This window comes from Brucella cytisi (genome assembly GCF_038433355.1).
Lineage (GTDB): Bacteria > Pseudomonadota > Alphaproteobacteria > Rhizobiales > Rhizobiaceae > Brucella > Brucella cytisi.
Genome location: NZ_JBCAUP010000004.1, coordinates 1 through 115343 on the forward strand (window position 1 = coordinate 1; position 115343 = coordinate 115343).

The following is a 115343-nucleotide window of genomic DNA, read 5'->3' on the forward strand; positions in this document are numbered from 1 at the left end:
CCTAGGTTGGCGGACACCTCTGGTCTGAGAGCAGTTCGCTTCAGAAGGTACGCAGAAATCCGCGCTCACGACCAGTTACGGCCAATTCGACATTTGTTGGATTGAAGTAACGAACATGAGAGGCTGCATTCAAGACCGTAACGCTAGTCTTATCCGACTAACAACATTTCGCGAGATGCCGGCCACCTTGCGCAAAACCAAATAAAGTCGGGGTGCTTGTCTTAATCGCGCAGCAAGCGCATTCGTTAGTCTAAACAGTTTTCGGCTCTCTAAAGTAGTCAATCGCCCCTGCAACTCACTAAGTCCGTCAGCGCTGGAAGTCATGCGACATAAGCGCTGCAATTGAAGGGACTCGAATCTAGATAGACCATTCGTCGTTTGATAGAGGCGCACTTGACCCGGCCACTCCGAATACGTTCTTGCCATCGAATTTTTTCTAACACGATAAAGGCAAGTTGCTTTCGGGATAATGGCAATACGAAAACCATTGGCTATGACGTTGAGATAGAATGCCCAGTCCTCATATTTCGCTTTCGTTGTAGCGTTCCATCCGCCCAGACCTTTAGCATGAGAAACCCTGTAGCCGGAGTTTGCATGACCTAGGTCGTTTTGCACCTGAGAAGTAACGAACCCATCTCCAAGGGGACGGTATATATATTGTCCCTTCGTTAGGTATTGGTTGAAGTCAGTGCCAGCATCGAAGGCCGCCAGATATGGAACTGCCGCAGCAGCTAGTGGATCACGGCTTAACGCAGTAACTATTGTCTTAACCCAGTCATTTAGTGGGATATCATCAGAGTCAGCGTTCAATATGAGGTCCGTTCTACAAGCGGCCAAAGCCGTATTTCTTGCGCCTGCCAGCCCGCGATTGTAGGGGTGTTCAATGATCCTAAACGGTATATCTAGGTGTTTTTGAGCGGCTTCCACCATCTCTGTGCGACTTTTATATTCAGACGCATCATTTACGATGATAATTTCGGTTGGATGAAGAGACTGCTGATTTAGCGACTTCAGCAAATCAATAAACTCAGCAATATTAGTATTATAGAATGGAATCATCACCGTTGAACTGAGAAACTCGCCTTCGGTTTTATCGGCTTTCGCATACTTAATGGTGCTGACCACATCATTATTTCGGTGCAGATCGTCAATAAGTTCAGCGGCGATACGGCTCTTTTTGCCGCTGTCCCAATCGACCAATTCACGAATTTTGTAACGTAGCGATTCTATCGAGAGATCAGCTAGACACTCCCGCCAAACCTCAGCTTGGAACATCTCCGGAATGCCCCCTCCATGCCCGGCCAGAAGCAAACCACCATTGCCGACAACATCATAAACCGCGAGGGGGAAATTATCACCGCGATATGGCTCAACAAACAAGCTATCGGATCTATGTTCCCTTATGTACGAAACAAGTTCTGCAAGATCAAACTCCGTATGCACCGTCAATTTAAAATGACGTTTAACAACCGCCCGGTTGACATAGCCTCCAACAGCTCCACGTCCGATAAGTGTGACCTCCTCGATACCTTTGGCTTTGAGGTCGTTACAAAGACTATTATCAAAAGCTTCACAAAAAAGATCGAATCCTTTCATCGGCATGAACTTCCCTATGAAAACTATGCGTCTTATATTGGAAAACTTTAAGTTATCGGCATTGATGTTAGTGTAACGATAAGGGCACATCAGCACCTTATTTTCATCGATGATAATTCCTGTTTGACTATAAAGCTCGCGTAAAAAAACCGAAGGGAAGACGACTTGATCGCTCAGCTCAATACAAACCTTTTCCTTTACAGCGTATGCTTGAGCATCTACCCCTGACCAAGCTTGGTTTGCATTTTCCAGATAGTGCTGGTTGCCATGACAATGGGTGACGATTGTGAATGTATCAGGAAGAATCCCTGCCTTTTTGGCTTGCGCGATACGCACCCCAATACCCAAGTACTCTTGGAAGTGTATTTCCTTGAGATCAGGACACATAAAAAGCAACTGTGTGACGGCCTGCAGCATTACATCCGCAGTTCCTATGTCATCGATTCTCGATACATCAACCACATCTGACGGACCGAAAACGACGTCGCTCTCTAATTTTCTCTTCCTGTCAAACTCGAAAGTGGTGAGTACGACCGAACTATCATTTGAACGATGCCAGTCTGCCACAAAAGTCCCGATACCACCGCTCGCGACTAATCCAGGATATTCAGTCGTGATCATAACAGATGATACATTTTTAGACACGATACCACTTCGTGCTAACGCTTCTCGATATGACGACTCCTCAAACGAACATTCCACTAGGATTATACTGGCTTGATCGTCATGTACATTTGCGCGGATATTATCCATCTGCGCTACGTAAAACCCTGAAGCCGTTAATAGGTGCCTAAGTTCTTCGCTGGTCCATTCTCGAATGTGTGCTGGATTAGCTGGCTTGCTTGTCGGGGTATGATACCCCAACTTTAAACGATCTGGTGTAGATAAGAAGCATCGATTACTGGCGAATCCAGCCAACAACAACCGAATGAATGCCAATAATGGGCGTGGGTCGGATAGTTTTTCAATTACCTCACCACATAAAATTACAGTTGGGACGCCATCGCGATATTTTTCGGCCACTGCCAATAATTCGCTCCACGATGTCAGGTCGCACTCAACGTGGGTTGCTGTGGAATAGTTCTTCTTAGCAGCTATCAACGACCTGGCAAAATCAACAGCAATAACCTCAAATTCGCTATCTGCAAAAAGACTCTTCAGATTTAGAGCATTGCCACAACCAATGTCTATTATCCGCTTTGCACCAGAAGCGCAGGCATACTTCATGGCAGAATGATATGTATCCGGTTGCCATACAACATCTGCATTCAAACTCTCATCGAATATATCGTTCAACGCACGGGCTTGCGCGTTTACCCCAAAATTCCATTGTGGAGTTGATATATAGGGCGGCAATATACTGAAATCTTGGCAAGACCTTTGATCGACTTTTTCTGGTGCTGGCATAAAATAACCATCCAAACTCACATAGTATACTACAGACTACTTACCGTACGATTTATGCCATCTCTCAGATCAACATTGGGATGCCAGTCTAATTCATTTCTTACCAACGATATATCAAGAATACTTTTTCTGACATCAAAAATTCTACCTGGAAGCGGGTTTTTTTTCGCTTTCATGCCCATCGCATGTTCGACAAAAGAAATAATTTCATTAACACTCTTCCCCTCCCCACTACCTATGTTGAAAATTTTATGGTTGCCTTCATAAGCTATCGCGTACTCCATCGCGCGAACCACATCTCCGATGTAAATGTAATCTCGCTGCGTTTCACCATCTCCATAAACATCGACGGCACGACCATTTTTTATGGCATCAATCACAGCGGCTATTAGCCCAACGCCTTTTGTCACTGATTGTAATGGCCCATAGGGATTTGATAACCGCAGAATCAAATAATCTTGCTGCCTGGCATATGAGAACACTCTAAGATAGTTCTCAATTAGCAACTTATGCGCACCATAAGCATTCATTGGTATTGTAGGATCATTCTCGCGGGAAGCCACCATACCATTATCACCATATACAGTACCACCAGAACTTACGAAGATAACTTTTTTCACATTAGCTTCTGCGCACTGATCTAATAACGAAATAGTAGGATGAATAGTTCTAATAAGATCTCCCGTTATATCGGAATTTACTTCCGGGGGATTAGTTCCGTGAATTAAATGATAAACATATTCCTGACCGACGAGTGCTCGTTTGATTTGCTCTACGTCAGAAAAATCGCCGCGCAGGAATTCGATATCAGCATGCAATGAAGTTGCAGCTGTTCTTCCGAACGAGCGCACCTTGTAACCAGCCCTTAATAGTTGATTGCATAGATGCGCACCTACAAAGCCACCGCCACCCAGCACCAATACTCTTTGCTTAGACAAGCGTCGATCTCCTCGAATCTATGGTTGGAGTAATTGAAAGGCCTTTGTCTGTCAAACGTGACCAATCCTTAAGACCGATTTGCTGCGAGCCGCTCTCAAGACGTCTGAAATACAACATTGGGCATTCCGCATGAAACTGAAAATCGCTTTCAGCCAAAGAGCACCTTAATTCTATAAATAATTCAATTCGTTAATTAGTCTACACCTACGGATTAGCAAGCCGCCACTCTTGAACCAGAGATTCAATCTTCCGCTGTGCTTCTGCGATCATCGGGGCGTAACGCTCGTTTTCAAACCCCCATAATGTCGACGTTGCATCTTCCTTGTGACCAGCTATAAATGGTACAGTTACAACCACTCGGAGATTTTCCTGCCGCTCGAGGTATCTGTCGACCGTATTTGTGATAGCATCGGTATTAAGTGGATCCCATTGCGACAATACTTTTAAAGCACTTTCATTGTATATATTGAATACAGTGCTAGTCATCTTGTCGATAGTTACATAAGTGCGACCATCAAATTGCTCAACAGAGATGATCTTCGCATTTGGATGAATGTCAGCCATCAAGCCTGAGAATATATCCCAACCTGATCGACGCGCATCAAGATACTTATTAATCTCGCGTAGGAGGCTGTTGAAATTTGGCGGTAGCTCTACGTCATCTTCAATGACGACCAATCTGTCTACTGCATTCGCAACTGCATAGCGTGATAAAGCATTAAAACTACCTCCACAGCCGATCCAACCCGAGCTGTGGCGAATCCCGTCAAACAGTTCACAACCATCTGGCAGAGACTGAGCAATGCTCTTGCGCCGTTCTATTGTTTCCGGCAACGAAAGAGCGAAAAAATCACTTTTTTGGGCTACATATATCGGACGTTCTAGAATAATATTGGCTGGAACAACTCCAATCGCCACCAGAAAGCGGTCCATCATAAAATTGAAACGTGCGGTACTGATTGAAACAGCCGTTTCAAGTGTTTTATTTATGCTATCAAGATTGTTAATCATCCTCGAAGCACACACCATCATGCTATCGATTGACCCTTCATCGAAGAATTGCACGGCACCCTCTAGTTCAGGATATTCATCCTGATCGGCTGCTCCTTCGGAGAGGACGGGAACGCCCAGAGAAATGCACTCGCATACTCTAGGCATTTCCAACAATGCGCCTTCATAGTAATGTATATTTATAACAACTTTGGATTCTTGTATAATGGTATAGAGTTCACTTCCAAACAAATCGCTGCATATTTTTACGTTATATTTTTCCTGGAGTTTCTCTAGGAACCTACGTCGTCTTTCGCTGCTTGAACTATCGCCATAAAAAACAAAATCATATTTCTTAGGCTTTGCATTGTCTTTAATAAACCCATCTGGCGAAGCGCCGATAGGCAGATAATGTACTTTTGGATAATTGATTCCATTCTTGGCCAGAAAATCGATATTCGTTAATGAATATTCAAGAACCCCTAAAGACTCTGTGAGAACCTTCATATATTTCGGCGTGAACCATCTTGAACTCACCGATTGCTCGAGCTGAAATACGATACGTTTATTTGCCGGCGGAAGCCGCCCGAACATCTGTGCGCATAGGACGATATAAAAGTCATGATCGAAGCTCTTCATCGGGCCTGTTACTATTTCACTCTCAATCCCGTGATTTGCTAAGCGATTGGATATTGCCCGCGCGATAAAAAGGGTGTGCGGTGTGCAAAGAATTCCCCAGACAATGCCATTTCCGCGCGCGAGCCGTCTACGCAGTTTCACATAATTATGTTCACGCCCGTACCATTTCAGGCGGTTTAACAGCCCTGAAACATCCCCTTTGGCCAAATAGCGTAGCGCGTTGGTCAACTGCCTAAAGCGGCTGGCGAATTTTAGCATGATTGTTCAATAACCTTACAATAGTAACGATAAAGTCGCGTACTGGAGAGGATCCAATATGACTGTTGGCTTCTCAAGCCGTGCATTCCCCACGACTTTCCTAGAGACTACAGGTTAACTTGCTTCATCCGCCAAAATAAGTCGCCAGCACCTCATCGGGCGGACCGTCCATTTTGACTCGCCCATGTTCAAGCCAGATTATTCTGTTGCAGTTCTTCTTCATCAGATCTTTTGAATGGCTCGCGAGAACGAGGATTTTTGTAGAGTCGACGAGCTCACGCATACGCTCATTTGCACGTTCTTTAAAATTCTCATCACCGGTCGAAAGCCATTCGTCCATAATCAGGATTTCAGGCCGAACAGCCGTTGACGTCGCAAATGCCAATCTTAACTGCATACCGGACGAGTAAGTACGGAACGGAACATCCAAGAACTCTCCAAGTCCCGAAAATTCAGCAATCTGATCAAATTTTTCAGCAATCTCCTCAGGCAGCATACCCATCATTGCAGAGCGCAGGCGAATATTTTCTCGTCCCGTCGCATCTGGATCTATCCCGAGATTAATATTGATCAGCGACACACAATGTCCGTTGATGACTGAACTCCCGTGTGTCGGCGTATAAATGCCCGACAAAACACGGAGCAAGGTGGTTTTTCCCGATCCATTATGGCCAATCAATCCGACCCGATCTCCATCCCTAAAAGTCAGGGAAACATCGTCGAGACCACGGACAATTACCAGACGGTCACTGCGCCTTTCAATTTTTCCACCAGTCGCAATGCTAAGAACTCTGTTTTTAAGCGAGCGGCTTGTCGAATTGTAAATCGGGAATTCGACACTAACATTCTGAAGTTGAATTAAACTCATTTCTACAACCAATACGCTACGCGCCAACGATACCGCCCGAAGAATAGAACAGCAACGACCCAACCAATTATCGCGCAAGCGAAACCGAAGGTCCAATCAAGCAGGGATGGCGGAGAGCCAAATAACGGAGCCCTTACTAGTTCAACAAAGTGATAAAATGGGTTCAGCTCAATAAACGCTCGAGAAACGTGTTCCGGCAATGTTTTGACCATCCACATAATCGGCGTCGCATAGAACAACACTTGCAGAATATTTGTTACCACTTGCGTCATATCGCGAAATCTCGCGCAGAGAACCGCCAGAATGAGCATCATCCATGATAAATTCAGGCATAACAGAAAAAATCCTGGAATTACCCAAAGTATATTTAGACTGATTGTCTTTCCTAGAATAAGAATAAGAATAGGGAAAATAACAATATTATGGGCAAAGATTATCACGTTTCTCCAAACTGTACGCATAACGTGGGTGAACAAGGGCATTCTTACTTGCAGAATTATTCCCTCAGAAGAAGTGAACGCTGTACACCCATCATTCAGACATGTTGAAATAAAACCCCAGGTAATTACACCTGCACAAAGATACGGCAGAAATACGCGCATCTCGCTTTGAAAGAGCGTTCCAAAAATTAAGCCAAGAGCACTAATGAACACAGCCATGTTCAACGTGAGCCAAAAAGCACCTACACGGGAGCGACGATAGCGTTGCGCAACATCCTGCCATCCGAATATCAAAGCTAATCGATACTTTGATAGAGCTTCCGAGATATCACGAAGAGCGACCTTAGCTCCCTTTGTTGGCTCGGCGATCACAACCTCGTGGGCCCCATTTGCTGTCGAAATGTCGATACTCATGATTTTAACCGGGCCAACCTTCTATTTGTCACGCTGCCACCTTCTCGAATTATTTTTTGTCAATGCGTTATAGCGTAATTGAAGAAATAGCTCTCCTAAGTCAACTCTTTGGTTACGGTTGAATAAGGCTCTTTTGGGGCCTAATTCCGGGGAACTATCCGTTATCACCGCTGCCGTTCGACGAAAACGACGAACCACCGTTCGATAGCTTGGATTAAAATCTGTTTTCATACCGGCCAAGACGATACGGTTCAAGAAACGTAGTGTTTCAAGTTTTATCCATAGAGATTGTAGACCGTTGGCTTTGACGTGCTGACGGATACAAAGAGCAAGTGCGAATACGGAATGCACAATGTCATCGACAGTTGTTGCGCCGCGGCAAAACGGATAGTTCCTTCTTAAATTCGACTTGCCCAGTGGAAGCATGTGAGGACTGACATCACTTTATACCCGCCCAAACTTCCATGACTTTCAGGAGAATGTAAGAAGCATTTGAGGTGCAATCCATCAAGTTTTCTTCGTTGTAAGCCTAGCTATTCTCGCATGTAAATAGTGTGGAGATTGTTAGCATCTTCCACCAGTTTAACAATTGCAGCGACAGGCGACATGAGCGGAAAAACTCAACCGGAAACCCGCTAGTTGAGTGAAGGAAACTGACAGTAGATTGGCGCAAACCATAGCGTGCCCCAGACGTATCGGAGGATTTGGCACTCAAGAAAACATCCCGGTCGCCATTGATCACGAACTGATGTCCGACGGCTATAAGAAGCTTGCCGTTTGGAATTCACGGGACAGACCACACAACGTGGATCGTACATTTGTCATAACTCTGCGTGACAGTTAAGCGCACATCCGGTGAGTTCGAGGAAAAGCAAGCCTCCACTTAAGAAGGTCAAGACAAGTCAATAAGCTTTTGTCTCAACATTTGAGCATGGCTGGGGCGCCTGGATTCGAACCAGGGAATGGCGGTACCAAAAACCGCTGCCTTACCGCTTGGCTACGCCCCAACAAATCAAACCGAAGCAACCGGTTGCGCGGCCTTATAGCTGCTTCGAATCCCGAACGCAATCGCCTAATCGCGAAATCCCGTTTAGGATTACCGGCCTTGGGAAGAACGTTTTCAACCGCATATTGTCGCCGATTGTTTCCTAAAACCAAACCGCCGATTTGCGTCCGGCTTCAAAGCTGCTACTTCCTACGACTGGTTTATTTTCGGTATTCACTATGCGGTTTTTGTTGATTTCGTTTCTCGTCAGCGCTGCCTTGTGCGGCATCGGGCTTTATCTGTTAGACCGGCTCTTGCCCGAGCACTTTCTCGCGGCTCGTATGAGTTCGCGCTCCAATCACACGACAGTCGCACGACAGATCGGCGGGCTGGCACTCGTTCCCGCCATCATCGTGACGGTGCTGATCTTTGCGCCAGACCTAGAAATCAGTGCCGATCTGGCGCTTTGCCTTTCCGGGGCGTCGCTACTACTCTGGATCGTCGGCGGACTGGATGACCGTTATGAGCTTTCGGAGATCATCAGACTGGGATCGCAGTTCGTTGCTGCCGGACTGGTTGTCTACGGCCTGGGCCCGGATTTCCGGTTACTGCCGAACCTCCTGCCCTTCTGGCTGGAGGTAATGCTGATTGTCTTCTCACTGGTGATCGCGATCAATGTGACCAACTTCATGGACGGACTCGATCTCATGACCGCCGCAGGGATAGGGATTCCGTTAGCTGGAATCGGCATTCTGGCCGCCCTTGGCCTTGCCGGACTGGAAAGCGGCGGTATCGGCATCATCGCAGCAGGTGGAGTGTTGGGCTTTGCCCTATTCAACCGTCCACCGGCAACCATCTTTCTCGGCGATTCAGGAAGTCTCCCGCTTGGCCTGATCACCGGCACAGCGCTGATCCTGCTCGCACGAGAAACACATATTGCCGTGGCGCTGATCCTGCCGCTCTATTATATTCTCGATGCAGGCACGACCATCGTGATGCGGTTAAGTCAGGGTGAGAATATTCTGAAAGCACATTCCAAACATGCCTATCAGGCAGCGAAACGCTCCGGCTGGAGCGTGCTCAAGGTGATTGGCCATGTAGCGCTTTTGAATGTGATTCTTGTTGCCTGCGCCGTTGCGCTGCTTGCTCTGGACAACACAGTCACCCAGATCGCTTTCCTCCTCGTGGCAATTGTCGCAACACTGGTTCTGCTGCTGGATTTTCGCTCGCGCTTCAGGAAGTTATAACGTCGAACAGAACCTTGCGAACCGCATCGAGATCGCCACTTTCCATCGCAATACGAAGTGCAGTGAGGCTGGCCGGAACATCAACCTCAGCCTTCTTGCCCCGAGGAGCGCGCATTATCTTGGGATGGCGCGTCGGCTTTGCCTGCGCAGGATCGTAGAAGAGTTCTTCATACATCTTCTCGCCTTCGCGAATCCCCGTCGTCTCAATGGCAATATCGCCGTGCGGGTTTTCGTCGTTTCGAACGGTCAGCCCTGCCAGTAGGATCATGTTCTCTGCCAGGTCGCGGATCTTCACCGGCTCGCCCATCTCTAGAAGAACCGTATCGCCCGACGCGGCGATGCCACCAGACTGTACAATAAGCTCGGCTGCTTCCTTGATCGACATGAAGTAGCGAGTCATGTCCTCATGCGTCAGCGTAATCGGACCGCCAGTGGCGATCTGTTCGCGGAAGAGCGGAACGACCGAACCGTTCGATCCCAGCACATTGCCGAAACGGACAGAATAGAATGCCTTCTTCTTTCCGGATTGTTCAGCCAACATACCGCAATAATAGACGACCAACTCGGCCCAGCGCTTGGTTGCACCCATCACATTCGTTGGTCGCACCGCCTTATCGGACGAGATGAGCACCATGCGCTCGACATCGGTGTTGAGAGCGGCCTGAGCCACTTCCAGCGTGCCAAACACATTGTTGAATATACCGACCAACGGGTTTTTCTCGACCAGCGGCACATGTTTGTAAGCCGCACAATGATAGACCGTATCGACATTGTGGTCGCGAATGGCATTCTCGACGCAGTCTCGGCTACTGACTGTCCCCAAGATCGGCACGATCTCGAAACTGGCTATCTGCTTCAACTGTCGGTCTATATTGTAAAGCGCGAATTCACTCGACTCGAACAGGACAATACAGGCCGGGTTCCATTGCGCAATGGTGCGGCAGAGCTGGCTGCCGATGGAGCCGCCAGCTCCCGTCACCATGATACGTCGGCCCTCGACTACTTCTCGCAACAAAGCTGCATCCGGCGGCACGGGCGAACGCCCGAGCAGATCGTCGATCTCCACATTGCGCAGTGAACTGACCAGATATTTCCCGGCCGTCAAATCAGCGATCGGCGGAAGAATACGTGTACTGACAGGAAGGCGTCCGAGAAGCCGCGCAAAATCCTGACGCTGTTTTTGTTCCAGCGCAGGCTCGGATACAACTACCTGCTTGATACCGTAGTTTTCGATCAAGGCAGGAATGTCTTCCACGCCATAGACTCGCAGCCCGATAATATCCATGCCGTTAAGCTGGCCATAAGGATCTACGAAGCCGACGACCAGTGTTTCGCTATGACTGCGAAGCGCCGTTGCGAGTTGGCGAGCGGGTTCGCCTACACCGATAATCAAGGCAGAACTCGTATATCGTTTGTCCGTCTCGGAGCTACGCAAAAGCCATTTCGCACCAAATCGGCTGGCGGAGATGAATACCGTACTCAGAAGCCAGTAAAGCAGCGGAACCGAACGCGGCAGACCGGTACTACCGTAAAGTTCCATCAGGAAAACGAGCGCAACCCAGAAAAGCGCGGCAATGGCGGTAGCCTGGAAAATCGGCCAGATGGCGCGTTCAGCCAGATAACGGATGATAGCGCGGTAAAGTCCAAACCGAACAAAAACCGGAATTGCAAGAATGGGCGCGATGAAAATCAGGAATATCTGCCCTTCGTTCGGTACAAAAACGAAGCCAAGGCGGATGACAAACGCCAGATAGGCGCTCAGCAACAGCAGAACACAGTCGCTCAGCATCAGAATGATCTGTTTGCTGGCGCGGGGCAAAAGCGCCAGTCTCTGCCATGGATATTTCAAACTCATACGCGTGTTATCCCGCTCTCCCACGGAGAGAAATACCGGAACGATTCCAGCGCCATAAGGCTATTCTTACTACTAATGGGGACTAAAGCTTAGTCAATCCCTTGGCCGCTTGCTGCACGCCGTAGCTGCGAAGCATTCTAGTTTCTCGGCACCGTTAACATGAGTCCTCCGGCAGGACTATATCAATTGCCGTTTCAGAGGCTTAACAAACATCTTTTGGTTAAATTACGGCCCGTAGACTGTATCCTGGTAACAGTGTGGGCCAATCAGCCGCACTCTATCTGTCTGTTTTACGCATACCTTTATCGCGAAACTAGCGCCCGCTTTCGGGAAACATGCTTAAGCAATGACAGTACCGCTGTGAATGCTGCGCCAATTGGTGCCATCAGAATAGGCCACCTGAGCACCGGACGGAATGTCGGTCACGAAGACCATTGCGCCCGCACCGTGACTTCCTGCAGAGGGTAATTCAGCTACGGCATAAAATGCCGGGGAGGATGGGGCCATCGACATAAAGCCGGGCCTGTGGCCAGATGGGCCTACTGCAACATTGCCGGTCGCCTCACGCCATTGACCGATATAGCTGCTCACCTTCACGCCCAAATCATTGCTGCCGTTCAGCCCCATGTCAGCAAAAGCAGTCCAGGGGTCTGATACAGCAGGCTTGCCGTATCTGTTGCTGTCTGCTTCTTCACCTTCATCGAAAGGTTTGCGCCGGCATTGATGAACAGGCGACATCCGGCGAAATAGCAAACCGGTTGATCGCGTCGGCAGTGGCACGAACACCGAGTCTCAACAGGGACAGGTTTTCCGGAACCGATGAAACACCCTTCCAGAGAGCGCCATCAAAAACGATCAGGTGCGCTTCGTCCTCGACATAGGCCTGCCAGCCGATAGCAGACGTCACGAATAACCATCCGCCATCAATGAAAGATGCTATTGCGCCGCCTTTTCCTGCCCATGCCCCGACAGCAGCCGCAGCCACAAGATAGCGATCTCCACTGACAGGTGTTCCAGCGCTTCGGCTCGATTCCGCGACTTGACGCTCAGATGCACGACGGCAACGAGCAGCCGCAATGCCTCATTATGAGTGACATGTTTCTGCACCTGACTGGGCAGAATATAGGGCATTTTCAGATTTGGGGTTTGGTCCATGAACAGCTCCTCGCAATAGATAATGCGAGGAGCCTAGTTCGTCTGCCCGAAAAGAGGATAAGTCCGGATCAGCTTCCACGATACGTTGAATAGGACCATGGGCTGACAAGCAACGGCACGTGGTAGTTTCCATCGACATCGGCGATTGCGAAGCGGATCGGAATAAGATCGAGAAACGGCGGATTGGCTTGTTCCGCACCGCGCCCCTCAAAATATTCGGCAACATGGAACTGTAACTCGTAAGTGCCAGTGCGTAAATCATCGCCGGAAAGCAAAGGAGCATCCGTACGTCCGTCGAGATTGGTCACCGTGCGCTTGATCAGTTCGGGAGCGCCGTTTACGCCAATACGATAAAGTTCGACGCGCATCGCCGCCGCAGGGCTGCCATGGGCAGTGTCGAGCACATGCGTGGAAAGTTTACCCATAATATCCCTCGATAAAGCTCAGGCAGGTTTTGTTGTTTCAATGCGGTATGTGGTGTCAGAGAAGAAAAATTCCTCCAGATTGTCCTCGTTGCCTGCCCGGTCGACAATCAGAAAATCGGATTTCTGTTCAAGCGCCAAGAGCGGGTGGTGCCACACATTGCGCAGATAATTGACGCCTTGATTACCGTGCGCAAGGAAAACACGCAGACGTGCAGGCTTGCCGCCATCGTCTTCCGCGACCACCACAAGAAACGGCCGGCCATTCAACGGAATGAATGCCTGTGAACCGAATGGATGACGTTCCATCATGACGATGTCGATTGGCGCCTCGAACGACTGCCCCCGGAAAATATTGACGAGAACCCTTGCTTCGGTGCCAGCGGCTTCGACGCGCGCTAGATCGTGGTATCGCTCGGTCGTGCCATTGTTGATCAGGCGAAGCTCGGCCCCTTCAGTCTCGATGACATCGCCAAACGGCGCAAAAGCTTCTTTTGTCAGCGGTTCAATCACCAGAGTTTCGACGTGCAAATCATCCTCCCCGTAAAAGCAGATTTCTTATAGTGACAAAGCTTGGTGATGTGGCTTCTGTCAATTGCGAAGCAGTTTCAACCGAAACAAGAAAAAGCCGGGCCAAAGACCCGGCTTTCAACATGCAGAACCGATAAAATTTCAGCGCGTCAGAAGCGACATCATCGCAGGCACGCCACATGCGGCAAGTGCGAGCTTCACGAGATCGCCGACGATAAAGGCGCCGAAGCCGAAGGCAATGGCCTTTTCCAGACCGAAGAGATAAGCCATCCAGCCTGCGCCCATCAGCAGAATGACAGCTTCTGCGAGCAACATTGCACCGCCGAGAGCGAGTGGGTTGCGTGCCAGTCCCTTGTCGGCAGCGCGCCCGACGATCCAGGCCACAGCAAGATAGGAGAGCAGATATCCGCCCGTCGGGCCAACCATATAGACAAGGCGGATACCCTTCTCCGGCGTTCCGGTGAAGACCGGCATGCCAAGCGCGCCTTCAAGCAGATAAAGAGCGACAGTCGCCACGGCGAGCCGCGAACCGTAAAGAGCTGAAATTGCAAAGAGAGCGACGGTCTGCATCGTCGCATTGACGTAGACCAGATCGACTTTGATCTTGGCAGAAATGGTGAGAACAGCCGTTCCGACCAGCGCAAGCCCGACAAACCAGAAAGCACGGGCCAGTTGTCTGGTCGGCAGATATTCTGTTGCGAGAGAGGCAGTGGCGAAGCGAGACTTTGCTCTATGAGGCATATCCAACTCCACTTTTGACGCGGCGATCGACACCGGGATGAAAAATTCTCCGGATTCTGCCCGCTGACGCGATTGTCAGCGCGCATGACTGTTCACGTTTGCAACCCGACTATATAAGGCCTATGCCGTTTCATCAATCAAACCAAAGAAGAATGGAAGCCGCTTCAATGGCGCTTGTTTTCGACAGCAGTTTCACGCCCCAATATGGGAAGCCGGTTGAACTGAGTAAAGGCATTTTACGCCTCACCGTCAATAATCCGAGCGCATTCACCTTTCACGGCACCAACAGCTACCTTATCGGCACGGATACGCTGTCGATCATCGATCCCGGTCCGGAAGATGAGGCGCATTACAACGCCTTGATCGCAGCCATTGCCGGTCGTCCGGTCAGCCATATCTTCGTCAGTCACACCCATCGCGATCATTCACCTTTGGCCCAGCGTCTGAGGGAAAACCTTGGCGCTCGCACGGTTGCCGAGGGACCGCATCGCCCTGCCCGCCCCTATTATGTGGGCGAAACGAACATGCTTGAGGCAAGCGCCGATACGGAGTTCATTCCGGATATTGCACTGACCGACGGAAGCATGATCGAAGGTGATGGCTGGGCTTTGGAAGGAATTCATACTCCCGGACATGCCGCCAATCACATGGCGTTCGGCCTGAAGGGAACCGGCATTCTTTTTTCCGCCGACCACGTCATGGCCTGGGCGACGTCCATCGTCGCACCTCCTGACGGCTCGATGAATGACTATATGGTCTCGCTCGAAAAACTGCTGGCACGCGACGACAAGGTCTATCTGCCGGGGCATGGCGGTGCTGTGACCAAGCCTGCCGCCTTCGTTCGCGGCCTGCGTGCCCATCGCAAGATGCGCGAACGTGCCATTTTAGAGCGTATTCTACAGGGGGACCGGACAATCAGCGACATGGTGAAAGTGATCTATCGCGAGACTGATCCGAGATTGCACGGTGCGGCTGCACTGTCCGTGCTCGCACATCTGGAAGATCTGGTCGGACGGGGGGAAGTCACGACAGATGGCCATCCGTCGCTGGGCAGCATCTATCTTCCCGGCTGATTATTCCACGTCCGCTGGAGCTTTGTTGACCTCGCCTTCCAGCGCCCCCAGAAAATCGGTAATGAAACCGGCATTCTGCCCCATATCGCGCTTGCCATAGCGTGACAGCGAACGCACATCGACATAGGTGGTTTCACCTTCATCGAGCAGGCGGATAACGATATCGCTTTTCAGGCCCAGGATGAAACTATGGGCGGTCACGGCAAATCGCGTCGCGTTCTGTTCCGGCGAAGACGCATTGCGCGCGATCTCCTGCCACCCAAAAGTATTGAGAACCGTTTCGACCCCCTGCGCAACGCGGTCCGGTGCTGCTTCATAGCGGCGTCCGACCACATCGGGATAGGCGGTCAACTGGGTCAGCGCATCGCCACTCACGGCCACTGTCAGCGGGTTCATCCATTGAAGGCGTGGCGGCATGTTGGACGGGAATTGCGGCGGCGTCTCGAAATCAGTGGAGATGTCGTAAAGCGGCGGAGAGAGATACCAAAGTGACGTTACCAGCCCGACTGGAAGCAACACCGCAAAAGCGAATATGCCGCCCCAGAAGGAGCGCCCGCCGCCCTTGTCGCCATTGACCCAGAGATTGCGAAAACCTTTAGCCGAGCAGAGAAGGGCCAGAGCGGCAAGACCGGTACTCAATCCGGCAAGCAGCACCAGGTCAGGTGTCTCCAGTGTCCAGAAGCGATGCAGAAGAAATGCCATCGCAAGCAGAACGAGCGCAAAAACACCAAGCCGAAGCGCCCACACTGCAGAGCGCGACTGACGCCGCTGGTAGCGAAGTTTTCTCATGCAGTCTCCGAGAGCATTTCCAGCTTATACTGAATCATTGGAGTCGCTCTGTCTCTCTGTTTTCACGCAGTATGAATAGCAGAGAGATTTTCGCTCGGCAAAACTTCGACGTAGCAATTCAAATGCCCCACCTGGCTTGAACATGGCGGGGCACTTTTCTTGGCAATATCATTTAGAGCGGTTTCGGTCAAAACGGGGTTGCTGGAACCGCTCCAAATATTTGTTTCGTCGCATTGTCCTACGCAAAACCGCTTCGCACTTTTGCTGGAAATGCTCTAATAACGCGCGTCTTTCGGCTTTTTCATGTTCGGCCAGTCCTTCACCTTGCCTGCGAAATCGGGGCGCGGCATATGGGTGAAATATTCCGACACATCGATGGCTTCCTGATCGGTCAGAACACCGCCCTGCCCGATGGGCAGATTGTAGTTCTGAGCGGGCGGCATCGCATATTTGACGAATTGTGCCGCCTTGTAGGTCCGTGCCATCCCGGCGCCGATATTGAAGCTTTCATCGCCCCAGAGCGGCGGGAAGATATAGTCACCGGCCTGATCCTTCATGCCCTCACCGCCCGCACCATGACAGGTCGAACATTGTGCGGCGTAGATTCTGGCGCCATTTTCCGGATCGGGAGCAAGGCTTTCGTCGATGGGACCGGCATTGCGGATAGCCACTTTCGTACCCTTCTTCACGTCCTGTCCTAGCCAGTCCATATAGGCGATCATCGCCCTCATGTCGGCTCCATCAGGCGGCAGTGGCTTACCGTTCATCGAACGCTGGAAGCAGCCATTGATGCGCATCACCAGATCGACTTCCTTGCCTGCGCGGGGCATGACGGCAGGATAGAAATTGCTGGTATTGATATAGGAGGCAACGTTATCCATCTTGCCCTGCCCCATGTGGCAGGAGTTGCAGTTCAGGCCGTTGCCGACATTGTCGGGCAAAAGCCGCGCCGTTTCGTTGAGCAGCCGCTTGCCGTGCATGATCTCGGGTGCGTTCGACTGCTTGAGAATGTCCCGGTCCGGCGGGATGACATAGGTTCCGACCTGATTTTTGTCCTTGTCCAGAACCGCATAGGCCATCGGAGCCGGCGCATCCAGCGAGGGCCGCAGGTGATTGAAGAGGAACGCGCCGCCCGTTACTGCCACGGCAAAACCGGCACCAAGAACGACAATCGTACTGGTTTTCATTGCTTGTTCTCCGGAACGTAATGGACGGGCTTGTGAGCGATTTCACGGCGCATACGCGCGATATCCTGCTCCGTTATGTCAGCGCCGTGGTTGCCCCAACTATTGCGAATGAAGTTGAGGATTTCGGCGACCTGCCAGTTCGGAAGATTGGCGAAACCCGGCATGGTAAAAGCCATCCTGTCCGCAGGCGTGTCAGGCGTCCTGCCCCCGGTCAGAGTGACCTGAATGAGCGAGCTTGGATCATCGGCAAAGACAATCGTATTTTCGGCGAGCGCCGGATAGATGCGCGGTGCACCCTTGCCGTCCATACGGTGGCAGACCGAACATTGCTCGACATAGGACAGTGCACCCGGTGCGCTGAAATCTCCCGCCTTGAGGGCCGCCGTCGTCACGTCTTCCTTCGGTTGCCATTCACGTTCGCGTCCTTCGCTTGGTGGCAGCGACTTCAAATAACGGGCAATCGCACGCAAATCATCTTCCGCAAGGTATTGGGTCGAATGCTGCACGACATCGGCCATCGAGCCGAACGCCGCCGTGCGATCGGTGCGCCCGGTCTTGAGGAAGGTGACGATCTCGCCTTCGGCCCAGCTCGAAAGGCCTGTATCCTGATCGCGCAGGTTTTTCGCATACCAGCCTTCCAGAACCGAGCCGGACAGGAACTTGCCCTTCGGATCGTTCTTCACCGCTTTTTCTTCATAGGCGAGACCACGTGGCGTATGGCACGCGCCGCAATGACCGAGCCCCTCGACCAGATAAGCGCCGCGTGCGATCACCGGATCAGTGTCCGCTGCAATTTCGAACGGACGCGAATTTCCAAAGAAAAGCTGCCAGTAGGCGAGTGGCCAGCGCATGTTGGTTGGCCACGGCAAGGTGCTGGGCTGGTTATCCTGTTGTACCGGCTCCACCTTCGACATGAAGAACGCATAAAGCGCCTTCATGTCCTCGTCATTCACGACCGTATAGGAAACAAAGGGCATTGCCGGATAAAGATGGACATTATCCTGACGCACCCCCTGCCGTACGGCGCGCTCGAAGTCGGCATAGCTGTAGCCGCCGATACCGGTTTTGCTGTCTGGCGTGATGTTCGTGGAATAAATCGTGCCAAGCGGCGTCTGCATGCCGAGTCCACCCGCAAACGCCCTGCCTCCCGGCGCCGTATGGCACGCGGCGCAGTCGCCCGCATGGGCGACATACTCGCCTTTTTCGATCAAAGCCGTGTCGGTGACATCGATGGCGGCTTCGTGTTTCACCGTCAGCCAATGGGGTGTTGAAAGCGCAAAGAGCCAAGCTGCGGCTAGCGCACCCGCGCCGCCGACCACCGCTTTCCAGATCAGTTTCATGTGCCCTCCGACACCATTTCCCTTGTGATGAGGAGAACGTCGAAGATTCGGTATGAAAGAGCATTGACCGCGATCAAAACCTGTCGGGAGGAATGTTTAGCGATCTACAAAAGCAATGGCTAATGCACGTTTGGCGTGCTTGATAGATCAGGCAAATCGCATTAGGGGCAGCACCCTCCAGGGGCGCAATTCAATCTGATTACTGCAGATTGGCGCTCCAATTGTTTGTTCAGCACGCATCTGATCCGAAAACCATTTTGCACTTTTCGGGATGCGTTCTTAGCCTGCAAAGATCACCAGCTTTAAGAATAAGTGAGAAAAAGCTAGGTAAATCAAATAAAAAGGCATTGCAGCAACCGCTAACAGAAGGCATGATTGCGTATGTGGGGGCTTATATTGCAATCGTCGGAGAGGACGGAATGGATCGCGCCCTTCAAAATGGCAACCAGTCATCGGACAGCACAACCGCAGATGATACGATGACGCTTGAAGCCGTCGAACTGGAGTTCGCGCTTGGAGCCATCGACGTCCTTATCGAAGGTTTTGATTCCGCGCTCGCCAAGGCCGCAGAACGTGTGGGCGGCGAAGTTCTGTTCAATATGCCTGCCCTCGACACCAGCGAAGCACAACGTATCGGCGCAATTTCTATTGCCGGACAACCGGACGATCAGGTTATCTTCGTCACATTGCGCAACGACGGCACGACGCTGTCCGTTGAACCGCCAACAGGCGAAAATGCCGTTTTTGAAAGCCTTGGCCGTAACTACGCCGCCGTCATGAAAAGTCTCTCCCCGAAGGAAAAAGTCAACGGCGCCTGAACGGGATTATTTCGGCGCCGCAGGCTTGGGAACGCCCGCATGAAGATTGTGCGGAACAACCGGGTTGAGCGTCATTGTCGTCTCAACATCCTTGAGACGCACGAATTTCATCCCCTTTGCTTTCAAGGCCAGAACGCCTTTGGCCACCCCCTCGCCCGCTGAGCGCGTTGGCTGGTTGATATGCGAGATGATGACATCGCCATCACGCGCGGCGGCGATGCGGCGCTCAACCGTCGGCGCCAGCAACGAGGCCCCCTGATCACCATTCAGCGAATAACCGCCGATCTTGTAGCCCATGCTTGTCGCAAGCTTGATCGCATCGGTCGAATAACGGGCCGTCGCATCACGATACCAAACGGGCTTCGACACTCCGGCATCAGTGATCGCCGTCGCGCCGCCATCGATTTCCAGATGGACCGCCTCAAGTGACCCTGCCGTCTTGATACCATACATTTTCGGCTCGTTGGTAATGGCCGGAATATGCAATGCGCCATGGTTCTCGATATCGAACAGATCGGCATTGGCCTTCAAAACCGCCATGGCGACCGGGTTCTGCTTTATCCATCGCCCCGTCACGAAGATCGTCGCTGGAATACGGTTCTGCACTAGTATATCGAGTATCCGGTGATCGGTCTTGCCCATGCAGGCATCGAGCGTCAGCGCCACTTGTGGCGATGCCGCGCCACCACGTTCAATATACAATTGTGGCTCAACGATCTTGATCGTATCGTGGCTGGCCTTGTTCTCCGCGCGCTCCTGCGGCGAGATATCGTATGCGCTGGCAATGCCAGTCGTGGCGAGAATGACGGCTCCTGCCGCAGCAATACAACGAAACATGACAATATCTTCTGAAAATGGCTTAACTACCGGGGACTACTCCGGCAGCAAAGCCAAATTGTGGCGTTCTGTCAAACCTTGCGTATGGCCGACTGCGCAGCGGCAAGACGGGCAATCGGCACGCGGAAGGGCGAACAGGAAACATAATCGAGACCTGTCTTTTCGCAGAAGGTGATCGACGCCGGATCACCACCATGCTCGCCGCAGATGCCGAGCTTCAGTTTTTCGCGGGTCTTTCGTCCGCGTTCGGCGGCGATTTCCACCAGTTCACCAACACCATCGAGATCGAGTGACACGAACGGGTCCTGTTCGATCACGCCACGCTGCTGATAGTAGGTCAGGAACGACGACGCATCGTCGCGTGAAATGCCGAATGTCGTTTGTGTCAGGTCGTTGGTGCCAAACGAGAAGAACTCAGCCGTTTCTGCGATTTCGGCAGCGCGCAAGGCGGCACGTGGCAGTTCGATCATTGTGCCGACCATATAGTCGATCTTGACGCCCGCCTCTGCCATGACTTCCTTGGCAACGGCGTCGATGCGCGCTTTGACGAAATCGAGTTCGGCTTTCAGACCGACCAGCGGCACCATCACTTCCGGCACCACATGCTCACCGGTTTTCTTGCCTGCCTCAACAGCAGCTTCGAAAATCGCCCGCGCCTGCATTTCCGCAATTTCCGGATAGGATACAGCCAGACGGCAGCCGCGATGGCCCAGCATCGGGTTGAATTCATGCAAGGCATCCGCACGTTCGCGCAGCTTTGCAGCATCGACACCCGTCGACCGGGCAACCTCCGCGACTTCCTCGTCCGTATGCGGCAGGAACTCGTGCAATGGCGGATCAAGCAGACGGATCGTGACTGGGAGCCCCTTCATGATCTCGAAAAGTTCGACGAAATCCGAACGTTGCATCGGCAGAAGCTTTGCCAGAGCCGTACGGCGACCTTCTTCATTGTCGGAAAGGATCATCTCGCGCATGGCGACAATGCGGCTTCCGTCGAAGAACATGTGTTCAGTACGGCAGAGCCCTATGCCTTCCGCACCGAACGAACGTGCCGTGCGGGCATCTGCCGGAGTTTCGGCATTGGCGCGAACCTTCATCCGGCGGGTCCGGTCGGCCCATTCCATCAACCTGCCGAAGTCGCCGGAAAGCTCGGGCTGCAGCATGGCCACAGCGCCTTTCAGGACCTGCCCGGTGCCGCCATCGACGGTGACGACATCGCCCTTCTTGAAGGTCTGGCCTGCTGCGAGCATGACGCCATTGCGATAATCGACACGAAGCGACCCCGCACCGGAAACGCATGGCTTGCCCATGCCGCGTGCGACAACGGCTGCGTGGCTAGTCATGCCGCCGCGTGTCGTTAGAATGCCTTCCGCCGCATGCATACCGTGAATATCTTCCGGGCTGGTCTCGATGCGAACGAGAATGACCTTGCGGCCTTCCGACTTTGCCTGTTCGGCTTCTTCGGAAGAGAAGACGATTTCGCCCGTTGCAGCGCCCGGCGATGCTGGGAGGCCCTGACCGATAACCTGACGCTCCGCACGCGGGTCGATCGTCGGGTGCAGAAGCTGGTCAAGCGCTGCCGGATCGACGCGCAGAACCGCTTCTTCCTCGGAAATGAGGCCTTCGCCTGCCATTTCGACGGCCATCTTCAACGCGGCCTTTGCGGTGCGCTTGCCAGATCGGGTCTGGAGCATCCACAATTTACCGCGTTCGATGGTGAACTCGAGGTCCTGCATGTCGCGATAATGTTGCTCCAGCCGGTCAGCGACGTTGAGGAATTCAGCGAAGGCTTCCGGCATTACCTTTTCAAGCGATGGCTTGTCGGAACCGGCCGCAATGCGAGCTTCTTCGGTAATGTTCTGCGGTGTGCGGATACCGGCAACGACATCCTCCCCCTGCGCATTGACGAGAAACTCGCCGTAAAGCTTCTTCTCTCCTGTTGAAGGATTGCGTGTGAAGGCAACGCCAGTCGCAGAGGTTTCACCCATATTGCCGAACACCATGGCCTGCACATTAACCGCCGTGCCCCAGGCCGCCGGGATATTATGCAGCCGCCGATAGGTGATGGCGCGCGCATTCATCCAGCTTGAGAAGACGGCGCCGATAGCGCCCCATAGCTGTTCGCGCGGGTCTTGCGGGAAAGGCTGGCCTAGCTCTTCCTCGACCTTGGCCTTGTAGGACCCGATGACATCCTTCCAGTCCTCGGCCGTCAGCGCCGTATCGACCTCGACGCCGAGATCGGCCTTCTTGTCTTCGAGAATTTCTTCGAAGAAGCCATGATCGACGCCCAGCACGACATCCGAATACATCTGGATGAAGCGACGGTAGCTGTCATAGGCAAAACGCTCGTCACCCGCCTCAAGGGCGATGGCCTGCACGGTCTCGTCGTTGAGACCAAGATTGAGCACCGTATCCATCATGCCCGGCATGGAAGCACGGGCACCGGAGCGCACCGACACCAGAAGTGGCTTTTCGGCATCGCCGAAATTGCGTCTCGTCACTTTCGCGATATAGGCCAGAGCCGCCTGAACCTGATCGTTCAGTTCACTTGGATAGGTACGCTCATGATCATAATAATAGGTGCAGACTTCGGTCGTAATGGTAAAGCCTGGAGGCACCGGAAGACCAAGACTGCTCATTTCAGCCAGGTTCGCTCCCTTGCCTCCGAGAAGATTACGGTCGCTTGCCGCACCTTCTGCCTTGCCGTCGCCGAATGTGTACACCCACTTCGCCATCATGGCCTCCTTGATAGGGCCGGCTCATAAAAGGCTTGCAACAATTGCAAGCACTCCCAGAACCTGCTCCTCGTTGCTTATGCGATCCGCAAGGCTGCTGCCAACCAAAAAAGACAAGCCGCGACAATAGAATCGATTAGAGACAGGATTAACCGCGCAAAGGCTCCAAACCAGATTGACTCCGCAGGCTAAATACAGCAAGAATAAGAACAAATACAGAACATATTGGAGTTCGACCATGCGTATCACGGGCAAGCTCGATTATCTGGAAATGCCAGCAGGAAATGGATCACTCGATGCGACGAAGAGTTTCTATGCGCGCGCCTTCGGCTGGTCTTTCATCGATTACGGCCCAACTTATTCAGCCTTTTCGGAGGGATTAGACGGCGGTTTTGACGCGGATGGGCAGGCAATGGCGAAGCCCCTGCCGGTACTCTATGCAGCGCGGCTGGAAGAAGCTCTGGAAGCCGTTACCGATGCAGGCGGCACCATTGTGAAGCCCATCTTCTCTTTCCCCGGCGGTCGGCGTTTTCATTTCACCGACCCGGCAGGAAACGAACTGGCAGTCTGGAGTGATTATTAGAGACTTGGAGCATGTGCCGAAAGCAGAAGCGGGTTTAAGTAAAGCGCCCGCTACCGATCGCGCGGAAGAACTATTATGTAGCGTAGCTTGCTCGATTAAAAGCTGGTGTCTTTTTGGATTCGGAGTAAATCAAACAGAATAGACCTTAACAGCGGCCATGGTTCGTCATCTTCAACACCAAGAGGATCTCGCATTTCAAGGGCGCAGTGAAGCTTCGCAACAATCCCTTCAATTGTCTTGGCCGGAGTATTGAAGAGAGTCTCAGAAAGCTCAAACTCCGTATCTAAGATCTGTAGATGATCCCTGTAGGCATTTTGGTAATCCAATTCATCGCTTACCTCGCGCCAATCGTTTTGCGGTTCTTGTTGCTCTGCTTTTGCGTTTTCTCGTACGTCAACCGGCTCGGAGCCCGCATGATGACGTCTGATTTGGTCGATGGAATGAAAAATACGAGACGATATACGTTCTTGCTGGGCCTTTGGCAAAGATCGAATGTTCTTCAGAAGTTTCGTCTCTAGCCCTTGCTGAAGACAACACAGTTCATTGCTTCTGGCGTGTATTATTCTCCACTGCCGCCAATAAGAGACGACCGGATCACTCCGACTTCCGTCGTTGAGGTCGGCGTTTAATGCCATCAACATACTGGAGGTATCACGTAAAACGGCATCCCTAAGCGGTTCGACAGATTGAAGGAGGTTTCCGAGGGTAAACTGAAGCACAGTTGTGCTATTCTCAGAATCAGCCATGATCCGAGTCCTGTACACTTGGGTTATGGTCAGGCTGAGTGGCGTGCGCCAACACGCTATTCAGCCGATGGTGCCCACATAATAAACGACCTCTTTTTTGAAGTCAATAAAAGACGTCGTTTATTTTTGAAGCCTAAATTTAAAGTCATTACTAGAAAGCGAGTATTTCAATTTCATGGGACGTCCGCCACTGAATATGCAAGCGACAAAAATCAGGCTGTCGCAGGAGACCAAGAAACGGATCACAGATTTGGTCGGCAGATATAGGATCGCTTCCTTTATCCGGGAGGCAATCGAGAATGAGCTTGCGAAAAGAGAAGCAGAGATGAAAAAAGAAAAATAATATAAGCAAAATCTTGCTCGAAAGAATGGCGTCGCTGATTTCCATACTCTTATTCCCTTCATGAGAACCGACTATGTCATTCAGATCGATAACGAATTTGATTGTTTAATACTGTACATTTCGGCAATATTAACCCGCAGTTTATCGGATTCAATTTTTTGCGCAGCCCGTAATAAATCCCATGCCTTTATTACGTGTTGACGTTGCTCCCCCTTACAATACGCCATGACCTTGGTGAGCACTTGTTCTATTGAACCCTTGTCGCGAGCCCCCAAAAATGCTCCGTGCCCAAATCGCTGATCAATCGCCGTTGCAAAGGAAGCAAGCTCCGCTTTAACCCTTTGATCCAAAGCTAGGTAAGCTTCATGTCGTTGGGCATGCTGTCCGTCATCGAATTTTCCAGTTTTCTCAAGAAAATTTCGGGCGGCCTGAGACGGGTGTGGAATAGACACCCTCATTCGCTGCCGTCTTTCGATTTCATCTCGCTCCAACGACATTTTCAACTCCTTACGATAACCTAGATGCAGACTTATCTGAGTTGAAAGATATCCTGCGGCGGCGAGCACCGCTTCTCTTTCCTGTCTCGCTCGCCTGCCGGCAAAAACGCCGACTCGACCTCGAAGGTCTCCTAAAATCCCGGGCTTCTCTCGCAGCAGATCAAGCTTGGCACCATATCTACCTTCGTCTGTTAACAACGATGAAACTTCCAATTTCTGAAAGACGCGTTCTGGATCATTAAAAATCTTCCGTAAGCTGGAGTTTATCATTTCGATATCACGCAAAAGAGCACGGTGACCTGCTAATTGCGCCGCAACAACTTGGGAAACCGATTTCGTAAACTCTGAAACACCGGGCACCAGAGCCTCATGAGTGATGGCTTCTTCTTTTTGAACCTTTGTTAGGAAGGGCGCAATTATTTGAAGGCGTAAATCCAATTCCTGCAATCTTTTTGCCTGATCGGTGATCCAGATGATACGGTCATGATAAAGCGTTCGCGCGACCCTGAGCAGATTCAGCCCCCGGTTTTGAGCAAACCTCAACGCTTGCATGTAGATACGACTGTTCTCATAATCGAGGGTCGTTTCCTTTACACTGTTACGTGAGAGCACAGCATCCAGCTCATCTCTGCTTTTAAAACTCTCTTTGCTATAGTAGATATTCAGGTTTTCTCTGTGGCGTGTCATCGCCACATAAGTCAAATGTCGATTCAGCGTTGAAGAAACGAGGAGATTAACGCTCTGGACAGTTACCCCCTGCGATTTGTGTATTGTTGTGGCATAACCATAATCTATTTCACTATAATTTTTACTATTTACATGGATGCACTTATAATTATCGCCTTCTCCAATTCGAACGACGATATCGTTTTTAGCAGCAGTTAATACCTGCCCGACTGTTCCGTTTTTAACACCCAACAAATTGTCATTTCGCAGGAAAATGAGCCGATCGCCTCTCCCCATTTTTTTGGAGCCATTGCTAGTCTCGAATGGAAATTCCCGTCCGATTACATTTCTATCGATGAGTTTCTGCCGCGCGAGCACGTTGAGTTTTTGTACATCGCGTCGCAGATGAGCAAGAATAAGGGAATTAACTCCTTTTGATGAAGCTGCGTCCCAGTTTGCAATCAGCTGTCTGATTGCCTCGTCTTTGTCTCGGCAGGAATGTATTCTCCCATGAGCCTCGTATTCTTTCAAAGCCAACTTCGTTTTATTGGTCGCCAGATAAGCTGACGCTTCACGCATCCAGTCATCTCGCTGACGGAGAATTGTCTCGAGCTCTACATAGCCAACCTTATCCGCAATTGCTCTGAATGCGGCCCCCGCCTCGATCGGCTGCAACTGCTCTGCATCACCAACCAGCACGATTTTTGCGCCTGCGTTCTTAACGGCTTGCAGAAAAGCAGCCATCTGTTTGGACGCCACCAGTCCTGCTTCATCAAGAACAAATATGGTTTTGGAATCAAACTGGTCTTTTCCGACGTCCCAACGATATTGCCACGACGCCAGCGTGCGGCTTTGTATATGGGCACCGTTTTGCAACCCTTCAGCCGCTTTACCGGCAAGAGCACCGCCAAGCACAGTATAGCCTGCGTCCTTCCATATTTCCGCGACTACTTTGAGCATGGACGTTTTTCCTGTCCCTGCCCTTCCCACGACGACAGCTATGCTCTGCCCGTCGACCAGATATCGGATTGCCGTTCGTTGCTCCTTGTTGAGCCAATTGTGACGATCACATATTTTATCCAGTCGGGTTGCTCGAACCGGATGGCTTTTAAGTTTCAAAAGACGGATCGAATTCATAGCCATTCGGGCTTCCATCCTGATCAGTCTTTTCGTGGTAAATTTTTCCACAACCAGATTTTTTTGGTCGAGTTCAAACTGCGCCCTATCGATTCTCAGCACGTCCGGACTTTTAAGAATCTCAGCGGACAGATGCGAGCAAAGGGTCCTATCGTTCGAGTATCTGCGAATAATGTTCTCGAGATCTTTTCTCTCGAAAACACTCCTTTCCGAACTCACGATATCAAGGACGATACGTGGTCGTCCGATGATACGCGTCAAATTTTCATCTTTGCGATGTTGATTTAACTCAGCACGGCGGACAGAAACGGATATGCCTGCTTCTCTGGTTCTTCGTTCAATGCCTGACGCCTCAGGGCCGACGTGTACCATGCCAGCGATATCAAGGTTTTGTTTGGAGTAAGAGCGTCCGTCGATATGAAGATCGAAGCCCGCCAGAGCAAGATGTCGATTCTGGCATTCAAACCAGCCGTTCCGGAACTGTAAGAAATCAGCTTTATTTCCGCTCCATTGAGTCCGGATGAGCTGACCGTTCGCGCGTCGCTTTGGTGCCCCATTTTCATCATTGACTATTATGGTTTTGGCACCAAACCCATCGGCAACCAATGGTCGAAGGCTCATCATAAGATGTATATGCGGATTACCAGGCTCGTCATGATAGACCCAGTCAGCTACCATACCTCTGGACACAACATGTGTTTCGATAAATTCACGCGCAAGTAAGATATTCTGACTGGGAAGTAATTGGCTAGGTAAAGCGATTATGGCCTCGCGCGCCAACTGGGCATTCGCCAGCTTTTCTGAAACCTCAACAAAATTCCAGAAGGTCTCCGATGCTTGCCCAACCGACCCCAGGGCAATTGCGCATGCCCACTGGGGAGAATCTGCCGGCAACATGAACTCCTCATGGATGAGACCTCCCTTCTCTGAAAAATTGACCGTCGTTCCTTCGCGTTCGAAATACATCACCGTCCGATGGCGATAGGCTGCAGCAATGAGCGCACTTTTACCTTTGCCACGGCTGATAAAACTGACTCGCAAATAGGCAATCGCCAATTCCACAGCCTCGCGCTTTCCACCAGAATAAGTCACTGGCAAACAAGCACTTTCATAACACGACCATCGAACAGTTGATTATGTGCAAATTTGCACTATTCTTCCAACTCTAATAATTCTTTTCATATAAAGTAACGAAAGAAAATTTTATAAAATTAATATTCCGCAATTATTATTTATATTACGATACAATCCATAATTTATTCCATTTATTCTCGTATTTTAATTATTAAAATATGAATAACCTTCGTATATTTTAGAGAAAGCGCACTTTCGAGTGCCATAGGGAAGCCGGATCTAATGAATCCATTCAGAGACTCCGCGATCAACCGTTTCGATTTGCAAGGTGGTATGATGGAGATCGTATTTTTCCTGCAGGGCCTGTTCAACCGCGCGACGCACGGTCTCGCCTTCTGCCCCGTCGGCTAGCACGATATGCGCAGTCAGGGATTTCTGGTTTTTAGTCAATGACCAGACGTGCAGGTCGTGGAGCGTTGTCACGCCGGGCACAGCCAGAACCGCTTTCTTCAGATCATCGAGGTCCAGGCCGGCCGGAACCCCTTCCAGCAGAATATTAATGCATTCCTTGAGCAGAACCCATGTGCGCGGAAAGACCATGAAGCCGATACCGATCGCGATCAGTGAATCCATCCATTCCCATCCGGTCAGATAAATGATCACAGCGCCGACAATCACGCCGACAGAACCCAGCATATCCGCCCAGACTTCAAGATAAGCGCCCTTGACGTTGAGACTTTCGTCCTTGTGTCCCATCAAGACCCGCATGGATATCAGGTTGACCATCAGGCCAAGTACAGCAACGACCATCATGCCGACGGACTGCACATCGGCAGGACGTGAAAGACGTTCATACGCTTCATAGAGGATATAGAATGCTACACCCAGCAACAGAAGTGCATTGACCGTCGCCGCTAGAATTTCAAAGCGGGCATAGCCATAGGTGCGAAGGATATCAGCTGGCCGTCGGCCCAGATAGATGGCGATCAGGGCAAGGAGAAGCGCAAAACTGTCTGTCGCCATGTGCATGGCATCGGATAAAAGTGCAAGACTGCCGGTGATGAAACTGCCGATGATCTCGGCGATCATGAAAAGGCTGGTCAGTGCAAAGGCGATCCATAATCTTGGAAGCGGCGTATCGCTGACGTCTCCATGGTCGTGATCGCCGCTCATGCCGTCCTCCGTAGAGATTATGTTTTAGCTTGCTTCGCGAAGTTGTTCCGCAGTCTGCAAATCCACGGAAACGAGTTGGCTCACGCCCTGCTCGCCCATCGTCACACCGAAGAGACGGTTCATGCGAGCCATCGTGATCGGGTTATGCGTGATAACCACGAAGCGCGTTTCGGTTGAAGCCGCCATTTCATCCATCAGATTGCAGTACCGCTCGACATTATGGTCATCAAGCGGTGCGTCCACTTCGTCGAGCACGCAGATTGGTGCCGGATTGGTGAGAAACACCGCGAAAATGAGCGCCATGGCTGTCAGCGCCTGCTCGCCGCCGGAAAGCAGCGTCATAGTCTGCGGTTTCTTGCCGGGTGGGCGGGCAAGAATTTCCAGACCAGCTTCCAGCGGATCTTCGCTTTCGATGAGCTGCAGTTCAGCCGTACCGCCACCAAAGAGATGCGTGAACAGACGCTGGAACTGCACATTCACCACGTCGAACGCAGCCAGCAGGCGTTCGCGTCCCTCGCGATTGAGGCTCTGGATTGCCTGGCGCAGCTTCTTGATTGCCTCGATGACGTCTTCTCGCTCGGACACGATAGTATCGAGACGTCCGGACAGTTCTTCCTGTTCCTCATCCGCCCGAAGATTGACTGCACCGAGCCGCTCCCGCTCAATCTTCAACCGCTCCAGTTGGCGTTCAAGCTGATCGGGATCGGGCAAAGCTTCGTCGGACCTTAAACCTGTCTGGCGAATAGCCTCATGCGGCGGGCAGTTCAAAGCTTCGGCAATACGGGCTTCGGCATCCTTGCGACGCTCTTCTGCCGCCGCAAGACGTTCTTCAGCACGTGCACGTTGTTCGCGACTTGCAGCCAGTTGCTGAATGCTCAGGGTCGCTGTCTTGTCGAGTTCCGCCTGCGTAGCCTCGGCCTCGGCCAGAATATCGCCAGCCTGTTTTCGAAGGGCATCAGCCTGCGAAAGCTCGTTCAACAGTGCCCGGCGACGGCTTTCGATTTCGTCAGGCGCTTCAGCAAGCGCCTCCGCCTCATCCGCCGTTTCCGCACGGCGATCATTCAAGGCCGCGATATGGCGGTCAGCATTTTCGGCGCGGGATTTCCAGTTTCGGCGCTCCAGCGCAATCATTTCCAGCCGCCGTTTGCGGGCATCGGCCTCGCGCCGCAGCCCCTCATAGGCGGCGCGCGCTTCTGCCAGAGCGGTGCGATCCGACATGACTTCGTTGCTTAATGTGGCAAGGCGCTCGCCAATCGCATCGATATCCGGCATTTCGCCAAGCCGCTCTTCGGCTTCCGTGACACGGATCTGCGCTTCTTCGAGATTTTCTTCCAGATGCGCCTTGCTGTCTTCAAGACCGGCGCGGCGCGTCGCCAGCTGACCTGCTGCACGCTCGGCAGCCGCCAGAGCCTCACGCGCTTCATCAAGCTTGCGCTGGTTTGCGCGCCATTGATCGCGTGCGACGCGCTCCTGTTCGACGGCCTCCCGGACGCCGGCCTCTATGCGTAGCACATCCTGCTCGGCCTGTTCGACGCGCCGGCGCGCTGCAATTGCCTCTTGTTCGAGTTCCGCCAGCCGGTTTTTTTGCGCCAGTCGCTGAGCTGCCGGTGTCGGCGCATCGGCGCTCGCTGTATAACCGTCCCAGCGCCAGAGCGCACCGGCCTGGCTCACCAGCCGCTGGCCGGGCCGCAACATGGCCTGCAGGCGCTTACCGTCATCATCCGAGACAACGCCGACCTGTGCCAGTCTGCGGCGCAATTGCTGCGGCCCCTCCACCAGACGATCGAGTGGCGTCACGCTTTCCGGCAAAGCGGGATCGGCATTGGCAGCAGGATTGTATGCCCAATAGACCGGCGCATGTTCATCGCTGGCCGCATCGAGATCTTCACCGAGTGCGGCACCCAGTGCAACTTCATAGCCCTTCTCGACACGCAGTTCTTCCACCACCGGCGGGAATTGTCCCGTTTCGCCAGCATTCAGAATGCGGGCCAGCGTCTGCGCTTCCGTTTCGATACGATTCAGCTCCGTGCGCGCTTCGCTCAAAGGCTGACGGCTCGAGGCTTCCGCTTCGCGCGCGCTTGCAACAAGCTCTTCCGCACTGGCAACCATTTCCTCCGCAGATGCCAGTGCTTCCGCACAGCGGTCGACCACGATGCGCTTTTCCGCCGGATCGAACAACCCGCCGATCTGTTCCGCGACTGCAGCGATGTCGCGCTCGATCGCTTCCATCTGGACAGAAAGACGATCACGACGATCACGTGTTTCCTTCAATGCCCGTTCGATTTGCACACGTTCTGCAGCAGCTTCCGCACGTTCAGCCGTCACGCGGGACAAAGCGTTCTCGCTGTCCTGCAATCGAACTTCCGCTTCCTCAAAAAGAGCATGCAGTTCCTGATCGCGCTCGCCGGATTCTTCGGCGGAAGCGATCAGTTCCTGTTCCTCGTCATCGAGCCGGGCCAGAATATCAGCGTTCTCACGCATCATTTCTTCTTCGCGCGCGATGTCGGCGGAAAGCTGCTCAAGACGCTTTATCAACTCTGCCCGGCGGGCACGAAGACGTTCGCCTTCCTCATCAAGCTGGGTTCTGGCAATGGACAGACGTTGCAATGCTGCTGCGGCTTTCGCTTCCACCTCGCGCAGTTCGGGCAGTTTGTGCGCGCCGACCGCCTGTGCCTTTGCCGCGTTCATCTGCGCTTGCGCCATATCACCGACAGCGGAGGTTGCCTGCACCAATGTGCTTTGCGCCTCACCTTCCTGCATCTTTGCCTGCGACCAGCGCAGATGCAGCAGCGCGGCCTCCGCGCGGCGAATATCTGCGGAAAGTGCCTTGAAGCGATTCGCCTGACGCGCCTGACGCTTCAGACTTTCGATCTGGCTTCCCAGCTCGCCGACAACGTCGTCCAGACGCTCAAGATTGGTTTCAGCAGCGCGAAGGCGCAACTCGGCCTCATGTCGGCGCGTATGCAGACCGGAAATGCCAGCCGCTTCTTCCAGAAGCGCGCGACGTGCTTGCGGCTTTGCCTGAATGAGTTCACCAATACGCCCCTGCCCGACCATCGACGGTGAACGTGCGCCGGTGGACTGGTCCGCAAAGAGAAGTTGCACGTCCTTGGCGCGCGCTTCCTTGCCATTGATGCGATAGACCGATCCCGACTCCCGTTCGATGCGGCGAGAGACCTGCAATTCGTCCGCATCATTATATGCGGCAGGCGCTGTACGATCAGAATTATCAAGAAAAAGCGTGACTTCTGCCGTATTGCGCGCGGGCCTCGTGGCAGAGCCGGAGAAGATCACATCGTCCATGCCGGAGGCGCGCATGTTCTTGTATGAGTTTTCACCCATCACCCAGCGTAGCGCTTCGACCAGATTGGATTTGCCGCAGCCATTGGGACCGACGACGCCGGTCAGTCCGCCTTCGATAACGAACTCCATGGGCTCGACGAAGGATTTGAACCCGACAAGGCGCAGCTTGGAGAAGCGCATCAGCAAGCCCCTTCCATTGCCACCTCGGAAACGCAAAAAGCGAGCGCAGAGGAGCGCCCGCTTTTCGATCTGAAAACCGGATTAGAGAAGCTTCTCGATGATTGCCGACATTTCGTCAACCGAAAGCGCTCCAGCGTATTTTTGTCCGTTAATGAAGAAAGTCGGCGTTGCACTCACACCAAAATCCTTCGACCCACGCTCCATCGTTGCTCTCACATCATCGAGAACTTGCTGGTTCGTCAAGCACGCCTTGAAGGACTCCTGTGTAAAACCGGCAAGTTTTGCAATTTGCAGGAGAGCTGCTTCACCATCTTCAGCGGTCGCCCACTGCTGCTGCTGCTTGAAGAAAACGTCGACCATAGGGAAGTAACGGTCTTCCGGTGCGCAGCGCGCCAGCATGAAAGCGGCAGTTGCACGCGGATCGAACGGGAATTCACGGAAGATGAGTCGTGCTTTGCCCGTATCGATATATTTTTCCTTGATTTTCGGGAACGTATTGATCGTAAAATCCGCGCAATGCGGGCAGGTCAGCGATGCATACTCAACGATGGTGACCGGCGCATCAGCCTTGCCGTAGACCATGTCCTTGAGCTTGCCGGGTTCGGCAATCTTAGCCGCATCGACCGTGCCTTCAGGATCGCGCTGCTGCGCATTCGCGCCACCGGCAAAAGCCAGCCCGGCAGCGGCCGCTCCAGCAAGAGAAATAACGTGTCTGCGATTAAACGCTGCAGGCATCCGAATCATCCAGTCCTGTTTCAATAGTTGACTTCGACATACAATCTAAAGCGGCAGGCCGTACTTCGCTAGACCCACAGCGTTCACATGAAAGTCAGCACCTTGGATTATTTGTCTTCAAATCCGCGACAATAAACCGGGGCGCTAAACATAAACTGCTGAAAGCTTGCATCAAATTTATGGCGGCGGCCCGAATTCAACTATCTTTGTCTTTCCGACCAGCCGTCCGCTTCTCGGCAAGAATGTTCTTGCCAAGGCGTGCAAGCGCTGCGCGAAGCGCATCGTCTTCAATACCGTCTGTAGCCTTGTCGATACGACGCTCTTCGGCAGGTCCGAGCGGCGCCAGCCGCTTTGCACGGCGCTTGGCCGGAATGACCGGCGGCTTCTGTTCGATACGAATACGTCCGACCGCCGAGAACCCGAGAAAGCCATTGATGCGGCTGATTATTTCCCCTGTTTCATGCTGAACCTGCAAAGCTGCAAAACCTTCGCAGGCTATAATCAGCGTTGCCGGTGAAAACGGATCATCCTCATGCAGACGACGCGGCCAGATGATGCGCAACGGGCGCGAGGTTGCGCCGATGGCGGGACCGACAATATCTTCCCATGACTGAAGCAAGGCGAGATTGATACCGGCACGCTTTTGCAGCATCGGGTCCACCAGACCCGAAGCCATATCTGCCAGCGGCCTGAAGCCGCGCCTGGATGTCGGTTCGCTCATCGCGCTCCATTATAGCCGCGAAACCATTCCACAAACAAAGGAATACCCTGATCGAGTGTGGTTTTCGGGCTAAAGCCGAGGTCTCGTGCAGCAAGAGTGATGTCGGCATAGGTGCGGGGCACATCGGCAGCTGGCATAGGTTCCAGTTTGCGAATTGCCTCCCTGCCAGTTGCTTTTTCGATAGCTGCGATAAAGTCGTTGAGCATGACCGGCCGATTGTTACCGAGATTGTAGACGGGTGCTGTATCTTCAGGCTCGTCGAGAATACGTCTTACCGCACCAACCACTCCGCTGACTATATCCTCCACAAAGGTGAAGTCCCGCTGCATCTCCCCATTGTTGAATACGCGGATCGGCTCTCCTTTAAGGATCGCAGCCGTAAACAGCCACGGCGCCATGTCAGGCCGCCCATAAGGACCGTAAACCGTAAAAAAGCGCAAGCCTGCAGAGTGGAGTTTGTGCACGTGTCGGTAGGAATAAGCCAGCAACTCGCCCGAACGCTTGGTTGCGGCGTAGATCGAGACGGGATGATCGACGGGATCGCTTTCCGAGAAAGGCACCTTTTCATTCGCGCCATAGACCGACGATGAACTCGCATAGACGACAGGTGGACGCTTCTCCATTCTCAACGCGATTTCGAAGACTGTGACCTGCCCCTGCACATTGGCAGAAATGTAGGCTGAAGGGTTCTCGATGGAATATCGTACTCCCGCCTGTGCTGCGAGATGCACGATGACATCCGCATCTCGATCAGAGCCGATTGCCGCGTTGAACGCTCCTGCATCGGAAATATCTGCCTTCGCAAACCGGAAGCCATCACGCATATGAAGCTTGGAAAGACGAGTTTCTTTCAAGGCAACCTGATAATAGTCATTCACGTTGTCAATGCCGATGACCTGCCAGCCCTCATCCAGCAGACGCTTTGCCGTATGAAACCCGATAAATCCGGCGGTACCCGTTACTATCGCTTTCATGCCGGTGATTTCTTTCCAAGAATATATGAGGTGAGGCCAGCGCGCCTCGCCGCCATAACACGCCGTGATGCAGCCGCGTTCAGTGCTGCGAGGAAGAACATGGTCGAGGATATAGTGACCTCGTGTAACAGCGGATTGTGCAACATGCCGTAGCTACCGCACACCGCCGCAAAGTATAGCAAGGCTCGCCGCATCGCCCAACTATCGGCGGTCCGCCACAGATAGACAAAGATCGAGATAAAAGCACCAGCCATAAAAATGAGACCGACAATGCCGTCGTTCAGCAATTCATCAAGGACTGTGTTGTGGACATGGCGGAAACCATCCAGCATCGCAGCCTTGTCTCCCGCCTCAGCCCTCACATAATCCATTTTTGAATACGAACCGACGCCTGTAAACGGGTTCGCCAAGATAACACGGGATGCGCTTTTCCACATTGCCTCGCGAATATCAGCAGAAATCTTATCCTCCCAGTTGGAGGCCCGCCCGGTATCGTAATATTCGACCATTCCGGAAAACCGTTTGGACATTATATCGCCGACGGGTCCGACAACGACAAGAGCCGCCATTGCAGCAAACAATACCGCGTAAGCCGCTCCCTGTTGTTTAATGCTGAACCGCCTCAGGAAGATAAGGATTTCTACGGCTGCAAATATCGGCAACACCACGATGACTGCTCGTGTTTCAGAGGTCAAAACTGCGGTGAACCCCAGAACCAGCCAATGTGGGCCGTTCGGCAAGTAACGGGACACGTTGCGCAAGGGGATTGCAGCCGAAATCGCCGCTACCGCTGCAACGAATGCAAAAACCGCCTGATTGCCGCCGACGCCAATACGCCCGCCATTAGTTACGGCAAGATAAAGCGCGACGATAACGGCAAGCAAAGTACCCACACGCGAGCCGAGAACATAGGCCCGCAATGGATCGCGAACGAGCACCATTCCCGAACCAGCAAAAGCGAAAACGGCAATCAGTAGTGTATAACCAATCTGCCTGTTGTCCTGAAACGGTTCGCCTCTTACGAGGATCAGCCCCAACGACCAGACGGCATATAAAATTATGAAAAGATAGAATTTTCTGGCGAACATACGCGTCGTCGCATGACGTCCGCAGGCCAGATAAATACCGATGCATGAAAAGACGAAAAGTATCAGCGGTCCAAGCCCGATGCGAATGGGCATGGCTGCCGACGCAGCCCCGATGACCCAGGAATCCACCCGGCGACGCAGCAGAAAAGACTTTTTAAAATAGCTCAACCCTGGCCCTCTCTTAAGCTTTTCTTATGAAGAGCGTAGGCGATTCGTCTGGCGTAGTCAGTCGCTCGAAACAAAAGGGTGCTTATCCTTTTGTATGCTGGCAAACGCTTCTTGGCGTAGGCTGAGCGTCCTTGCGCGATTGTAGAAATCGCAATATCCGAAAACTCGACGACCGGCCTGTCGGTCGTGAAAAATTCGTAAGAGCCAGCCCAGCCTCGCTCCAGAGCAACGTCGTATGGCACACGCATAGGCCGGATGGCTGCAAGCAATTTTGACGCACCCTCTCGCGTTACGACATATGCAGCTGAACTTCCCAGCGGCCCATGCAAGCAGCGGCCAATTGAAAACCTGCCATCAATGTCTCGAAATGTACGAAAAGCGGCAGTTCGGTGATTGATCAACTTTACGACATCCCAGTCTGTCAGCCTGGTCAATCGTTCCAAAAACGGACGAAAGGCAGGCGTGAAAGAGACATCGTCTTCAACAATCACCGCAAAGGGTTCGGATTCCGCGACTATTCTTTCCAATGCTCGAATATGGCTGAAATAACAACCTATCTCTGCCGGCATCGCAATTTTGCCGTGGCAGCGACGAAACCCGGGTTCATCAAAATCCGAAAGCTCTTCTTGAGTCAGCAATTTGCCCTCGACCGCTTCAACGCGCCTCAGATCGATTGAGAATGCATCCGCGGTGGACTTTAGTCTGTCCCAGCGGTCCTGTGATCTCACTAGATTGATTACATAGACAGGTACAGAATGGTCCACTTATTCTCTTTCCAATGACGCACATCCGGAGACTCATGCGTGACTTCTATGCGCTAGGCCCCAATATGCACAGCATTGTTTCTATCAATTTTAAAATTAAGGCATTAATCAGAATGCAGCCCAATTGTGACCCGATGCCCTTCTCATGCTGAATTATGCCATTACCGATCAAAGCACAAAGCTCCTGCACTGGTATGACCGACACCACCGTGTTTTGCCGTGGCGCATAGGTCCTGCCGAACAGGCATCGGGTGTCAAACCTGATCCCTATCGGGTCTGGCTCTCCGAGATCATGCTTCAGCAGACGACAGTCGAGGCGGTCAAGTCCTACTTCATAAAGTTCGTTGAACGCTGGCCTTCCGTTCAGGCCATGGCAAAGGCGAGCGAAGACGATATTCTGCGGGCATGGGCCGGGCTCGGGTATTATTCGCGAGCGCGCAATCTGAAGAAATGTGCCGATGCCGTTACCTCGCAACATAACGGCAGATTTCCGGACAATGCCATTGCCTTGAAGGAGCTGCCCGGCATCGGGGATTATACTTCCGCCGCGATTGCAGCAATTGCCTTTGGCGAAGCGGTCGCGGTCGTCGACGGTAATGTGGAACGTGTAATTTCACGACTTTATACAATCGACACGCCCTTGCCCGCAGCAAAAACGGAAATCCGCGCGCTCATGGGTCAATTGACACCAAGCGACCGGTCGGGAGATTTCGCACAGGCTATGATGGACCTGGGGGCAACCATTTGCACGCCGCGACGCCCGGCCTGTGCAATCTGCCCGCTCAACGATGATTGCTCGGCTCTCAAATTACGCGATCCGGAGGAGTTTCCGGTCAAAGCGCCCAAAGCGGAAAAACCCGTTCGCACCGGCGCGGCATTCGTCGCCATTGCGGGAGATGGTTCAATCCTCCTGCGCAAGCGAAAAGGGGAAGGCCTGCTTGCGGGGATGACCGAGGTTCCAGGCAGCTACTGGACCGCGCGTATCGACGGTGATGTAACAATCGATGCAGCACCTTTCCCGGCGCAATGGACAAACTCCGGTTCAATCACGCATGTTTTTACACATTTCGAACTGCGCTTGTCGGTCTATTGCTCCGAGAATGTCAGCAAGAGTGTATCTACGGATGGATGGTGGTCCCGACCCGACGAGCTCTCGGATGAGGCGCTGCCAACCGTCATGAAAAAGGCGATCACCGCCGCCATACCAGAAGCTTTCAAACGGGGGAGGAAACACCGTTGAGCAGTCCCGTCAAGCACGTCGTCTTCGATATCGGCAGGGTTCTGATCCACTATGATCCTGAGCTTGCCTATCTGGATGTCTTTCCGGATGCTTCGGAACGACGTTGGTTTCTAGATAACATCTGCACCAGCGCCTGGAATATTGAACAGGATCGTGGACGGACCTGGCAGGAAGCAGAAGCGCTCCTGATCGATACACACCCGGAGAAGACCGATCATATCCGTGCGTTCCGGCAAAACTGGAACCGCATGGTTCCCCATGCGTACGAGGACAGTGTCGAAATTCTGCGCGGCCTGATCGGCCATGGCAATGACGTCACCATGCTGACGAATTTTGCTTCAGACACTTTCCGCGAAGCGCAAACACGCTTTTCATTTCTGACCGAAAGCCGAGGTGTCACCGTATCGGGTGACGTCCGCATGCTGAAGCCTGACCGGGAAATTTACGACCATCACGTCGGATCGTTCGATCTCGATCCGGCGGCAACGCTTTTCATCGATGACACGTTGCACAATGTGGAAGGCGCCAGACAGGCTGGCTGGCAGGCCGTGCATTTTTCGGACGCTGGCAAGCTGGGTGCCGATTTGAAAGCCCTGGGTCTCACCTTCTGAGCCTTATTTCCCCCAGCGCTGAAACAGCGAAGGCGCCCGAAGCCGATGCTTCGAGCGCCTCACTATCAGACTATGCTGGAGGCCGTCCGATAACTGATCATTTGCTCATCTTATCCGAAAACCGCTTCGCAATTTTCGGGATGCGCCCTAAGCGCCTGCGACTGCCATCTGGTCACGAATGACCTTGCGCAAGGCATCAATTGGCTTCAGCGCGCCGTTTTCCTCGTAGTGCCAGAAAGTCCATCCATTGCAGGCATCAAAGCCCTGAACCTTTGCACCGATACGATGGATCGAACCCGCTTCACCGTTGGCAGCCAGCGTACCATCGGCGCGAACAATGGCAGCAAAACGGCGACGTTCATCACAAAGCACCGTGCCGGGGCGAAGGAGGCCCGCTTCGAGAACGCTGGTGAATGCCACACGCGGTTCGGCCCGTTTGCCAGTCATCACCGTCAGTTCGGCCTTGCCTAGCGGCTCGACAGCGTCAATGCGCGCTGTTGCAGCGTCGATATAGCTCTGCTCGCGTTCGATACCGACGAAATGACGTCCGAGGCGCTTGGCAACCGCACCCGTCGTACCGGAACCGAAGAACGGGTCGAGAATGACGTCGCCCGGCTTGCTGGAGGCCATCATGATGCGGGCAAGCAATGCTTCCGGCTTCTGGGTTGGATGAACCTTGTCGCCATTTTCGTCTTTCAGGCGTTCGGAACCGGTACAGATCGGGAAGAGCCAGTCCGAGCGCATCTGTACGTCGTCATTGGCGGCCTTCATCGCTTCATAATTGAAGGTGTAGCCTTTGCCCTTCTGATCGCGCGAAGCCCAGATCAGCGTTTCATGGGCATTCTGGAAGCGCCGACCGCGGAAATTTGGCATCGGGTTCGTCTTGCGCCAGATGACGTCATTCAGGAGCCAAAAGCCGAGATCCTGCAACTGCGAACCGACCCGGAAGATGTTGTGGTAGGAACCGATGACCCAGATGGTGCCATTCGGCTTCAGGACACGACGGCAGGCCATAAGCCATGCACGGGTGAAGGCATCATAGGCCTGAAAGCTCTCGAACTGATCCCAGTGATCGTCAACTGCGCTGACCATCGACTGGTCGGGACGATGCAAATCGCCGCCCAGCTGGAGATTATACGGAGGATCGGCAAAAATGACGTCCACGGAATGATCCGGCAGGCGTTCCAGAGCCGCGACGCAGTCACCTTTGATGATGGAGTCAAGCCACGCGGTACGCGGAGCCTCAATGGGCAACTCATGTGCAAGACGTACAAGAGACATGGGATACTCGATTACCTGTGGACGCAAAAAACTTGTCCTTATGGTTACCGGGCAGGGTAAATATGCAGTTAACGCCAAGTGATTGAAATCGTAAATCTTTTCTTAAGCGAGGTGGAAAGTCCGCAGTTCCGGGCTTTTCATGGTCAATTGACCCTCGACATTTTGCCGCCTGTCATCTTAACGCCGCGATCGCTATGCAATTGTAACTTTAACTTCTTACCCTTGATAAGGCTTGGTTATCCCTTTTTGCCTATAACTGGCAGTCAACTTCTGAATTCGCGTGGCGGGCATGCGCGCCGCCCCGTTTGTCCGGTGTATTTTATGATGAATATCGCTGAACTGCGACATAACCGGTATTTGCGGGTTCTCTTTGTACCCTTTCGCATGCGTGCACTGGTTCGCGGCAGCGAAATAGGCCTCGTTATCGCCGGTACCGTCATCGGCATCATTTCAGGGCTGATGGTTGCCGCTATTGGCAGTATTTCCCAATGGATGCATCAGGCAATCTTCGCACTTGACCCCGGCGAAAAACTGAGCTCGGCAGCATCGCTGCAACCCAGCGCTTATATTGCTCCCCTTGCCGGTGGCATCTTGATGGGGATCGTGATCTGGATTCTCGCGCGCTGGCGCAAGCGTCCGATCGTCGATCCTATCGAGGCGAATGCACTCCATGGCGGCCGTCTCTCGCTGACGGACAGCTTTATCCTCGTCGGACAGAACCTGATTTCCAACGGCTTCGGTGCTTCTGTCGGCCTCGAAGCCGCATATACGCAGCTTGCGAGCGGTTTTGCATCCCGTATCGGCCGGGCGCTCAAACTTCGTCGCGCAGATTTGCGAACACTGGTTGGTTGCGGCGCTGCGGCTGCCATTGCAAGCGCCTTCAACGCCCCCCTGACTGGTGCATTCTATGCATTCGAACTCATCATCGGCGTCTATTCGATTGCCACGCTGGCGCCCGTCGTCGTGGCAGCCATAGTTGGTGCACTGGTGACGCAGGCAATCGGTGGGGCGCCGTTCATCATCGATATCGGTCAGATAAACGACATCACGCCGCGCGACTATGTGCCAGCACTCGTTCTGGGTTTCTTTTCGGCAGGTATTGCAATTCTCATCATGCGTGGAGTCACTTTTGTTGAAACGACCGCCCGACGCAGCATAGTGCCCAATGTTTTGGCGCCAGCAATCGGTGGCGCCGTTGTCGGTATGATCGCGTTCTTTTCTCCGCAGGTTCTGGCATCGGGCCACGGAGCGTTACACCTCGATCTGAATGCAAACATTACAATACCGGCATTGTTGCTGCTGATCTTCACCAAGTCTCTCGCTTCCGCTGTCTCCATCGGTGCGGGCTTTCGTGGGGGCTTGTTCTTCGCATCGCTGTTTCTGGGTGCCCTGACGGGCAAGCTGTTTGCAGCCGTGGCCGGAGCCGTTCTACCTGCCGGTCTGGCACTTGCACCTGAAGTATATGCAGTTATCGGCATGAGCTCACTTGCCGTCGCAGTCGTTGGCGGTCCGATGACCATGACCTTCCTTGCATTGGAACTTACCGGCGATTTTCCAATCGCCATGCTAGTCCTCGGAGCTGTCGTCTCGTCCTCACTGATGGTGCGGAAGACCTTCGGTTACTCCTTCGCAACATGGCGCTTCCATCTACGTGGCGAGGCCATCCGGTCCGCCCACGATATCGGTTGGATACGCAATCTGACCGTAAACCGGATGATGCGTCACGACGTGCGGACCGTCCTGATAGATACCGACATCGAAACATTCCGGCATGATTTCCCGCTTGGATCGACCCAGCGCGTGATCGCGGTCGATGATGAAGGACGCTATGTCGGCATGATCCCTATTCCGGAAGTCTATTCCGACAGCTTCGACACATCCGACGGAGAGCACAATATCCGCGAGCTTCTCAAATATCAGGACGAGTTTCTATTGCCCCAGATGAATGCCAAGGAAGCCGTCGCGCGTTTTGACCGGGCAGAAAGCGAAGCGCTGGCCGTGGTAAACAATGCGCAGGAGCGCAAGGTACTTGGCCTTCTGAGTGAAGCACACACGCTACGTCGCTACAGCGAAGAACTCGACCGGCGGCGGCGCGAAGTTTCCGGGGAGGTCTGAATTCGCACCAACCCCGATTTGACGGCTTCGCCATAAAGGTGTAGCTCAATCGCGGTGTTTCCGGCTGCTGCCGGTGCCCACTCCTCCCAATAAAAAGGCTATGATCATGGCGGCACCGTCCCTCATCATTTTCGATTGCGATGGCGTTTTGGTGGATTCCGAAATCATCGCGGCAGAAGTCGAATCCGCCCTCCTCACCGAAGCCGGTTATCAGATCGCGGCTGATGAAATGGCCGAGCGTTTTGCCGGTCTGACGTGGCAGGATATTCTTCTGACGGTAGAGCGCGAAGCCGGAATTCCGCTTTCAGCATCACTTCTCGACAAATCCGAAAAGATTCTGGACGAGAAGCTTGAGAACGAAGTTCAGGCGGTTGAGGATATCGTGGATGTGGTCTCGGCGCTGAAACTGCCGAAGTGCATCTGCTCCAATTCGACCAGCCATCGGTTGGAAAGCATGCTGAAACGTGTCGGCCTTTACGAACTGTTTGCGCCGAACATCTTTTCGGCCAAGGAAGTCGGCACCAAAAAGACCAAACCTGCGCCGGACGTGTTCCTTTATGCGGCCGAGCAATTCGGAGTCGATCCGAAACATGTAATCGTGATTGAAGATTCCGCGCATGGCATTCAGGGTGCTCGCGCTGCTGGCATGCGTGTGATCGGCTTTACGGGTGGTGCTCACACCTATCCGGGGCATGCCGACAAGCTGACCGATGCCGGTGCGGAAACCGTCATCCATCGCCACAAGGACCTGCCGAGCGTTATCGAGGCCCTGTCCGTCTGGACCGATGCCTGAGTGAATTGATCCGACGCCTGGCTATTGTCAGGCGGCGGATTGCTTGTTGCGCCCCTTGGGCGGGGCATTGAGAATTGCCAGAAGCTCTTCGGCTTCACTCTCCGAGAGGCCGATCAGCATACGGGTTCCCATGATGACGGGTTCGCCAGTGGACGTATCGAAGATCGCCCATGTGTCCGTCGGTTCGAGAATGCGTTCATATTTCTGTTTCATGAGAACACACTAGCGTAAATCTGTTGCCATTCATTTCACGCAGGCAGTCGCATTTAATTCGAATTTTATCGATCTGCATATTTCTACAGAACATTTCATTCAAACAGATCTCGATACAGCTTTCCTACGCTTCTGCCTGGCTTTGGGCGAACCGGTGGTTACCAGCGTCACGGCGTCATCGGCACGCATAGGTTTGCCATAAAACCAGCCTTGCGCAGTCATCGGCGTTTTCATCTTGCGGAAATAATCAGCCTGGGCTTCGGTCTCGATCCCTTCAATGACAAGGTCAAGATTATGCTGCCGCGCCATCGATATGATCTGCGGAACGATAGACACCGTCCGACTATCAGTACAGACGGTGCGCGTGAATGCCTTGTCAATTTTGATCGCATCGATCTGTAACTCGCCAAGATAGGCAAGACTTGAATAACCCGTTCCGAAATCGTCGATATAGACCCTGTGGCCCTGTTCGCGAAGCCGTCTGATTCCTTCCGACGCTTTCGAGAAATCCACCGCTGTACGTTCTGTAAGCTCAAGACCGATCTGGCTGGGATCGATACCTGCATCGCGCAGTTTCGGCTGGATACTGTTCTGGAAGAACGACGCCTGGACGTCACTCGCAGTAATATTGATATTGATCTGAATGTTCCGGTTGCGACGGAGCAGATCCCCCATCTCCTCGATAACACGTTCGACGACATAGGCTGTTACCCGGCCGGCCATGCCTCTCTCTTCTGCTTCCGCGATAAATACGTCAGGCGGAATCAGATCGCCGGTTTGCAGCTGCCAGCGCACCAGGGCCTCAAAGCCTGTCACTTTAGCATCTGCCACATTGACCACCGGCTGGTAGACCATCTCAAGCTGCCGGGCATTCAGCGCTTTGTTGAGCATGGAAGCCAGAGGACGCTCTCGATTACGATAAGCAAACCAGCTCAAGCCAAGAGAAGCACTGATAATCAGACCAAAACTGATTGCTATGAAGGATTTCCATCGGGCTGACGCACTGGAATTGTCCAGCCGCACTTCGAGTGCAATGCAGATGCCCGTGTTGTCATCGCAACGATATTCCCTGATGATTTTGCTCAAAACATCGTATTTTCGCCCGAGGTCAGTGAAATTCGGGGCTGGCAGATTGCCTGATGGATAGCCGTAAAGGCGTGCGAAATGTTTCAGATCCGCGTCGCGCATATAAACAGCGAAGCCGTATTGCGGCGTATGGAGTAGATCGAATGCAACTGAACTTAATACAACATTGGCCCCGCCATTACCGATCACCGAACCAAGGCTGCCCGGTGTAATCAGAGATCTCTCGCCATAAACATAGGTGCCATCGCTCAAATGAATGTCGGCGGGAGAACGGCTTGGCTGCTCTGGAATATCGCTGAGAAGCGTCGAACAGATCAGGCGATCTCCACGGAACCTGCCAATATCTTTGATATGATATCCCGAAAAAACCAGCTTGCGCAGATAGGTCATTTCTTCCGCGGAGCACATTTTATAGGGGGAACGATTGGCTGCGTCGATTGTTTCGTGGGCCGAAATGGCCAGACGATTGGCATGAGCAACCAACGCGGCCATGTAAATATTCATGTGCCGCTCTTCATCGACTATTCGAAATCTGTTACCTACCCACTGCCCGAAAGCTGCACCTAGAAACAGCATAAAAAGCAAAATAAGCGGAACAGGCTGTAGAAGTTTACTGCGATCAAATCGCATATGATCCATACCCCTAAAATATACTACAGCATGCCCGGGTATTAACGTCTCCAGCTATTGCTGCCGCCTAATGATGCCACTAAAAACCCGACATTAAAAATTATAACACGGAACAGATCGATCGCATGAGTACCATTCAAACTGTAATTAATGCAGGATTAAAATAAGAGAACTCAGCAAACCCATCGACAGTTCACCCAAAAATAAAAACATATATATCAATAATTAATGCGCGGGATAAAATCTCCGCGCATTACTCAAAAGAATTATACTGTCAGTAAATACCTATCGGAAATTCCTTACTTCGTATTGTACGGACCTTCGTCAAAACCAACAAAAATCTGGATATTGTTTTTGTCCGCCGTCGGCACGGTGATTGCCTTGTCATTGAACACGAACTGCGTAGCGGTATCTCCATTGGCTATCGTAACCGCCTGCTTGTGCAGCTTGGAATAGATAACCTGATCACCCTGGCGGACGGCAACACGGATTGGCATGGTGATGGTGCCGCTCTTGTATTTTGGTCCGGGTACGACCTTGCCGGCAGCAGCGACGTCAATCGTCATGGTCCCTGCGCCATGCTGGCAGGCGCGGGTCGTATCTGTCAGGGCGGCTTGATAGATCACACGCGCGGGATCCTTGTCACCGCCCTTCTCATATGTATTGAAGAAGGCTGTGCCGTCACGCAGCGAAACCGAAGGACAGAAAGCGCGCAGCTCGGATTCCTTGATGCGCTGGTCGCCGGTAGCGGCGGGAGTGGTCAAGGAAGAACCTGAGCCTCCGTCGGCGGCCTTATCGGTGCCACTGGTTGTGCAGCCTGCAAGGGCTGCGAGCAAAACCGTTGCAAAGACTGGAAACAACGATGAACGATTCTGTGGTGCTGTTTGCATAAACCCGGCTTCCCTGCACTGATCGACCTGTCTTCTACATCACGCATGTGTGTAGCGCGATGACGTTTTCCCGTTTTTTGCTCCCGAGAGCAACCCCCATCCACGTCAACATGCTTTAAAACCTTGCGGCTTTTTTAGGGACGCTCTATTGCATTACCCGGCTCAAAACCGCGCCGATCCGAAATGAAGGCCCAAGAAATGAAATATGTAAGCACGCGTGGGGAAGCGCCGGTCCTGGGGTTCAGCGACGCATTGCTCGCCGGTCTAGCCCGGGACGGCGGTCTCTATCTGCCACAGGATTATCCTCAGTTTTCGCCAGAACAGATCCGCGACCTGCGCGGAAAATCCTATGTGGATATCGCACTGGCCGTGCTCACTCCATTTGTCGACGGCGAAATTCCGCATTCAGATTTTCGCCGTATGGTGCATGAAGCCTACGGGACTTTCCGCCATGATGCGGTTTGCCCACTGGTTCAAACCGGCGCGAATGAATTCGTGCTCGAGCTTTTCCACGGCCCGACGCTTGCCTTCAAGGATGTCGCCATGCAGCTTCTCGCTCGCATGATGGACTATGTTCTGGCGCAACGCGGCGAACGTGCAACCATTGTCGGCGCCACATCGGGCGACACGGGCGGTGCGGCAATCGAAGCCTTCGGCGGTCGTGATAATACCGACATCTTTATCCTGTTCCCGAACGGGCGCGTGTCGCCGGTGCAGCAGCGCCAGATGACATCGTCCGGTTTTTCCAACGTTCATGCCCTTTCCATTGAAGGCAATTTTGACGACTGCCAGAACCTTGTGAAAGGCATGTTCAATGACCTTCAATTTCGCGATGCGCTGTCGCTTTCGGGTGTAAACTCGATCAACTGGGCGCGCATCATGCCGCAAGTCGTCTATTATTTTACGGCGGCGCTGAGCCTCGGCGCGCCAGATCGCGCTGTATCTTTCACCGTACCGACAGGCAATTTCGGTGATATTTTCGCAGGCTACGTCGCAAAGCGCATGGGCCTCCCCATCGACCGGCTGATTATCGCCACCAACGATAACGACATTCTTTCACGCACGCTCGAAAATGGGGCGTATGAGATGCGCGGCGTTGCACAAACCACATCGCCTTCGATGGACATCCAGATTTCCTCGAACTTCGAGCGTCTCCTGTTCGAAGCACATGGCCGCGATTCGGCAGCTTTGCGCGGCCTTATGGACAGCCTGAAGCAGTCGGGCGGTTTCTCGATCTCCGAAAAGCCGCTTTCGGCAATCCGCAGCGAATTCTCGGCCGGGCGTTCGACCGTCGACGAGACCGCGGAAACAATCAAGTCCGTGATTGAGGCAGACGGTTATCTACTTGATCCACATTCGGCAATCGGTGTGAAGGTCGCTCGCGAAAATGTGTCCAACACAGCGCCGATGGTTGTCCTTGCGACCGCACATCCGGCCAAATTCCCCGATGCTGTAAAGGCTGCAAGCGGCGTTGAACCGCAGCTTCCGGCATGGCTTTCGGACTTGATGCAACGAAAAGAAAGCTTCACAGTTCTTCACAACGACCTGAAAATCGTGGAAGAATACGTTCGCCGCCATTCGAGAGCTTAAAAAGACCGGCTCCGAGACGAGAACCAGAGCGGGGATGCAGGGAGCAGTTTGCTTATGGGTGTTGAAGTAACGCGTCTTTCCAACGGATTGACGATAGCCACCGATACAATGTCCCACGTGGAAAGCGTGGCACTTGGAATCTGGGTCAAGGCCGGTGCGCGAAACGAGGCTGCCGACAGGCATGGCATTGCTCATCTTCTTGAGCACATGGCATTCAAGGGAACCGAAAACCGCACTGCCTGGCAAATTGCATCGGATATCGAAAACGTCGGAGGCGAAATCAATGCCGCCACCAGCGTCGAGACCACATCCTACTATGCGCGCGTTCTGCGCAATGACGTGCCATTGGCAATAGACATTCTCTCCGATATCCTGACTGCCTCCAAGTTCGACGAAGCTGAACTGGAACGCGAAAAGCAGGTTATCATGCAGGAGATCGGCGCGGCGCACGACACGCCCGACGATATTGTTTTCGATCGTTTCACAGAAACAGCTTACCGACATCAGCCGATCGGACGCGCTATTCTGGGCGAGCCTGAAACCGTGATGTCTTTTACCTCCGCTGATCTGCGCCAGTATATGGAGGAACAATACAGCGCCGACCGCATGGTCGTGACAGCCGCAGGTGGCGTCGATCACGATGCATTCGTCAAGGAAGTCGAAAAACGCCTCGGCGGCTTCCGCGCCCACAATACAGCCCCTACGCTCGATCTTGCGCACTATGTCGGCGGCGATTTTCGAGAAAATCGCGAACTCATGGATGCGCAGGTTCTGATCGGCTTTGAGGGCCGTGCCTATCACGTGCGCGACTTTTATGCTTCGCAGCTTCTCTCCATGGTCCTTGGCGGCGGCATGTCCTCACGCCTCTTCCAGGAAGTACGCGAGAAGCGCGGCCTCTGCTATTCAGTCTACGCCTTCCATTGGGGCTTCTCGGATACCGGCTTGTTCGGCATTCATGCTGCAACAGGCCGCGACGAGCTGGTCGAACTCGTTCCAGTTCTGATTGATGAACTGCACAAGGCAGCCGACTCCATCAGTCTGGAAGAAGTGGACCGGGCACGCGCGCAGTATCGTGCAAGCCTCCTTATGTCGCAGGAGAGCGCCGCAAGCCGTGCGGGACAGGTTGCGCGCCAGTTCCTGCTCTATGGGCGCCCTGTTGAGAACAGCGAGCTGATGGACCGCCTTTCGCTCATTACACCTGAACGGCTGACGGATCTGGCCGGACGACTGTTCCTTGACAGCAAGCCCACCATAGCCGGTGTCGGCCCGATTGGACGACTGATGAGCTTCGACGGGCTGTCGGATGCTCTTTCCACCAGCGCACATGCGAGAAAGATCGCTGTTTAAGGGAATATGTAATTAGGGGAATAGGGGAGTATGTGACGTTGAACATTTTGTCTTTGCTACTCCCTTCTTCCCCCACTCTCTTACTCCCCTGAACATCATGATCGGCCTGCCTTTCCGTAGAAGCAATCCGACCGTCCTGCGTGGGCAGCGCATCTATCTGCGCGAGCCGATGATGAGCGATTTTGCGAGTTGGGCCAGCTTGCGAGAACAGAGCCGCGCTTTTCTGGCGCCATGGGAGCCGACATGGCCCGATGACGACCTTACCAAAAGCGCTTTCCGCCATCGTATGCGACGTTTTCAGGATGAGATTTCAGCTGGAACCGGCTACCCTTTTTTCGTGTTCCGCAACAGCGACAATAAGCTTGTCGGAGGCATTACGCTTGGCAATATCCGGCGCGGTGTCGGTCAGAGCGGCATGATCGGCTACTGGAGCGGCGCCCCCTATGCCGGCAACGGCTATATGACCGAAGCCCTATCGCTGGTTATCCCCTTTGCATTCGACCAACTCCGGTTGCACCGGATTGAAGCAGCCTGTATCCCTCATAATGAGCGTTCGATACGGCTTCTCGAAAAAGCCGGATTTGAGAGAGAAGGACTGCTGCGTTCCTATCTCAAGATAAACGGCTTCTGGCAGGACCATCTGCTTTTCGCCCTTATAGAAAGCGACAAACGTATGACGGATAACCGCATGATCAATGGCAAGGTTGGGCGCTCGTGACGGGTTTTGCGGATAAGTGGTTTGTTGCTGGTGTGCGACTTCTCGCGCTGATGTTTTTTCTAACCGTTTCAGTCCTCCAGGCATCGGCCATCGAGCCGATCAAGATTTCCAAAGAAGACACCGCCCTCGACCTGTCCCGCGCTGTCGAACTTCTGCGCAACAAGGGCGAAAGCGTACAGGTATCGACCGCTCCGGGTCCTGACGGAATCGTCCGCCGCATCGAGGTGCAGGCCGACCAGAACAGCAAGGCATCCGGTGACTGGGCTGCTTTCTCGATTGCAAACCCCACCGATGAGCAGATCGACCGGCTGATTGTGGCTCCGCATTTCCGTCTTGTGGGTTCTGGCGTCATCTGGCCCGATCTCGGTTCTCCGCGTATTGCATCAATCACGCCGAGTGAGGGTTTTGCCCTCGACCGCCAGCCAAGTGCCGATGCAGACGTTTTCCGCATCACGCTCAATCCAGGCAGCGTCATCACCTTCGTCGCAGAATTGTCCTCGCACAACCTGCCCCAGCTCTATCTCTGGGAGCCGGAAGCCTACAAGGACGCGGTTAACTCCTACACGCTTTATCGCGGTATTCTGCTTGGCATTTCCGGCCTGCTGGCGCTATTTCTGACCATCCTTTTCGTCGTCAAGGGCACTTCGCTGTTCCCTGCTACCGCTGCGCTTGCTTGGGCGGTCCTTGCTTATATCTGCGTCGATTTCGGCTTCTGGAACAAGTTGATGGAGATAACGCCAGGCAATGAGCAAATCTGGCGCGCGGGTACCGAGGTGGCACTTGCCGCCTCGCTTGTGATTTTCCTGTTCACTTATCTCAATCTCAACCGCTGGCACGATCATTTCAGCTATGGCGCGGTAACATGGGTGCTGGGTTTGCTGGCGCTTGCCGGGGTTGCCGTATTCGATCCGCCCGTCGCCTCTGGTATTGCGCGTATTTCGCTGGCGCTTACCGTTGTGTCCGGTGTCGCCATAATCGGTTATCTGGCGGTCAAGGGATACGATCGGGCCGTCATGCTGATACCAGCCTGGCTTCTTACCCTGATATGGCTGTTAGGTGCCTGGATGACGGTCTCGGGCAGGCTCGATAATGATATCGTCCAGCCCGCCCTTGGTGGCGGTCTTGTCCTGATCGTTCTTCTGATCGGCTTTACCGTCATGCAACACGCTTTCGCCGGTGGGGCACTGCAACAAGGGCTTCTGTCCGACATGGAGCGACAGGCTCTCGCCGTAATCGGTGCTGGAGACATCGTTTGGGATTGGGACGTACCGCGCGACCGCGTGGTGACCACGCCAGACATCGCCAATTATCTTGGCAATACGGCCAACAGCCTGCAGGGCCCGGTGCGTAACTGGCTTCCCGCCATGCACGCCGATGACCGCGACCGCTTCCGCTCGACCCTTGATGCAATTCTGGAAAACCGGCGTGGACGCATCGGTCAGATTTTCCGGCTGCGTGCCAATGATGGCCACTATCACTGGTATGCACTTCGTGCACGCCCGGTCATCGGTTCTGATGGCGAAGTGGTGCGTTGCGTCGGCACTCTGGTCAATGTGACGGAACAGAAGAAAGCGGAGGAACGTCTGTTGCACGATGCCGTGCATGACAATTTGACCGGCCTCCCGAACCGTGAATTGTTCCTCGACCGTCTCAGCAATGTCATGAACATGGCACGCGGGGAAAATAACCTGCATCCGACGGTGTTCATTATCGACATAGACCGCTTCAAACAGGTCAATGACAGTCTGGGCATGTCGGCAGGCGATACGATCCTCCTGACGATTTCGCGCCGTCTGGCGCGTCTTATGAAGCCGCAGGACACACTCTCTCGCCTGTCTTCCGACCAGTTCGGCCTGCTGCTCATCTCTGAAAGCGATCCGGGACGCATCGCCGCGTTTGCCGAAGCTCTGCGTCAGGCCGTGCGTGCGCCGATTGCCTATGCAAAGCGTGAAATTGTTCTGACAGCCTCCGTCGGACTGATTACCTGGACGAAAACGGCAACATCCGCCGAAGACTTCGTGAAAGACGCCGAGCTTGCCATGTATCAGGCAAAGCGTTTTGGCGGTGACCGCATTGAACCATTCCGTCCGGCATTCAGAGCCATTGGCAGCGACAAGCTCCAGCTTGAATCTGATCTGCGGCGCGCGCTGGAGCGCGACGAGATCAGCCTTGTCTATCAACCCATCGTCAAGCTCGATGAGGGCACGATTGCCGGTTTCGAAGCGCTCATGCGCTGGGAACATCCACGGCGCGGCGCCATTTCACCCTCGGAATTCATTCCGATTGCCGAGAATTCAGGCCTCATCATCCAGCTTGGGCTGTTTGCGATGCAACGGGCTGCAGAAGATCTCTTTGCGTGGCAGGAGCAATTCCCGAAGCTCGACCTTTTCGTTTCGGTCAATCTGTCATCCACACAACTCATCCGTCAGGACCTCATCAACGATGTCCGCTCGGTGCTTTCACGTATTCATCTCAATCCGGGTAGTCTCAAGCTTGAGTTGACTGAATCCGTCCTCATGGAGAACCCGGAGCAATCCACACACGTGCTCGCACGGCTTAAAACGATGGGGATTGGCCTATCGCTTGACGATTTCGGAACCGGATATTCCTCGCTGGCTTATCTCACGCGCTTCCCGTTCGACATCATCAAGATCGACCGATCCTTCGTGAAGGGCGATCAGCCGCAAAAAGCCACCCTGCTGCGCTCGATTGTGAGCATGGCTCACGATCTTGGTCTTGCTGTCGTTACTGAAGGCGTGGAAAGCGAGAGTGATGCGCTTCAGCTTCGCCAGATGGGCTGTGAATATGTACAGAGCTTCATGTTCGGCCAGCCGACGAGCCGCGACGAAGCAACCCGTATGATCCGCGAACAGCTGGACGCCGCAGCGGCATAATTAGAGCTATAGAAGAATACGGTCGGCTGGCCGCTGACCAAACACATCGCCTTACCGGCTTGTTCCCACCCTCAAGCATGCCCCGCATCGGAAACAAGCCGGGACATATCGATGCCCATATGAAGCATCAGGCGCGAATATTTGCCCTCGATGTCGCTGTCGAACAGCATATCGAGCGGCGCGTCGCAGGTTAGCCAGCCATTCTCGGCAAGTTCCACCTCGATCTGGCCTGGTGCCCAACCGGAATAACCAAGCGCCATCAGGGCTCGTGACGGTCCCCTGCCCCCGTAAATGGCACGCAGAATATCGACCGTTGCTGTGAGGCAGACGTCTTCTGAAACCGGCATGGTGGAATCGACCATATAATCGTCGGAATGCAGCACGAAACCACGCGTACGATCCACCGGACCGCCATTGCGTACCATCATATTCTGCGCGCGATCCGGCAGAATAATCAGTTCGTCCTCATCAATGACCCCAATCTGACGCAGAAGATCAGGAAATTCGACTGGTTGAAGCTGATTGATGATGAATCCCATGGCGCCTTCATCGGAATGCGCGCAAATATAGACCACCGACCGGGCAAAACGCTCGTCGATCATTCCGGGCATGGCAAGCAGGAACTGCCCGTTCAGAAAACCCTGCTCCTTGTTTGGCGCCTTTAGAATGGTCATGAATATGAAGGTAGCAAGACTTCGCAAAATAACAATGGTCATTTATTTCGCGCCTCGGTTTCAACGTGAAAACTCGTTCGGAAAGCCGACTGGCCTGCCTCAGCACAAGCAACCGATGGACGCCACCAGCTCGACAATATTGGACTTGAAGCGACCATCTTTTCATTCCATGTTTTGCCAATGAACATCCGAACTCTTGCACTCGCACCGCTTCTATTGGCCTCGCTGGGACTTCCGGCATTGGCTTCTACATCTGACTGGACCGAGACGCCTGGCGGGCGAGTTCGTGTCATGATTGAAGACAACGACCCGAACAATGCGACCAGTGGCGAGCGGCGCGGTGCCTTACAGATCGAGTTGCAGCCCGGCTGGAAGACCTACTGGCGTAATCCCGGCGATGCGGGTGTTCCGCCGCAGATCAGTATCGAAGGTGATGCGAAAGCGCAGATCGATTTCCCTGCACCCGTCCGGTTTGGTGGGGACGATGAAGGCGGCATCGGATATAAACAGCCCGTTTCGCTACCGATAGTGTTTCACCTGACAGCCGCCGACACGCGGCTGAAAGGCCATGTTTTCCTTGGCGTCTGTGAGAAAATATGCGTTCCAGTGCAGGCTGCATTCGATTTCCCACTCAATGAAGATGGACAACAGGATTCGCCACAAGCGATAGCGGCCCGCACGATCATTGAGACCGCATTCGACCGCCTCCCGACAGCGGCAACTTCCGCGTTCGGCATAAGAGATGTGAAACGCGAAGGAGACCATGCCGTCTTCGACCTGACCGTTCCCGACCCTGCCGCACCGGCGGAATTGTTCGTCGCCAGTGACAGGTTGAGGATATCCGACACTGTCGCGATTGAAAGTGGCCAATCTGGCCACCGTTTCGCTGCGAAGATGCATGGAAAGGCAGACAATGCCGTCATCGACTATACCATTGTGCAGAACGGGAAAGCAGTTTCCGGTCAGGTGACGCTGGATTAGTCTTTCCTGCTTCCATCAGTGTTTTAAAATTGTCCGGCGACCTGTTATCGGTTTAACTGTACCGCCCGCGCTTCGCGGTGCGATAAGAGTTTGACAGTAGGCAGCGGAGCAGACGCCCCCTGCCCCGAGGAGAGATAAATGACGATCAAAGTTGGTGACAAGCTGCCTGCAGCGACTTTCAAGGTAAAGACCGCAGACGGCGTCAAGGAAATGACGACCGACGAAGTTTTCAAAGGCAAGAAAGTCGTTCTCTTTGCCGTTCCAGGTGCCTTCACGCCGACCTGCAGCCTGAATCACCTGCCGGGCTATCTCGATAATCGCGACGCAATCCTCGCCAAGGGCGTCGACCAGATCGCTGTGGTTGCGGTAAACGACGCTTTCGTCATGGGCGCATGGGCGCAGAGCACGGGCGGCGAAGGCAAGATCCTCTATCTGGCCGATGGTTCAGCAGTATTCACGAAAGCGGCAGGCCTCGAGCTCGACGCAACCGCTGGCGGCCTTGGCATTCGTTCCAAGCGTTATTCAGCAATCGTGGAAGACGGTGTGGTCAAGTCGCTCAACATCGAAGAACAGGCCGGACAGGCGGTCACATCAGCTGCGTCCAGCATTCTCGAACAGCTTTGATCTACAGCATTTCCAGCAAAAGTGCGAAGCGCCTTCGCGGGAAAGTTGGTCCACTGGACTGATTTCTTACCCACGCTTCGATGTTTAGGATAATGCATAGAAACAAATGACTAGAGCGTTTCCGACGATCTCGTTTAAACGGGAAGCGCTCTAACAAAAAAGGGCGGCGACGCTGCCCTTTTCTATGCAAGCTTATTGCACTTTCAATGATTTATGGCCGCCATATTTGAATGGCTCCATGCCTTCCCGGGCGAGTACGTCGGCGCGCTCATTTTCCGGATGCCCGGCGTGGCCCTTGACCCAATGCCAGTTGACCTTGTGCGGCTTGCGCGCTTCGTCGAGCGCCTGCCACAGTTCGGCGTTCTTGACCGGCTTCTTGGCTGCAGTTTTCCAGCCATTGCGTTTCCAGCCTTCGATCCAGCCGGAAATGCCGTCACGCACATAGACTGAATCCGTATAGAGATCGACTTCGCACGGTTCCTTAAGTGCCGAAAGCGCCGATATAGCAGCCATCAGTTCCATGCGGTTGTTGGTCGTGTCAGCTTCGCCGCCCTTCAGCTCCTTGACATTACCGTTCCAGCGCAGGATTGCGCCCCAACCGCCGGGGCCGGGATTGCCCGAGCAAGCGCCATCCGTATAAGCCTCAATCCGCTTCACGCAGTTGCTCCCTGCTGCTCAAGACCATATTCGGCAGCAGTTTCGATCTGGCGGTGGAAGCGCATTTTCCGCACATACTCCATCGGGTCTTTCTTGATTACGAAACTGCCTTCGGGAACATTCAACCAGTCGTAAAGCCGTGTCAGCATGAAGCGGATAGCAGCCCCACGCGCCAGAACCGGCAGCGCATCTGCTTCCGCTGCAGAAAGCGGTCGAACGGAGGTATATCCGCGCAGAAGTGCCGCCCCCTTGGTTCGGTTGTAGGAAAAGTCCTTTTCAAAGCACCATGCGTTCAGGCAGACGGCAACGTCGTAGGCCAGAATGTCCGTGCAGGCGAAATAGAAATCGATAAAACCTGAAAGCCTGTCACCAAGGAAGAATACATTATCCGGGAAGAGATCGGCATGGATCACACCCTGCGGCAGGTCGGCAGGCCAGTTCTCTTCCAGAAAGGCAAGGTCAGCTTCCGCCTCGCGGACCATGCCCGGTTCCACCGTATCCGCGCGCTCGCGCGAAAGGTTCCACAACGGGCGCCAGTCGGATAACGTCAGACCATTACGACGACGCAACGAAAAATCGGTGCCTGCCAAGTGCATATGTGCGAGCCCCTCACCGACGGCTTCACAATGCTCTACCGTCGGGCGGCGCATCCACATGCCCTCAAGGAAAGTGACGATTGCAGCAGGCCGTCCGGCAAGCTCGCCGATTGTCGTGCCGTCAAGACGGACCACCGGCTGCGGACATTCGAGGCCGCGGCTGGCCAGATGCTGCATCAAGCCAAGAAAGAACGGTAGATCTTCGCGATTGGTGCGCTTTTCATAAAGCGTCAGGATAAACGAACCCGAAGTCGTATGCAGAAGATAGTTGGAGTTCTCCACTCCCTCCGCGATACCTTTGTAAGATGTCAGCGTGCCAATATCGTACTGCTGCAGGAAAGTGCCAAGTTCGATTTCATTAATATCCGTATAGACGGCCATGCCGCTTATTTCCCTTGTATGATCTTGGGCATCAATTTCGGAATACCGACCACCCGGTGTGCCCCGTTGACGAATGCCATGTCCTGCACCGTCAGTTCCACATCACGAATCTCGCGATTCACAAGGAAGTTTTCGGTTTCCACCGTGGTTTCGGCCAGTTCGATCTTTACATTGAAGCGTGCCTTGAAGGCATCAATGATTTCATCGACGATGATTTCAGGCGCCGAAGCCCCCGCCGACAGGCCCACAACAGATATATCACCGATCCGGTCCCACTCGATGTCGGCAGCGCGTTGAACCAGCATCGACATCCGCGCGCCCGCCTTTTCAGCCACTTCAACCAGACGCTTGGAATTGGAAGAATTGGGCGCACCGACGATCAGAAACAGATCACATCCCGGTGCGGCAGAACGCACGGCATCTTGCCGGTTGGTGGTAGCATAGCAGATCGACTCTGCTGCTGGAGCTGAAAGGTTCGGAAAGCGTGCTTGTAATTCTTCGATAATGCCTGCTGTGTCGTCCACCGAAAGCGTCGTCTGCGTCACGAAGCCGAGATTGTTCTCATCATCGAAATGGCAGTTGCGCGCATCCTCAACCGTTTCGATCAGTGTCACCGCACCGTCCGGCAATTGCCCCATCGTGCCAATCACTTCCGGATGACCGGAATGGCCTATCAGAATGACATGGCGACCGAGGCGCTGATGACGCATGGCCTGCTTATGAACTTTGGAAACCAGCGGACAGGTTGCATCGAGATAGAACAGGTTCTTGGCTTCCGCATCGGCAGGCACCGATTTCGGCACACCGTGGGCAGAGAATACTACCGGCTGATCACAGTGTTCGGCGGGTATTTCGTGCAGTTCCTCGACAAAGATCGCGCCACGGGACTGCAAACCCTCAACTACATATCGGTTGTGTACGATCTCATGACGAACATAAACCGGCGCGCCATACTTCTTCAGCGCCAGAACGACAATCTGGATCGCCCGGTCCACTCCGGCACAAAAGCCGCGCGGCCCGCAAAGACGAATTTCCAGTGATGGTCGCTGATCGGTCATGAAGCGTGCTCGCAAGGTTCGGCTTGGCTTGAAACTTTAAGCGCGTAACGCGTTTAAGTTTTTGTTTCACACATGTCTTTGTCCCCAAGACTGGTAAGCTATTTTGGGAAACATGCACTCGTCTGGGAGTTGGGCTGCAACGAGGCCGTTGTCAACCCCTCAGCCCTCTTCGTCTTTACTCTCGCTGTCTCGGACGGAAAACCGGTCTCCACTTTTCCTAAGACAGCGATAGCGCCACAACCACGTCCCGACAACCCCTATCAGGGCCAGAGCGAGGCCGTACCATGTCATTGCATACTGCAAATGGTTGTTGGGAAAATCGATTATCGTCACGCCACCGATAGGCAGACCACCTGGATTGGGTTTGTTATCTGCATCGACGAAGAACGGCACGACCTCATCCAGATTTGGCAAATCGGCGCTTTCGGCCATCGCCGTCCAGTCTTTCCAATAGAAAATATTCTTGGCGATATCGTTGTCTGGTAGGAAAAACCCGGGCTTTGCCGACAAGGGGTCGCGTGCCAGACCGGTCACACTCACTGGTCCATCAACCTGTCCCTCAACACGTGTTGAAGGATCTTTTTTTCCGTAGGGAACGAAGCCGCGATTAACCAGCACGAAACGCCCATCTTCAAGCATCAATGGCGTATAGACATTATATCCGGCGGCTCCTTCATAGGTGGCCAGAAAATGCCGCTCTCCCTGCTGCATGAAAGTGCCCGAAACCGTCACCGGGCGATATTCGACCGATCCCTCCTGCTTGTAGATTTTTTCCATTTCGGAAAGCGGCAAAGGCGTTTCATGAACGCGCTGTTCGGTCGATGCGATCAGCGCTTCCTTCCATTGCAGACGTTCCACCTGCCAGGTGCCAAGTGCCAGCAAAATGACGAGCGCTATGGCGGATGCGATCACCACACCCCACGGAAAGCGATGCGACTGCTGTGCTGTCGTCATTTACTGTCATCCTGTCGGATGTCTATCCGTCCCGGCGCTGCCTTGTTGCGATATTGCATATTGATAAGGATACCTTTGGCCCATCGCATGGCGACGAGGCTGAGGATAATGGCGAGCGGCACCCAGAGAATGAAATGTACCCAGAGCGGCGGCCCGACATTCACTTCCATCCAGAGCGCAAGACCAACGACGATGAAGCCGATAATCAAAATGACAAACGCCGCCGGACCATCGCCGGAATCAGCAAACGCGTAATCCAGTCCGCAAGCCGAGCAGCGTGGAGCAACTTTCAGGAAGCCGTCGAACAGCTTCCCCTCGCCGCAACGCGGGCAGTGTCCGGCAATGCCACTCTTTATGGGATCGACCGGCGGATAAATGTTCTGATCCGGCATTACGCTTCCCTTCTCAATATCTTTTCACAAACAAAAGGCGGCCATGTTGCCAGGGCCGCCTCGGAATTTTTAACCGCTAATGATCAGCCGGCGTGCATCGGCGCGCCCCATCCACCCCATACATAGATGGCGAAGAAAAGGAACAGCCAGACCACGTCAACGAAGTGCCAATACCAGGCAGCGGCTTCGAAACCGAAATGCTGCTTTGGCGTGAAGTCACCGCCGATTGCGCGGAAGAGGCAGACCAGAAGGAAGATCGTGCCGACGATAACGTGGAAACCGTGGAAACCGGTCGCCATGAAGAAGGTCGCTCCGTAGATCGAATCCTTGAACGCAAACGGTGCGTGGATATATTCGTATGCCTGCACAAAGGAGAACAGAACACCCAGCGCGACGGTGATTGCGAGACCGGTGATCATGCCCTTGCGGTCATTGTGCAGCAGCGCATGGTGCGCCCAGGTCAGCGTCGTGCCCGACAGAAGCAGGATCACGGTGTTGTAGAGCGGCAGGTGCAGCGGATCGAGAACCTCGATGCCCTTCGGAGGCCAGACGCCGCCTGTGAATTCAGCCCGCGCTACCTGGTGAACTTCATTCGGGAAGAGGCTTGCATCGAAGAATGCCCAGAACCACGCCACGAAGAACATAACTTCCGAGGCGATGAACATGATCATGCCGTAGCGCAGATGCAGCGACACGACGCGGGTATGGTGGCCCTCATGCCCTTCCTTGATCGTATCGGCCCACCAGCCATACATGCAGTAAAGCACGATCGCGAGGCCGATAAAGAAGATCCACGGCGTCACAATGTTGAGGCCGAAGAACGGCAGCTCACCGGCATTGATGTAACGCATCCAGGCAATACCGCCGACGGCAAGCACGAATGCACCCACCGAGCTCAGGAACGGCCAAGGGCTGGGCGCGATAATATGATAGTCGTGATTTTTCTGATGAACGTCGGCCATGTCTCTCCCCGTAAATCCCCTTAGGGGCTCCTCTCTCGTACCTTCCTGCTTAAACCGCTAACACGGTGCCAAGCAAGTCTATCTGTAACAAGCGGTATTTCTTATCAGAATAAAACCGCTTCAGTGTTTTGTCTTTGCGGCATTATGCGCCGCTAGAGCATTTCGTGTGTCCCTGGATCATTGGAAATGCTCAATCTTCTTGTTTTATGCGCATGTCGGCTGAAACCGATTTCCAGTTTCGGGAGACATGCGCTAGGCATCAGCTTCCGTTGGTTGGCGTCTCGGCCTTGGCATTTGCGACCGGCTTCGGCTTTTCAATCGGAAAGAATGTATAGGACAGCGTGATCGTCTTGACGTCTTTCAGATCGGGATCGTTGACGATCTCCGGATCAACAAAGAACACCACCGGCATTTCCATGTCTTCGCCCGGCTGCAGGGTCGTATCCGTAAAACAGAAGCATTCAACCTTGTTGAAGTAAGCTCCTGCCCGACCTGGCGCTACGTTGAAGCTCGCGCGACCATAGGTCGGCTGATCGAACAGGTTACGCGCTTCATACTTGATCATCGTCGTTTCGCCGATGCGAACCGTGACCTCGCGCTGTACGGGCTTGAAATCCCATGCCAGTCCATTGGCCGTATTCGCGTCGAAACGCACCTTGATAGTTTTGTCGAGGATAGTATCCGAATATTGCTCCACCCGCTGCGTCGTGCCGCCATAACCCGTCACCTGACAGAAAATGCGGTAGAGTGGAACGGAGGCGTAGGCTGCACCGATCATGCAGACAAAGAAAGACAGGCATGCAAAAGCAATCGTCGCATTGGAGCGCTGTTGCTTCTTTAGCTTTTGATCCTTTTCCTGCTGATCCGCCATTTTCTCCTCCCGGTTAAGTTTAAAGCGTATCGTGTATTATCTGCTTCATATGACAGGCTTTAAACCATTGTATTTATGCATGTCCTTAGCCCAAACCCGGCTCCCATCTTTGGGGGGACAAGCTAGATCGGCCGTACCAGAACGTTCACGCCCAGTTTCGCAATCGTACCGATGTAGACAAGTAGCACGAACAGCGCCAAGGCAATTGCCAGTCCCCAGGAGCGATTGCGCTGGGCTCGCTTCTGGTGTTCCGTAGGAACAATCAGCTCCAATTCGTTGTCGGCCGGCTTCTGTACGGTTTTGTCCATTAGAACCCTCCAAAGGCGGTCAACGCCTTCATTACCAGTGCCTCTACAAGCAACACCGCAAACAATCCCGACAGATAAAGCAGCGAGAAACGGAACAACTTGCGGGCAGCAGCCAGCATTTCAGACTGCGATCCGGCAACCCACATACGCCATGCATAGTAAACGAAAGCCAGCCCAAGCAGCGTGGAAATCACACCATAAACAGGACCCGCAAAGCCCAGCACCCAGGGCAGAACCCCAACTGGTGCCATGATGATCGAATAGAACAGTGCCTGACGGCGGGTCGAAAGCTCGCCCTTCACGTTCGGCATCATCGGTATACGCGCTGCTTCATAATCATTGGCTGAAAAGAGCGACAGCGCCCAGAAATGTGGGGGGGTCCACAGGAAGATAATCATGAACAGCACGACGCTGTCCCAGGTGATTTCGCCTGTTGCCGCCGCCCAGCCGATCATCGGAGGGAATGCACCTGCGGCACCGCCGATAACGATGTTCTGTGGCGTCGAGCGCTTCAGCCACATTGTATAAACGACGGCATAGAAGAAGATGGTAAAGGCGAGCAGTGCGGCCGATAGCCAGTTGACCATCAGGCCAAGCGTGACAACTGAAAAGGCTGAAAGTGTCAGGCCAAACGCCAGGACCTGATTGGGCGCAATGATGCCCGCTGGAATAGGGCGGTTGCGCGTGCGCTTCATCACTGCGTCAATATCGGCATCGTACCACATGTTCAGCGCACCAGATGCGCCAGCGCCAACCGCAACGCACAAGATGCTGATAACAGCGAGCACAGGATTCATATGTCCCGGTGCGACAACGAGACCGACCAGCCCGGTGAAGACCACGAGGGACATCACCCGGGGTTTCAAAAGAACAAGGTAATCCCGGGCAGTCGCTTCGGAGAGAGCGAATGCGTCGTCAGTACCTGCGTTTTTTTCCACCAGAGACATTTTAACTTAAAAACCTCAAATTCGCCGGCCCGAACACCGCGCCCCTACAGCACGGATCGGCACAATCACAACAATGTCCTCCCGGAAACCATTCTGTTCCCGCCAGAATTGCCGGGCTTGTTTGCCGACTTTTTCGTCTACCGGCGACGGGCGGAACAGAATGCCGCCCGCCCATAGCACATTTTGTAAAGATGGGCGAAGTCTTTTCCGGACTCCGCCCATCGCACAATCACTTGATGCGCGGCAGCTGTTCCCACTGGTGGAACGGAGGCGGCGACGACAGCTGCCATTCCAGCGTAGTTGCGCCTTCACCCCATGGGTTTGCACCGGCTTCGCGCTTCTTCGCAAATGCCTCGAAGACATTGTAGAGGAAGATCAGGACGGCGAAGCCCGAAATATAGGAGCCGTAGGACGACACCATGTTCCAGCCTGCATAGGCATCCGGATAGTCGATGTAACGGCGCGGCATTCCAGCAAGACCGAGGAAGTGCTGCGGGAAGAAGACCAGGTTCACACCAACAAAGGTGACCCAGAAATGCAACTTTGCCGTGAACTCGTTGTACATGTAGCCGCTCATCTTCGGGAACCAGTAGTACCAGCCCGCGAAGATCGCAAACACCGCACCCAGCGACAGCACGTAGTGGAAGTGCGCCACCACGTAATAGGTGTCATGCAGCGCACGGTCGAGACCGGCATTGGCGAGCTGAACGCCCGTCACACCACCGACCGTGAACAGGAAGATGAAGCCGATTGCCCACAGCATCGGTGCGCGGAAAGTGATCGAACCACCCCACATCGTCGCGATCCACGAGAATATCTTGATACCCGTCGGAACCGCGATGACCATCGTTGCGAACACGAAATAACGCTGCGTATCAAGCGACAGACCAACCGTATACATATGGTGGGCCCAGACGACGAAGCCGACGACACCGATTGCCACCATGGCGTAAGCCATGCCGAGGTAGCCGAAGATCGGCTTGCGCGAGAAGGTCGACACGATGTGGCTGACGATACCGAAGCCCGGCAGGATCAGAATGTACACTTCCGGATGTCCGAAGAACCAGAACAGATGCTGGTAAAGGATCGGATCTCCACCGCCGTCGGGCGTGAAGAAGGTCGTCCCAAAGTTGCGATCGGTCAGCAGCATGGTGATGCCGCCTGCCAGAACCGGCAGCGAGAGCAGCAGCAGGAATGCTGTCACCAGGACAGCCCAGGCGAAGAGCGGCATCTTGTGCAGCGTCATGCCCGGAGCACGCATGTTGAGGATCGTGGTGATGAAGTTGATCGCGCCGAGGATCGACGAAGCACCGGAAATGTGCAGCGCCAGAATGGCAAAATCGATAGCCGGGCCAGGCTGACCGGTCGTCGAAAGCGGCGGATACAACGTCCAGCCGCCACCGGGCCCCCAGCCACCGGGTGCCGAAGGCATGAACAGCGAGATCATCAGCAACAACAGCGCAGGCGGCAGGAGCCAGAACGAGATGTTGTTCATGCGTGGGAAAGCCATATCCGGTGCGCCGATCATCAGCGGTACCATCCAGTTGGCAAAACCACCGATCAGCGCCGGCATGACCATGAAGAAAATCATAACCAGAGCGTGCGCGGAGGTGAACACATTGAACATCTGCTTGCCGGCATCAAGTGCGGCATCGCCCTCGACACCGTAAACCATGGACGCCAGCCCATGGAAAATCTGGATGCCAGGCTCCTGAAGTTCGGCGCGCATCGCAATGGACAGCGCGCCGCCGATGATACCGGCAATGATTGCAAAAATCAGGTACAGCGTACCGATGTCTTTATGATTGGTCGAGTATACCCAACGAACCCAGCCATGCGGCTTGTGGTCGTCGTGGGCACCATGCTCGTGAGCTGCTGTGCCAGCCATGGAATTCGCTCCCGTTTTTCAACAGTCTTGGCGTTCGGGATCAGAGACCCGCCGCAGCCACTTTATCGTTTGCGCCACCTTCAACAGCGGCTTGAAGCGCCTTGTTCGCACCATTCAGATCCGATCCCGCAGCGGCGATCCAGGTCTGATACTGCTCTTTCGAAACAACGCGCACGGCAATCGGCATGAAGCCATGATCCTTGCCACAAAGCTCAGAGCACTGACCGTAGTAGAGGCCTTCCTTGTCCGCTTTGAACCAGGCTTCATTGATACGACCCGGAACAGCGTCCATCTTCACCCCGAAAGCCGGAATGGTCCACGAATGGATCACGTCGGCAGCAGTAACGAGAAGGCGAACCGTTTCACCGACCGGAACCACGACTTCATTGTCAACGGCCAGAAGCCGCGGATAACGAGCGCGGTCTTCCTTGCCGGCTGCGGCGCGATCGCCATCCTTCAGAAGAAGGGCGTCAAAGCTGACCGGATTATCGACCTGATATTCGTAACCCCAATACCATTGATATCCCGTCGCCTTGACCGTCAGCGTTGGATCTTCCGGCGAATACTGCGCCGTCAGAAGCTGGAAAGACGGAACCGCCAGAAATAGAAGAATGATCACTGGGCCGATGGTCCAGACCACTTCAATAGCGGTATTGTGGCTTGTTTTGGACGGCTGCGGGTTCGCGCTCGCACGAAAGCGAAACACCACCCAGAGCAACAAAAACAGAACCAGCAAGGTAATTGGAATGATGAACCAGAGCGTATAACGCTCAAACCAATGAATCTGTTCGGCAATCCCAGTCGCTGCGTCCTGAAATCTCCATTCCCAGGGACGGGGCTGGTCCGCAAAAGCGGCACCAGTCGTCCACAGCACTGCAAGAGCGCCGCCGAAGGCGCCCTTCGTTGTGGCAACAATCTTATCCACCAGAACTCTCTCCCTTTTCGCCCTTTCGAGCTGGACGCCGGACGCTAAAGACGGCCGCATCCCCCGTCGGCGTTCAAACCACACCTTAGCGCACACCGCAAGCAAGGCGAATATGTTCCTGTGCGGCATTTTTGCGCGCAGTCCATGTCGGAAATAGCGAATGTCCGGGTTCAATCAATGCGCCAGGGTTGCTCGTTTTCACCGTGAAAACTTGGGAAAACCGCACGAAACCCATAATGAAGCCATGATTTGACAAGACGTTTTCTTTAACGTGCCGCGTGACAATCGTTGCAACAGACGGTATCACCGTTGCTATGATGGCCAGGACCGATTAACGCCAGTCACGGCGCTTTTCATGGCCAATGCAGCGCGTTAACGTCCCGGTGATTCGATCTGGAGATTTCATGACTTTTCGCATGCTTGCCCGCCGCACGATCAGCCAGCGCCTCGCAACACTTGCAACAGGCGCCAGCATAGCGCTTGCTGTTGCAACGCTTCCTTCGGTTGCTCAGGAAACACCGGCGCAGTTACAAACCCCACAAGAAGCTCCAGCTGCCCAGTCGCAGGCGGCTCCGACCAGCCCGCAGCAGAGCGGCAAGCTCAAGTCGCGACACGGCGCATGGTCCGTTCTCTGTGACACGCCCGCCGGTGCCAAGACGGAACAGTGCGCGCTGATCCAGAACGTGGTCGCCGCGAAGCGTCCCGAACTGGGCCTTTCTGTCGTCGTTCTCAAGACAGCTGACAACAAGGCGCGCATTCTTCGTGTTCTGGCCCCACTTGGTGTTCTGTTGCCCAACGGCCTTGGCCTCAATGTCGATGGCAAGGATATCGGTCGGGCCTATTTCGTCCGCTGCTTCGAAGACGGCTGCTACGCCGAAGTGATCCTCGAGGATGATCTTCTCAAGACACTGCGTTCTGGCAAGGCAGCTACCTTCATCGTCTTCCAGACACCGGAAGAAGGCGTAGGCATCCCGGTTGATCTGAAGGGATTTGGCGAAGGCTTCGACGCCCTCCCCTGATCACAACTGCTATGACCGGTTGTCCTCAACCGATTTAAGGCTTACATCCTGCAGCAATCAAATGCTGCAGGATTTATTTTTATGAAAAGCCTGATCGACAGTTTCGACGTCAGCCGCGACGATATCGAGCGCCTTGTCGCCCAAAGCCTGAAAGGCAGCGACGACGGAGAGCTCTTCGTAGAATACCGCGAAGCAGAGGCGCTTGTTTTCGACAATGGGCGCCTCAAGACTGGCTCATTCAATCAGGACCAGGGCTTCGGTCTGCGTTCGGTTGCGGGCGAGGCCATCGGTTACGCCCATGCGGGTGACCTCTCGCTTGCTGCTTTGAAACGTGCCTCCGATGCGGTTTCTGCAACCCTTAGGGGTTATGGCGGAAACTATTCGGCGGCACCTGCTGGCACCAACCGTCACCTGTACACGGATGAGAACCCTATCGGCTCGCCAACATTCGATGCCAAAGTACAGCTTTTGCAGCAGGTTGATGCCTATCTGCGTGCTAAAGACCCGAAAGTACGTCAGGTGTCCGTTTCCCTCGCGGGCTCGTGGCAACAGGTTGAAATATTGCGCGCGGATGGTCATTTCGTCCGCGATATACGACCTATGGTGCGCTTGAGCGTTGCGGTGGTGGCGGGCGATGGAGACCGTCAGGAATCCGGCTCGCATACGGTTGGTGGACGCAAGGGGTTTGGCGAATTCATCACTGCTGAAAGCTGGCAGCATGCCGCCGATGAAGCATTGCGTCAGGCACTCGTCAATCTGGAAGCCATTCCTGCCCCGGCAGGCACGTTCGACATCGTTCTAGCCAATGGCTGGCCAGGCGTGATGCTTCATGAAGCCGTCGGACATGGGCTGGAGGGTGACTTCAACCGCAAGAAAACTTCCGCCTTTGCTGGGCTGCTCGGCCAGCAGGTTGCCTCCAAGGGCGTAACGGTCGTCGACGATGGTACCATCGCCGAGCGGCGCGGTTCTCTCACGATTGATGATGAAGGCACGCCGACCAATCGCACCGTGCTGATCGATGACGGTAAACTGGTCAATTATATGCAGGACCGCCAGAACGCCCGCCTGATGGGTATGGAAGCCACCGGTAACGGACGTCGCGAATCCTATGCTCACGCACCTATGCCGCGTATGACCAACACCTACATGCTTTCCCGCGACAAGACGCCTGAAGAGATCATCGCCTCCATGAAGAAGGGCATCTATGCGGTTTCCTTCGGTGGCGGTCAGGTGGATATCACATCTGGAAAATTCGTGTTCGGTTGCACGGAAGCCTACATGATTGAGGACGGCAAGGTCGGTGCGCCGATCAAGGGCGCAATGCTGATCGGCAACGGTCCTGATGCGATGCAGCGGATTTCGATGATCGGTAATGACATGAAGCTCGATACGGGTAGTGGCAATTGCGGCAAGGGCGGCCAATGGGTCCCCGTTGGCGTCGGTCAGCCACATCTGCGCATGGATCAGGTCACTGTGGGCGGCACGGCTGTCTAGAATCCCTGTCGTTCTGGCCATGACATCGGGTCGTACACCTTTATCAGCGTCATCTAACTTGCAGATATCACCGGTAAAGTGCAGGCTATGAGGATAGAGACCCTGCGCTACAATCTTCAATGCCGGGCCGATCTGGAGAGAGGGATGCGTGAATCGCCTTACGACTGGACAGGGAAACGAACAGAAAAACGTGACCGGCAAAAACGTTTGCTGGTCGTGACAGCCATCACAATGGGTGCGCTCATTCTTGTTCTCGGCATGGTGGACGGCCTGCTGATACTTCTGGGCTGATATGCTGCCCGTCTACGAAATCGACTGCACCGGCATAGAGAACCCCGATGATCTGTGGCGGCGGTATCTTTCTGCCGTTCCCGCCCAAGACCCAGAATCCTTCGGCTACACACTCGACTCGTTCTGGGACGCCGTGCAATGGCAAGGTCCAGGCTGGCCCGGTGAATGCGAACTGGTTTTCAGGAATACCGAAGCCCTGGCCCAGTTGAAAACACGCGGTGGGCAACCGTTTCTCGATGCCTTTCGGCGCTTGGTTGCCGACACGGACCTCGTGACGATTAGACTGGCGTAAACGAATTCACTCTGCCGTTCCGCTGTTCTTGTCATAGTGAGCCAAAGCCGCAACAAGCGCATTGATATCATCTGCGCAAAGATACGCTCTCATGGCATCAAATTTCTTTTCGTCCCACCTGTAGATTCCGAGCCCCAGAAGTGTATCAACTGTCGTCGCTGGAAATCGGGAGCGAATTGGGACTGCAGGATTGCCTGCCACGATAGTGTAAGCTGCAACATCTTTTGTAACGATGGCGCCCGACGCGATAATCGCGGAGCGCATCCCCAGCCACGCGCCGTCCCCGATAACCGTGTCACCCTTGCCCTTGTAAGCATCGAGAATGACGTCCGGAAATGGATAGAGACTGAACCAGTCCGTGCGATGTGTGTGGTTACCGCCCAAGAGGATAACAGCTTCTGCGCCAATACAAACGTAATCGCCAATATAAAGCTGATCGACAGGCAGGCCATTGGGAGTCCCAGGCCTTCAGACTATATTCGTCCCCATAAAGATAACGAACGACGGCTTCTTCGAACCAACCCGTCCATGCATTGCTATAATAGCTATGTCTCCCGCGCACATGAATATTCGGGTTCTTTACCGTTTCGTGAAGAAGCTCCACGATGGACCAATGCTTGGTTTCTGGACCTGCGAACGACACGTTAAGGCAACTTTCCAGAACTTATATCGCCGGGTCTTCCTCCAGCAAACCTGTCACGAAATCGAACAAACCCGGACGGCGGTCACGGCGAAGACGTTCGGCAATGATAATGCCTTTGATGCCTGAATAGGAACGCTCAAGATCTTCATTGATAACGATATAATCGTACTTCACCCATTTCTGGATTTCAAAGCGAGCATTCTGCAGGCGTGTTTCAATCACGTCAGCTGTATCTTCCGCACGACGGTTCAGGCGATTCTGCAATTCGCGCATGGTGGGCGGCAGAATGAAAATCGACACCACATCCGCCGGCATTTTGGCCTGCAACTGTTCAGCACCTTGCCAGTCAATGTCGAACAGCATGTCTTGACCTTCCGCCAGTGCTTCCTCAGCGGTCTGGCGCAGCGTGCCATAGAAATTGCCGTGCACTTCGGCCCATTCAATCAGTTCGTCATTGTCACGCAAACGCTCGAATTCGCGCTTGGTGATAAAATGATAATGTACGCCGTTGATCTCGCTTGGACGGCGCTCACGCGTGGTAACGGAGATCGACAGTGACAGCTTCATATCTGGATCGCCGAGCAACTGGCGCGCAATTGTGGATTTTCCCGCCCCCGAAGGCGACGAAATCACCACCATAAGGCCTCTGCGTGCAATGCCATTTTCAACCGAAGAGATGGCCATGATACCTGTTACTCCAGATTCTGTACTTGTTCGCGAAACTGGTCCACGACTGCCTTCAGTTCCAGACCGATGGCTGTGATCGACGCTGCATTCGATTTGGAACACAGTGTATTAGCCTCACGATTAAATTCCTGTGAAAGAAAATCGAGCTTGCGCCCGACGGGGCCACCATCCGCCAGAAGCTTGCGGGCGGATGCCACATGGGTCTCCAACCGGTCAAGCTCTTCCTGAATATCGGCCTTGGTCGCCAGAAACGCCGCTTCCTGATAGAGCCGCGTCTCATCAAGCTCGCGTGCGGAATCCAACAGCAGCGCTACCTGTCCAGCGAGACGGGCCTTGATCGCATCTATGCTCCGCGACGGGTCGCGGCGGGCATTCACGGTCAGGCGCTCGATACTGTCAACATGCGCGGACAGAATAGTGAAAAGAGCCTTGCCCTCCTGCTTGCGGGCGTCGGCGATTGCTTTCAGCGTTTCCTCAAAACCTGAGACGACAGCAGCTTCCAGTCTGCCGCGCACGTCTTCGTCATCAGCCATCTGTGCCTGATCGATGATACCGCGCAACGAAAGAATGCCGTCTACGCTGCCGGGGGCCAGTCCGTGCGTTGCCTGCAAATCCGCACCTAGCTTCAGGATCTCTGCGAGCATGGCCTGATTGATACTGAAACCGGCTTGTGCCTCGCTGCGTTCCACGCTGAGGCTTGCCTGAAAATTGCCACGCGAAAAATGACGCGCCAGCATGGAGCGTACAGGATGTTCGGCGGCTTCAAGGCCTTGCGGCAAACGCAGCCGAAGGTCGAGCCCCTTACCATTGACGGAACGCACTTCCCAGACAATGCGCGCTTCTCCGCCTTCCATGGCATGTTGCACGGCATGGCGTGCAAAACCGGTCATGCTTTGGAGCGCCATGCGTTCCATCCCCTCAACTCACGCCCGCGACAGTGCGGAATTACTCTAAAAATCAATCCGAAGCCGGTGGCGAACACCGGCTTCGGTTACACATTCTCAAACTCACCAAAGCCGTAGCGAAAAGCTACTGCCCCGCGCTTTGGTTTGTATTGTTGCCGCTATTGTTCTGTTGCTCGATATTCTTTTGCTGCTCCACGGAGCGCCATTTACGGACGTTGGCGTTGTGTTCCTGTAGCGTCTTCGAGAACACATGGCCACCCGTGCCATCGGCAACGAAATAGAGGTCTTCCGTATCCAGCGGATTAGCGACGGCTTCCAGCGCAGCCTTGCCCGGATTGGCAATCGGCGTCGGCGGAAGACCGTTGATCACATAGGTATTGTAAGGTGTCGGCTTTTCGATGTCCGACTTGAAGATCGGCCGATCAGAAGGTTTGCCAGCTCCGCCGAACAGGCCATAAATAATGGTCGGATCAGACTGGATGCGCATGCCCTTCTTCAAGCGATTGACGAAGACAGACGCCACATGCGGGCGTTCCGACGCGATACCGGTTTCCTTTTCAACGATGGAAGCCAGCGTCACAAATTCGTTCTTGTCCTTGATCGGCAGGTCGGAACCACGCTTTGCCCAGGCGTCGTCCACGAGCTTCTTCTGGGAGGCGACCATACGATCGATGATTTCCGAACGCGTCGTGCCACGTGTGAAATTCAGCGTATCGGTGAAGAGCGAACCTTCCGGCGGCATGTCCTTCGGCATGTCACCAACCAGTGTCGGATCAGCCGAGATACGGTCGAAAATCTGTTTGACCGTCAGACCTTCCGGAATGGTCAGCGGATACATGATGGATTTGCCACTGATGAGGATATTCATTACATCGCGCATCGAAGCGCCCGCCGGAATGGCGTATTCGCCCGCCTTCAGATCATTTTCGTGTCCGAGCGTCCGCATACCATAGCGGAAAATACGGGCATCACTGACAATTTCACGATTTTCCAGGCTGTTGGAAACTTCGGCAATACCAGCGCCGCGCTTGACGAGAAACGTCGTTTCAGTAGTGAGCGGACCTTGCCCGTCAAACTGCGTCTTGCCAAAATAGAACAAGGCGGACGCGCCGAGCAGAACAAGCACGACCAGAGACAGCATGAAATTCATGAAAACGACGATCTGGCTGCGGGCATGACGCGAACGCTTGCGCGGCGGAGGCGTTCCCGGCTCGGGACGCAGAGCTTCAGACGCGGATTTCGGCACAAACGGCTTTGAAGTCGCGTTCGTTTCCTGCGTCACGCCCTTGGGCTGCCCGTCTGCAGGGGGTGTTCCGGATGGCGCCTCTGAATTCACTCAATCACCTCGGTCCAGAGCATTTCGTTAGTTTAAAACAAACCACGAGAAAGGCTCTGTCTATCTATTTTGGCGAACCTCCCGACACATTGTGCCGAATGCCCGCCCACAACGGCTTTTGCACTTGTTTTCGTCAGAGTGGATGAAACTCTTCGGAGTCGTGACCACACTAACCGCTGTTCGTGATTTTAAACATCGCATCAGGTTTTATTTTGGCAAAAACGCGGAGAAATCCCCGCGTTTTTTTGATTTCGAAATTTAATTTTCAACAATGCCGATCAAGAGTATCGGCGCAGGACAAGCGAAGCGTTGGTTCCGCCAAATCCGAAGGAGTTCGACAAAGCCACATCGATCTTGCGTTCACGAGCCTTGTGCGGAACCAGATCGATCTTCGTCGAGACAGCCGGATTATCGAGATTGAGCGTTGCTGGCGCGATATTGTCGCGAATGGCAAGCGTCGAGAAAATCGCTTCGGCTGCGCCGGCTGCGCCCAGCAGATGACCGATAGCCGACTTGGTCGAGGACATCGAAATCTTCGACGCAGCATCGCCAACCACCCGCTCTACAGCGCCCAGTTCGATAGTGTCGGCCATGGTCGACGTGCCATGGGCGTTGATATAGTCGATCTGATCCGGCGTAATATCAGCACGCTTCAGGGCTGCGGCCATGCAACGCTCTGCACCCTCGCCGCTCTCTGTCGGAGCAGTGATGTGGTAAGCATCACCCGAAAGTCCATAACCGATGACTTCTGCATAAATCTTCGCGCCGCGAGCCAGTGCGTGTTCCAGCGCTTCGAGAACCACAACGCCTGCGCCTTCACCCATCACGAAGCCGTCACGGTCTTCATCATAAGGCCGGGAAGCTGCAGTCGGATCATCGTTACGTTTGGTGGACAAGGCCTTGCAAGCGGCAAAACCGGCTAGCGAGATGCGGCTTACCGGCGATTCCGTTCCACCGGCAACCATGACATCCGCATCGCCGAATGCGATCAAACGGGCTGCGTCGCCGATAGCGTGCGTGCCGGTTGCACAAGCCGTTACAACCGAATGGTTTGGACCACGGAGTCCGTGCTTGATGGAAACATGGCCGGAAGCCAGGTTGATCAGGCGCCCAGGAATAAAGAACGGAGAAATGCGGCGCGGACCTTTGTCGCGCAGCGTGTAGCCAGCCTCGACAATACCTTCGATACCGCCAATGCCGGAACCAATGAGAACACCGGTACGAACCTGGTCTTCGTCACTTTCAGGATGCCAATCGGCATCGTCCAGCGCCTGATCGGCAGCGCCGACAGCATAGACGATGAAAGGATCAACTTTGCGCTGTTCCTTGGGTTCCATATGGAGGTCGGCGTTGAAGGTGCCATTGGTGCCATCGCCAACCGGAATACGGCAGGCAATCTGGCAGGCCAGATCATCAACTTCAAATTCCGTGATGCGGCGAGCACCGCTTTCACCGGCAATAAGACGCTTCCAGGTCTCTTCGACACCGCTGGCAAGCGGCGACACCAGACCAAGACCGGTGATGACGACACGCCTCATATCCACCCCTTAAAACTTTGTTTTGTCATGAACACCGCCCCGCAGGCTTTAACCGACAGAACATATGTCCGGGCCTGACTGGAAGGGGTGGTGCTCCAATTGTTGAAACCGGAGCCTGCCATGTCGAACACGATCTTCGATCACCGTTCCGGCAGATTCACAAACAGGCCGCTGAACGGCCTTTGTGCATATTCGTTCCGATCATGAAGACGAAGGGAAACGACTAAAAACAAGCAGGGCCGGGATTTGCGAGAACCCCAGCCCAATGCCCAAGTTCAGATTAGGCAGAAGCCTTGTCGATGAACTTCACAGCGTCGCCGACCGTAAGGATCGTTTCGGCAGCGTCGTCAGGAATTTCAACGCCGAATTCTTCTTCGAAAGCCATGACCAGCTCGACCGTGTCGAGGCTGTCTGCGCCGAGGTCATCGATGAAGCTTGCGCCTTCCGTGACCTTGTCGGCATCTACGCCCAGATGTTCAACAACGATTTTCTTGACGCGCTCTGCGGTATCGCTCATGTCGGAACCTCGACCTGTGTGTTTGTTGCTCTGCCTTGGTTAGCGGCATGCAGGATTGTAATCAAGTTATAAGATGTCTGCCAAGTTTCGAGCGAAGCCGCCCGGACAGTCATCCTGTGGATATTCCTTTCGGAACAGGATCGCGGCACTTCTACTCTGAATGCCGCAACTCTCGATGGGCGCATTACCATGCTTCTTGAGCAAGGCAAAGCGCCTTTTCCTTCTCCACCCCCCGTATTAAGGCATTTTATACCATAATTGGGAGAAGAAGGAGGGTCAGATCATGGCCATTCCGCCATTGATATGCAGGGTCTGGCCCGTCACATAGGCTGCCTGGTCGCTTGCCAGATAGACGACTGCCGCAGCAATATCGCCACCAACGCCCATGCGCTTCATGGGGATATTGCTCATGATCGCTTCCTTCTGCTTTTCGTTCAACTTGTCGGTCATGGCCGATTCGATGAAGCCTGGAGCGATGCAGTTCACCGTCACATTGCGGCTTGCGATTTCCTGCGCCAGCGACTTGGAAAAGCCAATAAGGCCTGCCTTTGACGCGCAATAGTTTGCCTGCCCCGGATTGCCGGTCACACCAACAATCGACGTAATGTTGATGATACGGCCATTGCGGCGGCGCATCATCGGATGGGTCAGCTCACGCGTCAGGTTGAAAACGGACGTCAGGTTGACGTTCAAGACAGCATCCCAGTCTTCGTCGCTCATGCGCACGAACAAGCCATCGCGGGTGATGCCAGCATTGTTGACGAGAATGTCGACACCGCTCATTTCTTCTTCCGCCTTCTGGCCAAGAGCCTTGACGGCTTCACGGTCGGAAAGATTTGCCGGAAAGATGAAGGTACGGTCACCTAGTTCAGCGGCAAGCTCTTTCAGCTTTTCTTCGCGGGTGCCGTGCAGGCCGACGATTGCGCCCTGCGCATGAAGAGCGCGGGCAATCGCTTCACCAAGACCACCGGTTGCACCGGTTACCAGAGCCTTGCGGCCAGTCAGATCAAACATGCGAAATCCCTCTTAAGCGTTGAGAGCAGCAAGCGCTGCTTCAATTTCTTCGGCAGAGCCAACGGCAGCACCAGACACATCCTTCGAGATGCGGCGCGCCAGGCCTGTCAGAACCTTGCCTGACCCTACTTCATAAAGCGTGGCGACGCCATTGGCCGCAAACCATTCGACAGTTTCGCGCCAGCGCACCTGACCCGTAACCTGTTCGACCAGAAGATCAGCGATCTCGTTGGCGTCGGTGACCGGCGCTGCCCGCACATTGGCGATGAGCGGCACGATCGGGCTGTGCTTTTCAACCGAAGCCAGTGCTTCACGCATCGCGTCAGCAGCAGGTCCCATCAAAGTTGAATGGAAGGGAGCAGATACGGGGAGCATTATGGCCCGCTTGGCGCCCTTTTCGGATGCAAGCTTGGCAGCCAGCTCGACTGCAGCCCTGGAACCGGAAATGACAAGCTGTCCTCCACCATTGTCATTGGCGATCTGGACCGAACCGGATGCTTTGGCTTCAGCACAGACAACTTCTACGTCGCCATGTTCCAGGCCGATGATAGCCGCCATCGCACCTTCGCCAACGGGAACAGCTTTCTGCATGGCATTACCGCGAATACGCAGGAGGCGCGCCGTATCGGCAAGCGAGAATGTTCCAGCCGCGCAAAGCGCTGAATATTCGCCAAGAGAATGTCCGGCAACGTAGGAAACCTTGTCTTTCAACGAAAAGCCGCGCGCTTCCATGACGCGCAGCACAGCCATCGAGACGGCCATCAACGCAGGCTGGGCATTGGCGGTCAGCGTCAGCACATCTTCCGGTCCTTCGAACATGGTAGCGGAAAGCTTTTCGCCCAGCGCCGCGTCGACTTCATCGAAGACGGCGCGCGCTTCAGCGAACTGTTCGGCCAGAGCCTTGCCCATACCCACAGCCTGGCTGCCTTGTCCCGGGAAAGTAAATGCTACCGCCATTGATGCCTCGTTCTGGTGTTAAGCATATGATAATGTCGAAACCGTTATCCGTTTTTTCCGACATGCCCTGCAATTAAATGCACAATTTGGCGGGATGTGCCTCAGTGAGGGCAGCAAAGTCAAGTATTTCCCGGTTTTTGTGCGGTTTGCGCCTTGCAAAGCCGGGGAAAAACACGTAATAGCCGCCCGTTCATTGCTCGGCACCAGCTGGGGGCTGAACGGAGGGCCGGTTGTTTGTGCAGTCAAATTCACGAACATCCGTAGAAGTCACAAGCGCTTCTGCCTCCCGTGTCTCCGCTCTCGATCGTCTCAGTGAGCGTCCTTTCTTCACCGGTTTTCCGGCAAAAGAGAAGTCGCAGAGGCTTAGCCGTTGGTGTCGGCATGTTGTAACAGAAGAAAGGCAAAGCCAATGGCTCTTTATGAACATGTGCTTCTTGCCCGCCAGGACATTTCCCAGCAGCAGGTCGACGCTCTCGTCGAACAGTACAAGGGTGTCCTCGAAGCTAATGGCGGCAAGGTCGGTAAGGTCGAAAGCTGGGGTCTGCGTCCCCTCACCTACCGTATCAAGAAGAATCGCAAGGCGTATTACACGCTCGTAAACATTGATGCTCCGGCTGCAGCCGTTGCCGAAATGGAACGCCAGATGCGCATCAACGAAGACATTCTTCGTTTCCTCACCGTTCGCGTTGATGAACACGAAGAAGGCCAGTCGGCCATGCTCACCCGCCGTGACGACCGTCGCGAACGCGATGGTGACGATCGTCCGCGCCGTCGTGAAGGCGGTTTCGACCGTGGCGATCGTGGTCCGCGCCGCCCGCGCGACAACGAAGCTGGTGAAGGAGCATAATTATGGTTGATATCAATCAGATCCCGACCCGTCGTCCTTTCCATCGCCGTCGCAAGACGTGCCCGTTCTCCGGTGCAAACGCACCGAAGATCGACTACAAGGACGTCAAGCTTCTGCAGCGTTACATTTCCGAACGCGGCAAGATCGTTCCTTCCCGTATTACGGCTGTCAGCCAGAAGAAGCAGCGCGAACTCGCCAAGGCGATCAAGCGCGCTCGTTTCCTCGGCCTGCTGCCTTACGTTGTGAAGTAAGAACAAGCTTTCGGGAGGCATTCTCGCAGAGATTGTCTCCCGAACCCCTTTCCTTCATTGCGATGGGCGCAACGGAGCGTAATAAAACCCAAGTTGGGGCAGCGGCCTCTAACTGCACGAACCGGCAAGACCGGAGCAGGACAGCGAAACTGATGAAATTCAATGGAACCATTATCGGTGTCGGCATATTGGCGGGGCTTGCCTCGGCCTTGATGTCGTCCGGCGTCATCGCCCAAGGTGGCGCGATGGCAGCTATGGCCATGGTTCTCTACTTCCTGACACCACTTCCCATCTTCGTTGTTGCCCTTGGCTGGGGTTCGAGCGCCGGTGTCGTTGCCGCTGCCACAGCCACGGTTGCCGTCGGCATTGTCGCCGTTCCGCTTGCAGCACTCCTGATGGCATTGACCAGCTTCATTCCAGCGGCGGCTGGCGCCTATCTATCCGGTCTTGCACGACCAGCCGAAGAACTCGGCGGACCGAAAGATGTTCTGGTCTGGTATCCGCTTTCAGACATTGTATTCCGGCTTGCCATGATGGTGGCGCTCAGCTTCATCGTCATCGGTGCGATTCTCGGCTTCGGCCCGGACATGGCGCGCGAACTCGCGAACACTCTGATCGACCGGGTTGCCGAAGCCGACCCGCAGTTCACGGCTAGCGACGACATTCGCAACAATGTCACGTCACTCCTGATGGTTGCCTTGCCGGCAATCCAGCCGGCAACCTGCCTCGCGATTCTCGTTGGTAATTTTTATCTGGCACAGCGCCTGATCTCTATCTCGGGGCGCCTACGCCGACCACGTGACGACTGGCCCGCTACGCTGCGTATGCCGCGCCCGGCCTTGCTCGTCTTCGCGGTTGCTCTTGCGGTTGCATTTCTTCCCGGCGGCGTCGGACTGATCGCAACCGTCGTTGCTGGCGCGCTTAGCGCTGGTTTCATGATGTCGGGCCTTGCCATCATGCATTTCCGCACACGCGGCAAGGTGTGGCGCCCGGTAGCGCTATGGCTCGCCTACTTTGCGATCATACTTTTCGCATTCCTGCTTTTCATCTTCATGGTTCTCGGACTTTTCGACACCTCGCGCGGCGCGCCGGTCTCGAAAATGCCGGGAGCTGACAGTCAGTAACCGAATCAGAAACTCGAAAGGAAACTCCAATGGAAGTCATTCTTCTGGAACGTATTGGCCGCCTCGGCCAGATGGGCGAAACAGTCAAGGTCAAGGACGGTTATGCCCGTAACTTCCTGCTCCCCCAGGGCAAGGCTCTTCGTGCCAACGAAGCCAACAAGAAGAAGTTCGAAGGCCAGCGCGCTCAGCTCGAAGCCCAGAACCTGGAACGCAAGAACGAAGCCCAGGCCGTTGCCGACAAGCTCGACGGTGAAAGCTTCATCGTCGTGCGCTCGGCTGGTGAAACCGGCCAGCTCTATGGTTCCGTTTCGACCCGCGACATCGCCGACATCATTTCGGCCAATGGCTTCACCCTGCACCGTAACCAGGTTGAACTGAACCATCCGATCAAGACGATCGGCCTGCACGAAGTCTCGATTTCGCTGCACCCGGAAGTTCAGGTTCAGGTTTCGGTCAACATCGCCCGTTCGACGGAAGAAGCCGAACGTCAGGCAAAGGGTGAAGACCTGACCTCGATCGAAGCTATCTACGGCATTGAAGAACAGCCTCTGTCGGAAGAAGTTTTCGACGAAGAGGAAGAAGCTGAAGATCAGGCTTAATTTAGCCACCTATTATCTAGGGGAACGCACAGCCAGACGCCGCGCATTCCCATCGTGGTAAACTTTATATGATCGTGCCCGGCGGCCCCCGCCGGGCATTTTCTCTTTTCAGATCGGTAAAACTCCCTATTCTGCATATTAGTATTGGATTGGAGAGGGTGCTGACGGAAACGTCCGCGTTGCTTGGGCATTACTCCCGAGGCCGATTGACCGAGGGGCTATTGCCTGAAAATCTGATGACAGAGCGGCTCTGATACTTATGTACCGCCGCCTGCCATGCAAACGCATGGATGTGCGCCAGCTTCAGTCCTGAAAAGGGAGATGGGGCCGATGTATGGAATGATGCGTACTGTTCTTTCGCATATGATTAAAACCGGCGATCTGACGGTCACCGATTCTAGTGGTGCGCGTACCCAGTACGGCGACAAGACTGGTGAGCCAGTTCATATACACTTCAAGACAAAGCACGCCGAGCGCGCCGTAGCGATCGACCCGGAACTGAAACTCGCCGAATGTTTCATGGATGGCGAGATCGAATTTCTGAACGGCGACATCTACACGCTGCTTCAGGTTGTGTTCGAGAACACCGGGCCGACAGCAGCGACTGAACCGTGGATGAAAGCCCTGGCGAAGCTGCGTATCTTCTTCCGTCGCTTTCAGCAGATGAATACGATTTCGCGTTCCTCAAACAATATCAAAAGCCACTATGATCTTTCAGGCGAACTCTACGACCTGTTTCTCGATCCCGACAAGCAGTATTCCTGCGCCTATTTCGATCCACCAAACGCCACACTCGCCGAAGCACAACTCGCCAAGAAGCGCCATATCGCTGCGAAGATGTTGGTGAAGGAGGGCGACAGGGTGCTCGATATTGGCTGCGGCTGGGGTGGCATGGGCCTCTATCTCGCCCGTCATCTCAAGGCCAACGTCACCGGCGTCACCTTGTCAGAAGAGCAACATGCCATTGCCAACCAGCGTGCGCAGGACGAAGGATTGTCCGACCGCGCGAAGTTCGAACTGACCGATTATCGCAACATCAACGACAAGTTTGACCGGCTGGTATCGGTTGGCATGTTCGAACATGTCGGGGTCGGGCATTTTGCCGAATATTTCCAGCATGTAGCGCGACTGATGAAGCCGGACGGCGTTTTCCTTCTGCATGCCATCGGACGCGCCGACGGGCCGGGAGCGACCAATCCGTTCATCCGTAAATACATCTTTCCAGGCGGATATATTCCAGCGCTTTCAGAGGTTATGCCGCATATCGAAAAGGCCGGCCTTTATGTCACCGACGTAGAGATCCTTCGGCTTCATTATGCGGAAACGCTGAAGGCTTGGCGGGAGGCCTTCATGGCCAACCGTGACAAGGCCAAGGCGCTGTATGACGAGCGTTTCTGCCGCATGTGGGAGTTCTATCTGGCCGCATCGGAAAGCGCATTCCGCTGGCAGAACATGATGGTGTTCCACATTCAGATCGCCCACAGGCAGCAATCCGTTCCACTGACCCGTAACTATATCGAGGCTGAGGAAAAGCGTCTCAAACGCCTCGACAGCGCACCAAAAGGTGCCAACAGCGAGGGTCGGGCGGTCAAGAAAAGCATGAACGCCTGAGATGAAGCCTTTCTGCTAGACATAGGAACGGGCCACTCCGCTGGAGCAGCCCGCTTCTTCTATTCTTACTCCGGCTTTGGCACACCTGCTTCCCATTTGTCCCAATGGGTAACGATGTCCGTCACGACTGGGGCGCCGACGAGGTAGATGTTCTCTACCGTTTCCGCAAAACCACCGGCCGTTTCACCTGGTGCCGGATCCAGATGCTGCAGCGTGGTTTCTTTCGGATTTCCCTGATCAAAGTTCACCGAACCGCGTAGACTGAGAATGCGGTCTGTACCGTGCTGCCGCTTGATAACGAGCGCGAGTGCTGCAGCTTCCATCTCGGTGGCCAGATAGTCGTCGGCACCGTATAGCTTGGCTATATACTGTGCTTCTTTCGACAGTCCGGGACCGTGGAAGAATGTATCTCCGGTCATATGCGTGCCCGTCTTCAAAGTCGGTTTCGCCTGTGCAGCCTTGTCGGGGTAACGCATGCGATAGGCCTGAGCTTCGGGTGAATCGCGAAGCTCGACATTGGAACCCAAGCGGAGTGCTGCCGCAACCAAATCGGAATTAAGCTTGAAAACACGGTATTCCTCATAGCCCTTCCGCGGCATGAAAACCGGTTCACCCGACTTGCCTTCTTCCGGCGCCCAACGATGACCCAGATCGTAATCGACAAGCCACGTCGCCCAGCTGACATCGCCTATCGTACCGCGTGAAGGCGGCGTTCCGGCTACACCGGACAAGATGTAATAGGTTTTGGAGAAGTCGAAGGCCGGGTCGAGCATGATTGCCTGCATGCTGGCCGAGGAATTCACCTTGCCCATGCCGAGAACTGAGCCGCACACACCATCATCGTTGCAATAAACGGGTTTCAGCGCCCCTCTGACTTCGATGGGCTTCGCGTCCTTCCAATAATGCTCATACCACCGTTGAAACTCGCCGGCCCGGTCGCCACTGTTCTGACCGATCTCGAACATGGCGGCGATAAACACTCTGACCTTGATCGGTTCTGAGGCTGCCGATGAAGCAGTTGATGAAGAAAAAAGAGCCAATGCTGTCAGAAGCCAGGCTGCAATGGTACGGTGTCGCATGAATATTCCTCATGAATATAAGCCGGGCTTTGCTTTGAATGCCCGCACAGATCGGGGAGCTTTGGGGTGGGAAAAGATTAGTATCGTCGATTGCTCCCCGCAATCTCCGTCAATAGGAAGTGCATAAAGGCAATGCCTGAACTGTGGATCAGTGTGAATCATGGTATAGGTTTTCTCTTCCAGCAGGAATCATCCGAAGCTGCGTTGCGTTTGGCATCGCTTGAGGGCTAGCTGGTCGCATCAGGAACGGAAAAGAGAATCATGGCGGAAGCGGCGGTACGCAAACTCGACGATGCGCGAGACCAGAAGGATGCGCTCTATCGGGAAGCACCCCACAATATTGAAGCGGAACAGGCTCTGCTTGGTGCGATCCTGATCAATAACGATGCCTTTTACCGGGTATCCGACTTCCTAAAGCCAACCCATTTCTTCGAGCCATTGCACCGTCGCATCTATGAAATCACGACCGATCTCATTCGCGTCGGCAAGATGGCCAATCCCGTGACAATGAAGACCTTCCTGCCGACCGAAGGCAAGGTGGGTGATCTCACAATCTTCCAATATGTGACCCGTCTCGCAACCGAAGCCGTCACCATTATCAATGCCGAGGATTATGGCCGCGCGATTTACGATCTGGCGACGCGCCGCGCGCTGATTGGCATTGGCGAGGACATGGTGAACGTTGCCTATGATGCACCTGTCGACATGGCGCCGCAGGAGCAGATCGAAGACGCCGAGCGTCGCCTGTTCGAGCTCGCCGAAACAGGACGTTATGACGGCGGTTTCCTGCCCTTCAAGGATGCCGTCACCACAGCCGTGGACATGGCCAATGCCGCCTTCATGCGCGACGGCCATCTTTCAGGTGTTTCAACCGGCATCCACACGCTCGATGGCAAGATGGGTGGCCTGCAGCCTTCCGACTTGATCATCCTTGCCGGTCGTCCGGGTATGGGCAAGACCTCGCTTGCAACCAATATCGCGTTTAATATCGCCAACGCCTATGAAGGAGAACAGCAGGCCGATGGTTCGATCAAAGCTGTAAATGGCGGCGTCGTCGGCTTCTTCTCGCTCGAAATGTCGGCGGAGCAGCTTGCAACCCGTATTATTTCCGAGCAAACGGAAGTCTCCTCTTCGAAGATCCGTCGTGGCGACATCACCGAAACCGATTTCGAAAAGCTCGTCGCTTGCTCACAGGTGATGCAGAAGATTCCGCTCTATATTGACCAGACCGGTGGTATCTCCATTGCGCAGCTTGCAGCGCGTGCACGCCGCCTGAAGCGCCAGCGAGGCCTCGACGTTCTGGTGATCGACTACGTGCAGCTGATGACCGGTTCGTCGAAAGCTTCGGCACAGAACCGTGTGCAAGAGATCACCGAAATCACCACAGGTCTCAAGGCGCTCGGCAAGGAACTGAACGTTCCTATCATTGCACTTTCACAGCTCTCCCGTCAGGTGGAAAGCCGCGAGGATAAGCGCCCACAGCTCTCCGATCTTCGTGAATCAGGCTCTATCGAGCAGGACGCTGACGTGGTGTTATTCGTGTTCCGTGAGGAATATTACGTCAAGAACCTGGAGCCGCGCGACGAATTCGACCCGAAATATGAAGAATGGAAACAGCACTTTGAAAAAGTGCGCGGCACTGCTGACGTAATCATCGCCAAACAGCGCCACGGACCGACCGGCACCGTCAAGCTCGCCTTCCAGTCTGAGTTCACACGGTTTGCAGATTTGGCCGAGGGTTCCTATCTGCCGGACCAGTATGAATAATAAAATCACGATCAAGATGGAGCGCGTCTGATGGCCAAGGCGCGCGTTCAGTTCATCTGCCAGAATTGCGGTGCGGTTCATTCGCGCTGGGCAGGCAAGTGCGACTCCTGCGGCGAGTGGAATACGCTTGTCGAGGAAGGCACCAATAGCGGTATCGGGTCTGGGCCCGGCGCCATGTTGTCCAAGCGCAAGGGTCGGGCCGTCGCCCTGACGTCTCTGTCCGGCGACATTGAAGATGCGCCGCGCATCATTTCCGGTATCAGCGAGCTTGACCGGGTTACGGGCGGTGGGTTCGTGCGCGGTTCCGCCCTTCTGATCGGCGGTGATCCCGGTATTGGGAAATCCACGCTGTTGACGCAGGCAGCAGCTGCCCTTTCCAATCGTGGCCATCGCATTGTTTATGTTTCTGGCGAAGAAGCCGTCGCACAGATACGCTTGCGTGCGCAGCGTCTGGGCGTGGCATCTTCGGCGGTGGAGCTTGCCGCCGAAACCAATGTTGAAGACATCATCGCTACCATTTCAGATACAAAGCGCCCCGATCTCGTCATCATCGATTCGATCCAGACACTCTGGACCGATATGGCAGATTCTGCTCCCGGCACGGTCACGCAGGTACGTTCGTCGGCACAAGCCATGATCCGCTATGCCAAGCAGACGGGTTCCGCAGTCGTGCTGGTGGGACATGTTACCAAAGACGGCCAGATTGCAGGCCCCCGCGTGGTCGAGCATATGGTTGATGGCGTTCTCTATTTCGAAGGTGAAGGCGGACATCACTATCGCATCCTGCGCACGGTAAAGAACCGTTTCGGCCCAACCGACGAGATCGGTGTCTTCGAGATGTCCGATGGCGGACTGCGCGAGGTTTCCAACCCTTCCGAGCTTTTCCTTGGCGAGCGCAACGCCAAGGCTCCGGGTGCGGCAGTCTTTGCCGGCATGGAAGGAACGCGCCCCGTGCTGGTGGAGATACAAGCGCTTGTCGCCCCCTCCTCCCTCGGCACCCCGCGTCGTGCGGTCGTAGGCTGGGACGGCGGACGCCTTGCCATGATCCTCGCCGTGCTCGAATCGCATTGCGGCGTTCGTTTCGGCCAGCACGATGTCTATCTGAATGTGGCTGGCGGCTATCGTATCAGCGAGCCTGCCGCCGATATAGCGGTGGCCGCTGCACTGGTTTCATCCATGGCCGGTATTGCCCTTCCGCCAGATTGTGTTTATTTCGGCGAAATCAGCCTTTCCGGTGCTGTTCGCGCGGTAACGCATGCAGTACAGAGGCTCAAGGAAGCCGAAAAACTCGGTTTCCGGCAGGCAGAAGTGCCCGGCGGCAGTGGCGAACTTTGGAAAGATCGTAACTTCCGGCTAATGGAAACTTCGGCTCTGCCCGACCTTGTTGCCCGCATCGCGGCTTCAGGATCCGGAAAGACGCAATAAATCTGGAGTTTTATGACTGGAAGAATCTGTCAACCTTCCGGTGATAAGCTCCAGCATCTTTGACTGCCCTGCGTATTAAAGTAATTGCGCATAATAACTGAGGACAGGCAGAATGCCGATAACCATGCTTGATGGAATTCTACTCGGGATAACGCTGGTTTCAGCCGTTTTGGCGATGGTGCGCGGTTTTTCCCGCGAGGTGCTGTCGCTGGTATCGTGGGCGGCAGCGGCCGCTGCAGCCTATCTCTTCTACCAGCCGGTTTTGCCTTTCGTGCAGCCCTATATCAACAACGAAACCATCGCAAAGATTGCCGCCGCTGGCGCGGTCTTCCTCGTCGTGCTGATCGTTGTATCGCTGATTACGATGAAGATCGCCGATTTCATCATCGACAGCCGTATCGGTGCGCTTGACCGCACACTCGGCTTTCTGTTCGGCGGCGTGCGCGGCGTACTTCTCGTTGTCGTTGCCATGCTGTTCTTCAACTGGCTCGTCCCGACAAACCAGCCAGCCTGGGTAACGAATGCGAAATCGAAGCCAATGCTCGATTCGTTCGGCCAGCAGCTGATCGACCTTCTGCCGGCTAATCCCGACCAGATGATCGACAAGTTCAAGCCACAACAAAATGCTCCGGCCTCTGGCGAGCAGGAAGAAGCGCCGGTTCCGGACGATACGCCTGCACAGCAATAAGGGGTTCCGAGAAATCGAGAAGCCGTCAGCCTCGCTGGCGGCTTTTTCAATTCCGGAAGCGAAAAACGAATAAGGTAATATAGCCCACTTGACCGTCAGACATTGTCATTTCGGTTCCGCGATCATATTTCAGGCGGGAATTTGCGAGATTATTCGTGGACATCGTGCGATACTAATGTTCATGAGACTATATCGACGTAGCGGTGAACTCTTCGCTTTTAACAAAAAGCCATCTTGTGATAGAGAGGCGCTTTAGTTGCCTCTGCAATCGAAAGGCCTTGCGGCAATGACCAGCCATTCTTCTGAAAATGCCTCCTTTATGCTGGATGAAGACACCCTGCATGAAGAGTGCGGCGTATTTGGCATTCTTGGCCATGAAGACGCAGCCGCACTGACCGCATTGGGCCTGCATGCCCTTCAGCATCGCGGGCAGGAAGCAGCCGGTATCGTTTCCTATCACAATCGCCGTTTTCATTCCGAACGCCATATGGGCCTTGTCGGCGACCATTTTACCGATGCCGCGACGCTGAACCGCCTGCCCGGTGATCGCTCGATCGGCCATGTGCGCTACTCCACCACCGGCGAGACGATCCTGCGCAATGTGCAGCCATTGTTCGCGGAACTGGAAGTCGGCGGCATCGCCATTGCCCACAATGGCAACTTCACCAACGGCATCACGCTGCGCAAGCAGCTGATTGCTTCCGGCGCAATCTTTCAAGCGACATCCGATACGGAAGTCGTACTACATATGATCGCCCGTTCGCGACATGCATCCTCGTCCGACCGTTTCGTCGATGCCATTCGTCAGGTCGAAGGCGGCTACGCCATGCTGGCGCTGACCCGCACCAAGCTAATTGCCGCGCGTGACGCAATCGGTATCCGTCCGCTTGTCATGGGCGAACTCGACGGTAAACCTATCTTCTGTTCGGAAACCTGTGCGCTCGATATTATCGGCGCGAAATATGTTCGCGACGTCGAAAATGGCGAAGTGGTCATTTGCGAGATTCAGAAGGACGGCTCCATCACCGTCGATTCCATCAAGGCTGAAAATCCACAGCCGGAACGGCTCTGCCTGTTCGAGTATGTCTATTTTGCCCGTCCCGACTCCGTCGTCGGCGGTCGCAGCGTCTATGTCGCGCGCAAGAAGATGGGCATGGAGCTTGCCAAGGAAGCCGGCATTGAAGCTGATGTTGTCGTGCCGGTCCCTGATGGCGGCACACCGGCCGCTCTCGGTTTTGCTCAGGCCAGCGGCATCCCGTTCGAATACGGCATCATCCGCAATCATTACGTGGGCCGTACCTTCATCGAACCAACGCAGCAAATTCGTGCGCTGGGCGTCAAGCTGAAGCATTCGGCCAATCGCGCCATGATCGAAGGCAAGCGCGTCGTGCTGGTGGACGATTCCATCGTCCGCGGCACCACTTCCGTCAAGATTGTTCAGATGATCCGCGATGCAGGCGCAAAGGAAGTGCATATCCGCGTGGCAAGTCCAATGATTTACCATCCGGATTTCTACGGTATCGACACCCCCCATGCCGATAAGCTGCTGGCCAACCAGCACGAAAACCTGGAATCCATGTGTCGTTACATCGGTGCGGATTCTCTGGCATTTCTTTCCATTGACGGGCTCTACACGGCCGTTGGCGGGAATCCACGTGATCCGAACGCGCCGGCTTTCACCGATCACTATTTCACCGGCGAATATCCGACCCGCCTCCTTGATCAGGAAGGCGAGAGCAATGTGCACACGCTGTCGCTGCTCGCAAGCAACGGCTGATCGCACAATTCTTCACACAGGTGGCCCAAAAGGCTGCCTGTTTCTTGTGTTTGCATGACAAATGGGGACTAGATGAGCATCGACCTTACGGGCCGCATCGCACTGGTAACAGGCGCATCGCGCGGTATTGGCTATTTTCTTTCACTTGAACTGGCAAAACGCGGCGCACATGTAGTCGCGGTCGCACGCACTGTCGGCGGCCTTGAAGAGCTGGACGATGATATCCGCAAGCTCGGTGGCAATGCGACGCTGGTGCCTCTCGATATTACCGACATGGAAGCGATTGATCGCCTCGGCGGCTCCATTCATGAGCGTTGGGGTAAGCTCGATATCATGGTTGCCAATGCTGGCGTTCTTGGCACGATCTCACCGATCGGCCATGTCGAGGCCAAGACTTTCGAGAAAGTCATGAACGTTAATGTCACCAGCGTGTGGCGCCTCATCCGGTCTACTGATCCGCTGCTGCGTGCTTCTGATGCTGGCCGTGCCATTCTCCTCTCTTCCGGCGTAGCGCATACCTGCCGGGCTTTCTGGGCGCCCTACGCTGCCTCGAAAGCTGCTGTCGAAGTCATGGCACGCAGTTGGGCAGAAGAAACAAAGCAGATGAAGCTCAAGATCAACTCGGTCAATCCGGGCGCCACACGCACGGCAATGCGTGCGCAGGCCATGCCGGGCGAAGATCCGGAGACGCTGCCAACACCGCAGTCGGTTGCCGAAAAGATCGTCAAGCTCGCCGATCCGAACCTAGAAGTTAGCGGTAAGCTTTTCGACGTTCGTCAGAATCGCTTCCTCGACTATCATCTGCCGAGCTGATTTCCGTCCTCCGGCCTTGCCAATATGCAAGGCCGGTTCTATGTATTTACTTATTCATGTTTCCCGCCTAGCCACCTGACGGCTCTTTTTTCCGCGGGCTTTTCTCCCACTCCCAAACCTCTTCATCGCGCGCCGACTGATTTGACGCGCGTTCGCTTTTCTATTGGAGGACTTATGACCAAAGATTATCAGCATTTCATCATTATCAGCGGTGGGCCCGGATCAGGCAAAAGCACACTGATCGATGCACTCGAAAGGCAGGGGGTTTCCCGCACAGTGGAGGCTGGACGTGCCATCATTCAGGATCAGGTCGCCATCGGCGGCAATGCTTTGCCCTGGAGCGACCGCATGCTTTTTGCGGAGTTGATGCTTTCATGGGAAATGCGCTCGCACGCGATGGCAGAACAACAGCACGGGACAGTCGTCTTCGACCGCGGTGTGCCGGATGTGATTGGCTATCTGATGCTGTGTAACCTCTCAGTTCCGCAGCATATGGAAGAGGCCGCTCTACAAACCAGATATAACAGAACGGTTTTCCTCGCGCCGCCATGGGCGGAAATCTTCGGTCAGGATGCTGAACGCAAGCAGGATTTCGAGGAAGCCGTACGCACATTCGAGGCGATGGATAAAACCTACAGACGACTTGGATATGAAATCGCGCTCCTGCCAAAATCATCGGTCGAGGAGCGCGTTGGTTTCATCAAGCAGGAATTGCCATCAGTTTTCCCCTGACGGCGCCTCTCCTTCGGTGCCGGCTTCTTCCTCGGCCTTTCGGTCGGCGGCTTCGCGCTTGTTCCAAGCAGCCAAGCTGAACGGAAGAAATGCGAGATAGGCAAGTGCGGTAAGGCTCAATGTCTGCCAGGTGAAGCTCATCAGGAACGCGACATAAACAACCACGAACAGGATGAGCGGCATGACTATATCGCGCCGGACAAGGCTTCCAGCGGACTTGCCGTTATAGACCGGGAGGCGGCTTACGAGCAGAAACGCGATTGCTACGGTATAGATCGCTACGCCGAACGCGAGCCCTCGCGTTGGGGTCAAACCGAGAAAACCGAGATAAACCGGCAAAAGGACAAGCATGGCGCCTGCTGGTGCAGGCACGCCGATAAAATAGTTGCTTTGCCACGCTGGACGGTTCGGATCTTCCAGCATGACATTGAAACGTGCCAACCGCAGGCAGCAGGCAATGGCATAGAGGAGTGCCGCAATCCAACCGAACGAGCGTGCTTGATCGAGCATGAAGGCATAGAGCACCAGAGCGGGCGCCACACCGAAATTGACGATATCGGCGAGCGAATCCATCTGCGCGCCGAACTTCGACGATCCCTTCATCATGCGAGCAACGCGCCCATCGATACCATCGAGAAAGGCTGCGACGAGGACCATCACAACGGCAAGCTCGAAGCGGTTTTCGAAAGCCAGGCGAATGCCTGTAAGGCCCGCACAGATGGCGAGAACCGTTATAACATTTGGAATGACGATACGCAGCGGTATCTGCGACAGCTTGGGGCCGCGCGATGAATCGACATGGCCATTTGGCTCGAAAGGCGGAAAAGGCGTCTCCATCGGCTCAGCCGATCCGCACCACAGGTTCGCCGCGCACGCTGCCGTAATCGGCCAGAACGGTTTCACCGGCGACTGCAGTCTGGCCAACTGCAACACGAACGGTCGCATCGGCCGGAAGATAGACATCGACGCGCGATCCGAAACGGATCAGGCCAAACCGTTCGCCCACGGACAAGTCATCATCCTCGTTGGACCAGCAGACGATGCGCCGCGCGACCAGACCGGCTATCTGGACGACGCCGATCTTGCCATGAGGACTTTCGATCAGAACACTATTACGTTCGTTCTCCGTGCTCGCCTTGTCCAGTTCCGCGTTGAGGAACTTGCCAGGACGATGCACGACCCTTTCGATTTTTCCACGAACCGGAGAGCGGTTGATGTGAACCGAGAACACATTCATGAAAACCGACACACGCATACGCGGCTCAGCGCCAAAATCCAGCTCGGCTGGTGGCACAGCCGGACCGACGAAGGAAACCTTGCCATCAGCGGGGCTGATGACCAGATCATCGTCCATCGGGGTCACGCGCTCCGGATCACGATAGAAGTAGATGCACCAGACGGTCAGTACCATGCCGATCCAGAACAACGGGTCCCAAAGCCAGCCAAGAATAAGGGAAACCACGAAAAAGCCCGCGATAAACGGATAACCTTCCCGATGGATCGGCACGAAAGTATTGCGGATGGTGTCAGTAAGGCTCATCGCTCTTCCTTTGAGTTTGGCCGTTATTTACCTCATCCTGTTCAGAATCGAAATCCATTTCGCAAATTATTCACGGCTGTCAGGGCACGTGATCGCGCCCTGATATAACTGACCGCCGATAAACTGCCTACTCCGCCGCCGGAACTCCACGTTTGACGATACCCAATTCGTCACTTTCGCGAACCTGACGCAGACGCTCTTCCGCCTCATCCGCCTCGCGCTGACGAGCCCACATGGACGCATAAAGTCCCTTATGCTTGAGAAGCACGCGGTGGGTGCCCCGTTCGGCAATCAGACCATCTTTCAAGACGATGATCTCATCGGCACCGATCACGGTCGACAGTCGATGCGCGATGACAAGCGTAGTTCGGCCCCGGCTGACGATATCGAGCGCAGACTGGATTTCCTGCTCGGTGGCTGTATCAAGCGCGGAGGTTGCCTCATCAAGTATCAGGATCGGCGGTGCCTTCAGGATCGTGCGGGCAATGGCTACACGTTGTTTCTCACCGCCCGAAAGTTTGAGGCCACGTTCGCCAACCATGGCCTGGTAACCTTCCGGCAGATGCTTGATGAAGCCGGAAATCTGCGCCAGTTCAGCCGCCTTTTCCACTTCTTCGTTCGTGGCGTCAGGACGGCCATAACGAATGTTGTAAGCGATCGTGTCGTTGAACAGGACCGTGTCCTGCGGCACCATGCCGATAACCTTGCGCAGGCTTTCCTGCGTGACATCGCGAACGTCCTGCCCGTCGATGGAAACCGATCCGGACTGGACATCATAGAAGCGAAACAGCAGTCGTGAGATCGTGGATTTACCCGCACCCGACGGCCCGACAATCGCCACCGTCTTTCCCGCCGGCACTTCAAAACTTATGCCCTTTAGAATCGGGCGGTTCGCATCATAGGCGAAATGCACATCATCGAAACGAATTGCGCCGTGATCGATTCCCAATGCTGGTGCGTTGGGCTTGTCGACGACTTCCTGCTTCACATCGAGGAGATCGAACATCTGCTCAATATCGGTCAAACCCTGACGGATTTCGCGATAGATGAAACCGATGAAATTGAGCGGGATGGACAGCTGCATAAGCATGGCATTAATGAAAACGAAATCGCCGATGGATTGTGTCCCGGCCCGGACTTCAAGCGCTGACATGACCATGACCACCGCCATGCCGACACCGAAGATGACGGCCTGACCGAAGTTCAGCCAACCAAGTGACGTCCAGGTCTGGGTAGCCGCTTTTTCATAACGTGCCATCGAGGCATCGAAGCGCTTGGCTTCCATGTTCTCGTTGCCGAAATATTTGACAGTTTCGAAATTGAGCAACGAGTCGATTGCCTTAGTGTTGGCATCCGTATCGGAGTCGTTCATTTCGCGACGAATGTTGATACGCCAGTCGCTCGCCTTGATTGTAAACCAGGTGTAGAGCCAGACCGTTGCCGCGACCACGAGCAGATAGGAAATGCCATAGGCGAATGCGAAAATCACCGCCGTCAGCGCAAATTCAAGAATGGTGGGCAGCGTGTTGAGGATCGTGAAACGGACAATCGTTTCGATGCCCTTAGTCCCACGTTCGATAACCCGCGAAAGCCCACCCGTTCGCCGTTCAAGATGGAACCTGAGTGAAAGCTGGTGCATGTGCACGAAAGTTCGGTAAGCCAGCTGGCGTACTGCATATTGCCCGACACTTGCAAACAATGCGTCGCGAAGCTGATTGAGGCCAGCCTGTACGATCTTGGCGCCGTTATAAGCCAGCACAAGCATCACTGCGCCAACCAGAAACAGTGGAATATAATCCGGCGGGTTCAATTGACCGGTCAAGGCATTCGTCACCCATTTGAAGAAATAGGGCACGAGGATGAGCACGATCTTGGAAATCACCAGATAGAACGTGGCCCACACAACGCGCATGCGCAGATCGGGCCTGTCGGACGGCCACATATAGGGCCAGAGATTTCGCAGTGTCTTGAACGTCTCGCCGGAGTCGGCGGAAACCGTTTTGGGGGAACTCATGGTGCGTTCTTTCAAGTCGGTGGGCTCAAGCGATTTCGTATGAGATGAAACTCCGTCATCGCTCTATCTATTTGTATTGACGCATCTCTTCCGAAATCCACTTGGGGCTTTTCGGGATGCTCTATCCGTTTGTTTTTACGTATGTCTTTATCCCGAAACCGGTTCCCACTTTCGGGAGACATACTCTAGCCGCAGCATCTGCTCTTAAAGGAAGCAAAATGCGTGCGAACAGCGTTTAGTTGCTGCCAGTTGACGCTGTAACGCGAGGACTGACGTTCGGGCCGATAATCGATAAGACCGGCCTGCACGAGGACCTTGAGGTGTTGGGAAACCGTCGATTGAGCAAGGTCGAGCTTGCCGACAATATCCTTGCAGCAGCAGGCGTCCTCCATCATCAACTGGCGGATAATTCGGATGCGAACAGGATGGCCCAGCGCGGCGCAAATGCGCGCTGCCGCTTCATCGTCAATGCCAAGCTGCGCCAGATCGGCGACAGTTTCGGTCGAGTTTTTGTCCAGCACTATCTTCATCGTATATCGACGATATACGATTATACTATAAAGTTCAAGATTTGGAGACGTTCATTCCAGAAAATAGCGCCAAACCGGAAACACACTATCATGAGTGACGCTCATTGTTGAAATGCGCCCCCTGCGTTGAGAGCCGCGCAATTCCAGGAACTCGTCGTCAGTTAGCGCTATCTTTCAACTGGCGCTTGGCCTCCCCATCGCCCAAAGGTGCCTTCGGCATATTAAATACTTGCCCCGGCCAGATTAGATCTGGATTGCGGATCTGGTCGCGATTGGCGAGGTAGATCGTCGTATATCGCGTCCCCTTACCATAGGCGCGCTTGGATATCGTCCAGAGATTATCCCCACGCCGAATGATGACAGAGCCGTCGACTTTCTGCAGCGGGGCTGCGGACGAAGCGGCCTCATCACCAATCGCTTCCGATGCAGCCGCCGCCTGACCGTCCGTGTCGGAAGCAACAGCCGAAATATTCTCGCCAGCTTCCCGACGGAACGGGACGCGGGCTGTGGCCAGAACCTGATTGGCATTGTCGAGCAGGTCGGCGCGAATGATGTAATCACCAACGCTGAGCGGTTGTTTGCTCTGCACAAGGAAACGGCCTTCAGGCGAAATGAGGCTTGCGCCAAGCAATGTATCGTTGGCGTGGACAATCACGCGATTGCCGCCCTTGGCTTTACCCGCCACGAAAACAGCCTGGCCTTCAATCTCGACAGCCTCGATGGCAATCGGCGAATCCTGAGCAGGCTTGGCCGCTGGCTTGTCTGCTGCTTCAGGGGTAGCTTCCGCATTGTCCTGCAGCTTCTTTGCTGTTTCCGGCTTGGTAATCAGGCGGCTCGCCTGCCCCGGCTCCTCAACCAACGCCAGCACTTGCCCGGACTTGGTTTCAGGCACCGACACGATGGCGGTCTGGGCAGAGGTGGCAACGTTGTTATCCGTTCCAGTTGAACGCAAGACCAACTGATGGTCACCCGCCTTCAAAGGATTATCCAGAACAATGGCAAAATCGCCATTGGCTCCGGCCTTGGCATTGCCGACAACAGTGGCACCTGCGACAACCTCAACATCAGCATTGGGGAGCGCCTTGCCCGCGATCACGACCGAACCGTCAGGCTCGACGCGAAGAAGATCGAAAACCGGTGTGTTGTCTGCCTGCTCTGCGGGAGTGGCATCAGCCTGCTTGGCAGGCTCTTCGGATTGCGCGCCTTGCGGGCTCGCATCGTTTGCTGAAGCGTCACCAGCAGGCCTGGCAGCGTCTGGCCTCTTCGTCTCGGATGGTGTTGTTTCTGGCTGCGCTGGCGCATTGCTCGAAGCTGGCGCAGTGGCATTAGGTTGCGGCGCCTCAACGCGGGATCGTGTCGCATTCCAATAGAGGCCGAGCCCGGCGACGATTGCGACGAGCCCGATACCGAGCAATCCTAAACTGTTCTTTTGCATTTCGTTTCGAAATCCACGCCAGAGACTATAATAGCGGGTTTATAGCTTTTGGCTTGCCCCTACAAGGAATCTGCACCGAAACAGCAAAAGGTACGAGGCATTTTATTAGCTAGGTTACTGTTCTACACAGTTTGTCGGCTTTGATTGGTCCGGATCCTCCATAAGGTTATAAAGATCGGCCGTTTCGCCCTTGGTCCACCAGATGTAGACGCCACCGGCATATTTGGCTCCAGACCCTGAAATGACGTTGGAAGCGACGATAGTCTCGTCGTCAAGCTCCAGCTCAGCAAGCGAAACATCACCGGCATTGTAGTAGGTTACCGAGACATTTTTCTCGCCACATTTATACAGAACAGAGTTGGTCGTTACTTCGGTATTGTCCGGCAGTTTGATGTTGATCTCGCCAGCCGATGCGGATGATGCGGCAAAGGTGAGCCCGAGAAACACAACCCAGTTCTTCATATCCAATCCACTTCTCAATCTGGAGTACATACGGATTGAGATATAACAATCACTGCGAATGTCCACCCGGAACCTGATGTATACGTCTCACTGGTAGCAATCTTCACTGCAAAATGAAATCGCAGACGCTTGACGCTGAAAGGTCAAAAGCGCACAAGAAAATCATGTCTGAGATTCGATCCATCTGTGTTTATTGCGGCTCGTCCACGGGCCTGAATCCCATCTATCGCGAAGCGGGCGTCACGCTCGGCCGGTCCATTGCCGAACATGGTCTGCGCCTAGTTTATGGTGGCGGCACGCGCGGCATCATGGGCGCGGTTGCGCAAGGCGTGATGGAAGCCGGCGGCGAAGTCACCGGCATCATCCCGACCTTCCTGCTCGACAAGGAAGCAAGCCTTGAAAAGGCCGAACAGCTGACCGAACTCATCGTTGTCGGCGACATGCATGAACGCAAACACCTCATGTTCCAGAAGTCGGATGCGTTCGTCACGCTGCCCGGCGGCATTGGCACGGTTGAGGAAATCGTGGAAATGATGACCTGGGCGCAGCTCGGCAAGCATCGCAAGCCGATGGTGTTCGCTAACATCAACAATTTCTGGCAGCCTATGCTCTCGCTTCTGGAGCATATGACGGCGGAAGGTTTCCTGCACACCGCACACCAGGTAAAGCCGCTTGTCATCAACAAGGCGGAGGACATCGTTCCCGCCATTATCGCCGCCAACGGCAAGGCGCATGAAGGCGACCAGAAGATCATCGAAAAGATGTAATCGCAGCTTTCGCCCAAAATACATGACCGAATGCCATACATGGCCGAATGACAGGGGCGGAGCGATCCGCCCTTAATTTTATCCGGGAGGGATTGATGAAGACGATTGGGCTGATAGGCGGGATGAGCTGGGAAAGCTCGCAGGAATATTATCGCATCATCAATCAGGAAGTCCGCGCACGGCTCGGCGGCACGCATTCGGCCAAAAGCCTGATGTGGTCGATGGATTTTGGTGAGATCGAGCATCTTCAGCATGAAGGCAAATGGGACGAGCTGACCAGGCTCATGATCGAGGCCGCGCAGAACCTTGAAAAGGGCGGCGCGGATTTCATCCTGATCTGCACCAACACTATGCATAAAATGGCCGCTGACGTCGAAAGCGCCACATCGATCCCGCTTGTGCATATTGCTGACCCTACGGCAAAAAAGATCAAAGCCGCAGGCTTGTCCAAAATCGGGTTGTTAGGCACCGCCTTCACGATGGAGCAGGAATTCTATAAAGGCCGCCTTGCGGCCAAACACGGGCTAGAGGTTCTGACGCCCGATGAAGCCCACCGCAAAACCGTGCATGACATCATCTATCACGAACTGGTCGTCGGCGAAGTACGCGATACGTCACGAGAAAAATACCGTGCTGTCATCAGTCGTCTAGTCGAGCACGGGGCCGAAGCTATCATTCTCGGCTGTACCGAAATCATGTTGCTCATCGGGCAGCAGGATAGCCCCGTGCCGGTATTCGACACAACGCAACTGCACGCCGAAGCGGCGGTGGATTGGGCTTTGGCTTAAACGCTTACCTTTTCACCAGCGTCGCTACGGCCTCTACATGTGGCGACCAGAGGAACTGGTCAATCGGCGTGACACGTGTAACGCGATAGCCGCCCTTCGCCAGAATGGCGAGGTCACGTGCGAGCGTCACCGGATTGCACGAGATCGCGACAACCTTTTCCACCTTGGATTTTGCCAGTTCAAGTGCCTGTTCTTCCGCACCTGCGCGCGGAGGGTCGAAAACCACGGCGTTATAGGGCAGTAATTCCTTCGGCATAAGCGGACGGCGGAACAGATCGCGACGTTCGACTGAAACGGGCTTCAGTCCCTGCACATGGCGCACGCCCCGATCGAGAGCAGCGAGAGCCAGTGCGTCATTTTCAACGGCATGAACTGCGCCCTTTTCCGCAATCCGCAGCGCAAATGTTCCGACACCGCAAAACAGGTCCGCGACACGCTTGGCCTTACCGACATGGTCCAGAACAAGCTGCACCATTGCTTCTTCAGCATTGGCCGTTGCCTGCAAGAAACAGCCGGGCGGAACCGGAACCGGAACCTTGCCGAAATGAATGAGCGGCTTCTTCGGCTCTACAATGATTTCGCCTTCATGCGAAAGGCGGGCAAAGCCCTTCTTCATGACAAGCGCGGTCAGCGCACGCCGTTGCTCATCGCTCAGCTTGCCACAACCGCTTGCCGCGAGATCAAGGCCGGACTCCGTTTGCGTAGCAGCCAGCTTGAACGGTTTGGAACCCGGTGCAATCAGAGCCCCGACTTCACGTAGATCATCAAGCCGCGCAATGATTTCCGGAACGGTTACCGCGCATTCGACGATATCGATGATTTCATGGCTGAGATGACGGTTGAAGCCGAGCAACACGCCCATCTCCGTCTTGCGCGCCGCAAAAACAGCACGGCGGCGTGTGCGGGGCTGGCAAGCCACCAGCGGTGCAACCTCCGTGTCGATCCCCCTGCCCTTCAGTGCCGAGACAACCAGTTCGCGCTTCCACAGACGATAAGGTTCGTCCTGCCAATGCTGCAGCGCGCAGCCGCCGCAATCCTCGAAATGCTGGCAGGCTGATGCCTGACGCTCGGGCGATGTTTCGAGGAGCGCCATAACCGTCGCGCGGTTCTTGTCGCGCGCAACATTGGCGACTTCACCCGGCAGTGTGAAGGGGACATAAATCTGGCCATCAGGAAGGTTGGCGACGCCATCGCCGCCCGCACCAATCGAGCGGATTGTTAACTGCGTCGTCATCGGTCCTTCTTTCCTGCCAGGAGATACTCAAGATTGCCATCGCCACCTTCGATGGGCGAGGGGCAAAGGCCGAGCGCACGCCAGCCGGGTAGCGTCTCAAGCCACGATTTCAGTTCTTCTGCTATGCGCGCGCCATCTTTCGGGTCGCGCAAAATACCGCCCTTGCCGATAGCCTCGCGGCCCGCTTCAAATTGCGGCTTTACGAGAAGCGCGCAGATAGCACCTTTTTGCGCAAAGGCCAATGCCGGAGGCAATGCAAGCTTCAGCGAAATGAAGCTCACATCCGAAACCACGCAATCGATTTCGCGTCCATCCAGGTGGATAAGTTCCAGCGCGCGGGCGTTGAGCCCTTCCTTGCTGGTGACGCGTGAATCGGCGCCCAGTGTCTCGTGCAACTGGTCGTGGCCGACATCAATGGCAAGAACGTGGCTTGCGCCGCGCTCCAGCAGAACTTGCGTGAAACCGCCCGTCGAGGCACCGATGTCGAGCGCGGTGCGCCCCTTCACATCAAGCTCGAAATGGTCAAGCGCCGCAATGAGCTTCAAGGCAGCGCGAGAGACATAAGCACTCGCCGGATCATCCACGGCGATCTTTGCGGTGCGCAAAACCGTCTGGCCCGGCTTGGTGACGGGCTTGCCGTCCACCTTGACCGTGCCGCGCTGGATCGCATCACGCGCCCGCGAACGCGTTGCAAACAGTCCAAGCTCCACCAGCAGCTGATCGAGCCGCAGGTTCTTGTCGCTCGTTTCTCCGCTCATCGGTCAGGCGCTAAACGGCGCTGCAACAGCCTCACGGCCAAGAGCTGCGAACACCGCATGCACGATGCCTGTCCGGTCGAGACCGGCCTCGGCATACATAGCATCCGGCTTGCCGTGGTCCTGATAGCTATCCGGCAAGGTCAAAGCCCGCACCTTGAGGCCACGATCAAGAAGGCCGTCAGTTGCAAGGAATTGCAGCACATGGGAAGCAAAGCCGCCGACAGCGCCCTCTTCCACCATCACTAGCACTTCATGCTCGCGTGCCAAACGACGGATCAGATCGTTATCGAGCGGCTTGGCAAAACGCGCATCGGCAACCGTGGTGGAAAGACCGGCAGCACCCAGCTCATCGGCGGCGGCAAGACATTCCTGCAAGCGCGTTCCGAAGGATAAGAGCGCGACCTTTGTACCTTCACGCACGATGCGGCCCTTGCCGATTTCCAGCAATTGCCCACGTTCTGGCAGATCAACACCGACACCGTCGCCACGCGGATAGCGGAAAGAGATCGGGCCTTCATCATATTCGGCAGCCGTGCGCACCATATGGCGCAGCTCGGCCTCATCCGACGCAGCCATCACAACGAAACCTGGGAGAGCCGCAAGAAAGCCCGTGTCGAATGAACCTGCATGGGTCGGACCATCGGCTCCCACCAGTCCGGCACGGTCGATAGGGAAACGCACGGGCAGATTCTGGATCGACACGTCATGCACGACCTGATCGTAGCCGCGCTGCAGGAAGGTGGAATAGATCGCGCAGAACGGCTTATAGCCCTCGCTGGCCAGACCGGCAGCGAAGGTCACGGCATGTTGCTCGGCAATACCGACATCGAATGTGCGCTGCGGAAACACTTCACCGAAGAGGTCAAGCCCGGTGCCCGACGGCATGGCGGCGGTGATCGCCACTATTCTGTCGTTGTGACGGGCTTCCTCGATCAGGCTCGTGCCGAAAATCTTGGTGTAGCTCGGCGCATTTGCAGGTGGCTTCGACTGCTTTCCCGTAATGACGTCGAACTTGTTAACGCCGTGATATTTATCGGCTGCGGCTTCTGCGGGCGCATAGCCCTTGCCCTTCTGTGTCACCACATGAATGAGCACCGGGCCTTCCTGCGTATCACGTACGTTTTTCAGGATCGGCAGCAGATGGTCCAGATTGTGGCCGTCGATGGGACCAACATAGTAGAAGCCCAGCTCCTCGAACAGGGTGCCGCCAGTAAAGAAGGCACGCGCATATTCTTCCGATTTGCGGGCCTTGTCCTGCAAGAATTTCGGTAGTTTCTTGGCAACCTGCTTGGCGGCCTCGCGAACGCTGCGATAGGTCTTGCCGGAGACAAGACGCGCCAGATAGGCACTCATAGCGCCGGTCGGCGGTGCAATCGACATGTCGTTGTCGTTGAGTATGACAATGAGGCGCGCGTCGAGCGCACCGGCATTGTTCATCGCCTCATAGGCCATGCCTGCGGACATCGCCCCATCGCCGATAACTGCAATCACATTGCGCTTTTCGCCCGAAAGATCGGAGGCGACCGCCATGCCGAGGCCAGCAGAAATCGACGTCGATGAATGCGCAGCACCGAAAGGATCATATTCACTTTCATTACGCTTGGTGAAACCCGAGAGGCCGCCCGTCTGGCGCAATGTGCGGATGCGGTCGCGGCGCCCGGTCAAAATCTTGTGCGGATAGGCCTGATGGCCAACATCCCAGATGATACGGTCGTGCGGTGTGTCGAAGACATGGTGCAATGCTACTGTGAGCTCAACAACACCCAGTCCCGCTCCCAGATGTCCACCGGTGGTCGAAACCACGTCGATCAACTCGGCACGCAGTTCCTGCGCGAACTGCGGCAGATCGGATTCCGGCAATGCGCGCAGGGCTTCCGGAATCGGTGCCTTGTCAAGCAATGGGGTCGTGGGTCGGGACATTGAAACAACCTGTTTCTGGTTCGGTTTTGTTGTCGGTACAGCAGCAACGCGACAGGATCAAGCAGGGCGGGACATCGTGTCCTACAGCCCAACCCAATTCACCTCATTCAGGCAGAGGTATGAAATCCTGCTCGTCACCGGGCACAATATCGAAACGACCACTGCGCCATTCTTCCTTGGCCTGTTCTATCCTCTCCCGTGAAGAGGATACGAAGTTCCACCATACATAGCGCTTCGAACCAAGAGTTGCACCGCCAAAAAGCATGATATGCGCGCCTTCCGGTCCGGCCTGCACGACAATATCGTCGCCGGGACGAAACGCCAGCAAGCGATCCGGCGGAAACACTTCGCCGCCGATGCCGACATTGCCCTGCAGGGTATAGATGGCGCGCTCTTCGGCCACCGGAACGATCGGGAAGCGCCCGTTTGGTTTTATGCGAATATCTGCATAAAGCGTATCCGCATGCTGGATCACCGGAGATTTCACCCCAAGCATCGATCCCATGATCAGCCGACCGGAGAAGTCGCGATCCTCCATCACCGGCAGGTCTGGCGCATTGGTGTGAAAAAATTCCGGGCTGATTTCTTCAAGCGCATCAGGCAGCGCGAGCCAAGTCTGAATGCCGGAAATGGACAATGGTCCGTTGCGTTCCTCTTCCGGCGATCGTTCGGAATGCACAATGCCGCGACCGGCGGTCATCAGGTTCACGTCACCGGGGCGAATAACCATTTCCGTGCCGAGACTGTCTCTGTGGCGGATATGGCCGTCGAACAGATAGGTCACGGTCGAAAGGCCGATATGCGGGTGCGGGCGCACATCCAACGCATCACCATCTCGCAAAACAGCCGGTCCCATGCGATCAAAGAAAATGAACGGCCCGACCAGACGGCGTCGCACTGTCGGCAAGGCTCGCCGCACTTCCAGTCCGCCGATGTCGCTTGTACGTGGAATGACCAGCGTTTCGATGCTGTCTACCGACGTCTTGTCGCCAAGAACCGGATCAGGACACGGAAAGAAACTCATGAAACGCAACTCCAGCTGTTTGTCTTGACGTACATCCTCAAGACCGGTTCCCACTTTTCGCAACGCGTTCCTAGATAAACGGCGATGCCATTTTATCGAATGTAACTCCAAAACAAAACCGCACCGACAAGCGGTGCGGTTCGATCAAGATGCAAACTCTGTCAGCGTCCCTGTAGCAGCTTGGAAAGCGAGCTTGCGTCTGGCACTTGTCCGTTCGTTGTCAGCTTGTCCACCAATCCTGGCAGAACCTGGGATAGCTGATCCAGAAGTTCCTGCTGGTCGATACCGGCGTGCTGAGCAATCTCACTCAGCGTTTTCTGGCCGATTGCGTCGCCAAGCTGACCCGGCTCGATTGAATGATTGGTTCCCTGACCGACCCAGGAATCCACTTTCTCACCAAGACCCGCCTGTTTCAGCTGATCGAGGAGGCCGCCAAGTCCTCCGCCAAGTGAACCCGGAGCTGAGGGAGCTGCGGAGGCATTTCCAGCTGCCGCGCCGCCGAGCAGGCCACCAAGCCCGCCAAGGATACCCCCGAGCAGGCCGCCGCCCGCTTGCGACTGATCCGGTACTGGCACCGGCTGCGCCTGTGTGGCTTCCGTCTCTTCGCTATTACCCTTCAGCATCTTGCCGATCAGCAGGGCGCCGAGCGCAATCAGAACCGGTTTCGCGAGGCTTCCGCCGGGAATGGGCGAATTGCCTGAGTTGTCGTCATAACTTCCCATCACACGATACTCCCTGTTATCCGATGCCAACTGTGCATTCGGTAAGTTAAAGTTAAATGGGTTTCCCGATTTGACAAGCATTATACCTTGCAAATTTTGTAGCAGTGTGAAAATTTCCTAAGTGCGTGATGCAAAAGTGTATTTACGCATCGGGAGATATTAGATGTCTGTTATAAGCTGGATAATACTAGGCTTGATTGCCGGCTTCATCGGCAGCAAGATCGTTAATAAAAGTGGCCAGGGCTTGTTCCTGGATATTGCTCTCGGCATCGTCGGCGCCATCGTCGGCGGCGTTATCTCGTCTCAGCTTTTTGGACGCGGCGTCACTGGCGCATTCGATCCGATAAGCCTTGTTATCGCGATCGTCGGCTCAATAATCGTGTTGTGGGTATACCACGCAATTACCGGCAAGCGTTCCATCGGCTGATGTGATAGTTACAGATTTCAGGCTCCGGCTCGTCCGGGGCCTTTTTAGTTCTGTCGGCCGAAAGACCTGCCAATCAATGAGCTTTCTGGAACCATATATTGCAGCCTATGGCACGCTCGCGCTTTTCGTAATCGTATATTTTGAATCTTTCGGCGCCCCCTTGCCCGGTGAAAGCGCACTCATCGCAGGCTCGCTGCTTGCTTTGCATGGAGCGCTCAACATCGAAGTCGTACTGATTGCGGTATTCATCGGCGCCGTGCTCGGCGACTCCACCGGATACCTGATCGGCCGTTTCGGTGGTCGCCGCATGATACTGCGATACGGACACCTCGTCAAACTGACGCCTGAACGGTTGGAACAGTTCGAGAAAATTTTCGACAGCAAGGGAATTTACGTCGTCGCAACGGCGCGTTTCGTCGTGCTCCTGCGACAGCTCAACGGCATCGTTGCGGGTTCAATGAAAATGAACCCGCTGCATTTTCTGGCGGCCAATATCGTCGGGGCTGCTGGATGGACACTGGTCTGGGGTCTAGGCCCCTACATGCTGAGCGGGATTCTTGCGCCTTACCTCACCCAACTCAAAACACTGTTCTGACAGGAATTATTCGGAATCCAGCGGTTCGGTTCCGACCGGCTGGCCGTCGCGACCAATACGAATCTTCTCCACCTTGTCCTCGGCGGACTTCAGAAGCGTGTCGCAATGCTTTTTCAGGGCTTCGCCACGCTCATAGATGCGAATGGACTCTTCCAGCGGCACGTCGCCCCGCTCCAGATCGTCAACGATCTTCTCAAGCTGCTTCAACGCATCCTCGAAGCTCATCACTGTAATGTCGGCGTTGGACGGTTCGGTTACCATGATTCATCCTTTCAACAGCCGCGTAATATGCGTAGACGCGGACTGCGACAAGCCCTCTAGATCATATCCACCTTCAAGCACACTCACTAGCCGGTGATCGCAGAACCTTTCTGCCCGCTCCATGAGTTTGCCTGTCGCCCAGTCAAAATCCGCTTCGTCAAGATTGAGCTCGGCCAGCGGATCGCGAAAATGAGCATCGAAGCCCGCCGAAATAAGGATCAAATCTGGCCGGAAATTGTCCAAGGCGGGTAATACACGACTATTAAATGCCTCGCGGAATTCGCGACTTCCGGTATCGGGGGAAAGCGGTGCATTGAAGATGTTGCCGACGCCGGTTTCATCCTTCGCACCCGTGCCGGGATACAAGGGAAACTGATGCGTCGAACAGAACAGGACGCTTGGATCGTCTTTGAAAATATCCTGCGTTCCGTTGCCGTGATGGACATCCCAATCGATGATAGCGACACGCTCCGCACCGTGGCGCTGCTGCGCATGACGGGCAGCAATCGCAACATTGTTGAAAAGGCAAAAACCCATCGCAGTGGAACGCTCGGCATGATGTCCAGGCGGGCGGGCTGCAACGAAGACGTTGTTTGCAGCACCAGTAAAGACATCATCGACCGCCGCCGTTGCCGCGCCAATTGCCGTCAGCGCCGCATCCAGACTTTTCGGGCTGACATAGGTGTCGCCGTCGAGTTTCATCACGGGCGCTGGCGCTTCCTCGTCCGAAGCGGCCTCCGGTATGCTGGCGCGTACGGCTTCCAGATGTTCTTCCGGATGCGCAAGAAGCGCTGCTGTCTCGTCGGCGCGTGGTGCGTCCACACGGTCAAGCCGATAGAAATCCGGCCCCTCCAACTCGCTCATCAAGGCCCGGATACGATCCGGGCGCTCGGGATGGCCGGGCGGGGTCAGATGTTCAAGATAGATCGGATGCCAGTAAAGCCTTGTCGTCATAGTTTCACTATAACATCTCACCGGCACATGACCATCACGGCCATGCGCCAGCTCTGTCTGAAACGAGGTTAGATGATTTCGGTACGGGCGATGTGGATTCCGAAACCCTCAAGGCCGACATAGTGGCGCTCACGCGAGGCCAGCAGCACAATTGATGTGATTCCGAGATCCTTCAGTATCTGCGCGCCAAGGCCTATCTGACGCCATTCCTCCTCGCGGGCAACCGCTTCGGCATGGCTTTCATGCTCGCTCTGCATTGCATCGCGAGCGCGGGTGTCGTGGTGATCAGAACGCACGCCGACGGAGCCTTCGCGCAAATAGACCAGCACGCCACGACCTTCCTTGCCCATCTTTTCCATGATGGCATCGAGGTTGCTGCCCCCCTTACCGAAGACATCATTCAGCACATCCTCGCGATGCAGGCGGACCGGCACTTCCTCACCGTCACGAATATCGCCAAACACAACCGCTACATGCTGCATGGGTTCCCACGGCAGTTCGTAGGTATAGGCATGAGCTCCGCCCGCACACGTCTTGACCGACGCGTCGCCAATGCGCTTGACCAGCGTTTCCTTACGCTGGCGATAGGCGATGAGGTCGGCAACTGTAACCCGATGCAGTGTGTGCTTTTCAGCAAAAGCCTTTACGTCCGGACCGCGCATGACGGAACCGTCATCATTGACCAGCTCGCAAATAACGCCGATGGGCGGCAGATTCGCGAGCTTGCAGAGGTCGACAGCGGCTTCCGTATGGCCGGAGCGCATCAGAACCCCGCCTTCGCGGGCGACCAGCGGGAAAATATGGCCGGGACGCACGAAATCCGAAGCCCCGGCATTTGGGTTCGCCAGATTGCGCACGGTCAATGTGCGGTCCTCTGCCGAAATGCCTGTCGTCGTGCCATGTCGGTAGTCAACCGTCACGGTGAACGCCGTGGTGTGAGCGGATTCGTTTTCGGCGACCATAGGCGCGAGATTGAGACGCTTGGCTTCATCTCGGGTCATCGGCGTGCAAACAATGCCGGACGTATGGCGAACGATGAAGGCCATCTTCTCCGGCGTGCAATGCACGGCTGCAACGATCAGGTCGCCTTCGTTCTCGCGCCCGTCATCATCCATAACCACAACGATCTCGCCGCGCTCGAAAGCGCGAAGAGCATCCACGACCTGTTTCTGATTATAGCTCATTTCGACCTCTATATGTCAGACAACCAACGGGCCCAATCGTCAGTCAGATATGGCCAGTCCGGCCTAATTCAATCAGAGAAGGCCAGTCTGGCCTCAAGTTGTTCAGATGCGGCCAGTCTGGCCGCGATGACGAAGATAGTGATCGGCAATCGCACAGGCCACCATTGCCTCGCCGATCGGCACGGCACGAATACCCACACATGGATCGTGACGACCCTTCGTCATCACATCCACTTCCTTGCCGTCCTTGTCGATGGAGCGGCGCGGGGTCAGGATCGACGAGGTCGGCTTGACCGCAAAACGCGCTACAACCGGCGCGCCTGTCGCAATGCCCCCCAGAATGCCGCCCGCATGATTGGACAGGAACAGCGGCTTTCCATCATTGCCCATTCGCATTTCGTCGGCATTTTCTTCGCCGGTAAGACGGGCAGCCTCGAAACCATTGCCGATTTCTACACCCTTCACGGCGTTAATCGACATCAGCAGGCTGGCAATATCCTGATCAAGCTTGCCGTAGATCGGCGCACCTATGCCTGCAGGAACGCCTTCAGCGACGATCTCGATGACTGCGCCAACCGATGATCCGCTCTTGCGAATGCCATCGAGATAGTCTGCGAACAGTTCAACCGAACCTGCATCCGGCGAGAAGAAAGGATTGTTGTCTACTTCCGCCCAGTTCCAGCGGCGGCGGTCGATACCGTGCACGCCCATGCCAACCAGTGCACCCTTGACCTCAAGCCCCGGCACGATCTTGCGTGCAATGGCACCAGCGGCAACACGGGCCGCCGTTTCACGCGCAGACGAACGTCCGCCACCACGATAGTCACGAATGCCGTATTTGACGTCATAGGTATAATCGGCATGACCGGGACGATACTGACGTGCAATCTCGCCATAATCCTTCGAGCGCTGATCCGTGTTCTCGATCATCATCGAGATCGGTGTGCCGGTCGTCGTCATGGTCACGCCGTCGTCGCCCAGAAGAACACCGGAAAGCACGCGCACCTGATCGGGTTCGCGGCGCTGCGTGGTATACTTGGACTGGCCGGGCTTGCGTTTGTCGAGAAAGGCCTGAATTTCGGCTTCCGTGAACGTGATGCCGGGCGGGCAGCCGTCAACTACACAACCGAGCGCCAGACCGTGGCTTTCCCCCCAGGTGGTTACGCGGAACAGATGACCGAAACTATTGTGAGACATACGCGACGCCTGAATAAATTGTCCTTGTCCTGAGTGGGTCAAGGAAAGAGCAGCTTCTTTACGGGCCGGTTTTATTGAGCTTTTTGACGCCGGTCAAATCAAGCTCCCCCGTGACGCAAAATTTCCTTCTGAAGATCGATATCCGGCATTTTTTTTGACACATTCCGCACGCTACATTGTGGGATATGCGGCGCGGCGCGCCAAAATACGTAGTAGCGACAATCGTGTCGAATCGGTCAGGCGACAACCCAACCCGAGGCACAACCAAAGGAACGGAAAGTCATGCATTATCTGGTCGGAATAATTCTCATCGTGGCATCGCTTTTTTCGACAGTAGCGATGGCAGACGATGCCGAAGGCAAGATCACCGGTATCAACAAGGACAGCGAAACCATAACGCTGGATGACGGCCAGACTTACAAACTGCCTGGCGAGTTCGATTATAGCGCGATCAACAAGGGCATGAAGGTCCTCATCATCTACGATATGGTCGACAGCACACGCTTCATCACCGACATTCAGGAAGCGCCGTAAGCACGCCCCCAGAAAGAGAATGAGCGGCTCATAAGCCGCTCTTTTCATGTTCGCTGAAGCCAGCCGCTTCTAACGACACGCGCCCAATCGGCACGACAATTTTTTTCCGCCATCCGGGTCATGCGGGCCGCATCGTAGGGAATACTGCGCAACGCCACCTGCCAGCCCATTCCGCTCTGTTCTACGACCGCATAAGATGCATTAGGATTGCCAGTCTGGACAATATGCGACACCGGTTGGTCGTCGTCGTAACCGGGGCAACCCACGCTTCCCGGATTGACCAACAATCGCCCGTCTCCAAGGCGAACTATCCGCGGTGTGTGCGTATGGCCGCAAAAGATCAGCGACGCCGCGATATCTTCGGCCTCTGCCTCGATCTCACCCCGGGTTCGCAGAACGACTTCGCCGTTCGCGGTCACTTTCTCCATCCAGTAAGTGGTATCACTCAATGGAGTACCGTGACAGATGAATATCCGCCCGTCAGCTAGAGCGCGCGTTGCAGGCATCGCGCGTAACCATTCGATGTGTCGGTCATCAAGCTGCTTGCGCGTGACCCGATCCGACGGCCCCATATCCGCGACAGATTTTTCGACAAGCCAGCGATCATGATTGCCACGAATGCAGATCATTTCTCGCGCCATCAGCATATCTGCTGTCTCACGCGCGGCTAAGGGACCACTTAGATGATCGCCGAGATTGATAATCGTCTGGATTTGCAAAGCATCGATATCGGCCAGCACCGCAGCCAGCGCGTCGCTGTTACCGTGAATATCCGATATGACCGCGAAACGTTCGAAGGGCATAAACGCCTCCACCGCTGGCAAAATTTTTGTTCACGGTCACTATAGACTGATTTGCCGGATCAAACCCACTCCAGCTTGCCGTTTGCGAACTTCAGAATCTTGTCCTGCGGGATGGAAAGATTGGCAGCGGCGTGCCCATCCATATCGCCATAAAGGTAAAACAGCGTGCGGATGCAGCCACCATGCGTCACGCAGACAGTCGGCCATTCAACGGCTTCCACCCAGCGTCCAATGCGGCGCGACAGGCCCATATAGCTCTCGGCGGTTGTGCCCGGCGGCACGAAATTCCACTTGTCGCGAGCGCGCGCTTCCAGAAGGTCTTCGCGCTCCTTGGCAATGTCTTCCATCATGAAGCCCTGCCAGTCGCCGAAATTGACTTCCATCAATTGCGGGTCGGTGCGGTATTCGTAAGGATCAAGACCCATGCGCAAACGGATACGTTCCATCGTCTCGCGCGTGCGTCGCAGGGGACTTGCCACGAAATCAAAGCCCGCACCATCGCCGATCAGCGACTTCAGCATATCGCCGTTGCGGTCGGCCTGGCTGCGCCCATTATCGTTGATATCGATATCGAGCTGCCCCTGAATACGCTGCGAAACATTCCAGTCTGTCTCGCCGTGACGCGAAAAGTAGATAATCTCTCGAGCCACAGCCCTACCTCTATCTGCCGTCGATGAATAATCTGGATAACTTCCCCGCAGCGGGAAACAAAGAAAAATCCCGAAAAGCCGGTCAACTTTTCGGGATTTTGTATTCGCTGCCTCAGTCTTTCACGACCGTAATATCCGGAGCGTCAACAGCTTTCATGCCGATGACATGATAGCCGCTATCCGCGTGATGGACTTCGCCTGTCACCGAACGGGACAGGTCGGAAAGGAAATAAAGGCCGACATCGCCCACTTCCTCAATGGTAACGGTACGGCGCAGCGGCGCGTTGTATTCGTTCCACTTGAGGATATAGCGGAAGTCTCCGATGCCCGAAGCGGCCAGCGTCTTGATCGGACCAGCCGAAATCGCATTGACGCGAATGTTCTGAGGCCCGAGATCAACCGCCAGATACTTCACGCTTGCTTCGAGTGCAGCCTTGGCAACACCCATGACGTTATAGTTCGGCATGACCTTTTCGGCACCGTAATAGGTCAGCGTCAGGATCGAGCCACCGTCAGCCATCAGCTTTTCCGCGCGACGCGAAATCGCAGTCAGCGAATAGACCGAGATCAGCATCGTGTTGGTGAAATTGGCTTCCGACGTATCGACATAACGGCCCGTCAGCTCGTCCTTGTCGGAAAACCCAATGGCATGCACGACGAAATCGAGCTTGCCCCACTTCTTTTCAAGCGTCTCGAAAACAGCGTCCATGCTGGCAGCATCAGCCACATCGCAATGTCCTGCCACGAATGCGCCAAGCTCTTCAGCCAGCGGTTCGACACGCTTCTTCAATGCATCGCCCTGATAGGTGAATGCGAGCTCTGCGCCTGCATCACGAGCGGCCTTGGCAATACCCCATGCGATGGAGCGGTTGTTGGCGACGCCCAGAATCAATCCACGCTTGCCCTGCAACAAACCTGACTGTGCGGTCATTAGGGGTCCTCATTGAAAACAATTAACTTGTTGCCCTATCGCACAGGCTCGGCTCTCCTTCAAGCAATTGCAGTGAAAAAGCCGGGCATTGTCACTTTACTGCCGCAAAGAGACAACACCCGGCTTTAAACGATTGAAGTAGAGCTCAAGCGACTTTGCGCTTTTGCAGGAATTCTTCCAGTTCCTTGTCGCCGCCTTCCGGCAGCATGATCCGCACATGAACGTAGAGATCGCCGCGCCCGCCAGCTTTCAACGGGAGGCCTTTTTCTTTCAGGCGCAGCACGCGATCGGAACTCGACCAGGCCGGGATTTTGACTGCGATACGCCCATCCAGCGTTTCGACTTCCTGCTTGCCGCCAAGAACCGCGTCGGCAAGCTCGACCGGCAGATCGACATGGACATCACGTTGGTCGAGGCGAAACCGCGGATGCGCCTTGAAGTGTATAGTGACCAGCGCATCGCCGGCTGTTCCACCCATCAACGGCTCACCCTGCCCTTTCAGCCGAATGGTTTGACCGTCTTCGACGAATTTCGGCAATTTGATCTTCAGGTGTTTGCCATTCGGGAAAATCGCTTCGACCTTCTCCGCACCGACCGCCTGCTCCAGTGTAATATTAATGGACGCGGAAAGGTCGGCTCCCTTGGCCGGGCCACGCTGACGCGCACCGCCAGCACGGGCGCCCCCACCGAAAGCACCACCGAAAAGGTCGTTCAGAATATCTTCCGCGCCGCCGAAACCGCCGCCCTGCTGAAAGCCGCCGGGACCAGAACGGAATTCGAAGTGACTGTTGCCGTCACCACCCTGCCGGAAGCCGGCAAACGGGTCACCGTGAGCGCCGCCGAAGCCTTGTCCGCCGGTGAACCCCTGAAAGGCGGGCTTGCCTTCGGCATCGATCTCGCCCCGGTCAAACTGACCACGCTTGTCCTTGTCGCCCACAATTTCATAGGCCTGGTTCAGTTCTGCGAAGCGCTCCTGCGCTTTCGGATCATCCTTGTTCTGATCCGGATGGTGCTTTTTGGCCAGTTTGCGGAAAGCCGATTTTATTTCCTCTGGCTTCGCCGTTTTGGCGACGCCCAGCACGCTATAGGGATCGCGCATATAGTTCCTCTTTCAGGAAAATAACTGTGAGATAAGTATGACTCGTTGCCCATAATATGCGCACCTGGCCGGAAAAGTTCCAGTCAAACCGGAGTTTTCTTTTCGGTGGGTGGATCAAAAAGCGGCAGACCGACAGGTGATTGTTGGGATCGGACCCTCAGATCGGAGCGAAAGAAGTGACCGTCCATTGACCGCCGCGCTGCATGCAGGTTTCGCCGCGATAGATGGAGACACCGTCAAAAGCTTCACGCGAGGTTTCGAATTCACGACAAAGCTGGTTGTTCTTGCTGTTCTCGGCAATCGTGGTGATCGTGCCCTGGCTGCCCGTATCGGGATTGGCCCATGGTACAGGTTTCTTGCCCCATTCCGTGAAATTGAGCGCAGAAACAACGTTCTTAATCGCGGATTGATCGGAAAGTTTGCCGGAATCGGTTTCAACCGGCTGCGACTGTTTCACCGATCCGGTGATAGCAGAAGAATCAGGAACGGCTTTTTCAATGCTCACGCCACCCATGGCGCAACCGGCAAGCGAGAAGATGCATATGCCAATCGCGGTCGTGCGCAGCGCATTTGCGCCGCAGCTAAGGCTCCAGAGATTGTCCTTGTGGCGAAGCGTCTCGACAGCCAACGCTATTCCCTTATTTTTACACGCTAAAGATGCAGGGATTATGAGTGAACTTGAGTTAACAAGCAGTGTGCCGGAAAGGTAAACAAATCGGAATCGGAGCACAACGCCCAACTCCGCACTTTATTCAACTGTCAGACGATGTTCCCGGTTTTCTGAATCCTGATCGACAGAGGTCCGCTCAACTGGTGGCCAGCTACTTTTCAGGAGGAGGAGAACATGACGCGTTCATCGCCGCCGTGGCGTGCCAGCACACCGCGTCGATTGAGGACATCGACCGCCACATCGGCAAAATGCGCGAGCGCCTAATCGCCCAGCCCATGGCCGTATGTATCGTTCCATTGCTTGAAATTATCGGTATCGATCAGCATGACGGTATAGGTTATCCCGTCCTCACTGGATGCAAGTTCGGCCCTTGCCAGCCTTTTCATGAAATGACGGAGGTTTGGAAGTCCGGTCAGCTCATCCGTTTCTGCTACCTTGACCATATTGCCATGCAGGCGGTTCATCGCCATGGCGATAAAGCCGAAATTCCAGATCATGCCACTATAGATCACACAGACAAGCGCATAACTTTCGATAGCAAAATAGAGCGACTGGTCGAACTCCCCCACCCATGCAGCGATGTTCAGCGAGGTCTCGATGGCGTGCCCGATGATACCGAGCAAAAGGCCATGATTGCAATCTGATCGAATTTAAGAAAATTACAATATAAGGCGTCAAACAATCGAGTTTTGGCATAGTCCCTACCTTGACTGGGCCCTATAAGAAGTTGCCCGCTAAGTAAAGCCGGACCGGGTCCTGCGACGACGCATCCCAGTTAAACCATGGACAAAATGCCGGTTATGGAAGAAGCTCCCTCCCGACCCGCCCCATTGGGGTTTCTTTGGCGGGGATTCCATTGCTGGATGGTCCGCAAAATTCCGACAGGCTTTTGAAATATCCAAAATGACAAACGCAAGCGACGACTTCACCGAATCCTCCCAGCCGTTCAAACTTTTCGCCGACTGGCTCGCTGACGCCAAAGCGAGCGAACCGAACGATCCCAATGCGGTTGCGCTGGCAACAGTCGATCCCGATGGCCTGCCCAATGTGCGCATGGTGTTGCTGAAGGATTTCGACGAACAGGGCTTCGTTTTCTACACCAATTATGAGAGCACCAAGGGCAAGGAAATCCTGTCGGCGGAAAAGGCTGCCATGTGCTTCCATTGGAAGACGTTGCGACGTCAGGTGCGCGTGCGCGGCGCGGTGGAGAAAGTCAGCGACGCCGAGGCCGACACCTACTACGCTTCACGCCCACGCGGCAGCCGCATCGGCGCCTGGGCGTCCAAGCAATCACGCCCTCTGGAAAGCCGTTTTGCGCTGGAAAAGGCCGTTGCAGAATATACTGCAAAATATGCCATTGGCGATATTCCACGCCCGTCCTACTGGTCAGGCTTCCGTATTCGTCCGGTCTCGATTGAATTCTGGCATGACAGGGCGTTCCGCCTGCATGACCGCGTTCTGTTCACACGCCCGACGCCAGAGGGCGACTGGAACAAGGAACGGCTTTATCCGTAATCCGATAATAAGAAGGCCGCCGGACACGGTGGCCTTCTTATTTATACCAGCGGCTTGACCGCCACCCAGAGACTTCCAAGAACGAGCCCGAGGAAAATCAACCAGCCAACGATATTGTTGGATTTGAACAGCTTCAGGCACTGATCGGGATTGTCGATATCAAGCACGATGATCTGACGATAGAGATGTACGCCCGCTGCGAGCAATCCGGCCAATGCTGGCATCGGCACCTGTGCCACAGCGAAAGCCGCCGCGAAGAAACCAATAGCGCCGCCATAGAGGATCATCAGCGCCGTTTTGGTGTGCTTACCGAACAGGCGCGCCGTAGAGCGCACGCCCACCAGTGCGTCGTCTTCCTTATCCTGATGCGCATAGATCGTATCATAGCCGATCGTCCACAGGATCGCGCCGATATAAAGAAGCACCGGTGCAAGGCTGAGTGAACCTTCCACCGCAGCCCAGCCCATGAGTGCGCCCCATGAGAACGCAAGACCAAGCACGAATTGCGGCCAGTTGGTAATGCGTTTCATGAAAGGATAAGCGGCGACGATTAGAAGCGAGACAATACCAAGCCCGATAGAAAACCAGTTGAACTGCAGCACCACCACAAGACCAACCAGCGCCTGCAGAACCAGAAAAATCTTGGCCTGACCGCGTGTCACCTGCCCCGAAGGCAGCGGTCTTGAACGCGTGCGATCCACCTTGTCGTCAATATCCTGATCGACAAGATCGTTATAGGTGCAGCCGGAGCCACGCATGGCAATGGCACCGATCAGGAACAGAACGAGATGCCAGATCGAAGGCATGACGACCCAGGCGCCATCGCCAGGCTTGGCGCCCGCACCTGCCACCAGCGCTGCCGACCACCAGCATGGCCAGAGCAGAAGCTGCCAGCCAATCGGACGATCCCAGCGGGCGAGCTGTGCATAGGGCCAGAGCCAATGCGGCAGCAGCTTATATACCCAATGGCCCGATGGAGCATCCTTTACACGCCCTTGCGCATTGCGTGACTGAATCGATCCGTGTAGTTCGGGCTGTGACATGGCGAAATCCTTGATATATGCAGCCATCACTATAACCCCGGCGAAGACGGAGCAAGCAATGAGAGTTCTTTTAATCGGTTCTGGCGGTCGTGAACATGCTCTGGCCTGGAAACTGTCCGCTTCTCCGTCACTGACAAAACTCTATTGCGCTCCCGGCAATCCCGGCATTGCGACGGTCGCGCAACTAGTCGACATCGGTGTCGATGACCATCAGGCCCTGATTGCGTTCGCCAAGAGCAAGAAGATCGACCTCGTCATCGTTGGACCAGAAGCGCCACTTGTGACTGGCCTTTCCGATGACATGCGCGCAGAGGGCATCCGTGTGTTCGGTCCCTCCAAGGCCGCAGCGCAGCTTGAGGGATCGAAGGGCTTTACCAAGGATCTCTGCGCACGCTTCGATATTCCGACAGGCGCTTATGGCCGCTTCAACAATGCGCCAAAGGCCAAGGCATATATCCGCCAACAGGGTGCACCCATCGTCGTCAAGGCTGACGGTCTTGCCGCAGGCAAGGGCGTAGTTGTTGCAATGACGCTGGATGAAGCGCTCGACGCGGTGGATGCCTGCTTCGAGGGCGCATTCGGTTCTGCCGGTGCCGAAGTGGTGGTCGAAGAATTTCTGGACGGCGAAGAAGCAAGTTTCTTCTGCATCTGCGACGGTAAGACCGCCTTGCCGCTCGGCTCGGCGCAGGACCACAAGCGCGTCGGCGACGGCGATACCGGCCCGAATACAGGCGGCATGGGTGCCTATGCTCCGGCTCCGGTCATGACGCCGGAAACCGTCGAACGCACCATGTGTGAACTGATCGAACCAACCATGCACGGTATGGCCGAAATCGGCGCACCATTCTCCGGCATCCTGTTCCTCGGTCTGATGATCGGTAAGGACGGCCCGAAGCTCATCGAATACAACACCCGTTTCGGTGATCCGGAATGCCAGGTTCTAATGATGCGCCTCAACAGCGACCTGCTCGCGCTCATCAATTCTGCTGTGGACGGCAAGCTGGATCAGGTATCTCTCGACTGGAAAGACCAGCCTGCGCTGACTGTAGTAATGGCTGCGGAAGGCTATCCGTCCAATGTGAAGAAGGGTAGCGTCATCCGCGACCTCGACAAGCTCGAAGGCATCGATGGCGTCAAGGTCTTCCACGCGGGAACAGCGGAGAAGGACGGTAGCATCGTTGCCAGCGGAGGCCGCGTGCTCAACATCACCGCCATTGCCGACACAGTCGCCGAAGCACAGGCGCGCGCCTATGAAGCCGTAAAGCTCATCGACTGGCCGGAAGGCTTCTATCGCTCCGATATTGGCTGGCGCGCCGTGGAACGGGAAACCCAAGCCCACAAGAAATAGCCTCGACAGCATTATCTGTAACCGCCGAGATTCGGTCCTCACAGGCGGATAATGCCTGGTTCGTTCACCTCCATACAAATGGCTATGAAGCGGCTGCATTATATTGACGTTTACGTAATAAGCCGATAGCTCTTGTATTGAACAGCCAAAATGGCTCCTGCCGGATTGCATGACGCGCCGGCGCAGGGTGGGCTTCTGAGGAGAAGTCCGCGAAACATATTCGGAGGAAAGATGTATCGCGCGCCGGTTTCTGAAATTTCCCATACGCTGATGAAGGTTGCAGGGCTGGAGAAAGCCCTCGATGACAACCGCTTCCCCGAATTCTCCGCCGATCTTGCCGCTGCCATTCTGGAAGAAGCTGGCAAGTTTGCCTCAGAGCGCGTCGAGCCTCTACGCATCACCGGCGACAAGCATGGCGCGACCGTCAAGGACGGCGTTGTCACCACCGCGCCGGGCTGGAAAGAGCTTTACCGCGACTGGATCGAAGG

107 protein-coding genes, 1 tRNA gene and 1 pseudogene (1 of these 109 running past the window's edge) are annotated in these 115343 nt (G+C 54.6%); 37 read left to right on the top strand and 72 right to left on the bottom strand.

Going from position 1 to position 115343, the window contains the following annotated elements:
- Nucleotides 1–129: 129 nt before the first annotated feature.
- From AAE521_RS04595 to AAE521_RS04620, 6 genes are all read right to left on the bottom strand, one after another.
- Complete coding sequence (locus tag AAE521_RS04595) at nt 130–3003, bottom strand: glycosyltransferase (RefSeq protein WP_342060605.1); 2874 nt, start codon at nt 3001–3003, stop codon at nt 130–132.
- Nucleotides 3004–3032: 29 nt separating this feature from the next.
- On the bottom strand, nt 3033–3941 hold the full coding sequence (locus AAE521_RS04600) for an NAD-dependent epimerase/dehydratase family protein (protein WP_342060606.1): 909 nt from the start codon (nt 3939–3941) through the stop codon (nt 3033–3035).
- Nucleotides 3942–4146: 205 nt separating this feature from the next.
- Entirely contained in the window at nt 4147–5829 is a 1683-nt protein-coding gene (locus AAE521_RS04605; RefSeq protein ID WP_342060607.1) for a methyltransferase type 11, read from the bottom strand.
- Between the two features lie 124 nt (nt 5830–5953).
- A complete protein-coding gene (locus AAE521_RS04610; RefSeq protein ID WP_342060759.1) occupies nt 5954–6697 on the bottom strand; it encodes an ABC transporter ATP-binding protein in 744 nt (247 codons plus the stop codon).
- Between the two features lie 2 nt (nt 6698–6699).
- Entirely contained in the window at nt 6700–7551 is an 852-nt protein-coding gene (locus AAE521_RS04615) for an ABC transporter permease (RefSeq protein WP_342060608.1), read from the bottom strand.
- Between the two features lie 932 nt (nt 7552–8483).
- A tRNA-Gln gene (locus AAE521_RS04620) sits at nt 8484–8558 on the bottom strand.
- A gap of 217 nt (nt 8559–8775) precedes the next feature.
- Between AAE521_RS04620 and AAE521_RS04625 the strand changes: the two genes are divergently transcribed.
- Nucleotides 8776–9783 carry an MraY family glycosyltransferase gene (locus AAE521_RS04625; RefSeq protein WP_342060609.1) on the top strand — a complete coding sequence of 336 codons (1008 nt, stop codon included), beginning with the start codon at nt 8776–8778 and terminating at the stop codon, nt 9781–9783.
- Here AAE521_RS04625 and AAE521_RS04630 read toward each other — a convergent pair.
- The 5 genes and pseudogenes from AAE521_RS04630 to AAE521_RS04650 form a co-directional block, all read right to left on the bottom strand.
- On the bottom strand, nt 9770–11638 hold the full coding sequence (locus AAE521_RS04630) for a polysaccharide biosynthesis protein (protein ID WP_342060610.1): 1869 nt from the start codon (nt 11636–11638) through the stop codon (nt 9770–9772). The genes AAE521_RS04625 and AAE521_RS04630 overlap by 14 nt on opposite strands.
- A 339-nt stretch (nt 11639–11977) precedes the next feature.
- Nucleotides 11978–12793: pseudogene (locus tag AAE521_RS04635) on the bottom strand (DUF2793 domain-containing protein).
- Nucleotides 12794–12861: 68 nt separating this feature from the next.
- Nucleotides 12862–13218 carry a hydroxyisourate hydrolase gene (gene uraH, locus AAE521_RS04640; protein ID WP_342060611.1) on the bottom strand — a complete coding sequence of 119 codons (357 nt, stop codon included), beginning with the start codon at nt 13216–13218 and terminating at the stop codon, nt 12862–12864.
- A gap of 18 nt (nt 13219–13236) precedes the next feature.
- Nucleotides 13237–13746: an ureidoglycolate lyase gene (locus tag AAE521_RS04645; protein ID WP_342060612.1), complete on the bottom strand. Its 510-nt coding sequence runs from the start codon at nt 13744–13746 to the stop codon at nt 13237–13239.
- A 141-nt stretch (nt 13747–13887) separates the two neighbouring features.
- Entirely contained in the window at nt 13888–14487 is a 600-nt protein-coding gene (locus tag AAE521_RS04650) for a biotin transporter BioY (RefSeq protein ID WP_342060613.1), read from the bottom strand.
- Nucleotides 14488–14654: 167 nt separating this feature from the next.
- Here AAE521_RS04650 and AAE521_RS04655 point away from each other — a divergent pair, with 167 nt between their 5' ends.
- On the top strand, nt 14655–15560 hold the full coding sequence (locus tag AAE521_RS04655) for an MBL fold metallo-hydrolase (RefSeq protein ID WP_342060614.1): 906 nt from the start codon (nt 14655–14657) through the stop codon (nt 15558–15560).
- On the opposite strand, the gene AAE521_RS04660 is transcribed toward AAE521_RS04655, so the two are convergent.
- The 3 genes from AAE521_RS04660 to AAE521_RS04670 form a co-directional block, all read right to left on the bottom strand.
- Nucleotides 15561–16349: a DUF1499 domain-containing protein gene (locus AAE521_RS04660; protein ID WP_342060615.1), complete on the bottom strand. Its 789-nt coding sequence runs from the start codon at nt 16347–16349 to the stop codon at nt 15561–15563.
- Between the two features lie 275 nt (nt 16350–16624).
- Nucleotides 16625–17536, bottom strand: a complete 912-nt coding sequence (locus AAE521_RS04665; protein WP_342060616.1) for a c-type cytochrome — start codon at nt 17534–17536, stop codon at nt 16625–16627.
- On the bottom strand, nt 17533–18876 hold the full coding sequence (locus AAE521_RS04670; protein ID WP_342060617.1) for a c-type cytochrome: 1344 nt from the start codon (nt 18874–18876) through the stop codon (nt 17533–17535). Before AAE521_RS04670 ends, AAE521_RS04665 begins: the two co-directional genes overlap by 4 nt.
- 419 nt (nt 18877–19295) lie before the next feature.
- On the opposite strand from AAE521_RS04670, the gene AAE521_RS04675 reads away from it, so the two are divergent.
- Complete coding sequence (locus AAE521_RS04675) at nt 19296–19694, top strand: hypothetical protein (protein ID WP_342060760.1); 399 nt, start codon at nt 19296–19298, stop codon at nt 19692–19694.
- Nucleotides 19695–19700: 6 nt separating this feature from the next.
- On the opposite strand, the gene AAE521_RS04680 is transcribed toward AAE521_RS04675, so the two are convergent.
- A complete protein-coding gene (locus AAE521_RS04680; protein ID WP_342060618.1) occupies nt 19701–20531 on the bottom strand; it encodes a polysaccharide deacetylase family protein in 831 nt (276 codons plus the stop codon).
- A 71-nt stretch (nt 20532–20602) separates the two neighbouring features.
- The gene (ppdK, locus tag AAE521_RS04685) at nt 20603–23266 is read right to left on the bottom strand and encodes a pyruvate, phosphate dikinase (protein ID WP_342060619.1); all 2664 of its coding nucleotides are present in this window, start codon (nt 23264–23266) and stop codon (nt 20603–20605) included.
- Nucleotides 23267–23504: 238 nt separating this feature from the next.
- Here ppdK and AAE521_RS04690 point away from each other — a divergent pair, with 238 nt between their 5' ends.
- Nucleotides 23505–23849: a VOC family protein gene (locus AAE521_RS04690; protein WP_342060620.1), complete on the top strand. Its 345-nt coding sequence runs from the start codon at nt 23505–23507 to the stop codon at nt 23847–23849.
- A 95-nt stretch (nt 23850–23944) separates the two neighbouring features.
- Here the strand turns inward: AAE521_RS04690 and AAE521_RS04695 are convergent, their stop codons facing one another.
- From AAE521_RS04695 to AAE521_RS04735, 9 genes are all read right to left on the bottom strand, one after another.
- Entirely contained in the window at nt 23945–24595 is a 651-nt protein-coding gene (locus tag AAE521_RS04695; RefSeq protein WP_342060621.1) for a hypothetical protein, read from the bottom strand.
- Between the two features lie 423 nt (nt 24596–25018).
- Nucleotides 25019–28300 carry a Ti-type conjugative transfer relaxase TraA gene (traA, locus tag AAE521_RS04700; protein ID WP_342060622.1) on the bottom strand — a complete coding sequence of 1094 codons (3282 nt, stop codon included), beginning with the start codon at nt 28298–28300 and terminating at the stop codon, nt 25019–25021.
- A 291-nt stretch (nt 28301–28591) separates the two neighbouring features.
- Nucleotides 28592–29485, bottom strand: a complete 894-nt coding sequence (locus AAE521_RS04705; protein WP_342060623.1) for a cation diffusion facilitator family transporter — start codon at nt 29483–29485, stop codon at nt 28592–28594.
- A 24-nt stretch (nt 29486–29509) separates the two neighbouring features.
- A complete protein-coding gene (smc, locus tag AAE521_RS04710) occupies nt 29510–32968 on the bottom strand; it encodes a chromosome segregation protein SMC (protein ID WP_342060624.1) in 3459 nt (1152 codons plus the stop codon).
- Nucleotides 32969–33049: 81 nt separating this feature from the next.
- A complete protein-coding gene (locus AAE521_RS04715; protein ID WP_342060625.1) occupies nt 33050–33703 on the bottom strand; it encodes a DsbA family protein in 654 nt (217 codons plus the stop codon).
- 196 nt (nt 33704–33899) lie between these two features.
- Entirely contained in the window at nt 33900–34424 is a 525-nt protein-coding gene (locus AAE521_RS04720; RefSeq protein ID WP_342060626.1) for a DUF721 domain-containing protein, read from the bottom strand.
- Nucleotides 34421–35398 (bottom strand): NAD-dependent epimerase/dehydratase family protein, encoded by a 978-nt coding sequence (locus tag AAE521_RS04725; protein WP_342060627.1) that lies wholly within the window; start codon nt 35396–35398, stop codon nt 34421–34423. The genes AAE521_RS04720 and AAE521_RS04725 overlap by 4 nt, the downstream gene beginning before the upstream one ends.
- Entirely contained in the window at nt 35395–36654 is a 1260-nt protein-coding gene (locus tag AAE521_RS04730; protein ID WP_342060628.1) for an O-antigen ligase family protein, read from the bottom strand. Before AAE521_RS04730 ends, AAE521_RS04725 begins: the two co-directional genes overlap by 4 nt.
- Nucleotides 36651–37418 (bottom strand): glycosyltransferase family 25 protein, encoded by a 768-nt coding sequence (locus AAE521_RS04735; RefSeq protein WP_342060629.1) that lies wholly within the window; start codon nt 37416–37418, stop codon nt 36651–36653. The genes AAE521_RS04730 and AAE521_RS04735 overlap by 4 nt, the downstream gene beginning before the upstream one ends.
- 145 nt (nt 37419–37563) lie before the next feature.
- On the opposite strand from AAE521_RS04735, the gene mutY reads away from it, so the two are divergent.
- Both mutY and AAE521_RS04745 read left to right on the top strand, forming a co-directional pair.
- Nucleotides 37564–38658, top strand: coding sequence for an A/G-specific adenine glycosylase (gene mutY / locus AAE521_RS04740; protein ID WP_342060630.1), 1095 nt, complete (start codon nt 37564–37566; stop codon nt 38656–38658).
- Nucleotides 38655–39269, top strand: coding sequence for an HAD family hydrolase (locus tag AAE521_RS04745; RefSeq protein ID WP_342060631.1), 615 nt, complete (start codon nt 38655–38657; stop codon nt 39267–39269). The genes mutY and AAE521_RS04745 overlap by 4 nt, the downstream gene beginning before the upstream one ends.
- A gap of 147 nt (nt 39270–39416) precedes the next feature.
- Here AAE521_RS04745 and AAE521_RS04750 read toward each other — a convergent pair whose 3' ends face one another.
- Nucleotides 39417–40550 carry a site-specific DNA-methyltransferase gene (locus tag AAE521_RS04750; protein WP_012090866.1) on the bottom strand — a complete coding sequence of 378 codons (1134 nt, stop codon included), beginning with the start codon at nt 40548–40550 and terminating at the stop codon, nt 39417–39419.
- Nucleotides 40551–40874: 324 nt separating this feature from the next.
- On the opposite strand from AAE521_RS04750, the gene AAE521_RS04755 reads away from it, so the two are divergent.
- Together AAE521_RS04755 and AAE521_RS04760 are read left to right on the top strand one after the other, a co-directional pair.
- Nucleotides 40875–42665, top strand: a complete 1791-nt coding sequence (locus AAE521_RS04755; protein ID WP_342060761.1) for a chloride channel protein — start codon at nt 40875–40877, stop codon at nt 42663–42665.
- 106 nt (nt 42666–42771) lie between these two features.
- Nucleotides 42772–43458 carry an HAD family hydrolase gene (locus AAE521_RS04760; RefSeq protein WP_342060632.1) on the top strand — a complete coding sequence of 229 codons (687 nt, stop codon included), beginning with the start codon at nt 42772–42774 and terminating at the stop codon, nt 43456–43458.
- 27 nt (nt 43459–43485) lie between these two features.
- On the opposite strand, the gene AAE521_RS04765 is transcribed toward AAE521_RS04760, so the two are convergent.
- The 3 genes from AAE521_RS04765 to AAE521_RS04775 all read right to left on the bottom strand — a co-directional run bounded on the left by AAE521_RS04765 (nt 43486) and on the right by AAE521_RS04775 (nt 46277).
- Entirely contained in the window at nt 43486–43671 is a 186-nt protein-coding gene (locus AAE521_RS04765) for a hypothetical protein (RefSeq protein WP_012090863.1), read from the bottom strand.
- Between the two features lie 99 nt (nt 43672–43770).
- Nucleotides 43771–45387 (bottom strand): EAL domain-containing protein, encoded by a 1617-nt coding sequence (locus AAE521_RS04770; RefSeq protein WP_342060633.1) that lies wholly within the window; start codon nt 45385–45387, stop codon nt 43771–43773.
- 299 nt (nt 45388–45686) lie between these two features.
- Nucleotides 45687–46277, bottom strand: coding sequence for a hypothetical protein (locus AAE521_RS04775; RefSeq protein WP_071633737.1), 591 nt, complete (start codon nt 46275–46277; stop codon nt 45687–45689).
- Nucleotides 46278–46475: 198 nt separating this feature from the next.
- Between AAE521_RS04775 and thrC the strand changes: the two genes are divergently transcribed.
- From thrC to pdeA, 4 genes are all read left to right on the top strand, one after another.
- A complete protein-coding gene (thrC, locus tag AAE521_RS04780; protein WP_342060634.1) occupies nt 46476–47867 on the top strand; it encodes a threonine synthase in 1392 nt (463 codons plus the stop codon).
- Between the two features lie 54 nt (nt 47868–47921).
- The gene (locus AAE521_RS04785; RefSeq protein WP_342060635.1) at nt 47922–49214 is read left to right on the top strand and encodes a M16 family metallopeptidase; all 1293 of its coding nucleotides are present in this window, start codon (nt 47922–47924) and stop codon (nt 49212–49214) included.
- A 97-nt stretch (nt 49215–49311) separates the two neighbouring features.
- Entirely contained in the window at nt 49312–49932 is a 621-nt protein-coding gene (locus AAE521_RS04790) for a GNAT family N-acetyltransferase (protein WP_071633735.1), read from the top strand.
- A 50-nt stretch (nt 49933–49982) separates the two neighbouring features.
- Nucleotides 49983–52826 carry a phosphodiesterase PdeA gene (gene pdeA / locus AAE521_RS04795; protein WP_342060762.1) on the top strand — a complete coding sequence of 948 codons (2844 nt, stop codon included), beginning with the start codon at nt 49983–49985 and terminating at the stop codon, nt 52824–52826.
- 71 nt (nt 52827–52897) lie between these two features.
- Here the strand turns inward: pdeA and AAE521_RS04800 are convergent, their stop codons facing one another.
- The gene (locus AAE521_RS04800; RefSeq protein WP_071633769.1) at nt 52898–53500 is read right to left on the bottom strand and encodes a YqgE/AlgH family protein; all 603 of its coding nucleotides are present in this window, start codon (nt 53498–53500) and stop codon (nt 52898–52900) included.
- Between the two features lie 180 nt (nt 53501–53680).
- Between AAE521_RS04800 and AAE521_RS04805 the strand changes: the two genes are divergently transcribed.
- Nucleotides 53681–54481 carry a protein-disulfide reductase DsbD domain-containing protein gene (locus AAE521_RS04805; protein ID WP_342060636.1) on the top strand — a complete coding sequence of 267 codons (801 nt, stop codon included), beginning with the start codon at nt 53681–53683 and terminating at the stop codon, nt 54479–54481.
- 138 nt (nt 54482–54619) lie between these two features.
- Complete coding sequence (locus AAE521_RS04810) at nt 54620–55105, top strand: peroxiredoxin (RefSeq protein ID WP_071633733.1); 486 nt, start codon at nt 54620–54622, stop codon at nt 55103–55105.
- Between the two features lie 192 nt (nt 55106–55297).
- Here AAE521_RS04810 and rnhA read toward each other — a convergent pair whose 3' ends face one another.
- From rnhA to coxB, 11 genes are all read right to left on the bottom strand, one after another.
- Nucleotides 55298–55762, bottom strand: a complete 465-nt coding sequence (gene rnhA, locus AAE521_RS04815; protein ID WP_071633413.1) for a ribonuclease HI — start codon at nt 55760–55762, stop codon at nt 55298–55300.
- Entirely contained in the window at nt 55759–56739 is a 981-nt protein-coding gene (locus tag AAE521_RS04820) for a homoserine kinase (RefSeq protein WP_342060637.1), read from the bottom strand. Before AAE521_RS04820 ends, rnhA begins: the two co-directional genes overlap by 4 nt.
- A 5-nt stretch (nt 56740–56744) precedes the next feature.
- A complete protein-coding gene (gene ispH / locus AAE521_RS04825) occupies nt 56745–57797 on the bottom strand; it encodes a 4-hydroxy-3-methylbut-2-enyl diphosphate reductase (RefSeq protein WP_342060638.1) in 1053 nt (350 codons plus the stop codon).
- 159 nt (nt 57798–57956) lie between these two features.
- Nucleotides 57957–58751: an SURF1 family protein gene (locus tag AAE521_RS04830; RefSeq protein WP_342060639.1), complete on the bottom strand. Its 795-nt coding sequence runs from the start codon at nt 58749–58751 to the stop codon at nt 57957–57959.
- Nucleotides 58748–59143, bottom strand: a complete 396-nt coding sequence (locus tag AAE521_RS04835) for a DUF983 domain-containing protein (protein WP_342060640.1) — start codon at nt 59141–59143, stop codon at nt 58748–58750. Before AAE521_RS04835 ends, AAE521_RS04830 begins: the two co-directional genes overlap by 4 nt.
- An 83-nt stretch (nt 59144–59226) precedes the next feature.
- Complete coding sequence (locus tag AAE521_RS04840; protein WP_278526555.1) at nt 59227–60105, bottom strand: cytochrome c oxidase subunit 3; 879 nt, start codon at nt 60103–60105, stop codon at nt 59227–59229.
- Between the two features lie 259 nt (nt 60106–60364).
- Nucleotides 60365–60976 carry a cytochrome c oxidase assembly protein gene (locus AAE521_RS04845; protein ID WP_036585944.1) on the bottom strand — a complete coding sequence of 204 codons (612 nt, stop codon included), beginning with the start codon at nt 60974–60976 and terminating at the stop codon, nt 60365–60367.
- 122 nt (nt 60977–61098) lie between these two features.
- A complete protein-coding gene (locus AAE521_RS04850; protein WP_071633407.1) occupies nt 61099–61284 on the bottom strand; it encodes a hypothetical protein in 186 nt (61 codons plus the stop codon).
- Nucleotides 61284–62231 (bottom strand): heme o synthase, encoded by a 948-nt coding sequence (locus tag AAE521_RS04855; RefSeq protein ID WP_071633406.1) that lies wholly within the window; start codon nt 62229–62231, stop codon nt 61284–61286. Before AAE521_RS04855 ends, AAE521_RS04850 begins: the two co-directional genes overlap by 1 nt.
- A 229-nt stretch (nt 62232–62460) precedes the next feature.
- On the bottom strand, nt 62461–64119 hold the full coding sequence (ctaD, locus tag AAE521_RS04860; RefSeq protein ID WP_010658398.1) for a cytochrome c oxidase subunit I: 1659 nt from the start codon (nt 64117–64119) through the stop codon (nt 62461–62463).
- Nucleotides 64120–64159: 40 nt separating this feature from the next.
- Nucleotides 64160–65044, bottom strand: coding sequence for a cytochrome c oxidase subunit II (gene coxB / locus AAE521_RS04865; protein ID WP_071633405.1), 885 nt, complete (start codon nt 65042–65044; stop codon nt 64160–64162).
- A gap of 404 nt (nt 65045–65448) precedes the next feature.
- Here coxB and AAE521_RS04870 point away from each other — a divergent pair, with 404 nt between their 5' ends.
- From AAE521_RS04870 to AAE521_RS04885, 4 genes are all read left to right on the top strand, one after another.
- The gene (locus AAE521_RS04870; protein ID WP_342060641.1) at nt 65449–66063 is read left to right on the top strand and encodes an invasion associated locus B family protein; all 615 of its coding nucleotides are present in this window, start codon (nt 65449–65451) and stop codon (nt 66061–66063) included.
- Nucleotides 66064–66144: 81 nt separating this feature from the next.
- Nucleotides 66145–67557 carry a metalloprotease TldD gene (gene tldD, locus AAE521_RS04875; protein ID WP_342060642.1) on the top strand — a complete coding sequence of 471 codons (1413 nt, stop codon included), beginning with the start codon at nt 66145–66147 and terminating at the stop codon, nt 67555–67557.
- Nucleotides 67558–67701: 144 nt separating this feature from the next.
- Nucleotides 67702–67848: a hypothetical protein gene (locus AAE521_RS04880; RefSeq protein WP_342060643.1), complete on the top strand. Its 147-nt coding sequence runs from the start codon at nt 67702–67704 to the stop codon at nt 67846–67848.
- A 1-nt stretch (nt 67849) separates the two neighbouring features.
- On the top strand, nt 67850–68140 hold the full coding sequence (locus tag AAE521_RS04885) for a barstar family protein (protein ID WP_071633402.1): 291 nt from the start codon (nt 67850–67852) through the stop codon (nt 68138–68140).
- 6 nt (nt 68141–68146) lie between these two features.
- Here the strand turns inward: AAE521_RS04885 and AAE521_RS04890 are convergent, their stop codons facing one another.
- The 8 genes from AAE521_RS04890 to fabD all read right to left on the bottom strand — a co-directional run bounded on the left by AAE521_RS04890 (nt 68147) and on the right by fabD (nt 75737).
- Complete coding sequence (locus AAE521_RS04890) at nt 68147–68524, bottom strand: LbetaH domain-containing protein (protein ID WP_342060644.1); 378 nt, start codon at nt 68522–68524, stop codon at nt 68147–68149.
- A gap of 280 nt (nt 68525–68804) precedes the next feature.
- Nucleotides 68805–69467, bottom strand: coding sequence for a guanylate kinase (gene gmk, locus AAE521_RS04895; protein ID WP_071633400.1), 663 nt, complete (start codon nt 69465–69467; stop codon nt 68805–68807).
- Nucleotides 69468–69475: 8 nt separating this feature from the next.
- Entirely contained in the window at nt 69476–70375 is a 900-nt protein-coding gene (locus AAE521_RS04900; protein ID WP_342060645.1) for a YicC/YloC family endoribonuclease, read from the bottom strand.
- Between the two features lie 124 nt (nt 70376–70499).
- A complete protein-coding gene (mltG, locus tag AAE521_RS04905) occupies nt 70500–71711 on the bottom strand; it encodes an endolytic transglycosylase MltG (protein WP_071633399.1) in 1212 nt (403 codons plus the stop codon).
- A 278-nt stretch (nt 71712–71989) separates the two neighbouring features.
- Nucleotides 71990–73249, bottom strand: a complete 1260-nt coding sequence (gene fabF / locus AAE521_RS04910; protein WP_071633398.1) for a beta-ketoacyl-ACP synthase II — start codon at nt 73247–73249, stop codon at nt 71990–71992.
- Between the two features lie 280 nt (nt 73250–73529).
- On the bottom strand, nt 73530–73766 hold the full coding sequence (locus AAE521_RS04915) for an acyl carrier protein (RefSeq protein ID WP_002963616.1): 237 nt from the start codon (nt 73764–73766) through the stop codon (nt 73530–73532).
- A 276-nt stretch (nt 73767–74042) separates the two neighbouring features.
- Entirely contained in the window at nt 74043–74780 is a 738-nt protein-coding gene (gene fabG, locus AAE521_RS04920; RefSeq protein ID WP_071633397.1) for a 3-oxoacyl-[acyl-carrier-protein] reductase, read from the bottom strand.
- 12 nt (nt 74781–74792) lie between these two features.
- The gene (gene fabD / locus AAE521_RS04925; protein ID WP_342060646.1) at nt 74793–75737 is read right to left on the bottom strand and encodes an ACP S-malonyltransferase; all 945 of its coding nucleotides are present in this window, start codon (nt 75735–75737) and stop codon (nt 74793–74795) included.
- Between the two features lie 409 nt (nt 75738–76146).
- On the opposite strand from fabD, the gene rpsF reads away from it, so the two are divergent.
- The 5 genes from rpsF to AAE521_RS04950 all read left to right on the top strand — a co-directional run bounded on the left by rpsF (nt 76147) and on the right by AAE521_RS04950 (nt 80169).
- Nucleotides 76147–76584, top strand: coding sequence for a 30S ribosomal protein S6 (rpsF, locus tag AAE521_RS04930; RefSeq protein WP_342060647.1), 438 nt, complete (start codon nt 76147–76149; stop codon nt 76582–76584).
- A 2-nt stretch (nt 76585–76586) separates the two neighbouring features.
- The gene (gene rpsR / locus AAE521_RS04935; protein WP_002963610.1) at nt 76587–76835 is read left to right on the top strand and encodes a 30S ribosomal protein S18; all 249 of its coding nucleotides are present in this window, start codon (nt 76587–76589) and stop codon (nt 76833–76835) included.
- A gap of 152 nt (nt 76836–76987) precedes the next feature.
- On the top strand, nt 76988–77959 hold the full coding sequence (locus AAE521_RS04940) for a DUF2232 domain-containing protein (protein WP_342060648.1): 972 nt from the start codon (nt 76988–76990) through the stop codon (nt 77957–77959).
- Nucleotides 77960–77988: 29 nt separating this feature from the next.
- A complete protein-coding gene (rplI, locus tag AAE521_RS04945; RefSeq protein ID WP_342060649.1) occupies nt 77989–78558 on the top strand; it encodes a 50S ribosomal protein L9 in 570 nt (189 codons plus the stop codon).
- Between the two features lie 330 nt (nt 78559–78888).
- Nucleotides 78889–80169: a cyclopropane fatty acid synthase gene (locus AAE521_RS04950; RefSeq protein ID WP_342060650.1), complete on the top strand. Its 1281-nt coding sequence runs from the start codon at nt 78889–78891 to the stop codon at nt 80167–80169.
- A gap of 65 nt (nt 80170–80234) precedes the next feature.
- Here the strand turns inward: AAE521_RS04950 and AAE521_RS04955 are convergent, their stop codons facing one another.
- Nucleotides 80235–81248 (bottom strand): purine-nucleoside phosphorylase, encoded by a 1014-nt coding sequence (locus AAE521_RS04955; protein ID WP_342060651.1) that lies wholly within the window; start codon nt 81246–81248, stop codon nt 80235–80237.
- Nucleotides 81249–81509: 261 nt separating this feature from the next.
- Here AAE521_RS04955 and AAE521_RS04960 point away from each other — a divergent pair, with 261 nt between their 5' ends.
- The 6 genes from AAE521_RS04960 (at nt 81510) to AAE521_RS04985 (ending at nt 88450) form a co-directional block, all read left to right on the top strand.
- Nucleotides 81510–83015, top strand: coding sequence for a replicative DNA helicase (locus tag AAE521_RS04960; protein WP_342060652.1), 1506 nt, complete (start codon nt 81510–81512; stop codon nt 83013–83015).
- Between the two features lie 30 nt (nt 83016–83045).
- Nucleotides 83046–84440: a DNA repair protein RadA gene (gene radA, locus AAE521_RS04965; RefSeq protein ID WP_071633389.1), complete on the top strand. Its 1395-nt coding sequence runs from the start codon at nt 83046–83048 to the stop codon at nt 84438–84440.
- Nucleotides 84441–84552: 112 nt separating this feature from the next.
- On the top strand, nt 84553–85128 hold the full coding sequence (locus tag AAE521_RS04970) for a CvpA family protein (RefSeq protein ID WP_043062671.1): 576 nt from the start codon (nt 84553–84555) through the stop codon (nt 85126–85128).
- Nucleotides 85129–85414: 286 nt separating this feature from the next.
- Nucleotides 85415–86905, top strand: coding sequence for an amidophosphoribosyltransferase (gene purF / locus AAE521_RS04975; RefSeq protein WP_342060653.1), 1491 nt, complete (start codon nt 85415–85417; stop codon nt 86903–86905).
- A 72-nt stretch (nt 86906–86977) separates the two neighbouring features.
- The gene (locus tag AAE521_RS04980) at nt 86978–87718 is read left to right on the top strand and encodes an SDR family NAD(P)-dependent oxidoreductase (protein WP_071633387.1); all 741 of its coding nucleotides are present in this window, start codon (nt 86978–86980) and stop codon (nt 87716–87718) included.
- A gap of 174 nt (nt 87719–87892) precedes the next feature.
- On the top strand, nt 87893–88450 hold the full coding sequence (locus AAE521_RS04985) for an AAA family ATPase (protein WP_342060654.1): 558 nt from the start codon (nt 87893–87895) through the stop codon (nt 88448–88450).
- Here AAE521_RS04985 and pssA read toward each other — a convergent pair.
- The 6 genes from pssA to AAE521_RS05015 all read right to left on the bottom strand — a co-directional run bounded on the left by pssA (nt 88436) and on the right by AAE521_RS05015 (nt 94431).
- Complete coding sequence (gene pssA, locus AAE521_RS04990; protein ID WP_071633385.1) at nt 88436–89287, bottom strand: CDP-diacylglycerol--serine O-phosphatidyltransferase; 852 nt, start codon at nt 89285–89287, stop codon at nt 88436–88438. The genes AAE521_RS04985 and pssA overlap by 15 nt on opposite strands.
- 4 nt (nt 89288–89291) lie before the next feature.
- Nucleotides 89292–89990, bottom strand: coding sequence for a phosphatidylserine decarboxylase (locus AAE521_RS04995; RefSeq protein ID WP_071633384.1), 699 nt, complete (start codon nt 89988–89990; stop codon nt 89292–89294).
- 127 nt (nt 89991–90117) lie between these two features.
- Nucleotides 90118–92004, bottom strand: a complete 1887-nt coding sequence (locus AAE521_RS05000) for an ABCB family ABC transporter ATP-binding protein/permease (protein ID WP_071633383.1) — start codon at nt 92002–92004, stop codon at nt 90118–90120.
- Between the two features lie 185 nt (nt 92005–92189).
- Entirely contained in the window at nt 92190–92534 is a 345-nt protein-coding gene (locus AAE521_RS05005; RefSeq protein WP_071633382.1) for an ArsR/SmtB family transcription factor, read from the bottom strand.
- A 157-nt stretch (nt 92535–92691) separates the two neighbouring features.
- Nucleotides 92692–93969: an Ig-like domain-containing protein gene (locus AAE521_RS05010; RefSeq protein WP_342060655.1), complete on the bottom strand. Its 1278-nt coding sequence runs from the start codon at nt 93967–93969 to the stop codon at nt 92692–92694.
- Nucleotides 93970–94083: 114 nt separating this feature from the next.
- A complete protein-coding gene (locus AAE521_RS05015) occupies nt 94084–94431 on the bottom strand; it encodes an MliC family protein (protein WP_071633380.1) in 348 nt (115 codons plus the stop codon).
- 164 nt (nt 94432–94595) lie between these two features.
- Between AAE521_RS05015 and AAE521_RS05020 the strand changes: the two genes are divergently transcribed.
- Both AAE521_RS05020 and AAE521_RS05025 read left to right on the top strand, forming a co-directional pair.
- Nucleotides 94596–95198 (top strand): LOG family protein, encoded by a 603-nt coding sequence (locus AAE521_RS05020; RefSeq protein WP_071633417.1) that lies wholly within the window; start codon nt 94596–94598, stop codon nt 95196–95198.
- Nucleotides 95199–95293: 95 nt separating this feature from the next.
- Nucleotides 95294–95986 (top strand): aspartate/glutamate racemase family protein, encoded by a 693-nt coding sequence (locus AAE521_RS05025; protein WP_071633379.1) that lies wholly within the window; start codon nt 95294–95296, stop codon nt 95984–95986.
- A gap of 4 nt (nt 95987–95990) precedes the next feature.
- On the opposite strand, the gene AAE521_RS05030 is transcribed toward AAE521_RS05025, so the two are convergent.
- The 5 genes from AAE521_RS05030 to AAE521_RS05050 form a co-directional block, all read right to left on the bottom strand.
- A complete protein-coding gene (locus AAE521_RS05030; RefSeq protein ID WP_342060656.1) occupies nt 95991–97220 on the bottom strand; it encodes a class I SAM-dependent RNA methyltransferase in 1230 nt (409 codons plus the stop codon).
- Nucleotides 97217–97978 (bottom strand): TlyA family RNA methyltransferase, encoded by a 762-nt coding sequence (locus tag AAE521_RS05035; protein WP_071633377.1) that lies wholly within the window; start codon nt 97976–97978, stop codon nt 97217–97219. The genes AAE521_RS05030 and AAE521_RS05035 overlap by 4 nt, the downstream gene beginning before the upstream one ends.
- Nucleotides 97979–97981: 3 nt before the next feature.
- A complete protein-coding gene (gene dxs / locus AAE521_RS05040) occupies nt 97982–99898 on the bottom strand; it encodes a 1-deoxy-D-xylulose-5-phosphate synthase (protein WP_342060657.1) in 1917 nt (638 codons plus the stop codon).
- Nucleotides 99899–100001: 103 nt separating this feature from the next.
- Nucleotides 100002–100922: a pirin family protein gene (locus tag AAE521_RS05045; protein WP_071633416.1), complete on the bottom strand. Its 921-nt coding sequence runs from the start codon at nt 100920–100922 to the stop codon at nt 100002–100004.
- Between the two features lie 161 nt (nt 100923–101083).
- On the bottom strand, nt 101084–101644 hold the full coding sequence (locus tag AAE521_RS05050; protein WP_012090816.1) for a YidB family protein: 561 nt from the start codon (nt 101642–101644) through the stop codon (nt 101084–101086).
- Nucleotides 101645–101807: 163 nt separating this feature from the next.
- Here AAE521_RS05050 and AAE521_RS05055 point away from each other — a divergent pair, with 163 nt between their 5' ends.
- Both AAE521_RS05055 and AAE521_RS05060 read left to right on the top strand, forming a co-directional pair.
- Nucleotides 101808–102071: a GlsB/YeaQ/YmgE family stress response membrane protein gene (locus AAE521_RS05055; RefSeq protein WP_071633375.1), complete on the top strand. Its 264-nt coding sequence runs from the start codon at nt 101808–101810 to the stop codon at nt 102069–102071.
- 76 nt (nt 102072–102147) lie between these two features.
- The gene (locus AAE521_RS05060; RefSeq protein ID WP_342060658.1) at nt 102148–102666 is read left to right on the top strand and encodes a DedA family protein; all 519 of its coding nucleotides are present in this window, start codon (nt 102148–102150) and stop codon (nt 102664–102666) included.
- Nucleotides 102667–102672: 6 nt separating this feature from the next.
- Here AAE521_RS05060 and AAE521_RS05065 read toward each other — a convergent pair whose 3' ends face one another.
- From AAE521_RS05065 to aroC, 4 genes are all read right to left on the bottom strand, one after another.
- Nucleotides 102673–102927, bottom strand: a complete 255-nt coding sequence (locus tag AAE521_RS05065; protein WP_071633373.1) for an exodeoxyribonuclease VII small subunit — start codon at nt 102925–102927, stop codon at nt 102673–102675.
- Between the two features lie 3 nt (nt 102928–102930).
- Nucleotides 102931–103881 carry a histone deacetylase family protein gene (locus tag AAE521_RS05070; protein ID WP_342060659.1) on the bottom strand — a complete coding sequence of 317 codons (951 nt, stop codon included), beginning with the start codon at nt 103879–103881 and terminating at the stop codon, nt 102931–102933.
- Between the two features lie 68 nt (nt 103882–103949).
- Nucleotides 103950–105065, bottom strand: a complete 1116-nt coding sequence (gene ribB / locus AAE521_RS05075) for a 3,4-dihydroxy-2-butanone-4-phosphate synthase (RefSeq protein WP_342060660.1) — start codon at nt 105063–105065, stop codon at nt 103950–103952.
- 102 nt (nt 105066–105167) lie between these two features.
- Entirely contained in the window at nt 105168–106262 is a 1095-nt protein-coding gene (gene aroC / locus AAE521_RS05080; protein ID WP_071633370.1) for a chorismate synthase, read from the bottom strand.
- 282 nt (nt 106263–106544) lie between these two features.
- Between aroC and AAE521_RS05085 the strand changes: the two genes are divergently transcribed.
- On the top strand, nt 106545–106796 hold the full coding sequence (locus AAE521_RS05085; RefSeq protein WP_071633369.1) for a DUF1344 domain-containing protein: 252 nt from the start codon (nt 106545–106547) through the stop codon (nt 106794–106796).
- Between the two features lie 44 nt (nt 106797–106840).
- On the opposite strand, the gene AAE521_RS05090 is transcribed toward AAE521_RS05085, so the two are convergent.
- The 6 genes from AAE521_RS05090 to AAE521_RS05115 form a co-directional block, all read right to left on the bottom strand.
- The gene (locus AAE521_RS05090; RefSeq protein WP_071633368.1) at nt 106841–107599 is read right to left on the bottom strand and encodes a metallophosphoesterase family protein; all 759 of its coding nucleotides are present in this window, start codon (nt 107597–107599) and stop codon (nt 106841–106843) included.
- Between the two features lie 59 nt (nt 107600–107658).
- Entirely contained in the window at nt 107659–108249 is a 591-nt protein-coding gene (locus tag AAE521_RS05095) for a histidine phosphatase family protein (RefSeq protein WP_109986141.1), read from the bottom strand.
- 112 nt (nt 108250–108361) lie between these two features.
- Entirely contained in the window at nt 108362–109180 is an 819-nt protein-coding gene (gene fabI / locus AAE521_RS05100; RefSeq protein ID WP_071633366.1) for an enoyl-ACP reductase FabI, read from the bottom strand.
- Between the two features lie 145 nt (nt 109181–109325).
- The gene (locus tag AAE521_RS05105; RefSeq protein ID WP_071633365.1) at nt 109326–110279 is read right to left on the bottom strand and encodes a DnaJ C-terminal domain-containing protein; all 954 of its coding nucleotides are present in this window, start codon (nt 110277–110279) and stop codon (nt 109326–109328) included.
- Nucleotides 110280–110436: 157 nt separating this feature from the next.
- The gene (locus tag AAE521_RS05110; protein WP_071633364.1) at nt 110437–110907 is read right to left on the bottom strand and encodes an RT0821/Lpp0805 family surface protein; all 471 of its coding nucleotides are present in this window, start codon (nt 110905–110907) and stop codon (nt 110437–110439) included.
- A gap of 302 nt (nt 110908–111209) precedes the next feature.
- The gene (locus AAE521_RS05115) at nt 111210–111572 is read right to left on the bottom strand and encodes a GGDEF domain-containing protein (RefSeq protein ID WP_342060661.1); all 363 of its coding nucleotides are present in this window, start codon (nt 111570–111572) and stop codon (nt 111210–111212) included.
- Nucleotides 111573–111852: 280 nt separating this feature from the next.
- Here AAE521_RS05115 and pdxH point away from each other — a divergent pair, with 280 nt between their 5' ends.
- Complete coding sequence (pdxH, locus tag AAE521_RS05120) at nt 111853–112464, top strand: pyridoxamine 5'-phosphate oxidase (protein ID WP_071633363.1); 612 nt, start codon at nt 111853–111855, stop codon at nt 112462–112464.
- Nucleotides 112465–112505: 41 nt separating this feature from the next.
- Here the strand turns inward: pdxH and ubiA are convergent, their stop codons facing one another.
- Complete coding sequence (gene ubiA, locus AAE521_RS05125) at nt 112506–113507, bottom strand: 4-hydroxybenzoate octaprenyltransferase (RefSeq protein ID WP_071633415.1); 1002 nt, start codon at nt 113505–113507, stop codon at nt 112506–112508.
- A 58-nt stretch (nt 113508–113565) separates the two neighbouring features.
- On the opposite strand from ubiA, the gene purD reads away from it, so the two are divergent.
- Nucleotides 113566–114855 carry a phosphoribosylamine--glycine ligase gene (gene purD / locus AAE521_RS05130; protein WP_071633362.1) on the top strand — a complete coding sequence of 430 codons (1290 nt, stop codon included), beginning with the start codon at nt 113566–113568 and terminating at the stop codon, nt 114853–114855.
- 231 nt (nt 114856–115086) lie between these two features.
- Nucleotides 115087–115343, top strand: the start of a protein-coding gene (locus tag AAE521_RS05135) for an acyl-CoA dehydrogenase family protein (protein WP_071633361.1). Its footprint extends 1522 nt past the window's final position; the window shows 257 of its 1779 coding nt (coding positions 1–257); its start codon is at nt 115087–115089; the stop codon falls past the right edge of the window.

What these genes read in the sequence shown, in the direction of transcription:
- gmk (WP_071633400.1), bottom strand. Translation starts at nt 69,467, where the DNA reads ATGGCCATCTCTTCGGTTGAAAATGGCATTGCACGCAGAGGCCTTATG.
- AAE521_RS04950 (WP_342060650.1), top strand. Translation starts at nt 78,889, where the DNA reads ATGTATGGAATGATGCGTACTGTTCTTTCGCATATGATTAAAACCGGC.
- AAE521_RS05085 (WP_071633369.1), top strand. Translation starts at nt 106,545, where the DNA reads ATGCATTATCTGGTCGGAATAATTCTCATCGTGGCATCGCTTTTTTCG.
- AAE521_RS04770 (WP_342060633.1), bottom strand. Translation starts at nt 45,387, where the DNA reads ATGCGATTTGATCGCAGTAAACTTCTACAGCCTGTTCCGCTTATTTTG.
- AAE521_RS05060 (WP_342060658.1), top strand. Translation starts at nt 102,148, where the DNA reads ATGAGCTTTCTGGAACCATATATTGCAGCCTATGGCACGCTCGCGCTT.
- AAE521_RS05055 (WP_071633375.1), top strand. Translation starts at nt 101,808, where the DNA reads ATGTCTGTTATAAGCTGGATAATACTAGGCTTGATTGCCGGCTTCATC.
- AAE521_RS04610 (WP_342060759.1), bottom strand. Translation starts at nt 6,697, where the DNA reads ATGAGTTTAATTCAACTTCAGAATGTTAGTGTCGAATTCCCGATTTAC.
- purF (WP_342060653.1), top strand. Translation starts at nt 85,415, where the DNA reads ATGACCAGCCATTCTTCTGAAAATGCCTCCTTTATGCTGGATGAAGAC.
- AAE521_RS04970 (WP_043062671.1), top strand. Translation starts at nt 84,553, where the DNA reads ATGCCGATAACCATGCTTGATGGAATTCTACTCGGGATAACGCTGGTT.
- AAE521_RS04750 (WP_012090866.1), bottom strand. Translation starts at nt 40,550, where the DNA reads ATGTCTCTTGTACGTCTTGCACATGAGTTGCCCATTGAGGCTCCGCGT.
- AAE521_RS04755 (WP_342060761.1), top strand. Translation starts at nt 40,875, where the DNA reads ATGAATATCGCTGAACTGCGACATAACCGGTATTTGCGGGTTCTCTTT.
- AAE521_RS04630 (WP_342060610.1), bottom strand. Translation starts at nt 11,638, where the DNA reads ATGAGTTTGAAATATCCATGGCAGAGACTGGCGCTTTTGCCCCGCGCC.
- AAE521_RS04900 (WP_342060645.1), bottom strand. Translation starts at nt 70,375, where the DNA reads ATGGCGCTCCAAAGCATGACCGGTTTTGCACGCCATGCCGTGCAACAT.
- AAE521_RS04830 (WP_342060639.1), bottom strand. Translation starts at nt 58,751, where the DNA reads ATGACGACAGCACAGCAGTCGCATCGCTTTCCGTGGGGTGTGGTGATC.
- AAE521_RS04870 (WP_342060641.1), top strand. Translation starts at nt 65,449, where the DNA reads ATGACTTTTCGCATGCTTGCCCGCCGCACGATCAGCCAGCGCCTCGCA.
- AAE521_RS04650 (WP_342060613.1), bottom strand. Translation starts at nt 14,487, where the DNA reads ATGCCTCATAGAGCAAAGTCTCGCTTCGCCACTGCCTCTCTCGCAACA.
- AAE521_RS04980 (WP_071633387.1), top strand. Translation starts at nt 86,978, where the DNA reads ATGAGCATCGACCTTACGGGCCGCATCGCACTGGTAACAGGCGCATCG.
- purD (WP_071633362.1), top strand. Translation starts at nt 113,566, where the DNA reads ATGAGAGTTCTTTTAATCGGTTCTGGCGGTCGTGAACATGCTCTGGCC.
- AAE521_RS04850 (WP_071633407.1), bottom strand. Translation starts at nt 61,284, where the DNA reads ATGGACAAAACCGTACAGAAGCCGGCCGACAACGAATTGGAGCTGATT.
- rplI (WP_342060649.1), top strand. Translation starts at nt 77,989, where the DNA reads ATGGAAGTCATTCTTCTGGAACGTATTGGCCGCCTCGGCCAGATGGGC.
- fabI (WP_071633366.1), bottom strand. Translation starts at nt 109,180, where the DNA reads ATGACCGCACAGTCAGGTTTGTTGCAGGGCAAGCGTGGATTGATTCTG.
- AAE521_RS05065 (WP_071633373.1), bottom strand. Translation starts at nt 102,927, where the DNA reads ATGGTAACCGAACCGTCCAACGCCGACATTACAGTGATGAGCTTCGAG.
- mutY (WP_342060630.1), top strand. Translation starts at nt 37,564, where the DNA reads ATGCTGAATTATGCCATTACCGATCAAAGCACAAAGCTCCTGCACTGG.
- ubiA (WP_071633415.1), bottom strand. Translation starts at nt 113,507, where the DNA reads ATGTCACAGCCCGAACTACACGGATCGATTCAGTCACGCAATGCGCAA.
- rpsR (WP_002963610.1), top strand. Translation starts at nt 76,587, where the DNA reads ATGGTTGATATCAATCAGATCCCGACCCGTCGTCCTTTCCATCGCCGT.
- uraH (WP_342060611.1), bottom strand. Translation starts at nt 13,218, where the DNA reads ATGGGTAAACTTTCCACGCATGTGCTCGACACTGCCCATGGCAGCCCT.
- AAE521_RS05070 (WP_342060659.1), bottom strand. Translation starts at nt 103,881, where the DNA reads ATGACGACAAGGCTTTACTGGCATCCGATCTATCTTGAACATCTGACC.
- AAE521_RS05000 (WP_071633383.1), bottom strand. Translation starts at nt 92,004, where the DNA reads ATGAGTTCCCCCAAAACGGTTTCCGCCGACTCCGGCGAGACGTTCAAG.
- AAE521_RS04915 (WP_002963616.1), bottom strand. Translation starts at nt 73,766, where the DNA reads ATGAGCGATACCGCAGAGCGCGTCAAGAAAATCGTTGTTGAACATCTG.
- AAE521_RS04765 (WP_012090863.1), bottom strand. Translation starts at nt 43,671, where the DNA reads ATGAAACAGAAATATGAACGCATTCTCGAACCGACGGACACATGGGCG.
- fabF (WP_071633398.1), bottom strand. Translation starts at nt 73,249, where the DNA reads ATGAGGCGTGTCGTCATCACCGGTCTTGGTCTGGTGTCGCCGCTTGCC.
- AAE521_RS04880 (WP_342060643.1), top strand. Translation starts at nt 67,702, where the DNA reads ATGCGTGAATCGCCTTACGACTGGACAGGGAAACGAACAGAAAAACGT.
- AAE521_RS04625 (WP_342060609.1), top strand. Translation starts at nt 8,776, where the DNA reads ATGCGGTTTTTGTTGATTTCGTTTCTCGTCAGCGCTGCCTTGTGCGGC.
- AAE521_RS04760 (WP_342060632.1), top strand. Translation starts at nt 42,772, where the DNA reads ATGGCGGCACCGTCCCTCATCATTTTCGATTGCGATGGCGTTTTGGTG.
- AAE521_RS04720 (WP_342060626.1), bottom strand. Translation starts at nt 34,424, where the DNA reads ATGAGCGAACCGACATCCAGGCGCGGCTTCAGGCCGCTGGCAGATATG.
- AAE521_RS04955 (WP_342060651.1), bottom strand. Translation starts at nt 81,248, where the DNA reads ATGCGACACCGTACCATTGCAGCCTGGCTTCTGACAGCATTGGCTCTT.
- AAE521_RS04670 (WP_342060617.1), bottom strand. Translation starts at nt 18,876, where the DNA reads ATGAAACTGATCTGGAAAGCGGTGGTCGGCGGCGCGGGTGCGCTAGCC.
- AAE521_RS04660 (WP_342060615.1), bottom strand. Translation starts at nt 16,349, where the DNA reads ATGAGAAAACTTCGCTACCAGCGGCGTCAGTCGCGCTCTGCAGTGTGG.
- AAE521_RS04615 (WP_342060608.1), bottom strand. Translation starts at nt 7,551, where the DNA reads ATGAGTATCGACATTTCGACAGCAAATGGGGCCCACGAGGTTGTGATC.
- AAE521_RS04695 (WP_342060621.1), bottom strand. Translation starts at nt 24,595, where the DNA reads ATGGCTGATTCTGAGAATAGCACAACTGTGCTTCAGTTTACCCTCGGA.
- ppdK (WP_342060619.1), bottom strand. Translation starts at nt 23,266, where the DNA reads ATGGCGAAGTGGGTGTACACATTCGGCGACGGCAAGGCAGAAGGTGCG.
- AAE521_RS05015 (WP_071633380.1), bottom strand. Translation starts at nt 94,431, where the DNA reads ATGAAGAACTGGGTTGTGTTTCTCGGGCTCACCTTTGCCGCATCATCC.
- AAE521_RS05020 (WP_071633417.1), top strand. Translation starts at nt 94,596, where the DNA reads ATGTCTGAGATTCGATCCATCTGTGTTTATTGCGGCTCGTCCACGGGC.
- AAE521_RS04855 (WP_071633406.1), bottom strand. Translation starts at nt 62,231, where the DNA reads ATGTCTCTGGTGGAAAAAAACGCAGGTACTGACGACGCATTCGCTCTC.
- AAE521_RS05045 (WP_071633416.1), bottom strand. Translation starts at nt 100,922, where the DNA reads ATGAGTTTCTTTCCGTGTCCTGATCCGGTTCTTGGCGACAAGACGTCG.
- radA (WP_071633389.1), top strand. Translation starts at nt 83,046, where the DNA reads ATGGCCAAGGCGCGCGTTCAGTTCATCTGCCAGAATTGCGGTGCGGTT.
- AAE521_RS04665 (WP_342060616.1), bottom strand. Translation starts at nt 17,536, where the DNA reads ATGAAAACCAGTACGATTGTCGTTCTTGGTGCCGGTTTTGCCGTGGCA.
- ispH (WP_342060638.1), bottom strand. Translation starts at nt 57,797, where the DNA reads ATGACCGATCAGCGACCATCACTGGAAATTCGTCTTTGCGGGCCGCGC.
- AAE521_RS04840 (WP_278526555.1), bottom strand. Translation starts at nt 60,105, where the DNA reads ATGGCCGACGTTCATCAGAAAAATCACGACTATCATATTATCGCGCCC.
- AAE521_RS04775 (WP_071633737.1), bottom strand. Translation starts at nt 46,277, where the DNA reads ATGCAAACAGCACCACAGAATCGTTCATCGTTGTTTCCAGTCTTTGCA.
- smc (WP_342060624.1), bottom strand. Translation starts at nt 32,968, where the DNA reads ATGCGCTTCTCCAAGCTGCGCCTTGTCGGGTTCAAATCCTTCGTCGAG.
- AAE521_RS04995 (WP_071633384.1), bottom strand. Translation starts at nt 89,990, where the DNA reads ATGAGCCTTACTGACACCATCCGCAATACTTTCGTGCCGATCCATCGG.
- AAE521_RS05090 (WP_071633368.1), bottom strand. Translation starts at nt 107,599, where the DNA reads ATGCCCTTCGAACGTTTCGCGGTCATATCGGATATTCACGGTAACAGC.
- AAE521_RS04725 (WP_342060627.1), bottom strand. Translation starts at nt 35,398, where the DNA reads ATGAAAGCGATAGTAACGGGTACCGCCGGATTTATCGGGTTTCATACG.
- ctaD (WP_010658398.1), bottom strand. Translation starts at nt 64,119, where the DNA reads ATGGCTGGCACAGCAGCTCACGAGCATGGTGCCCACGACGACCACAAG.
- AAE521_RS04835 (WP_342060640.1), bottom strand. Translation starts at nt 59,143, where the DNA reads ATGCCGGATCAGAACATTTATCCGCCGGTCGATCCCATAAAGAGTGGC.
- AAE521_RS04690 (WP_342060620.1), top strand. Translation starts at nt 23,505, where the DNA reads ATGCGTATCACGGGCAAGCTCGATTATCTGGAAATGCCAGCAGGAAAT.
- ribB (WP_342060660.1), bottom strand. Translation starts at nt 105,065, where the DNA reads ATGAGCTATAATCAGAAACAGGTCGTGGATGCTCTTCGCGCTTTCGAG.
- AAE521_RS04785 (WP_342060635.1), top strand. Translation starts at nt 47,922, where the DNA reads ATGGGTGTTGAAGTAACGCGTCTTTCCAACGGATTGACGATAGCCACC.
- pdeA (WP_342060762.1), top strand. Translation starts at nt 49,983, where the DNA reads ATGTTTTTTCTAACCGTTTCAGTCCTCCAGGCATCGGCCATCGAGCCG.
- AAE521_RS04885 (WP_071633402.1), top strand. Translation starts at nt 67,850, where the DNA reads ATGCTGCCCGTCTACGAAATCGACTGCACCGGCATAGAGAACCCCGAT.
- AAE521_RS04805 (WP_342060636.1), top strand. Translation starts at nt 53,681, where the DNA reads ATGAACATCCGAACTCTTGCACTCGCACCGCTTCTATTGGCCTCGCTG.
- AAE521_RS05025 (WP_071633379.1), top strand. Translation starts at nt 95,294, where the DNA reads ATGAAGACGATTGGGCTGATAGGCGGGATGAGCTGGGAAAGCTCGCAG.
- AAE521_RS05105 (WP_071633365.1), bottom strand. Translation starts at nt 110,279, where the DNA reads ATGCGCGATCCCTATAGCGTGCTGGGCGTCGCCAAAACGGCGAAGCCA.
- AAE521_RS05035 (WP_071633377.1), bottom strand. Translation starts at nt 97,978, where the DNA reads ATGAGCGGAGAAACGAGCGACAAGAACCTGCGGCTCGATCAGCTGCTG.
- AAE521_RS04790 (WP_071633735.1), top strand. Translation starts at nt 49,312, where the DNA reads ATGATCGGCCTGCCTTTCCGTAGAAGCAATCCGACCGTCCTGCGTGGG.
- AAE521_RS04675 (WP_342060760.1), top strand. Translation starts at nt 19,296, where the DNA reads ATGGATCGCGCCCTTCAAAATGGCAACCAGTCATCGGACAGCACAACC.
- dxs (WP_342060657.1), bottom strand. Translation starts at nt 99,898, where the DNA reads ATGTCCCGACCCACGACCCCATTGCTTGACAAGGCACCGATTCCGGAA.
- AAE521_RS04595 (WP_342060605.1), bottom strand. Translation starts at nt 3,003, where the DNA reads ATGCCAGCACCAGAAAAAGTCGATCAAAGGTCTTGCCAAGATTTCAGT.
- fabD (WP_342060646.1), bottom strand. Translation starts at nt 75,737, where the DNA reads ATGGCGGTAGCATTTACTTTCCCGGGACAAGGCAGCCAGGCTGTGGGT.
- AAE521_RS04680 (WP_342060618.1), bottom strand. Translation starts at nt 20,531, where the DNA reads ATGTTTCGTTGTATTGCTGCGGCAGGAGCCGTCATTCTCGCCACGACT.
- AAE521_RS05030 (WP_342060656.1), bottom strand. Translation starts at nt 97,220, where the DNA reads ATGACGACGCAGTTAACAATCCGCTCGATTGGTGCGGGCGGCGATGGC.
- pssA (WP_071633385.1), bottom strand. Translation starts at nt 89,287, where the DNA reads ATGGAGACGCCTTTTCCGCCTTTCGAGCCAAATGGCCATGTCGATTCA.
- AAE521_RS04655 (WP_342060614.1), top strand. Translation starts at nt 14,655, where the DNA reads ATGGCGCTTGTTTTCGACAGCAGTTTCACGCCCCAATATGGGAAGCCG.
- AAE521_RS05050 (WP_012090816.1), bottom strand. Translation starts at nt 101,644, where the DNA reads ATGGGAAGTTATGACGACAACTCAGGCAATTCGCCCATTCCCGGCGGA.
- pdxH (WP_071633363.1), top strand. Translation starts at nt 111,853, where the DNA reads ATGACAAACGCAAGCGACGACTTCACCGAATCCTCCCAGCCGTTCAAA.
- AAE521_RS05010 (WP_342060655.1), bottom strand. Translation starts at nt 93,969, where the DNA reads ATGCAAAAGAACAGTTTAGGATTGCTCGGTATCGGGCTCGTCGCAATC.
- fabG (WP_071633397.1), bottom strand. Translation starts at nt 74,780, where the DNA reads ATGTTTGATCTGACTGGCCGCAAGGCTCTGGTAACCGGTGCAACCGGT.
- AAE521_RS04715 (WP_342060625.1), bottom strand. Translation starts at nt 33,703, where the DNA reads ATGCCTGCAGCGTTTAATCGCAGACACGTTATTTCTCTTGCTGGAGCG.
- AAE521_RS04940 (WP_342060648.1), top strand. Translation starts at nt 76,988, where the DNA reads ATGAAATTCAATGGAACCATTATCGGTGTCGGCATATTGGCGGGGCTT.
- tldD (WP_342060642.1), top strand. Translation starts at nt 66,145, where the DNA reads ATGAAAAGCCTGATCGACAGTTTCGACGTCAGCCGCGACGATATCGAG.
- AAE521_RS04705 (WP_342060623.1), bottom strand. Translation starts at nt 29,485, where the DNA reads ATGAGCGGCGATCACGACCATGGAGACGTCAGCGATACGCCGCTTCCA.
- AAE521_RS04820 (WP_342060637.1), bottom strand. Translation starts at nt 56,739, where the DNA reads ATGGCCGTCTATACGGATATTAATGAAATCGAACTTGGCACTTTCCTG.
- AAE521_RS04845 (WP_036585944.1), bottom strand. Translation starts at nt 60,976, where the DNA reads ATGGCGGATCAGCAGGAAAAGGATCAAAAGCTAAAGAAGCAACAGCGC.
- AAE521_RS04985 (WP_342060654.1), top strand. Translation starts at nt 87,893, where the DNA reads ATGACCAAAGATTATCAGCATTTCATCATTATCAGCGGTGGGCCCGGA.
- AAE521_RS04800 (WP_071633769.1), bottom strand. Translation starts at nt 53,500, where the DNA reads ATGACCATTCTAAAGGCGCCAAACAAGGAGCAGGGTTTTCTGAACGGG.
- AAE521_RS04810 (WP_071633733.1), top strand. Translation starts at nt 54,620, where the DNA reads ATGACGATCAAAGTTGGTGACAAGCTGCCTGCAGCGACTTTCAAGGTA.
- aroC (WP_071633370.1), bottom strand. Translation starts at nt 106,262, where the DNA reads ATGTCTCACAATAGTTTCGGTCATCTGTTCCGCGTAACCACCTGGGGG.
- AAE521_RS05005 (WP_071633382.1), bottom strand. Translation starts at nt 92,534, where the DNA reads ATGAAGATAGTGCTGGACAAAAACTCGACCGAAACTGTCGCCGATCTG.
- rpsF (WP_342060647.1), top strand. Translation starts at nt 76,147, where the DNA reads ATGGCTCTTTATGAACATGTGCTTCTTGCCCGCCAGGACATTTCCCAG.
- AAE521_RS04960 (WP_342060652.1), top strand. Translation starts at nt 81,510, where the DNA reads ATGGCGGAAGCGGCGGTACGCAAACTCGACGATGCGCGAGACCAGAAG.
- thrC (WP_342060634.1), top strand. Translation starts at nt 46,476, where the DNA reads ATGAAATATGTAAGCACGCGTGGGGAAGCGCCGGTCCTGGGGTTCAGC.
- AAE521_RS04605 (WP_342060607.1), bottom strand. Translation starts at nt 5,829, where the DNA reads ATGCTAAAATTCGCCAGCCGCTTTAGGCAGTTGACCAACGCGCTACGC.